Source organism: Emticicia sp. 17c, from assembly GCF_037153985.1.
GTDB lineage: Bacteria > Bacteroidota > Bacteroidia > Cytophagales > Spirosomataceae > Emticicia.
Map to the genome: position 1 here is coordinate 1 of NZ_JBBAYI010000007.1, position 115343 is coordinate 115343.

The window sequence follows — 115343 nt, forward strand, 5'->3', positions numbered from 1 at the left end:
CAACGTCGTCCTCCTTGCAAGACCGTTTTTATGTAAACGATGGCAAAGGTCATTTCAGCCTAGAGGCTTCGGCCTTACCGACGTTTCTGAAGAGTGGTTCCTGTGTAAAAGCGTCAGACTATGACCATGACGGCGATCTGGATTTGTTTATAGGAGGTCGTGTAGAGCCAGGGGCGTATCCGAAGCCAGTTTCGAGTTACATTCTGAGGAATGACAGCAGTGGCGGAGTAGTCCGATTCACAGATGTGACCAGCGAAGTAGCAGGCATATTGAAAAACATTGGTCTGGTGTGTGACGGGGTTTGGAGCGACTATGACAACGACGGTTGGGACGACCTGATAATAGTAGGCGAGTGGATGCCTATCACGGTGTTGCACAACAATTCGGGGAAGTTGGAGCCATTATCACAGAATGGCGGTTTGTCAGGGAAAGTAGGCTGGTGGACGAGCATCAGCAGTGGAGACTTTGACAACGATGGAGACATGGATTACATAGTTGGGAATCAGGGCTTGAACACGTTGATGCGTGCGAGTGAACAGGAGCCAGTGAGTATTTACTCGAAGGATTTCAACAACGATGGTTTTTATGATGCAATTCCGACGGTGTATTTTCCTGATGCTTCAGGGAAGCGTCAGGAGTACCCCTACAACACGCGAGACGATTTGGCGAAGCAGTTCATCCAGACCCGTCAGCGATTCCAGAACTATGCGAAGTTTTCGGAGGCGAGCATCAAAGAGATATTGAAGCCGGAGGAGATGAAGGATGCTTTGGTGTTACGTTCGAGTTGGATGCAGAGCAGTTATGTAGAAAACAAGGGTGGGGGTATTTTTGAGGTACGAGTTTTACCGATAGAGGCACAGTTTGCACCGGTATATGGTTTATTGATAGATGATTATGATGGAGATGGGTATCTGGATGTGTTGGTAAACGGGAATGATTATGGGACTGAGGTATCAGTTGGTCGACATGATGGGTTGAATGGGTTGTTGTTAAGAGGTAATGGGAAGGGAGGCTTTGTGTCGGTGTTACCCGAGTGGAGTGGCTATTGTGTGAGAGGAGATGGGAAGGCATTGGTACGGCTGAGCGGGAGTAGAGGGGATGAGTTGATATTGGCATCTCAGAACCGCGGGGATTTACGTTTTTTCCGTTACAATGGGGGGAGTAGTTCATTAGTTTTGGGGAGTGGTGATAGAGTAGGTTTGTTACATTTGTCGGGGGGTCGGGTACGTCGTGTAGAGGTAGGATATGTGAGTTCGTTTTTATCGTCGAGTTCACGGCGTTTGTACATTCCGAAGGGAGTGGAGCAAGTAGAAATCATAGATAACAAGGGGAATAAGCGGCAAATAAAACGCTAGAAATCACCTCAGAAAATACCAAATGCTGGCACTATGGACTACGGCAGTGCCAGCATTTTATTTTATATCAAAGCTATATAGGTAAGGAGCTTTATGCGCCCCTCCGGTAATTTTTTTATCCAGCCTTTTCAGAATATTTAAACTTAGCATTTTCCGTTGGAAATTCGACCTAGCCAGTTTTTCACCTAAAATAGTTTCATATAAATTCTGAAATTCATTCATAGTAAACTTTTCGGGCAAAAGATTTAGCCCTGCTAATTTTTCATCAATGCTGTGGCGTAGTGTGTAAAGTGCCTTTTGCAAAATCTCGTTATGGTCAAATATAAGCGCAGGAACCGAGTGTAAATCGTACCATTCGCATGAGTCGGCATACTGGTCAGGGGTAGGCGTAGCTTTTGAGAAATCAATCAAAGCATAATAGCCAATCGAAACAAATCTGTTTAGTAAATAATGGTCGGGTTTAAGTTCTATGCCATTTCCAGCCATGAGCTTATGATGAGTAGCATCGTTGCGTCGGTCTTTGTCGCCAAAGGCATAAAACTGTTCAAGATAAATATTTTTCAACCCTGTTCTTTCTGTTAGAATTCTTTCGGCAGCTTCTCCCAGATTTTCATCTTCATTAATAAATCCACCCGGCAAGGCAAAACAATCGGTATTTTTATACTTAAGCAGCAGTATTTTTAACTGGCTATCATTAAAGCCAAAAATAGCACAGTCAATAGAAATACCAGGTAGCAGTTTAATATTACTATCCCAGTATCCCTTTGAGTCATGGGTACGGTTCATAAAATTAGGTTTTGTACAAAAATATAGAAAAATTTGTAATATTCAAAGAATGTGTTTGTATTGTAACTAATTGATACAATGACTATGATAATTTTTATATAATATTAAAAAAGTTATAAAAATGCTATTTCACATCTAGGAAATCGCCAGAAAAAAAGAATTTATAGGCTTATTTATCCCATAAGTCGATTCTTAAAATAGTATCTGCTCAAGCTATATTAGTTTTAAGATATAATACTACTTTCCGTTAGAAAATGGACCACAGTTCAACAGACTTTATTCTTATAAAATTACCGGACCCATTCATTCAGGTTGCTTACTAAAGCCTTATTATTGAAAGGGTTATAGTTCCAGCTTATTTAACATTATACAACCTAACTTATTTGTTACTATGAAATCTAATAGAAGGAATTTTATACAAAAACTTGGCTTAAGTACCGCAGGTTTAGGTATTGGCAGTGCTTTGCCTTTAACTGCTAATGCCAAAGCATTCGGAAATAAAGAGAAAGACGACGAACAGATTTTATTTGTAGGTGATAACATAGCAGTTGCAAACACAAACTATGGTAAAATCAGAGGCTATATTCTGAGAGGTATTCATACATTTCTGGGTGTTCCGTACGGTGCAGATACCTCAGGCGAAAATCGGTTTATGCCACCTCAAAAGCCCAAATCCTGGGCGGGTGTAAAACCCACAGTGTGGTGGGGAAACAGCGCGCCGCAAATCATGGAAAAACGTTATGCCGACCAATATGCTTCATTTGTTGACCACTGGAATTATGACGACGTAAGCGAAGATTGTCTAAAACTTAATATCTGGACTCCGGCACTAGATAACAAAAAAAGACCTGTAATTGTGTGGTTGCACGGAGGTGGGTTCGTCAATGGTAATGGTATTGAACAAGATGGGTACAATGGCGAGAACATCAGTCGTTTGGGCGATGTAGTTTATTGTTCATTAAATCATCGGCTGGGTACTTTAGGTTTTACGAATCTGGCAGGTGTAGGTGGCGAAAAATTTGCAGCTTCGGGTAACGTAGGAATGCTCGATATTGTAGCTGCCTTAGAGTGGGTAAGAGATAACATTGCCAGTTTTGGTGGCGATGCCAGCAATGTAACCATCATAGGGCAGTCGGGTGGTGGAGCTAAAGTAACAACCTTAATGGCCATGCCATCTGCTAAAGGCTTGTTCCATAAAGCGGTAGCCTTGAGTGGCTCTTCGTTGGGTGGTGTGCCAAAAGAGTATGCTGAAAAACTAGGGGCAGCCGTCTTAAAAGAAGCCGGATTAAACCCTAATGAAATTGACAAACTACAACAAATTCCGTGGCGGCAATACATCGACATTGCCAATAAAGCAGTAGCATCAATGGCCGAAGAAGCTAAAAAAATGAACCTGCAAAGAGGTGGCTTCGCTCCGGTAGCTGACGGACGTTTTCTGTCAGATAAACCATTTTTCTCTGAAACTGGGCATTTCTCGGCCGATATTCCTTTAATTATCAGCACTACTTTTAATGAATTTTCTCCTAGCCGCACGGATGCTTCCATCGAGACGGTTTCTTTGAATGAAGTGAAGGAAAAACTTAAACCACGCTTTGGCGATAAATCGGCCGAAATTACCGATGCCTACGCTAAGGTTTTCCCTAATAAAAAACCAATCGAAATCTGGTCAATGATTATCAGTAACCGTAAAAATGCCATTGCTGCTGCCGATGCCAAAGCAAAACAAAAAGCACCTGTTTATCTGGCGTGGTTTGGGTGGCAACCACCTTTGTTTGATGGCAGAATGAGAGCCTTCCATTGCGATGATATATGTTTCTGGTTTTACAATACCGACCTCATGCTAACACACACAGGTGGTGGGGCAAGACCACGCAGGCTATCAGAAAAAATGGCAAAATCGTTTCTTAATTTTGCACGCACAGGTAACCCTAATGGAGGTGGGCTTCCTGACTGGGCACCTTACACCACTGCTAATGGCGAAACCATGATTCTGGACGATGTTTGTATAATGAAAAATGACCCTGACCGCGAAGCGCGCAAATCAATCGTTTAGTTTCATTAAGACCAATTCAAGAGCTATCAAATATAGGTTCACAGAGTAGCTAAACGCCTTTACGAAAAACCAGTTTTCCTACCGAAAAATGGATTGAACGTTTTGCCGAATGGCTTGAAACTAAGGGATTATTGGAAAAATAAACAAATCCCTATAAAAATCAGGTAAAAACTAAAACCTGTTTTGTGGTTGTTAAAACGGCAGTTATCAAGTGATTTTTATAAAGCAAGCTAGCGTAACATTGGCTTTTGATAACCTGAGTAGCAATCTGCAAATCGGAAACAAATAGTAGTTGAATAACTTTTTTGATTGATAAATAACACTCCTGACCCTGAACAAGCGACAGTCGTCTTTCCTCGTAAGAGGAAAGCGGCTGGAGCTATTTTTGTATGTGCATATTTGTAGGCGTTTAAAATTTGGATTTAAAAGTATTATCATACTATATTTACTACTTATTCACCTTTAACCTATTGCCAACCCATGAAACGCATCTTTCATGCGCTATTTTTATTTGTAACTGTTGGTGCATTCGCACAGCAGGGTGTTGTAAAAGAAAGCCTAACCATCAAGAGTTCGCTCTTAGGCAAAGACGTAAAGTACAATATCTACCTTCCTGCCGACTACGAAACATCTAATCGTTCTTATCCTATTCTTTATCTGTTGCATGGTTTCGGCGATGACGAAACGGGCTGGGTGCAGTTCGGCGAAGCCAATGGCATTACTGATAAACTGATTCAGAACGGTGAAATTGCCCCCATGATTATTGCCATGCCCGACGGCGGTGTAAGTGGCTATGTAAATAGCTATGACGGAAAAGTACCCTATGAAGATTTCTTCATTAAAGAGTTTATTCCCTACATTGAGTCAAGTTATCGGGTGCGTAAGCAGAAACGTTACAGAGCCATAGCTGGCCTTTCGATGGGTGGATACGGCACATTGGTGATGTCGACCAAACACCCCGATTTATTTGCGGCTTCGGCACCTCTGAGTGCGGGCGTTCGTACAGACGAAGAAGTATTGGCCATGCCTGAGGCACAATGGGCTAGCTCGTATGCCCAACGTTACGGAAAAGATTTAAAAGGTAAAGACCGCCTCAATGAGCATTACTATAAAAATTCTATTCTGAAAATTATTGAAACGGCCAACCCCGACGAAATCAAAAAGGTAAGGTATTACATTGATTGTGGTGATGACGATTTCCTGATAAAAGGAAATATGGCCCTACACGCCCTGATGATTGATAAGAAAATTCCGCACGAATTTCGTGTGCGGGATGGGGGCCATACTTGGACCTACTGGCGAACAGCCTTGCCAGATGTATTAAAATTTGTAAGTGAAAGTTTCCATCAAAAATAATTCCTTATTAAACAAATGAAAAAAGTTCTGTTTTTATTACTGATTTCGTACTGTGGTTTTGCTCAGCAAGGCATCGTAAAAGAAAGTTTGAGCCTCAAAAGTAGTACACTAGGCCGGGAAGTAAAGTATAGTATTTATCTGCCTGCCGATTACGAAAAAAACAACCGTCAGTATCCGGTTTTATACCTCTTGCACGGCTACACAGATAACGAAACAGGCTGGACACAGTTCGGGCAGGCACCCGAAATTGCCGATAAGGTAATTAATAGCGGAGAAGCACCGCCAATGATTATCGTAATGCCAGACGCAGGCGTAACATGGTACATGAATAGCTATGATGGCAAGACAAAATTTGAAGATTTTTTCATAAAAGAGTTTATTCCATATATCGAAACAACCTACCGGATTCGTTCTAAGAAGGAGTTCAGGGCGGTAGCTGGGCTTTCGATGGGTGGCTTAGGTACGTTGTTATATGCCACTAAACACCCTGATATGTTTACCGCAGCGGCTCCGTTGAGCGCAGCAGTCTGGACAGATGAAGAAATAGTAACAGGAAATACAGAGCAAGACCGCTGGAACTATGTCTTTGGAGATTTATATGGCAAAAACCTGAAAGGTAAAGACCGCCTGACAGACCACTACTATAAAAACGCTCCGATTAAAATTGTGGAAACTGCCAATGCAGAAGATTTAAAAAAAGTAAGATTTTATATTGATTGTGGCGATGACGATTTCCTGATAAAAGGAAATATGGCATTACACGCAATGATGATTGATAAAAAAATCCCGCATGAGTTTCGTGTCCGTGAAGGAGGCCACACTTGGACCTACTGGCGTACAGCCTTACCGGAGGTGCTCAAGTTTGTAGGGGATAGTTTCCATCGTTAAAAGATTTTTCTAACATTATCCAATTTATTTAACCTTATCAAGAATGAATCGTAGAGAAGCTGTTCAGAGACTTTCCCTGCTAGTAGGAGGGGTGTTATCTCCACCGGTAATTGCTGGTGTAATGGGACAAGTACTTAATACCGGCGAAAGTGTAGCTACTACCGCCGATCAGGCAGCACTAATAGCAGAAGTTGCCGACATTATTATTCCAACAACCGATACCCCGGGTGCAAAAGCCGCAGGTGCAGAGAAGTTTATTATCAGGGTAATGCGCGATTGCTACGTAAAAGACGACCAAGATAAATTCTATGCAGGTCTGGCAAAATTAGATGCCGATAGCAAAGCCAAATTTGGCAAAGGCTTTATGGATTTGAGCGTAGCCGATAAAAACGAAATGGTAAAACAAACCATGACTACCGATAAGGCTTTCTTCCTGAGAATGAAAGAGTTAACAACCGTAGGGTACTTTACTTCTGAAATAGGTGCTACACAAGCATTGGAGTACTTGCCAATACCGGGTAGATTCGATGGTTCTGCTCCTTACAAACCCGGTCAGAAGGCTTGGGCTATTTAATTTTAACCTATCATAGATAAAACGTACAGACAAAAATGAACTTAAATATAGATGCTATTAAAGCCCAAACCTATGACGCTATCGTGATTGGCTCTGGTGTAACCGGAGGATGGGCCGCAAAAGAATTAACAGAAAAAGGCCTGCGTGTAATAATGCTTGAAAAAGGCAAACAGTTAGAACACGTAACAGGTTATGAAAACGCCATGAAAGACCCATGGCAAATGCAATATAATGGCCGGTTAACTATTGCTCAGAAGGAATCACACCCGAAATTATCGCGTGATTACCCCTACAATGAAATGACAGAGAAATACTGGATGAACGATTCAGATTCGATGTATAAAGAAGATAAAAGATTCGACTGGTTCCGTCCGGGTATTGTGGGTGGTAAATCAATTATGTGGGGGCGTCAGTCATATCGTTGGAGTGACCTTGATTTTGAAGCAAACTTAAAAGATAATATCGCTGTTGATTGGCCCATCCGTTATAAAGATGTAGCTCCGTGGTATTCTTATGTTGAGAAATTCGTAGGTATCTCAGGCGAAAAACTGAACCTGCCTCAATTGCCAGACTCAGAGTTTTTGCCACCAATGGAAATGTACTTTGTAGAAAAAGAAGTTCGTAAACGTATTGAGAAAAACTTCCCGGGGCGTGTCATGACTATTGGTCGTGTAGCAAACCTTTCAGAGGCTGCAAAGGCACAACTAGGTATTGGCCGTGCTTCGTGTCAGTATCGTAACAAATGCTCGTTAGGTTGCCCATTTGGAGCTTATTTCAGTACACAATCATGTACATTACCTCCGGCAGCCAAAACAGGCCGTTTAACTCTACGCCCTGACTCGGTAGTAACCGAAATCATGTACGACGAAAACAAAAAACGTGCAACAGGTGTAAGAGTAATTGATGCCGTAACTTTACAACCTACCGAATATTACGCTAAAATTGTTTTTGTGTGTGGTAGTGCCTTAGGTTCAACGGCTATTCTGCTTAACTCAAAATCGAACCGTTTCCCTAATGGCTTCGGAAATGACTCTGGTCAGTTAGGGCATAACCTCATGGACCACCACTTCCGTACGGGAGCGTCAGGTGTATGGGAAGGCGATTTGGATAAATATTCTTATGGCCGCCGTGCCAATGGTATTTATGTACCTCGTTATCGTAATATCGGTAACGACAAACGCGATTACCTACGTGGTTTTGGTTATCAGGGTGGTGCAGGTTCGGGCCGTCAGGGCTGGCAACGTAATGTGGCTGAGTTGAGCTTCGGGGCTGACTACAAAAATGAAGTAACCAAGCCGGGTCTATGGACAATGGGCTTGGGCGGCTTTGGCGAAACCCTGCCTTACTACGAAAACAGAATGTACTTACACCCAACCGAAAAAGACAAATGGGGAATGCCATTAGTGGTTTTTGATGCAGAGTTGAAAGAAAACGAGAAAAAAATGCGTGTAGATATGATGAACGATGCCAAAGAAATGTTGGAAACCGCAGGCGTGAAAAACGTACGTGCTTATGACAACGGCTCTTATTTAGGTATGGCTATTCATGAAATGGGTACTGCACGTATGGGCCGTGACCCTAAAACTTCGGTCTTGAATGGTCATAATCAGGTATGGGGTGTGCCGAACGTATTTGTAACCGATGGTGCTTGTATGACCTCGGCTTCATGCGTGAATCCATCGCTAACCTATATGGCACTTACAGCTCGTGCGGCCGATTTCGCAGTTAGCGAACTGAAAAAGAAAAATATATAATCGTCTCAGATTATCCTATAATTTTTAACCTCTCTGGCCCCTTGCCGGAGAGGTTACTTTTAAACCAACCAGATACGATGAAATTCCTTCGGATAATAAGCTCTTTTGCCTTTCCCGGTTTATTATTCATCAATAGCTGCCAACAAAAAGATACTTCCCAACAAAGCGGCGAAGAACTAGCCAAAGTATATTGTGCTTCCTGCCACCTTTTTCCTGAACCCGAACTGCTAGACAAAACTACTTGGACACAGAGCGTATTGCCGGTCATGGCTGAGCAGTTAGGTTTTATGGTAAACGGAGGCATGGTTTACCCCGATATTCGGCAGGAGAAAAATAAAGACTCAAGCTACTTTGTGAACAAATCGGCCATCTCTATTGAAGATTGGGAAAAAATAGTGGCCTATTATACTGAAAAAGCTCCCGAAAAGATGCTTCCGCAGAACAGACCTCCCATTGAGACCCCCACAACATTATTCGACATTGAAGCCGCAAAGGTAGAAAAAGAGGGTTTTCCGGCTACAACCTATCTGAAAATTGATGAGGGTAACCAGCAAGTATATCAAGCCAGTAATTATAGCAATAGTTTGCTTGTTTTTGATAAATATCTGAAACCTGTTTCGGGCAGAAAAGTAAACGGTACTATTGTAGATATTGATTTTGAAGAAGATTTAAAGAAAGCAGGTGCTCGCAAGGGTTTCATGACAAGTATCGGAATCATGAATCCTAATGATTTAAGAACAGGCAAATTACTCAGGTTTGAGTCTGGTACAACAAGTAATTCATTAATTGATAGCCTTCAACGCCCTGTTCAGACCATTGCAGTAGACCTCGACAATGATACCTATAAAGACCAGTTAATTTGTAGTTTTGGTAATAAAAAAGGCGCATTGTTGTGGTATAAAAATCTGCAAAACCATGGCTATGAAAAAAGAATTATACGCGAGTTGCCCGGTGCTATCAAGGCTTACATCGCCGACGAAAATAAAGATGGTCTGCCCGATATATGGGTGTTGTTTGCACAGGCGCAGGAAGGTGTTTTTCTGTTTACCAACAAAGGCAATGGTAACTTTGATACGCGTGAGGTTATCAGGTTCCCGTCCATTTATGGGTCGTGTTATTTTGAAATGGTCGATTTAAATAAAGATGGGTATAAGGATATTCTGTATGTAAGTGGTGATAACGCCGACTATTCAAACAAAGTCCTGAAAAATTATCATGGCGTTTACGTGTATCTGAACAATGGAAAGAACGAGTTTAAACAACAAACTTTTTTTCCGATTAATGGCGCTTATAAAGCTATTGCCCGCGATTTTGATAAAGATGGTGACATAGACATTGCGGCAATTGCTTATTTTCCAGACCGGAAAAACCAGCCGCAAGAGGGTTTCGTTTACCTTGAAAATCAAGGAAATTTAACCTTTAAGCCGTTTACTATAAAAGCTGTAAAAGCAGGTAAATGGCTGGTAATGGATGCCGGAGATTTAGATGGCGATGGTGATGAAGATATAGTTATAGGTAGCCTTGATTTAACCAAACAAGGCATAAAAGATGTAGCCAGAAAAGATACTTCCTTTTTATTGCTGAGAAACCGTACAATCAAACCATAAGTTTGATAAGTTCCTGCATATAAAAACAATGGTGGTGTTTTATATAGTTTTATTAAAACACCACCTTTAGTTTACTTAATTACACTGTTTGGTGTATGTCCATAAATGTTCGCCAAACTTCGACCAACGGTGGTCATCTTTCAGATTGTTCACTAACACAGGGCAATCTTTATACAAGGCTGTATACGCTTCATCATAATCTTTTTTCCGTAGCTTGACAGCCGTAGCCTCACCAACTTTTACAAAGTAAGCCTTGTTTTCATTAAGCTCTATCCCGATGCCCCCTATTTCTGTACTCGTGGTTTGTTTAGATAATGGAATATCATAAACCTTTATTTTGTCGCTGAAAGAAGGATTCACCAACTGTAAGAGCAATTCTTCTATTTCGTTTTTCTTTACCACTTTTGTTTTTTCGAAATAAGCATAACCGTGGTCGGTTATTTCTATGTTAATCCCTTTAATATGTTTATTAAAGGCTCTATTAACAGCATTATCGAATTTATTGAAACTACTAATGGGCAAATACATATTCAGGATTTCTTCTGAATTGATTTTGAGTTTTTTGTTTGTTCCGGTAGGAGTAAGAACAACAGAGGTAATAAGTCCGTTTTTGCGGTTAACCGCTTTCATTATGCCTTCTATCAACGTTCCATTTTCTAGGTTGATATAAGCTACTTCTTTCACTGAAAAAAGGTCAAAAGCAGGGGTAAATACCTGCGCCGTAAGAGTTGTGCAGCCGAATAAGCACAAAAGCAATGCTATTTTTTTCATAATTGTATAGAAATTTATATGACTAAATAAGAGGTGATTGTTTGATGAAACGAAAGAATAGCCACTGAATTGCCCATGAATCTTTTTTACGGTTATTATTTTTCTTAAAATTTGTTAAATCCGGCAATCTCTATACGCAAACGAGCCACAGAAATTAACTGTGGCTCGTTTAAATAGTGTTTTAAATCCTTCTCTGAAAGGCTTATTTACATTCGGTGGTATAAGCCCATAAATGTTCATCGAATTTACTCCAACGATGGTCATCTTTAAGTTTCTTCAATAATTCAGGGCAGTCTTTGTATAAAGCCAGATATGCTTCTTCGTAATCTTTTCTTTTGATTTTTACGGCTGCGGCATCGCCAACTTTTACGTAGTATGATTTATCGTCACCTCCGGCCATTGTAATACCTGCTACACCAAAACGCATACTTTCCTGTGCGCGTGGGTCATGATACACTTTAATTTTCTGGCTGAACGATGGGTTAACCATTTGCATAAGCAATACCTCAACATCTTTTTTTATGCCTACTGTTGACTTCTCGAAATAGGCATATCCTTTGTTGATGATGTCCATGTTTACGTTATTATCTTTCCATTTCTGCGCATTGAATGTTTGCTCAGAGGCGTTCACAAGTTTATTGTAACCACTTGCTGGTAGATACATTGTTTTAATTTCTTCAGCTTGAATTTTACGTTTTTTCTTTTGCCCGGTTGGTAAAATTACAATTTCTTCGATAAGCCCTTTTTTACGGTCAATATCATCAATAGTGCCTTCAATTTTGGTACCATCTTCTAAATTAATGTAAGCAATTTCTTTACCCGAGAAACGGTCAAAAGCCGGAATAAAAGATTGAGCAAAAGCAGTAGAACAGCCAAGTAAACAGCCTATCAGAACGAGTTTTTTCATAAAAAATTTAGGTTTTAATTTAATTAAATAAAAGGTAGTTTTTTGTTTGAATGAAAGGAACGGTATAAGATAAACACAGCATATTCAGCTTAGACCATTCCTTTTATGTATATAGGTTTGTACTTTGATTTATCTTGAAACAATGGTTATTTCTAAAGATTCCCTTTCTTCATTTCACTTACGGCGTAGTCGGCAGCACGAGCAGAAAGAGCCATATAGGTAAGCGACGGGTTCTGGCAAGGCGAGGAGGTCATGCAGGCTCCATCGGTACAGAAAACGTTCTTTACTACATGGTGTTGGTTATATTTATTAAATACCGAATTTTTAGCATCAGTGCCCATGCGGGCTGTACCCATTTCATGGATGCTCAAACCCGGGTGTGCTTGCCTATCATAGGCTTCAATATTTGAAAATCCGGCCTTTTCCATCATAGCCACAGCTTGTTCTTTAGCATCTTTTCGCATCAGGGCTTCGTTTTCACGGTAATGTACATCCATTTTTAAAACTGGCTGCCCCCATTTATCTTTTATTTCGTCGGTAAGGCTTACTTTGTTGTCATAATAAGGCAGGCATTCACCAAAAGCGTCCAGAATCATTTTCCAGTCACCATAAGAGGCAACTTGCTCTTTAAATGCAGCACCCATGCCATCCATCCCGATTGAATGTTGCCATCCATCGCGCCAAGTATATACTTCAAAGCCGTAGCCTCGGTTAAATGGCTGTTTTGGGTTACCCGGTAAATTACGAAACCGAGGTACATACAAACCTGCCGGATGGCGGCCATAATATATCTTGTCTAAATCTTTGGTATAATCGGCTGTGGCTCCAACATGAAAATGGTGGTCCATCAGGTTATGGCCTAACTGCCCGCTGTCATCCATTCCATTCGGAAAACGATTCGATTTTGAATTCATCAGAATAAAAGTCGAACCTAAAGCCGACGCATTCAGAAAGATAATTTTTGCCGAAAACTCTAACCATTCGTTCGTTTGTTCGTCAATCACTCTAACACCCGTTGCTTTTCCTGATTTTTCATCATAAATAATAGAGTTAACAATTGAATGTGGCCTTAAAGTTAAGTTTCCTGTACGGCGAGCGGCTGGTAAAGTTGCCGACTGCGTACTGAAATAAGCTCCATAAGGGCAACCACGCATACAAAGGTTCCGATACTGGCACTTGGCACGCCCTAAGGCTGTTTGTTCTTCTGTGGGTTGTGTAAGGTGCGCGGCACGAGCCGATATAACTTTTCTATCATTAAAACCTGTGTTTACGCTGTTTCTGAAATGGCTTTCTATACAGTTATCGGGCATAGCAGGCTGAAAATGCCCATCTGGCAAATGCGGAAGCCCATCCCGATTTCCGGCAATTCCGGCAAATTTTTCAACGTAATCGTACCACGGTGCTAAATCTTTATAACGTATAGGCCAATCGGTGGCAATACCCTCTTTGGCGTTTGCTTCAAAATCAAGGTCAGAAAAACGAAACGAGTAGCGGCCCCACATTAAAGAACGCCCGCCTACATGATACCCCCGTATCCAGTCGAAAGGTTTTTCTTCTACGTAAGGATTTTCCAAATCATTTACAAAATGGTGGTGGGTCGATTCCATAATGGCAAAACCCGTCCGGTTTTGAACCGGATAATTCTTCAGTAAATCGTTAGGCATTTGTAAATCGTGGTGCGGAAACTCCCACGGGGCTTTTGTGGCTGTATGATAGTCGGTCACATGCTCAATCATTCGTCCACGCTCCAGCAATAATACTTTTAAACCTTTTTCACAAAGTTCTTTGGCAGACCACCCGCCCGAAATACCAGAACCCACTACAATAGCATCATATTGAATAGCTTCTTTTGTTTTTCCTTGAAAATTCATTAGTATAGGTTAAAATATAATGGACTTTAAAGGTATATAAAATAAGTAAGTCAGCCAATTGTTGACTAATTATTTAATCTGCACTAATGGTTTTTATGTTCTTCTTTGGCAGGCTAAGCTACATAATTTTATTTCAGCTTATTATATTTTTTGCTGATTTCTAATACTTTATCAACAGGTAGTGCCTGAATAACCCCATTGGCTCCTTTGGTGGTTTGTGCAGCAAACATTGAGTTAATGATGGCTTCTTCGGTGGCTTCAATAGCTGCCAGAAACAGCGGAGAAACATCATCGTTCCGAAGTTCGGTTGCTTCATAAAATTTGGTAGGTGCGCTATGCGGTACCCGTAATTGTTTGGCCGTAGAGAAAGCAATCACGTAATCACCGCTGCCATTTGAGGCTATTCCTCCGGTTTTGGCAAGTCCAAAAATAGCTCTTTTAGCCAATCTTTCCAGATTACGCGACGTTAGCGGAGCATCAGTAGCAACTACTATCATACACGAGCCGTCGGCGGGGTCGTTGAGTTGGTCATTCATAAAATACTGTTTTAGTTCTTCGCCCACAGGTACGCCATTTACCTGCAATACTCCGCCAAAATTGGTTTGTACAATTACGCCAACAGTATACCCGCCCGATTTCGCCGGTAATACCCTTGAGGCCGTTCCGATGCCGCCTTTCCATGCAAAACAAATGGTGCCTGTGCCTGCACCCACACAGCCTTCTTCTACTTTGCCGGCCGAGGCTATTTCAATAGCCCTTAATACATCTTCTTTTTTTACGTGCCGGCCTGTAATATCATTCAGGAAACTATCATTGGTTTCGCCTACAACCGGATTCACCGACCGTACCTTTTCGTTGCCTTTCTGAGCCAGTGTATAATCAATTACAGCATCGGCCGCTGTTGGTACCGACAGCGTATTGGTCAGAATAATAGGTGTTTCGATATTGCCCAGTTCCTGAACCTGACTGATACCTGCCAGTTTGCCAAAGCCATTGGCAATAAAAATAGCCGCCGGTACTTTCTCCTGAAACAGATTGCCTTCGTGCGGAATAATTGCTGTTACACCCGTGCGTATTTTATCTCCTTCAATTAAACTTACCTGCCCAATTTTAACGCCTCCAACATCAGTAATGGCATTATTTGCTCCTGTTTTTAAGATACCTATTTTAATGCCTAATTCACGCGGGCGTTTTGGCTGGGCTTGTGCCATTATGCTTACTAAAAAAAGAAATAATAAACGGAGTTTCATAGAGAATGAGGTGTGTAGGGGTAATAATTGATTTACTGCATAAAAGTGTCTTCGTATATCGGTTTTTTATCGCCTTGTAATAATTTTACGTCATCAACCAAACCACCTCCCTGAAAACGGTAGGTAATGCCTACAATTTTGCTGGCAGGGCCAGTGTAAGCAAACTGATAGGCTAACTGATTATTGACATATATTTTTACCTGCCCGTTTACAGACTCACATCTGAGTTTGACAAAATTGCTGAAGTCGACACCTAACCCCGATAAATCATGTTCTTTGCCTGAAATATATTTATCTACAAAAAACAGGTTATTTTCAGACACACATCCTTTGGCCGATAAATGCAGCGTAATAGCGGAGCCTTCGCATAATAAACCTATTTCTGTGTATTGGCAGATGGAAGCTCCTTCACGATAGGTGTTTTTGAGCGAAGTCTCAAAAATAAAATTATTGGTTCTTACATCGCCGAAGTCACGCAGGTTAGCATAGTATACTGTCGGAGCTGTCGGCTGTAAACTGATATTATGTGCCAGAATTTGGTTTAATGATAAACCCAATTTGCCGTTACTAATTGCCTCTGCCTGTTTAAAGTATACAGGAACAGGGCTTTGCTCAACCATAGGCAGCCATCCATCGGTCTTGATAAACAGGGTCTGTTCTTGCACAATCTGGTTATTTACAACCAGTTTAGCCTGAAATAAACCCGGATAATAGTAAATAGACGTATGCTGATGCTGATTTCTGGAAACCTTTGTTCGTTTGGAGGAATCCCAACTTTGCTGAATATAAACCGAGTCGTTAGGAGCTTTAGTAGCATCGTAGTCAAAAATGACAGAATTAGGTACGCCCACGGCCACTACTTTTTTGCTGCTAAAGGTATAGTCGTCGGCGTTTACTCTGAGCGGGTGCTTGTCTGCTTTTGAAATAAAATACCAACTTATGGCTCCTAAAGCCAGTATAACAGGTAAAATAAACGAAAAAACATAGGGCTGTCTTTTACTTTGCTGAATGGCCGCCTCAGGCTGAGTAAGTATTGGTTCAGGAATATCAATTTTATTGGAATGGCTTTGGCGAAAGGCTCGCCAATGTTCAAAACCAACAAATTGTGCCAATGTATTTAAAGTTGTAATAGTAGGAGCAGAGTCATACTTTACTTTTCCCCAGATTCTTTTCAGCGTAGTTGGGCTTAAAGTAACGGTTGTTACTTCGAAAATCCGTTGAGATAATTCTTCAAAGTCCTGATTCGCCCAGTTCTCACTTTTTCCCCAATTGAGTTTCTCTTCTATCAGATTTTTGCAATGCGCAAGCAATATGTCGTCCGATTCAACAAGCACTTAATAATCAGTTATTTATGTATTTGAATAAACTTGAACAAACTTGGAAAAGTCTTGAATAACCAGCCTGCCAGAAGATGCCTAATTTTGATGTGTCAATTGGCAGACAATACTTTTTTAATTTCAAAACATCTTAACAAAACTATGCAAAAGAACACAAAAAAATGGGCTATGCTTACTATTTTTTTCGCCGCGTCTGTATTCTCATTAACTGCGTCGGCACAAGAAGACAAAACCAAACGCCCTTCTCCGCCAGCTACTGCCAGCGGCGAAATTAATGGTAAAACTATAACCATCAATTATGGGCAACCCTCTATAAAAGGCAGAGAAGTATGGGGTAAACTGGTACCCTACGGCCAAGTATGGCGTGCAGGCGCAAACGAGGCAACTACAATTGAATTTGCAAAAGACGTAACTATTGAGGGCAAAAAACTGCCAGCAGGTAAATATGGCTTTTTTACAATTCCGAATGCCAATGAGTGGACCATAATTTTTAATAAAGTACCTAATCAATGGGGTGCTTTTAAGTACGATGCTGCTCAAGATGCCTTACGGGTAACGGTAAAACCAAAAAAATCGAAGGTATTTAACGAAAAACTCATCTATGCAGTAAACAAAAGCACAGTGAGCCTTGCATGGGAAAACACCGAAGTGGCTTTTGCTATAAAATAATGTATTCGGGAAAAGGCTATTAACAATCGTTTTACTTCTGAGCTATGCCAAAAGTATAGCTCAGGATAGTATTACGCTTGATTGGCCTCGTTGCACAACCCTTGCGAAAAGTTTAGCAACAGCCCCCGAAAATAAAAAATACTTAAGGAAATGTTAATGTTTTTGAGTAAGTGAGTTTTCTTCTTTATTTTGCCTTTTTATTAAATTACTTTATGAAGAAAATATACTTGCTACTGCTATTAGCAATAAGCGCGCAATTAACTTTTGCACAGGGGATTATCTGGGAAACAGACATCGAAACGGCTTTTAAAAAAGCAAAAGCTGCTAACAAACTGGTGTTTGTAGAGTGCTATTTGCCTACTTGCCCTGTTTGCCAGAGTTTCGAGCCTATTCTGAAAAGTGCTTCTGTCGGAAGTTTCTACAACAAAAACTTTATTAATTTCAAGCTTAATGGCGAAAAAGCTGAACAGGTAAAATTCCTGAATGCAAAAAATATCTATTTGCCTAATTTTCCGATGTTTCTGTTTTTTGATGCTAATGGTAATCTGGTGCATCAGGCAGAGTCTGGCGAGGCCAAAGAAGAAAGCGTTATTAATGTAGGCAAAACTGTAACAGACCCCGAAAAAAGAGCTGTCAATTATAAAAAACGCTACGAAGCAGGTGAGCGTGACTTGAATTTTTTAATTGCCTATGGCTTTTATAGCCGTGTTATCAGAGATACTACTACTAACCTGACAATTGCCAATGCGGTGTATGATTCTTTCCCGAAAAATGAATTAAACAGTCCTACCAGTTGGGCAATTACTAAAAAAATTGTGCAGGACCTCGACAACGGTTTTGCGCAATACTGGTTTGAACACATAAGTACTGCCGGACAATACGAAGCTAGTGGAGGCCACCCCGACGGAGAAAAAAATGCGCTTGGTGTTATTCTTCAAACCTCTTTGTATAGTCCTCGTGGGCAGAATTACTCGTCGGCTAAGCTGAATACCATTAAAGGCTATATGAACAAACTGGGCTTTGGACAATATGCCGAAGGGGCTACTTGGCAGTTAGAATCAAAGGCACTGATAAAAGAAGGGCAATCCGAAAAGGCTTTTGTAATAGTAAATAACTTTGCCAATAAGCTACTCAACAATGGCGCAGCGTTGGTGTATCTGGGTTCGTTTGTACTCGATAACACTACCGACAAAACGTATCTTAGCTATGCCGATAAATACCTTGCTCAGGCAAAACCACTTCTGAAAGATAACGGACAACTAGCCGAATATTATTACCAGTCGGCTAAACTCCAACAACGTAAAGGTGATGCCACCCTTGCACGAAAAGAATTAACAGAGGCCAAAAAATATGCTACGCTGAGTAAAACTGACCTGAAAAAGTTCAATGAACTGGAGGCACAGCTAAAATAACTCAGAATTTCCGTAGACCACTCAAATAAGCAGGCCCGCCTAATGCACGCATCTGGCGGGTAATTTGCGCTGTTCGGCGTACTACATAAGGGCCCGGTTTGGCAATTGACCATTTACGGGGGCTGGGTAAAACAGCCGCAATGCGGGCTGCTTGCTCACGCGTAAGGCTGGCGGCAGATTTACCGAAGTATCTTTTTGAGGCTTCTTCCACACCAAAGGTCATGTCGCCCATTTCGGCTACGTTTAGATACACCTCCAGAATGCGCTCTTTTCCCCAGATTAATTCGATAAGCACAGTGAAGTAAACTTCAAATGCTTTTCTGATATAGCTTCGTGTTTGCCAGAGAAACACATTTTTAGCTACCTGCTGCGAAATAGTACTGGCTCCTCTTATTTTTTTGCCTTTCAGGTTTCGGTTAAAGGCATTACCCATCGATTTAAAGTCAAAGCCCCAATGTTCAGGAAAAAGCTGGTCTTCGGCAGCTACAACCGACAAAGGAGCTTCTTTTGAAATTTCATCGTACGACACCCAGTCATAATGTATTTCGCTATCCTTTCCGGCTGCCATAGCTTCCATTTTTCTCGACAACATCGTCATTGTAAAAGGGATAGGCACAAACTTGAAAAAAATGGTGGCACTAATAGTTGAAGCAAAGAAAAACACCAACAACTTAACTACTATTCTCTTTACCCTGCTCCAGATTGAAGTCAGTTTTCGAGGAGTATCCTGCGGAGGGGGCGTTACTGTTTTGGCACCAGCGTTTTTGCTTCGGAAAGTGTTTTTAGCCATTAGGAAAAATAATTATGAGGGCGTTTTAGGTTCTTATGTTTGTGCAAAATTCTATAAAAAAATACTCTTACACAAACCATTTTCCTTGCGATACTAATTGTACTTTGCCACCCACCTGCAATTTAAAAACCTGTTCGGCACTCATTTCTCCTCTGATATGAATCAACGACGGGCGGTTCATTTCGTAGCCTTGCTCAACCTGTTTCTGAATTACAGGTAATTCATATTTTAACAAGTAGGCTAATAAACAGGAGTTTGCACTTCCTGTGGCGGCATCTTCCACAATTCTATCATTTTCCAGACAGAACATACGCGCATGCAAGTGATTACTTTCGGCGTGGGTTTCGGTAGTATACAGAAAAAATGCGGCCGTCAGGCCATCAGGTGCGTTTGTTTTATAAAGTTGTTGTTCGGTCAGCCATGTTTTTATAGCGGTGTTGTCGAGCTTGGTAAGCTGAATAGCCTTCAGGCTTTTCAGAGGAACTATTATATATGGTAGCCCTGTTGAGACTAACTGAATCGGCATCGTATCGTCTATGTCTTCTGGGGTTAAGCCTAATAAAGAAGCTAAATCTGCCTGAAATATTGGTCCGAAGGTGGGGTTGCCTATTTCTAGCCAGAAGGTATCCTGCTCCAGTTTTACAGGAATAGTACCCACCTTTAAATGAAGATTTACCTCTGTTGCTGGCTCTTTCATTAATATAAACGCGGTGCCGAGTGTAGGATGCCCCGCAAACGGAACTTCATATTCAGGTGTAAATATTTTTACGGCGTAGCCATCGTCAGTGGCTTCATCCGATAGTATAAATGTCGATTCCTGAAAGTTAATTTCACGGGCAATTCTCAGCATCTGCTCGTGGGTCAGGCCATTGGCGTTCTGAAAAACAGCTAGCTGATTTCCATAATATTTTTGCTCTGCAAATACATCGACTATCGAAAAATCTAATATCATGGCTATAATTATCAGGTTAGTAAAATAAAAAGAAGATTCAGCCGTGAGCATTTTTGCTTACTCATACGGTTTCTGCTCCGACAGAAGTAACAAGATAACGAAATATCCCCAAAATTGGGTGATAGTACCAGTAGTTTTTTTTGCTTATTTGCCGTGCTTCTCAAAGCCTCATACGATAATCTATTATTTAACATTCTGTAAAATTTATGAAAAAGACACTTTTACTCGCTATTACGCTTCTGCTAGCGGGTTGCATCAACATTGCTCAGGGACAATTAACCACCGTGCCCGACGGAGGCAACAAAAAAGCATCGGTTTCAGAACAAATCGGTTTGGTAAACGTAACTATTGAATATCATCGTCCGGCTGTTAAAGGTCGTGAAGGTAAAATCTGGAATACTCCCATTGCCCACTATGGACTGGCCGATTTAGGCTTTGGTACATCAACGGCTGCGCCGTGGCGTGCAGGTGCAAACGAAAATACTACCATTAGCTTTTCTGATAACGTAAAGATAGAAGGCAAGGATTTATCCGCTGGAACGTACGGCTTCCATATTATTTTAGGAGAAACAGATAACACGCTTATTTTTTCTAAGGTGAGTAATTCGTGGGGTAGCTTTTATTATGACCCAGCCGAAGATACTCTTCGGGTAACTGTAAAAAGCCAGCCTCTGGAAAAAAGTGTTGAATGGCTGAAATATGAATTTATCAACCAGACCGACAATTCGGCAACAATAGCCTTGATGTGGGAGAAACGCATGATTCCTTTTAAGATAGAGGTTGATGTGCATAAAATTCAGATGGCTTCTTTCAGAAACGAACTGCGCACTAAACCAGGGTTTAAGTGGGAGTCTTTCGTACAAGCAGCTAACTATTGCTTACAGAACAATATTGAGACAGAACAGGCTCTTATCTGGGCCGACCAAGCCATTACTGCCCGCTTTGTAGGGCAGAAAAACTTTCAGACGTTAAGCACAAAAGCCGCTGTTTTGTCGAAACTGAACAGGCAGGCCGAAGCAAAAGCCCTGATGGATGAGGCCATTCCGATGGGCAATATGATAGAACTACATCAGTACGGGCGTCGACTTATAGCCATGAAACAACCTCAGGACGCCCTGAAGGTTTTTAAAACCAATTATGATAAAAACCCGAATCAGTTTACAACCAATGTTGGCTTGGGCAGGGCGTATTCGGCTGTGGCCGATTACAAAAAGGCTTTAACCTATATGCAGGCTGCTTTGGCTCAAGCACCCGACGAACTCAACAAAAACAGCGTTGAAACAATGATAAAAAAACTCGAAGAGGGCAAAGACGTAAACTAGTGTTTTTCTTTTCAAACGCATAAATTAGCAATTCGTCGGTAGGGTTGTTGGGTAGTACGATACGAATTGGTAACTTTATGCGTTTTATTTACCTAATGACCCCCATTATTAGGTTTTATTTCTAACAAACATTAATCAGATAACTTATGAAAAAAATAGCGTATATGCTGTTGACTGTGGCCGTTATGGCGGCCTGTACAAGAAAAGCCTCTGTAAGTAATTCTTCTACACAAAAAGATAACCTTTATCAATACTCTGTTGACCTCACAAAGGCAGAAAATGATAAACTTGAGGTTTCGTTAATTGCACCAAAAATAAGTGTCGACCAGATTAATTTCTATCTGCCTAAAATTGTGCCGGGTACGTATGCCAACTATGACTTTGGCCGTTTTGTATCGAACTTTAAAGCCTTTAACAGTAAAGGAGAAGCACTGCCTGTTGAAAAAGCAGATGTAAATAGCTGGACTATCAAGAACGCACAAAGCCTTTATAAAGTTACCTATAAAGTAGACGATACTTGGGATTCGCCCGAAATTAAAGGCGAAAAAATATTTGAACCTGCCGGAAGTGACATTGACCTTAATAAAAAATATGCCATTAATACTTTCTGCTTTTTTGGTTACTTCGATGGCATGAAACAAGTGCCTTATCAGGTGTCTTTTACAAAACCAGAAGGCTTTTATGGAGCCACTTCAATGAACTTTGCTTCTACTACGGCTACCAGAGATGTATTTCAGGCAGACAATTACATGGATTTGTCAGATGCCCCTATTCTTTATACCCGCCCCGATACCACAGTTCTGAAAATTGGCGGAGCCGATATTCTGGTTTCGGTGTTTTCGCCTAATCAGATGGCAAACTCAAAAGAAATAGCCGCCAACATTAATGCAACGCTAAATGCACAAAAAGAATACCTCGGTGGTAAACTTCCTATTCAGAAATATGCCTTCCTGATTGTGCTTTCAGATAACCCTAATCTGATGAGCTACGGAGCTTTGGAGCATTCTTACTCATCGTTCTATTACTTGCCTGAAGGCACTTCAAAAGAACTTTCTCAGACCGTGAAAGACGTGGCCTCACATGAGTTTTTTCATATCATTACGCCTTTGAGCATACACTCAGAAGAAATAGGCGATTTTGACTATAATCTGCCTAAAATGTCGAAACATTTATGGATGTATGAAGGTGCAACCGAGTATGCCGCAGGACACATGCAAATTAAATATGGGTTGGTTGATATGCCTCAGTATCTGGAAATGTTACGTCAGAAAATGATGACCATGAAAATGATGAACGATAAACTGCCTTTCACAGAAATGAGTAAAGGGGTACTGGATAAATACAAAAATCAGTACATGAATGTATATAACAAAGGAGCCTTGATTGCTTTGTGTCTGGATATTAAGTTACGTCAGTTGTCGGACGGGAAATATGGTACACAAAACCTGATGCGTGACCTCGCAAAAACCTACGGTAAAACACATTCGTTCAAAGATGATGAACTGTTTGATAAAATCACCTCGCTTACTTATCCTGAAATCCGTGAGTTTTTTGCTAAATACGTTGAAGGCCCCGAGCCCCTTCCATTAACCGAGGTACTAAATAGCGTAGGAATTGAGTACTTGCCAGAGGCAACCATGAAAAAAGTAAGTCTGGGTGGTATCAATCTGGGCTTTAATGCACAAACCAAACGTATTAAAGTAGCCAATGTTAGCAAAATGAACGATTTTGGTAAACAGTTGGGCTATCAGTTAAATGATGAAATTGTCTCAATCAATGGGCAGGAATTTACTATGATGAAAGCACAACAGATTCTGGACGATTACAGCAATCATACCAAAGTAGGCGACAACGTGGTAATTGAAGTAGCGCGTAAAAACGATGCTGGTAAAGAAGAAGTAGTTAAACTTTCGGCACCTGCGGTGCTGGTTGACGTAACCGAGAAAAATGTATTAAGAACTGTTGATAACCCATCGGCTGCTCAGTTAAAACTGAGAAAAGACTGGTTAAGCACAGCTAAATAATTCCTGAGGGGATTCCAACCTTTTCATAAAAGTGTCAGTCAAGGCTAATAGATACATTCTTAATGCCTTTGGCTGACATTTTTTGTTGCTGTATGCGCAAAATAGCCAGAGAGAAATTAAAATGTAATAAAAACGTTAGTCACCTTTGGAATACACCTTCCGTTACACCCCTGAAAAGATTGTGAGTTTAATTAGTAAAAAAAGCATTATTTATTTCCTGTCAGGAATAACTGCTGTCTCCTGCACCTCTGTAAATCCGGTGCCATTTGAAGAACAAGTAACACAACAGGCCATGAGGTCTGCACAGAAACCATCTGTGGGAAAACACGTCAATACTCCCGATATTATACATATTTTGAAAGATACCCTCAGAGCCATGCCTGTTAAAGCTCCTGCTGATACTGTTATTGAAAAACATACAGATGAACACAACAACGTAAATACGGGCGAGCATACAGGAGAGCATATTTTTCAGTTTTATGAAATTACACCACCAGACATCACCTTCAGTTTCCCGTCGCACAGCATCGTCATGATTCCGGTCAGCAATGTAGGGGTAGATAAAGGCGTAGCCAATAGTTTTTGTGAGTACTGGCTTTATACCAAAGATGGTCGTCTGGTTTGTTATTGTAAAGATACTATCAGTGGTTTGCATCCTGTGTATGGCAATAGTTTCAATACCAATAATCATTTGCCGGAGTTCAGTAAAAAAATTGGTTATGGTGAGTACCGTCTGGTATATAAAAATATTTCTACGGCACCTGTTAAGCAGGATTTAATTTTTGGCTTGATTATTAATCAGGGGAAAGACCAGATTGATACAAAAGTATATAGCGGAGAAACGAAAGAATTCTGGATAAAAATCTATCCTTCTGACAGTGCCTTTAAACTTAACAATAACAATAAAGAACCAATGTAAAGCCATTGACTTGCTTCAATGGCTTTACAAAACATGGTTTAGTAGGCTTTGAGAGCTTCTACCAAACTAGCGTTTTCGGTATCTGTGCCAATTGAAATACGAATACACCCTTCACAAAGCTGCACATTTGAGCGGTCGCGGGTAATGATTTTCTTATCAATCAGGTATTTAAAAACGCCTTTGGCATCATCGAATTTCACAAGTAGCTGATTCGAGTCAGACGGATATATTTTTTTCACCAGAGCCACCTCTTGAAGCATAGCTTCCAATGTGGCACGTGCTTGCAGAATATGCGCTACATAGGCGTTTTTCTTATCTTCATTACCTAGTGCTTCAAGAATCAAAGATTGGGTAGCCGAATTGAGGTTATAAGGATATTTGATTTTATTCAATATTTTAATGAGGTCTTCCGAAGCAAAAGCCATTCCGAAGCGCAATGCCGCCAGCCCCCACGCTTTTGAGAAAGTCTGTAAAACTACCAGATTCGGGTAGGTATCCAGCAATTGTGTGAACGATTCCGCTTCTGTAAAATCAATATAGGCTTCGTCAACTACCACAAAACCTGTTTTGAAATTATCTAAAACCTGAATAATAGCTTCCCTTTTGATGAGGTTGCCCGATGGATTATTGGGTGAGCATACCCATATTAATTTTGTATGAGAATTGATAGCCGCTAATACAGCATCAACATTCATCTGAAAATCGGGTGTAAGTGGTACTTGCTGCACAGGGGTATTCTGAATATCGGCACACACCTTATACATTCCGTAAGTAGGGGGCATAATAATGATATTGTCCTCTTTAGGCTCACACGTAGCCCGAATGAGTAAATCAATGGCTTCGTCAGAGCCATTTCCTAAGAATATCTGCCCCAGACGCACCCCTTTAATAACGGCCAGTTTTTCTTTAATAGCCCACTGATAAGGGTCAGGATAACGATTATAATTGCCTTCTATTACCGCACCGAAGGGGTTTTCATTAGCATCTAAAAAAATGCCTTCTTTTCCGGTGTATTCGTCACGGGCAGAGGCATAAGGGGTTAACGTAAGAATATGATGACGAATAATATTACTAAGTGAAAACATAGAGAGATTAAAATTTACTTGAATTTAGATACTATTTTGCTCGTAGGTTAATTATTTAGGGGCCATTCTGATGGCACCGTCCAGCCGGATTACTTCACCGTTAAGCATGGTGTTTTCTACAATTTGCTGCGCCAGTTGTGCATATTCATCAGGCCGGCCTAAACGCGGCGGAAAAGGCACTTGTTGCCCCAGCGATTGTTGGGCTTCTTCGGGCAAACCAGCCATTAAAGGCGTGCGGAAAATACCCGGAGCAATGGTCATGACCCTGATACCGTTTCTTGATAAGTCGCGGGCAATGGGTAAGGTCATGGCAACAATTCCTCCTTTCGATGCCGAATAAGCTGCTTGTCCAATTTGCCCGTCATAAGCAGCTACGGAAGCAGTATTTATAATTACCCCTCTTTCTCCTTCTTCATTTGGCACATTGTTCGACATCTCGAACGCTGCCAATCGAATCATATTAAACGAACCTACCAGATTGATATTAATAATTTTCTGGAACTGGGCTAACGAATGCGGGCCTTCTTTGCCCAACGTGCGGGCAGGCGGTGCAATACCTGCGCAATTAACCAATATATGAATGGCCTTGAAACGGGCTATGGCCTGACTCATTACTTTTTGTGCATCTTTCTCTGACGATACATCGCATTTCACAAACTTGGCTTTACGACCCAGTTCGGTGGCTAAGGCTTTGCCTTTTTCTTCGTTAAGGTCTACAATAATGGCATTAGCTCCGGCTTTTACAAACCTTCTTACCACTGCCTCGCCAAGTCCTGAGGCTCCGCCAGTTACTACGGCTGTCAATCCCTTTAGTTGCATATAATTTATTTAACAATATAAATACTACAATAAAATTAACGTAGGTGTGCAAACCTGTTCATCTGTAAAATTGGTCAATATACTGCTTTGAGCTATTTTGTTTTTTCAATTAACTTTATCCAAATGCCTGATAGTCAGAAGAGTATTTTTCTGTTTATTCACTATTCAGGATACATTTAACGCCTGTCTTTTGTACCTTTGTAGCCAAAACTGATTATTCTGTTACTAATATTAGCCTTTTTTCAGGGCTAATATTAGTAAATTGCCACAAAATTTGAAAAGAATCTTATGTTATCCAAAGAAAATATTGCGGAATACTTCAAGACATTACAAAATAATATTTGCCAAGCCATAGAATCTACTGACGGAAAAGGAAAATTCAGAGAAGACCTCTGGCAACACCATAGCGGTGGCGGTGGACGAACCCGTGTAATAACCGACGGGAATATCATTGAAAAAGGTGGTGTAAACTTTTCGGCAGTTTCAGGAGAAGCCTCCGAAGCTCTCCAGAAACAATTAAATCTGAGCGAGAAAGCCAGTTATTTTGCCACAGGGGTTTCAATTGTGCAGCACCCGGTTAGTCCTATGGTGCCAATTATTCACATGAATGTGAGGTACTTTGAGTTATCGACTGGTGCTTGCTGGTTTGGTGGTGGTATCGACCTCACGCCTCATTACGTGGTAGAAGAAGATGCCCGCTGGTTTCATGAACAACTAAAAAGTGCCTGTGATGTACATTCGCCCGATTATTACCCCAAGTACAAAGAGTGGGCCGATAATTATTTTTTTATTCCGCATCGTGGTGAAACCCGCGGAGTAGGGGGGATATTCTTTGATTATCTGAAACCTGACGAAAACCTCCCCAAAGAAAAATTGTTTGAATTTGTGAAGTCGGTAGGTGAGCGTTTCGCTCCTATATATACCCGTTTGATGGCTAAAAATAGTCAGTTGCCTTACAATGAGCAACATAAAAACTGGCAAATGTTACGTCGGGGCCGATACGTTGAGTTTAATCTGGTTTGGGACCGAGGCACCAAGTTCGGACTGGAAACTAATGGGCGCACAGAGTCGATTCTGATGAGTTTGCCACCGGTAGCTAACTGGGTTTATGATTTTAAACCCGAAGCAGCAAGTGAAGAAGAAAAAACCCTGAGCTTGCTCAGGAAAGGAGTTAATTGGTTGGCTTAAGCTAATCATGAATATTATTTGTACTTAATTTGAAGGCTTTTCAGGCTTTTATACGAAGTATTTTCTCACTAAATCACACCGATAGGAAAGATGAACTACCGATTTAAAAAAAATAATCTGGCACTTATCCGATTCGTGCTTAAAGTTATGAATAGCATCAGAGCTTATCTGAAAAACAGGTTCGATGCCATCAATAACAATAAACTGAAACAAAATCTGCTTAATGCCATTCCTTTTTGGGTAGGAGCTTTGCTAACAGGCGTAGTGGCAGTTATTTATGCCAAATTATTTGTACTAGCCGAAGAAGGAACAGCCTACCTTTTTCATCTGGACAAACGACTGTTTTTTATTCTTACACCCATTTGTTTTGTAGCCGCATGGGCTTTAGTAAATAAATACGCACCTTATGCCAGAGGTAGCGGAATACCACAAGTAAGTGCGAGTATCGAACTGGCGAATCCCAAAAAATATGCTATTGTTAGCAAATTCCTGAGTTTCAGGGTAATTCTGGTAAAAATTGTTTCTAGCCTTATAATGGTTTTTGGCGGTGGGGCTGTGGGCCGTGAAGGCCCTACAATTCAGATTGCAGGCTCTATTTTTAAAAAAATAAACGACTTGCTACCAGAGTGGTACCCTAAAATATCAAAGAAAAATATGCTCATTACGGGTGCGGCATCGGGGCTTGCGGCAGCCTTTAATACACCCTTGGGCGGAATTGTATTTGCTATTGAGGAGCTAACCAAAACTCATTTTAGTTACTTTAAATCGGCCCTGATTACGGGCGTAATTATTGCAGGCTTAACAGCCTTGAATATTCTGGGGCCTTACTTGTATCTGGGGTATCCGAAAGTTAACAACCTTTCATGGTGGATTATCTTCCCTGTTATTCTGGTTGCTATCCTTTCAGGGTATCTGGGGTGCCTCATGACACGCTTTATTTTGTATGTGCTAAGAAAAAAAAGTTTTCTTAAAACCAATGTCAGCAAAATTGGGTATTGCCTTGCAGGAGGTTTACTGATTGCCCTGATGGGAGTATTTATCAGTATGGAAACCTTTGGTACAGGCAAAGAAATTATGCAGCAAATATTGCTGACCGACCAGAAATACACCGAGTGGTATACGCCTGTGCTAAGGTTTCTGGGGCCTGTTATTTCGTTTACTAATGGCGGAGCAGGCGGAGTTTTTGCGCCGGCCCTGAGTGCAGGTGCAAGCATTGGCTCGGTAGTATCGGCTTTTTTTGAGTTACATCATTCTAATGCGAATCTTATTATCCTTTGCGGAATGGTGGCTTTCCTGACAGGTGTAACCCGAAGCCCGTTCACATCGGCAATTCTGGTTTTAGAGATGACCACCGCCGAGAGCATTATCTTCTATCTTATGATGGCAGGGCTTACGGCCAATCTTATTGCAACATTGGCTAGTAAACATTCATTCTACGACCAGCTTAAAGAACAATACCTGAAAGAAGTGGATGCTTAATTGTCAGGCGTGAGATGATTATCGTCTGAAAATCATCTCACGCCTGATTGCATTTGTTTGCTTTACTCTCTGGCTTTTTTCTCCAATTCTTCTGCAATATACTTGTCGACTATTTTTTCCAGAATCGACATCGTAACAGTTCCCTGAGATAGTACTAAATCATGGAAAGCCCTTACATCAAATTTATCTTTCAGGGTATTTTCGGCTTTCTTGCGCAAATTCTTGATAGTTATTTCGCCTATTTTATAGGCCAGTGCCTGCCCTGGCCATGAAATATAACGGTTAATTTCAGTATTTACCTCGTGCATCGATAAAGCTGTGTTATCAGCCAGAAAACTTACTGCTTGTTCTCTTGTCCAGTCTTTGTCATGAATTCCTACGTCAATCACTAATCGGCAGGCGCGCCACATTTCATAGGTTAATCGCCCGAAAAGGCTGTAAGGGTCTTTATATAAACCTAACTCATAGCCCAGATACTCGCTGTAAAGCCCCCAGCCTTCGCCATAGGCATTTACGTAAAGGTTCCGTCTGAACTCAGGCAGGTTGTCCAGTTCTTGTGTAAGCGATATTTGTAAATGATGCCCCGGCACGGCCTCATGAAGCGTAAGGGCTTCTAGTGTATAAAGCGTTCGGCTGGGTAAGTTATAAGTATTTACCCAGTAATTACCTGCATTTTTCGATTTAATCGAAGCACCGCTATACCGGCCTGCTGTGTAAGAAGGTGCCAGATAATCGGGTACAGGAACCACCCCATAAGGTTGGCGTGGTAGTTTATTAAAAAGCAAAGGCAGTTTGCCATCTATTTTCTTCGCAATAAACGAGGCTTCTTTCAATAGTTGGTCGGCGGTGGTTGGGTAAAACTTAGGGTCTGTTCGTAAGTAATTAATAAAATCTTTGATAGAACCTTTAAACTTCACTTCGTTTAAAACCTGCTGCATTTCCTGCCGGATACGTGCTACCTCTAGCATACCCAGATTAAATATTTCGTCAGGGGTTTTATTAGTAGTAGTGTAGTGTTTTACTTTCTCGGCATAGAATTGTTTCCCGTCGGGCATACGCGATGCCCCCAGCGTAGTACGGGTTTTAGGATGATACTCTTTTTCAAAAAAGGTCTTTATTTTCCGATAACTCGGAATTACGCTATCAGTTATCAGTTTTTTGCCTTCGGCGGTTATTTGTGCCCACTCTGTTTCTGAAATCCCATAAGGTTTTTCTTTAAAAGGCTTCCAGAAAACCGATTTCTCAACTTCATCTACAATATGTGTCTGGTAAGTTGCTTCGTATCCTTTCAGGGCAACACTTGGCTGAGATATACCCAAAGCCAGCCCTTTTCTGATAAGGTTCAGGTTTTCGTCAACATATAACGGTATGCCTCTAAGCATGGTCAGGTACTTTTCCAGTTGTTTTTTGGTGGTATAGCTGCGCGAAGCAATAGCGGCCAGACTTGTATGAAAACCTTCGTCCGACAAAATTGGGTTCAGGTATTCTTTGTATTCGTAGGATACGATTTCGTCGTTGAGTTTATATTTTAAGAGAGAAACGTTTATCTGGTCGTCGAACGATAAAGAAGCAACGTCAAGAGCATTGAGTTTATCGTATTCTTGTTTGTAGAATTGGTATCGGCGCAGGAAATCTTCTTCGCGGTTTCTGCCAAAGGGGTAAAGCGCATTAACCGAGTCGGCTGGCGATTCTTTTTCGTCAAATGTTTTCCATTCCTGCAATACTTGTGTTATTACAGGGTTTTGTTTGGGTGTTTGGGCATAAGCAAAGGAAATAGTCAGGTACAGAAGCCCAAGTAAACTTTTTTTCATTGGCGGTTTGTTGAGGTTAATGGTCAGATGTTTCAGAATCCGAATATATAAAAAATCAGCGAAAGAGAATAGACTCTGGCAATAGATGGGCATAAAATAAGGGAGATGCACGAATACACTCCCTTACTGGCAGACAGTTATTTATTTTAATGAGATGTTTTACCCCCAAGATACGGGCTATTGAGTAATTTCTGAAAGCCCTCGAATTTAACCGGAGTTTTCTGATACTGATACGTTGTTCGTAACGATTGTGTACGGTTGTTGTCTCCCATAGCAACGTCAACATCATCCATCATGAACTGAGACGGGTGTTCGTATCCGCAGGCATGGCAAATTTCGAGTATTTCTTTGGTAATGGTTTTTACATAATTATAAAAACGCTCGCTTTTCAGCGTCGGGTCAATGCCTGCCTGTAACCATTTGTTTTGTGTAGCCACACCACTGGGGCAGCGGTTATTATGGCAAACCTGTGCTTGTATGCAGCCAATCGAAATCATCGACTCCCGTGCTACATTAATAATATCTACGCCCATTGCAAAAGCCATAATGGCGGTATCTGGCAGCCCAAGTTTTCCGGCTCCTATGAAAGTAAGTTTATCTGTGAGGTCTCTCTTCTGGAAAATCCGGTAAACCGACGAGAAAGCGTATACAAACGGCAACGATACGTGGTCGGCAAAACTCGGAGGAGCAGCTCCTGTGCCACCTTCGCCGCCATCAATATTAATAAAGTCGGGGCCTTTGCCTGTTTTCTTCATGAGGTCGGCTAATTCTTCCCATAACTCTAACTTCCCGACTGCCGATTTTAACCCCACGGGTAAACCCGTTGCGGCTGCCATTTTTTCAATGAAATCAACCATTTCAGGTACATTTGAAAACGCACTATGGCTGGCTGGCGAAATAACATCTTTACCCATAGGTACGTGTCTAATCTCGGCAAGTTCTTTTGTGAGTTTTGAAGCAGGTAATACTCCTCCCTTGCCTGGTTTAGCCCCCTGCGATAGTTTCAGTTCTATCATCTTAATAGCGGGGTTGTCTTTGCAGAGCTTTACCAGTTTTTCCATTACAAAATTTCCGTCGTCGTCTCTCACCCCAAAATACGCCGTTCCGATATTAAGCACTATGTCGGCTCCGTTTTTGTGGTATGCCGACACCCCGCCCTCGCCCGTGTTATGATAACAGCCGAATTTCATTGCACCTTTATTGAGCGACTCAATAGCTGCGGCTGATAAAGACCCGAAACTCATGCCCGATACATTAATGACCGACTTGGGTAAGTATGGTTGTTTGCGTTTGTGGTATTCGCCTATAACCTTTGCTGAGGGGCAAACATAGGGGTTAGTAAGGTTCGGATGCCCCGCGGGTAGTTTAAGAGGCAGCAAGGCCGGTTTTATGAACGTATACCCTGCGCTGTACATATCTTGGTCGGTACCAAACCCCTGAAAGTTGTTTTCCTTTTTAGAAGAGGCGTAAATCCATGAACGTTGCCTGCGGTTAAAAGGAAGCTCTTCGCGGTTATTGGCTACAATGTATTGTCTGAATTCGGGCCCTATGCTTTCAATAAAATAACGTAAATGCCCTATAATCGGGAAATTATGCTGTACCGTATGTTTTTTCTGTGAGATGTCTCTGGCGGCAATTAAAGCGAGTATAAACAAAAGGTATCCCCACCACGGAATACTTCCTAAAAATTGCAGAATGTCGTTCATAAAGCAAAGTTTGAATAGATGAATATAAAGTATGTTTAGCTATTAGTAATACAATGTCTGATTGAATATAGAATTTCTCGTGCAAAGAGTAGTAATATATTGCATTAAATTCGTATTAATCTATGATATTTGAGCAAAATTTATTAAACCTATAACACAACTGTAAGTCGTTTTATTTCATTCAAAACTATCATTCCTATGAGAATTCAACACCTAATTTTTCTGTTTTGTTTTTTTGCTTTAAAAAATAGTTTTTCACAAAGCCCAATTATTAAAAAAGAAAATATATTTGAGAACCCTCCGTTTGCCGAATGTCACGCTTCTACTATTGTAGAACTGGCCAATAATAAAATGATGGCGGCATGGTTTGGAGGCACGCGGGAATCGAACCCCGATGTATGTATCTGGATTGCCAGATATGACGGAAAACAATGGTCGAAGCCTGAAAAAGTAGCCGATGGTATTATTAACGATAACCTTAGGTATCCTACGTGGAATCCGGTTTTGTTTAAAACAAAAGAAGGAAAACTTTTCTTGTTTTATAAAGTGGGGAAATCGCCGCGTGAATGGTGGGGCGAGGTGAAAACATCTACCGATGACGGCGCAACATGGTCAAAGGCTGAAAAACTGCCTCAGGATATGCTAGGACCTATTAAAAACAAGCCCGTTCAGCTAGCGAATGGAGATATTCTGTACCCGACAAGTACCGAAAGCAAAGTAGGTAACAAATGGCATATACATCTGGAGAAATCGGACAAAGACGCTAAAAACTGGCACATGATTCCTATCGAGTGTGATACCTTCGGCGTTATTCAGCCAAGTATTCTCCGTTATTCTGATACTAAATTACAATTACTTTGCCGCAGTAAACAGAATTATGTGGTACAGACTTGGTCGAACGACAACGGCCAGACATGGGGCCCCTTGCAGTTAACTAACCTGCCTAACCCTAATTCGGGAACCGATGCCGTAACTTTAAAGAATGGCTTGCAAGTACTGGTGTATAATCCTTTAAGAAAAGGTAAGGAGTGGTCGAACGGAAGGCAGAAATTGAATGTAGCTGTTTCGTCGGATGGCTCTAACTGGAAGGATATATGCGTGTTGGAAGATGAAAAGAAAGGAGAGTTTAGTTATCCTGCCATTATTCAGTCGTCAGATGGCCGCGTGCATATTACTTATACCAACGACCGTAAAAATGTTCGTTATGTAGTTTTAGATATAAAATAAAGCATCCAAGCACTGATTTTAAAAAGCAGATATAGCAATGTATCTGCTTTTTTATTTGTTTCGATAGTAGCCAGTTGTCTGTATAAATAGCCACTTATCGAAAATATCATGCCAGTTAGCCCGAATTAATAACCAATTATCCGAAAAATAACTCCAAAAATACTTCATTTCCTGCAATTCATCGAAAAAGCCCTGTTAGTCAGTATAAACAAGTATAAATTTGTATCAACAAAGCAAAAGAACAAAGAGTGAATTAGCTATTAGCACGGCAAAAGAGATTAAGTAAAACAATTGCTATTGAGTAAGTAACCCAAAAAGTATTACAGAGCCATTACTGAAAAGTAAAGCTACAAAGATAAACTGCTAAATTTAAAAGGAAAGTTGAATAGGACAATTGCTATTGAAGGACAATTAAAAAGAGAGTTGAACTGCTGTTTTTTTATTTATTAAGAAAAAAAGTTGATTTTGACAATTGCTATTGAATAAAGATTTAACACCAGAGCATAGAGGAGTTTGGATAAATTGATGGCTCAAATAAATTAAATTGAGGAATTGTTTGCAGCACACTTAACCACTATAAGGTTTACTTCCAAAAAGTAAGAGGTAATAAGTGTCTTAAAAAAGAAAAGTGGAGTTGAAAGTCGACTCCACTTTTACTGACAATTGCTATTGAGTGAATATTTTTTTATTACATAAATAGATGTTTAAGAGATATATTCTATTGTGTAAAAACGAAATCTGAACAAGAAAATTGTATTTTTTCAATATAGGCCATTACGCACAAAACGTCCCCCCACGGAATACACCTTAAAGTAGATTAACAATAAACCGTATCCCAAATTCCCATAATCACTTCCAACACCTCCCTACAATGAGCATCTTTACACATTACTAGGAGAGCAAAAATGCTCATTCATCGGGAGGGTTGGAGTGACCATTACGATGTCCCATAAATTACATAAGAAATAATCATACCAAAACCTTGTAAATAAGGTATTTAGTATTTATTTTTGTTTAGATGCCCAATAAAATGAGTGGAAAAATAGTGTGTTTTTTGCTGATTTTATGCCGCTTAATCATAAAGACAAACTTTTGCTACCTTTTAATAATTTTTTCAGAAAAGAAATTTTTTTCTGAGTTTAGGATACCCGAAACTTAATAATAAATAAAAAAATTATCGAGCGGTATCAAAAGAAAAAACTCGAAAAAATGGTATGAAATTTGATTGGCTGTGAGGCTGTTTTTTCTGAATAAGTTTGTATTTTTTTTATGTGACATAAACTCAAAAACCCAATACATAAATGAAAACTTTTACTAAGTCAACTTTGAATACTATTGAGGAAGTTCTGACAGAAATTAATAACCTAATCGCGCAAAAAGAGAAAGAAGACTACGCTAAAATTTTTGTTAAGCGCAGCAATCTCACCTCCACTTATCAGTCGAATGAATATCTGACAATCATGGACATAAGCTCAACACTCGCTTCTGGAAGTGTTACCTGGCAGGCAGACTTTAGTTTATAAGCAAAACCTTATTAAACTAATAATTATTTATCAAAGACTATACCAAAAATAGGACAAAACACAGTTTTATTTTTTAATCCTATTTTACCAGTTTACGATATAGCTCCGTTTTAGAAGGGTCAACTGAAGAAAGCACCTGAAAAGCCTTTTGTTTTTCATCTTTTGAGGCCTCCGAGAAAACATTCACTAATTCTTGCCCCTTAGCATCCATAAAACTATTCATCAATACCGAATTAGTTCGGCTTTGTTGTATGGTTTTAATTGAGTTCAAAAACTCAAGTATCTGTCTGCGGCCTGTGGCTGGGTCGTTAGCAAAATTATCTAAGGCTAATCTATGGTAAGTATAAAAACCCTCGCGGAAGGGTAGTAACTGCTGATTCTGTAAATTCTCAATTAACCAGTAACGATTCCTCACATCGCCGGTTTGTTCCCAGCCCGACTGCCCAGCACTAGCAGCCATGTTAGCAATGTTATAGGCTCGCGCCAGAAACTGGTCACCACCCGTTTTAGAAAAACTATCGTAGTCGAGCGTGAGGGCAACCATGGCATAAAAACCCAGAATCGAAGTAAGATTATTAGAAAAATTCTGTTCATTAAAAATCATCTGGCGGTCTTCCGGCGAAAAAGATACATTGAAATTCCGGTCTACGTACGTTAGCAGCAGCGTCTGATACGTAGTATTATACACGGGCCTTATTACCTGAAACTGCGCATTTCCCAGAAAAACATTTTGCTGTGGCGACTTCGTAAATGTAATAATCAGGTTACATTTAATACGTTCTTCCTGAGAGAAAATATCGTTTGTCCAGCGTCTGTTATTCATAAAATCGCTAATAGCTATTTTCATGTCAACAAATATCTGTTTCTCTGCGGCTTGCTGCGCATTAATCTGGTCCGACACAATCGTTACATTACAATTAAGCTCCTGTGCATAACTACCAGCCGAAAAGCCAATAAACGTTAATAAAATAATTAATTTCTTCATTTGTATCTTTATCATAAAGCAAAAGGCCACTCTTTAGAGTTCGGCTACTTTTTGAACTACTATATTTAATATATCTGCGGCTACTTCCTGTTTGGTTTTCAAATCAAAGTCATAGGTATTACCCTCTCTATCGAGAATCTTGATTTTGTTGGTATCATAACGAAAACCCGCCCCTTTATCTTGTAGAGAATTCAGTACTATTAAATCAAAATTTTTCCGTTCCAGTTTTCCTTTGGCATTTTCCAGTTCGTTGTCTGTTTCTAAGGCAAAGCCTACAAGCAATTGAGATGCTTTCTTGTTTTTACCTAAAGTAGCTGCAATATCAACTGTTTTGGTAAGCTCAATATTAAAAACATCTTCTTTCTTTTTTATTTTTTTGTCGGCTACGTGTTTGGGCGTGTAGTCTGCTACGGCCGCGGCCAGTATGACAACATCACTTTCAGAAAAATGTTTTTCTGCAGCCTCATACATTTGCTGTGCCGAAACTACCTTTTCAACTTGTATGCCAATAGGAGCAGTAACCGATACCGGCCCACTTATAAGTGTAACCTGCGCTCCTGCCAGCCTAAAGGCTTCGGCAATGGCAAACCCCATTTTTCCCGACGAATGGTTGCTAATAAAACGCACGGGGTCTAGAGGCTCCTGCGTTGGTCCGGCTGTGATTAGTACCTTTTTGCCTTCAAGAATAGTATTTTTAAGGAAATGACGACGTAGCTCATTGACAATATGCTCAGGTTCTGCAAGGCGGCCTTCGCCCACTAAACCGCTGGCTAATTCGCCGTTTTCGGCATCAATAATGGTATTGCCATACGAAACCAGTTTGGTAAGGTTGGTAACCGTACTAGGGTGTTTATACATATCGAGGTCCATGGCAGGTGCAAAAAAAACGGGGCATCGTGCCGACAGATATGTAGCCACAAGCAGGTTTTCGGCCAACCCATTAGCACATCTGGCAATGGTAGTGGCCGAAGCAGGTGCAATAAGCATTACATCGGCCCAAAGCCCTAGTTCTACATGGTTGTTCCACTCGCCTGTTCCTCCTTTAGTAAAAGAAGATAAAACCGGATTTTTTGATAGAGTAGATAACGTTAGCGGAGTAATAAAGTCTTTCGCCGATTCGGTCAATACTATTTTTACCTGTGCGCCTTCTTTTACCAACAGGCGCGTAATTAAGGCCGATTTATAAGCGGCAATACTTCCAGATACTCCCAGAAGTATTTTTTTATTTTTTAAACTCAAGGCTGAAACAGTTGGTATGATTTTTTTATTATATATGATATTTCACAACAAAAATAGAAAACATCAGATTAACTCTTTGATATTTTCGTTAAAAGTATATACTTTACACACCGGAAGCCCATATAATTTTTGATGAAACGACTCACGCGCATTTTAATATGGTTGATAGTTGGAATTTTTGCACTGATAGGATTAGTCTTTGTCTTTATACAATCACCTACTGGGCAAGATTTCCTGACCAAAAAAGCTGTTGCGTATCTGCGTGAAAAATTAGGTACCCCCGTTACGGTAGAAAAAGTTCGTTTTCGTATTCCTGACTGGATTACGCTGGAAGGTGTTTATATTCAGGACCAGAAAAAAGATACCCTGCTTGCTGGAAAACGAATGCATGTTGACCTTGATATGCTGGGTTTACTAAGCAGCAATTTAAAGCTAAATCAGATAGAACTAGAGCAGATTCGGGTCAAAATTAACCGTACATTGCCCGATACTACCTTCAATTTTAATTATATTCTTAAAGCATTTATTTCGGACGAACCCGTCGATACCACCTCCTCTTCTGACCCTTTCGATATCAGTTTAAAGCACGTAAAGCTAAATAATGTGCGTATAACATACAAAGATGCTGTACTAGGGACCGACGCCGACGTATACCTGAAAAATATGGAAACCGAATTCAGCGAGTTTAATATCGTTAAGTCGCAATATCATCTGGCAAATATGGTAGGCGATGGCGGTTTGGCCAAGTTAAGACTATATAAACCACTGAAAGTCAGCACACAAGAAACAACTCAAAGTGCATCCAAGCCCATCACTCCAACCGACACACTCGACCTGAATTTAGGCAAAATAAATCTGGCTAATTTCAGTTGGTCGCTCGAAAGTGAAGAAGACGGCCTCAAAAATGGCGTAAATCTTGGCCGTTTAATAGGCGAAGGAGACAAAATTTACCTCAATAGCCAGAAAGTAATTTTAAAGAAAGTTTCTCTCGAAAATACGAATGCTTATGTAGAACTGGCCAAGCAACCCCAAAAAGCACCCGCTGCCAAAGCACCTGCCGATACAGCTAGCAACGGTGCTGGGTGGTCGGCAATGGTTGGCGATATTCAGATAAATAATGTAGGCTTACGTTACGACGATAACAATACAGCTGCACAACCCAAAGGGCTTGATTATGCACATCTTGATGTCAAAAATCTGGGAGTTGTGCTACGCAATTTTGTATATAGCCCTAATAAAATTGCTGGTCAGTTAGCCAAAGGCACTTTTACTGAGCGGAGTGGTTTAGTGCTTCAAAACCTTACAACCAATTTCAATTACTCTGACAAAGAAATAGGGTTGAGGAATTTTTTCCTCAAAACTCCCCAAACTGTGATTCGCGACGAGGTAGTGATGCAATATGATACCATCTCCGATTTAAGTAATAATCTTGGAAATATTCGGGTTAAAGCCAGTATCAAACAAAGCCAGTTGGCCGTTCGTGATTTACTTTTACTAGTGCCTTCGTTAGCCGATAACCCTACGTTTAAAGATAGCAAAAATGATGTCATAAAAGCCGACGGAGTTTTTACTGGTAAAGTAAATAATTTATCTGTACCCAAACTTTCAATAACTGGCTTTGGCGCTACCAAAGTATTGGCAAAAGGAAATATTACAGGGCTACCAGACATGAATAAGCTGGGTCTTAATCTTGACATTGATGAGGTAAGTGCCACCAAACAAGACATTATTAAATTGGTAGGTGCTAATACTTTGCCGGAGTCGATAGAGATACCCGAAAAAATAACTGTTAGAGGCAAACTGAAAGGAAAGGCCGACGACCTTCAGGTAGATGCTTCACTTAATTCAGACCTCGGCGAAGCCGCTTTCGCAGGTAATTTGCAAAATTTTGTAAAAGGTAGTAATCAGGCTTATGACGGCAAACTTACTTTGAAAGATTTTGATGCCGGCAAATTTATTAAGCAGCCCGAAAATGTAGGCAAACTTACGCTCACAGTCAATGCCAAAGGCACAGGTATTGACCCTAAAACCATGAATGCTACTTTTGACGGAACGGCAGAGAAGGCCGTACTGAAAGGCTATGAATATAATAACCTGATTTTGAAAGGTAACATTCAGAATCAGATTGCCAATGTTAATGCGTCGCTGGATGACCCTAACGCCGATTTTAAACTGATTTCCAGAATAGATTTGTCACAGCCGTATCCGGGTATACAAGGCGATGTATCAATTGCTAACATTGATTTGAAAAAACTTAACCTTTACGGCGAAGACCTCAAGATAAAAGGTAATATAAAAGTTGATTTAAAATCGACCGACCCTAACGACCCCCTCGGTGATGTACGCATTAATGATGCTGTTATTGAAACCGCAGGAAAAAAAATACCACTCGATACCACGCATCTGTCTATCAGAAATGTGGCCGACGGCCGCGATGCCATCCTGAAATCGCCTTTCCTGAATGCCCATGTGCAAGGAAATTTCGATTATACACGTCTGCCTGATATTTTGCTTACAGAGGTAAATAAATATTTTACGGTTCCGAATGTAACTTATACACCTGTATCAGAAGCATATCACCTGAGTTTAAATGCCAAAATTAATCAACATCCGGTTATTCAGACCTTTGTACCGGCCCTCACAAAACTCGATACCGTCAGAATCGTAGCTGAAATTGATAGCCGGAAAGATACCACCTTGCAAGCAGCAGTGGCTGTTCCGTTAGTTGAGTATGATTCATCAAGTGTAAGTAATGCTAACCTGAAACTATTTGCAGTGGGCAATAAAGCAACATATACCGGAAGTGTGGGGCAAATAAACGTGTCAGATTTTAAAATCAGACGTACGTCGCTTGGTGGAGAAATAGCCAACAACACACTTACAACTAATGTGGTACTGAAAGATTCGGTCAATAAAAACCGTTACGCTTTTGCTACGCGTCTGCAATCGGTTGAGGGGAAATACCGCATTAACCTGAGCGAAAAAGGTACACTGATAGATTACAAAGAGTGGCAGTCTGACTCGACAGGTTATATCGAATACAGTAATCAGGGGCTTTATGTAAAACAGTTTTTGTTAGCTCGTAACGGGCAACGCTTGTTGGTGAACAGCACAGCTACTCAGCCTAACTCGCCCATAAAAGTAACTATCGATAGCCTCGATATTAAACCATTTGTGACAATTGCCACCCTTGATTCAACCCTTGCAGGGGGTAAGCTGAACGGTAATTTCGAACTGTCGAACTATATGGATTCACCGGCATTTACAGGAGACCTCGTTATTAAGAACTTTACTTTTACACAAATACCAATCGGAAACCTGACGGTAAAGGCATCAAACGAATCAGCCGATAGAATCACAACTAAAGCATCTATTATTAGTAATAAAAATGATATTCAGGTAAGCGGAAATTATTTGCTGAAATCTAAAAATGCGCTCGATTTTAAAATTGATATAAATAAACTCGGGGCCGAAACAGTACAGGCTTTCAGCTTTGGACAACTAAAAAATGCCAAAGGTAATTTACGCGGAAAACTAAACCTGACGGGCCAACCAACCAAACCATCTATTTCCGGTGAAATACGGTTCGATAGCGTTTCGCTGAGCCTTACACAATTAGGCTCTAAATACATTTTTACTAATCAGGTAATTGTTTTTGACAATAGCGATATTAAATTCAATAAGCTCGTAATTGCCGATACGCTAGGGCAGAAGCTGCAAGTAAACGGGAATCTGAACATTCAAAATATACCCAACTTTACGTATAAGCTGGATATAGATGCACAGAACTTTATGGTGCTGAACGGAAGCCGGAAAGACAACGATTTCTTTTATGGCAAAGGCTTTATTGATGCCAACCTGAATGTGCGTGGGGTAGGAGCCAAGCCATCAATTGAAGGAAACGTTAAATTAAAAGAAGGAAGCGATATAACAGTTATCATCCCCGACGAATCAATTGGTGAAACTGAAACGGATGGCATTGTTGAGTTTGTGAACATGAAAAATCCGGTTGCTGATACGCTGAAAGATAGCACAGCTACTCAAACAACTTATGATTTTGCGTCCGAAATGGCACTCAATATAGAGGCCGATGACAAATCTCAGTTGACTATTGTGGTTGATGAAGTAAATGGCGACAACCTGAAAGTAAAAGGAAATGTACAACTAAATACAGGTATTACGTCAAGTGGAGAGTTCTATATTTTTGGTCTGTACGAACTTACCTCAGGTCAGTATGATTTAACTTTTGAAGTCTTGAAACGTCAGTTTCTCATCGAGAAAGGTAGTACACTCTTATGGACCGGCGACCCTATGAAGGCCCAGATTGATATTACAGCCGCGTATCCGATCGATGTTGAACTTACCTCGCTTAACGATGCCGCCAAGGTTTATGGTAAAGTGCCTGTAAAAGTTTTACTGAAAATGCAGGGTAATTTATCGAACCCAACCATTGATTTTGATATTGTGCTTGACGATAAAAGAGCCACAAGCGACGTGAAGAATTTTGTAGAGAATAATGCTGTTTTTGGCAGCTTCGACAATAACCCTGTGGCTATGAATAAGCAGGTGTTTTCGTTACTGATATTAGGTCGTTTTTCTGGCGAGCAATCGTCTGACTTCTTCTCCGGTATCAATGCCGAAGCCATTGCCCGCCAGAGTGTAAGCAAGCTCTTAACCGACCAGTTGAACGTACTGGCTGGCGACCTCATAAAAGGTGTAAAACTAGACTTTAATTTGAATTCGGCTTTGTTGGCAGGGCAAACAGGAGTAGTTGGAAACAGAACAGACCTGAATGTAGGTTTAAGTAAGGCTTTTCTTAACGACCGTCTGACCGTATCAGTAGGGCGGAACTTCCAGTTGGAAAACACTACGGGGATACAGAAAAATTCAACCGAAATTTTCGATAATATCTCTTTAAACTATAATCTTACTAAAGACGGCCGCTACATATTCAGGGCTTATCGTAAGAATGAGTTTTTTATTCTGGATGGCTACGTACAGGAAACAGGCGTGAGTTTTGCCGTAACCCTCGACTACGAACGTTTTAAAGAATTATTAAAAAAGGATAACAGGAAAAAATGAGAGCAGCCAGATACATACTATTATTGAGCATGATAGGCTTATGGAGCTGTTCGGTTACCAAGCATATACCTGCCGGAGAGAGCTTATACACAGGGGCAGAAGTAAAAATCCAAGCCGATACGCTTATTACGAAAGCACAATCAAAACAAGTACAGGGGCAAGTGGAAGAAATTATCCGGCCTAAGCCCAATAGTACTATTTTGGGTTTTCCGTATAAAGTATGGTTTTACTACCTGTTCGGAGAGCCTAAGAAAGAGAAAGGCTTCAAGAGCTTTTTCAGAAAACGTTTTGGCGAAGCACCTGTATTAGCTAACAAAAGAGCCGTAACAACCAGCACCAGTATTATTAGTAACTTCCTGAATAATGAAGGGTATTTTCGCTCAACCTCAAGTGGCGAGTTGGTGGTTAATGGCAAAAAAGCCAAGAGTGTTTTCACGGTTTATCTTAAACCCCGTTACACTATTAGTAGTGTAGCGTTTGTAAAAAAAGATAGTAGCCTTTTTATGAAAAACTTTTTCATGGCAGAAAAAAGAACACTACTACGTGAAGAAACCCCCTACCGCTTTGAGGTAATTAAACTGGAGCGTGAACGAATAGACCAGTTTTTGAAACGTCGAGGCTTCTATTTTTTTCGCCCCGACTACCTCATTGTAAAGGCTGATACCAACCTGAAAAACTATAAAGTGAATCTGTATGTTGAACTAAAACCGAATGTAAGCCAGACGGCCTTAAAACAATACTATATTCATGATATTTATGTAAATACCGATGCCACGGATACAACGCACATCAACTATGTTGACTATAAGCAGTTGAAAATATCAGACATTACCAGTACATACAGGCCACGGGTATTTAACGATGCCATTGGTTTCCGGTCTGGAATGGTTTATAGCAGCACCGTGCATGATGCCTCTCTTTCACGGTTAATTAACCTCCGTAATTTTAAGTTTGTTCGTAACCGATTTGAGTTAGTACCACGCTCTGACTCCGCCTTGATAGACGTTCATTATGACATGACACCCCTGAAAAAGAAAGCCTTGCGTTCTGAAATAAATGGTTCGTCAAAATCGAATGGCTTGGTGGGTGTGCAATTTGCCTTAAACTGGTCGAACCGGAACCTGTTTAAAGGGGCTGAAATTCTTAATGTAGGTATCAATGTAGGAACCGATATTCAGATGAGTGGCCGTAAACTGACCAACCTCAACAACTACTATCAGTACGGGGCAACAGCTAATTTATCGTTCCCGAGGTTTGTAATCCCTTTTTACAGAGTAAATCCGGCGCGTAATCAGGCACTTCCTAAAACCAACTTGACACTAGCATATAGCAGGTTGTTACAAAGAGGTGTAGCCTATAACGATGATAGCACCACATATAGCTACACTCAATATAAACTTACCTCAATTTCAGGTTCATGGGGGTACGAATGGCGACCAAATCCGAGGGTATTGCATAGCCTTACGCCATTTTCTATTAATCTGGTAAAACCCCAAGATATCAGCGAAGAGTTTGTAAGAAAAATATTCAGTAGCCCTAATCCTCTGGATATTGGTCGTTATCTGGATATTTTGAAAAATCGCCTGATTCTCGGGGGTAATTACACATTCACTTATACACCTCAGCAAAGAAACAATAATCGTCATTTCTTTTATTTTTCAGGGGGGGTAGATATTGCGGGGAATATTGGTAGCTTGTTTGCTAAAAAATCGAGTGATGAAACTTCGCCGAAACTACTTTTTGGCATTGCCTATGAACAATATATAAGATTTGATGCCGAAGCCAGATATTATTATGATTTTACGCCTAATATCCGTTTGGCAAACAGACTGGTACTTGGTTATGGGCTGCCGTATGGTAATTCATTCCAGCTACCGCAGGTTAAACAATATTTTGTCGGTGGAAGCAACAGCCTGAGGGCGTTCAGAGCGCGTGCAGTGGGGCCGGGTAATTATTATGCCGACTCCCTGACGGTTTCTATATTTGGTTACCGTTCGTATGGTGATATTAAACTTGAAGGAAATACAGAACTTCGGATGAAAGTGAGCAGTTATATAAATCTGGCGGCTTTTGTAGATGCAGGTAATGTGTGGCTAACCAAATATGATCCTAGTAATTCGTTCTATCTTGATAGCGGCGTTAAATTCGACAAAGAATTTTACAAACAACTGGCTGTTGGCGGAGGGCTTGGCTTGCGTCTGGATTTTAGTTATATTAAGCTACGTTTCGATTTGGCTACGCCTTTCCGAAAACCCTGGCTACCTGCCGGAGAACGCTGGGTTTTTAAAGACATAGATTTCTCAAGAAAAGCCTGGAGGCAAGAAAACCTGATTCTAAGCATAGCCGTTGATTATCCTTTCTGATACAATATTATATAGCAAAAGCCCTTCTCGTTCATTAATACGAGAAGGACTTTTGCTATAATAAAATCAGTAAAAAAATAAGGCAACAGTTAAACTATTGCCTCGTTCATATACTTTGTTACATCAACCAGAAGATGATTTACTCTTCGTCTCTCCAACGGTGTTCCACTTTGTCTTCTGCAAATTCGTCAAGTGCAATAGACGTTGGTTTTGGCTGACGCTCATAAAAACGTGAAATTTCTATTTGTTCACGGTTTTCAAAAATTTCTTCCAGATTATCAATATTTGAAGCAAATTCGGCGAGTTTTTGTGTCAATTCCTCTTTGGTTTTAACAGCCACTTGTCTCGCGCGTTGCGACACAATAAATACTGATTCGTAAACATTACCCGTTTTAGCGGCTAATTTGTCTACGTCGCGTGTTACTATTGAAGGATTTACTGCCATAATATAAAAACCCCAGCCTCTAACGGGGTATTGTGTTTATGTATAATGTTTAAAGTAAAAAAGCCCTTTTAGAGGCTAGGGGCTGTTTTTACCTATTCTCCTGTCTTTTTTTCAGCTTCAGCTTTTTGGGCTTCGGCTGCTTGTTTTGCTTTAAGTTCTTTTACTTCCTGCTCTAATTTCGCAATTCTTTCCAGTTGCTTGTTTGCACCGTCATAGGCTTTTTGTGCCTGTTTTATATACTTGCTCTTAGGGAAGGCGTCAATAAATTCTTCATAAAATTTCAGTACATCCAGATAACGCTCTTTCTGTTTGTTTTCAAAACTCACATTAGCCAAATCGTACTGAGATTGTACTTTCAGATATGCCAGTTCTTCATTATACTGAGAGTCTGGAAAATCTTTCTGAAAGTTATCGATAGTTACTACTGCTGCTTTAAAGTTAGCAATGGTAACACCACTTGTTTTGTAATAAAGTTTAGCCTTTTCGTAAGCCTTTTCTTCGAGCCTGTGCCTTAAATCAATCAAATGCTGATTACAGTTTTCGGCATATTTGCTTGTCGGAAAACTATTGATAAACGTTTGAAGCGCATCAATAGCTGTTAGCGTATTGGTCTGGTCAAGGTTAAAATTCGGAGAATCCTTGTACATCGAATACGCATACATATAAAAGGCTTCCTCGGCTAAAGGGCTATTGGCATAAGTAGCATAAAAACTCTTAAACAAATAAGAACTCATGCTATATTGCTTTTGCTGAAACTGAGAATAAGCATTAAAGAATTGTGCCTGTTCTGCCAGCGAATCCCCCTTTAATAAAGGAATAATTTCTTCAAAGAGCAAACCAGATTTATAGTAGTCGCCCTTTTTATAATAATCAATGGCCGCTTTGTATTTTTCTTCGGTTGTACCTTTCTTCTGTAACTTCAAAAACTTGCTCGAACAAGCCGAAGACAACACAATGAGAATCAATAAAAGGGCGGTATATGGTCTTTTCAAAAACATGGGTGCAAAGATAATAAAAAATATATGCTTTCAGAACGAAAAAATAAGCATAATTATTTTTATATCGTTTTTTATTCCTGAATATATCCTATTAAATTAGCTTTTGTGTAAAAATCAGCCTTTTATCTGCTTTAAACTAGCTTCATTTGCCGCCAGCACCGCCTGAATATCATCGCTGCTAAGGGCTGTTGACAGGAACAAAGCCTCATACTGCGAAGGAGCCAGATAAACCCCCTGATTAAGCATAGCATGGAAGTATTTGCTGAAAGCCGGAATGTCAGACGTTTTGGCTGTTTCAAAATCAACCACGGGTGTTTCTGTAAAGAACAAGCTATACATTGACCCAATGTGGTTAATCTGATAATTTAAGCCTAGTTTATTTAAAATTTCACGAATTCCCCCCACAATCTTATGGCCAGTTTCTTCCAGTTGTGCATATACTTCTGGGTGTTCGTTCAGGTGGGTCAGCATGGCATAGCCTGCTGCCATTGCTATCGGATTCCCCGATAATGTTCCGGCCTGATACACAGGGCCTTGTGGAGATACACAGTCCATAATTTCTTTGCGCCCGCCGTAAGCACCTACGGGCATACCTCCGCCAATAATTTTGCCTAAAGTAGTAAGGTCAGGCATAATATTAAACCTTTCCTGTGCGCCACCTTTAGCCAAACGGAAGCCTGTCATTACTTCATCAAAAATCAGCACAATTCCTTCTTTTGTGCAAAGCTCGCGCAAGCCTTCCAGATACCCTTCCTGTGGCAATACACACCCCATATTACCCACTACGGGTTCAAGAATCAGGGCTGCTATCTGGCCTTTATTGGCATCAACAAGGGTTTGAACCGCCTCTAGGTTGTTAAACGGAGCCGTGAGTGTATCGTTTGCTACACCTTTGGTTACCCCCGGGCTGTCAGGTACTCCCATCGTGATAGCACCACTGCCAGCGGCAATCAGGAACGAGTCACCATGCCCATGATAACAGCCTTCAAATTTGATTATTTTATCGCGACCTGTAAAACCTCTGGCAACCCGAATGGCAGCCATTGTGGCTTCTGTTCCAGAGTTTACCATCCTGACTTTTTCAATAGATGGAACCATGTCAACAATCAGTTCGGCCATTTCAATTTCTTTACGGGTAGGTGCGCCAAACGAGAACGAATGCTGAATGGCCTGCCTTACAGCTTCTTCTACGGGTTCGTAGGCGTGCCCCAAAATCATTGGCCCCCACGAGTTAATTAATTCAATATAACGATTATCGTCTTCATCGAAAATATAGGCCCCTTTCGCTTTTTTAATAAAGATTGGGCTTCCGCCAACAGATTTAAAAGCTCTGACTGGGGAATTAACCCCACCGGGAATAAAATTTTTTGCTCTCGCAAAAAGGGCTTCGCTTGTTTGAGTTATCATGAGGCCGATACTTATGGTTTAATTCAAAATGGCTGCAAATTTCGTGAAGAATTAGCAATCAAGAAAACGTTTTTTTATTTCATATTACTAACTACCACTTAAATAGGAAGTACGGTAGTGCTTTTTACCTCCGACATCACAAAAAAACTATGGATAAGCGACACACTCGGCAAAACCGATAACTTTTGCTGGTGAAACTGATGGTAGCTGTCCATGTCAGGAACAACAATTTTGAGCAGGTAATCGAAGCTACCCGATACAAAGTCACAACTGGTTACTTCTGGTAAATCCAGAATCGACTGGTTGAAATCCTCCGACGTATCATGCGTTTGTTTAATCAGTGTAACCTGACAATAAACCGTCAGATTTTTACCAAGTTTCTTTTTGTTCAGAATAGATACATACTTTTCAATAATACCATCTTGTTCCATCCGCTTAATACGGTCATGCACAGGCGTAAGCGACAGATTAATCTGTTGCGCAATTTCTTTGAAAGTCAGATGAGCGTTTTCTTGTAACAAACGCAGTATTTTCCGGTCGGTTTCATCAATCATCATAAGCTCAAAAAATGTTTATGTAAATGAAGGCAGTTAAATGGTAGAAATGCTGACAGAAAAATTTTCTTTTCATTCAGTAATATGCCCTAAGTTAAAGAAATATTTATTGTAAATGGAGTTAATAAGGAAAATATTTTCTTATTTTTTTAAATATAGGAAAAATATTTTCTCCATCTATTAATTTTGTTTCGCAATTATACTTCATCAATAAACTAAGATACTTCAATTGTTACGGTTTTTATACTGTTTAACAGATTGATACACTTCATCAACAAACTTTCAAGAGAATGATAATCGGAGTACCTAAGGAAATCAAGAACAACGAAAACAGAGTAGCCCTTACTCCAGCAGGGGTTGCAGAATTAAAAAAACACGGTCATACAGTTTATGTTCAATCAACAGCAGGCGAGGGTAGTGGGTTTCAGGATGAGGAGTACACCAAAGCAGGTGCCAACCTTTTACCAACTATCGAAGAAGTTTATGGCATTGCTGAAATGATTATCAAGGTAAAAGAACCGATTGCTTCAGAGTATAGCCTTATCAAGAAAGACCAGCTTCTATTTACTTATTTCCACTTTGCATCGTCAGAAGAACTAACACACGCCATGATTAAACAACAGGCTGTTTGTTTAGCTTATGAAACCGTTGAAAAGGCCGACCGTAGTTTGCCTTTGCTAGTGCCGATGTCGGAAGTGGCAGGTCGTATGGCTATTCAGGAAGGTGCTAAATATCTGGAAAAACCATTGAAAGGTAAAGGAATTTTATTAGGAGGTGTGCCGGGTGTGCCACCAGCGAAGGTGTTGGTATTGGGTGGAGGTATTGTTGGTACACAAGCTGCAAAAATGGCTGCCGGTTTAGGGGCCAGAGTAGTAATTATGGACGTGAGCTTGCCACGTTTAAGATATTTGTCAGACATAATGCCACAAAATGTGGTAACTATTATGTCGAACCATTATAATATCCGCGAAGCTATCCGTGAGGCTGATTTGGTTGTAGGAGCGGTATTAATTCCGGGAGCAAAAGCCCCGCATTTAATTACCAGAGAAATGTTGAAAGATATGCGCCCGGGTACAGTAATCGTAGACGTAGCCGTTGATCAGGGAGGTTGTATTGAAACCTGTACTCCTACTACACACGAGAACCCTACTTTCGTTATTGACGACGTAGTGCATTATTGTGTGGCTAATATGCCGGGTGCAGTACCTTATACATCTACACTTGCTTTAACTAACGCTACACTGCCTTATGCTATTCAGTTGGCAAATAAGGGTTGGAAAAAGGCTTGTACTGAAAACGAAGAACTTAAAAAAGGATTAAACGTAGTAGGCGGTAAAGTGGTATATAAAGGTGTAGCCGATGCATTTGGCTTAGATTTAAGCGAGGTAGAAACTGTTTTATAAGAAACTAAGCATTATGTCGTCTTAAATATAACCTCTTCCAGCAATGGAAGAGGTTTTTTTGTGGCTTGGAATTTATGAGCGATGTTTTACTTTTGCCCATAAAATTTGCACTTTTGCAGCATGGAAAAGAAACCGAAATTTTATACTGTATGGGAGGGCCGAAAATCGGGTGTTTTTGACTCATGGGATGAATGCAAAAAGCAGGTTGAGGGGTTTCAGGGAGCCAAATATAAATCGTTCGATAATAAGAAAGAGGCAGAAGAAGCCTTGAAAGAAAATTATTGGAAATATACCCAGAAAGCCGAACAAAAACAGATGAAAATCCCTGCAAAGGCTTTTCCTCCTCCTATTGTTGAGTCAATTGTGGTTGACGCCGCATGGAACTCAGTTAATAAAGATATGGAGTATCAGGGTTTTTACCTGAAAACCAAAGAGCGAATTTTTCATAAAGGACCTTTCCCGAAAGCTACCAATAACATTGGTGAGTTTCTGGCTATTGTACACGCATTGGCGCATTTAAAAAAGCATAATTCGGTTTTACCGATTTATTCTGACTCCCGTACTGCCATTAGTTGGGTAAGAAACAAGAAAGCCAACACAAAACTTGATGAATCGCAAGGAAACCCAGAGGTATTTGAATTGATTGACCGAGCCGAAAAATGGCTGAAAACCAATACTTATCCCAATAAAGTACTGAAATGGGAAACTGAATATTGGGGCGAAAATCCAGCCGATTTCGGAAGAAAATAAACTGAAAGCTAAATAATAGCTTATGTAGTCGGGTAAAATGCCCGACTATTTTTTTGTTATCTGTCTGAAGAATTGATTATTCTTATAGCAAACGCAGGTGCAATGCGCGCTAACCAGTATAACAGGTTTACTTTCCCGATTCTGATTTCAGTTTTGTTGGTTTTTTCGAGCTTTTGCAAAACTTCTTCTACTGCTTTTTCGACTGGGATGGCTATTTTAGGCGGGTTGCCTCTATGCCATGGGGTATCAACTACCGGAAGCAACACTTCTTTAATGCTAATGGGCTTACTGGCAAGTTGCAAGCGTAAGGTTTGAGTGAAAGAATGTAGAGCTGCTTTGGTAGCGTTATAAAACGGATAAACAGCACGCGGTGCATATACAAGGCCCGTCGAAATATTAATTATTTGTGCTTTAGGTTGCCTGAGTAGTAAAGGTAAAAATAATTTACTCAGGCGTATAGGAGCCAGCATATTGGTCTGAAATTCTTCATACGCTTTCGCAATAGCTTCGGGGTCGTTCAGGAAATCGGTCTGATACACAATAGCAGCATTGTTAATGAGTATATTACACGCTGGATGATGCGTTTTTATCCAGTCAAAAAGTAACGAGCACTCGTTTTCAGAAGCAATATTACATACGAAGGTCTGTATTGCAGGAAACAGCCTTTGGGCTTCCTCTAATTTGGTTTTTGAGCGACCACAAATCAGTACTGTATTGTTTTGCGCCGATAATCTTCTGGCTAGTTCGAGGCCTACCCCCGAACTTCCGCCGGTAATTAAAATAGTATTTCCTGTAAGCATGGTTTTATGTTTTTGTTGAGACAAAACAAAACCATTGCAAACGCAAAAACATTAACATAAGTTAAGAGCAAGGCTATGAAGCTGTTTTATTCCGAATCCTGCTGAGCGAAATAGGTGAAATACCCAGATACGAAGCTATGATATGTTGTTTAATACGTTTTTCGAGGGTCGGAAACTCCTGTTTAAATATCTCATAACGTTCCTGTGCTTCGAGCAATAGCAAATCGCGCTCACGGGTTTCTTTAACAGAAAAGGCTTTTTCCAGTATTGTTATCAATAGCTTGTCCCAACATTGATGCCCTTTTTTCAGTTTGAGCCAATCATGATAATGAATTTCGTATATATAGCTTTCTTCTAGTGCTTCAATAAACATTCTGGAAGGCTGTTGGCTAATCATGGCTGAATAAGCCGAGAGAAAACTGTTTTCGGGAATAAAGTTCTTCGTAAATTCTGTGCCTTTGTTATTAATATATAAATATCTGAAAAGCCCTTTTTCGACAAAGGCAAACTTTTTAGGTACTTGCCCTTCACGGATATAATATTCTCCTTTAGCAATGCGTACAGGTTTAAATAACTGCAATACTTTTGCTACTTCGGTATCAGGCAAATCAATAATTCTTTTTATAAATTTTATAAGTGGTTCGTACGTAGTATCCATAAACATTATCGACCTCCTGCTACGTCTAATGTAGCCCCTGTTACATAAGAAGCATCGTCAGATAATAACCATAAAATAGCTTTTGCCACTTCGTCGGGCTGGCCACCTCTTTTCATCGGAATAAAGGCTTTTACACGTTCTACACGGGCTGGCTCACCTGCCTTCCCGTGAATATCGGTATAAATAGTACCGGGCCGAACGACATTTACACGGATATTTTCTTCGGCTACTTCTTTCGACAAACCAACTGTCATCGAATCAATTGCACCTTTGGTTGCGGCATAGTCGATATACTCGAAAGGAGAACCTAATCGGGAAGCCATAGAGGAGATATTCACGATACTGCCTCCATTACCACCATTCCTGACCGACATCCGCTTAATGGCTTCTCTGGCACATAAAAAACTTCCGACTACATTAACTGCAAACACTTTTTGTAGGCGTTCGGCCGACATATCTACTAATTTCTGTTGTGACTCAATAATACCTGCGTTATTGACCAGTGCCGTCATACGCCCTACCTGAGCATCAATCGCAGCAAACATATCAACCACTTCATTTTCTGACGAAATATCTGCCTGAAAAGCGTAGGCTTGCCCACCAGATACATTTATGGCTTCTACTACTTTATTAGCTGCAATATGGTTCTGCCTGTAATTGATACAAACAATATATCCTTGTTCGGCAGCTAGTTGGGCTGTAACAGCTCCTATGCCATCGCTACCACCTGTAATTAAAATTATTTTACTCATATCAGATGTAAGAGAAATTCCTTACTGGAAAAATAAATATAATACACCGTTATACCTAAACGGGCAAAAAAAAAGTCAGGGAAATTTTCCCTGACCTGCCAATAATAGTATGAGGTTATCCTGAAAATATTTTCTATTGCAAATCCCAGAACAACCGCTATATATACATAACTAGCTTATTGTAAGTCGAAACTGGCTAGTTTTTTAAACTCAGCTACACGGTTAACGATATCGTCCTGTGTCAGATTCTGGATTCTCTCTGAACCGAATTTTTCAACACAATAAGAAGCCATTGCCGAGCCATAAATAATGGCGCGTTTCATGTTATCAAAACTTAAGTCATCGGTTTTTGCTAAATAAGCAATAAAACCACCGGCAAAAGTATCGCCTGCACCTGTGGGGTCGAAAACTTCTTCTAATGGTAGGGCAGGGCAGAAGAAGATGTTATCATCCTGAAACAATAATGCACCGTGTTCACCTTTTTTGATAATTAATGTTTTTGGCCCCATAGCCATAATGGTTTTGGCGGCTCTACGGAGCGAGTAATCGCCCGAAAGCATACGGGCTTCTTCGTCATTAATAGCTAAGCAGTCAACTTCTTTTAACAAGGCTTTTAAATCGTCGTTTGCAATGTTAATCCAGAGATTCATGGTGTCAACCATCACAAATTTCGGGCGTGTATGTAAACGGTTCAACACCCGCATCTGTATTTCAGGCGAGGTATTACCCAGCATCAGATATTCACAACCCTGATATGATTCTGGTATTTTCGGGTCAAAATCACCCATTACGTTTAACTGTGTTTCCAGTGTATCGCGTGAGTTCATGTCGTTATGGTAACGACCCCACCAGAAAAACGTTTTTCCGCCTTCTACGATTTCAAGCCCTTCGGTGTTCACGCCGTGCGATTGTAGCACTTCTATCATGCTTTCAGGGAAATCTTCGCCAACTACGGCTACCAGATTATTTTCTTTAACGAAGTAAGAGGCAGTAAGAGTAATAAAAGTAGCGGCTCCGCCAATAATTTTATCTGTTTTGCCGAAAGGTGTTTCAAGTTTATCGAATGCCACCGAACCAACTGTGAGTAATGACATAAAATGCTGAGTTCCGTTGTAGAACGGCTAACTATTTGTTTTAAAGTGAAAAATTATGAGGTGAGTTTTACAAAAAACTGCCACAAAATTAATAAAAATCTTTCTTATTATGCTATTTATATGGGTATTTGCTGCGTGTATCAGATAACGGGGTGCCTCCTGAAAGGCTTTGTGTGGTCGAATAGGTAACGATAAGTGATATAAGTCTTGAATTTTTTTGCACCCAGAAGCTGAGTTACCTTTAGCATTTTAGGATTAAAGTCGGCAATCCAGTTTAATTCTATGGTTTTGTACTGGTAGTTGGGTTTCCAGCACGCACGCGAAAAAGCTAAAGCAATAGCCGATTCGACACCGCGCCCTTGATATTCAGGAATTACCCCAAATATAACACCTCTTGCCTTGTTGGTTGTTTTTTTGAGTTTATGGTATAGCCATTTAAGTTTACCAAGCCAGTTGAGTTTACCGTTCAGGTGTTTTATAATCTGATTAAGCTCTGGAATCATAATGAAAAAAGCAATGGGTTGGTCATGATGATACCCAAACCACATTAATTCCTCTTCCAGAATAGGTTTCATCATCTGCATAATGGCTTCGGCGCGTTCGGCCGTCATTTCGCCGGCAGCCATATTTTTTGCCCATGCCTTGTTATAAATCGTTCTGAAATCCTGCGCAAATTTCGATAACTCTTTTTTACTTATGTGTCTGAAAGCATAACCGGGTGTATGATAAATACGGTTTGCAATATCAAAAAGTACGGGTCGAACTACCTTTCTGGCCTCTTGTTCTTCGAGCGGCAACAGGAACGTATATTGCTGAAAGTAGTCTTGGAAACCATACCCTTCAAAAAAAAATCGGTAGTAATCATGATGATACAGCATCGACCATGTAGGCTCGGCATCGTAAGGGTCAACCAGTAATCCCCACCAGTTATCGCGCTCGCCAAAGTTAATAGGCCCATCCATTGCTTGCATTCCTCGAACTTTTAACCAATCTTTGCAAGTGTCAAACATAGCAAAAGCTACGCGTATATCATTAATACACTCAAAAAATCCTATTCCACCTGTGGGTTGGTCATTACTGTAAATAACTGTATTAGGGTTCACAAAAGCAGCTATTCGGGCAATAGTTCTGCCTTGCTCGTCAATAGCCAGCCAACGTGCACAGTTATCACCTTTTAATAAAGGGTTTTTTTGGGGGTCAAATATTTTTTCAATATCATTATCTAAAGGACGAATCCAATAAGGATTCCCTTTATAAAGTCTGGAAGGCAATTCCAGAAACTCTTTTTGCCAATGATGATTATTAGCTACCTCAACTATTTTTATCATTTGTCTATCATTATTCGACAATACAAAGGTATATCAATTAGTTAAAATTAATAAACCATAGAACTATTTACGGAATAGTTCCGTTTAATAAAATATTGTATATTTAAAAAAAAGTTATCGTAAATTTTTGATTATCAAATGGTTATGTTTTTTTATTTTTTATTAATTAAACCTTTTGCTTATAAAACCCGTCTTTAACTATAATTTTAATGTAAAGTAAAAAATGAGAATACACCTACTTAGAAAAATTGCTGCCTTATTATTGCTGTTACTAACTAATATTTCTTTTGCTCAGAGAACATCATTAGAAGGTCTACTTGACGAAGCCATAAACCTGTCTCAAAAAGAACAGGTTGAAGAATTGGCCGAGGTACTTAAATCAGGAAGTATTGCTTTGGAAAGTGAAGCAAATACCCGTGGAAACGATTTTAAGAATAATTTGCTAGAACAGGCAAAAGTACTGAAGAGTCTGGCCCCACTAGCTACACAGGGTAGCCTGAAAAAAGAAACAGTCACCAATACCATAAACACAATAAAATTGTTGTTGGGGGCTAATCACATTAATAACCTGCTAAGCGAAGGTAAAGAAGGCTTATTAGGGAATGCAGTAAGTCTTATGACCAGTCTTAACCTCCTGAAATCGGGGAAAGCAGTGCTGGACAATAAAGGCCAAGAAAAACTTGATAAACTGGTTGATAGCGTTGCCGACAACGTAAAAAAACTTGATGGCAAAGATACCGAAGCCAAAGTGGCCGCCACGTCAGCCAAACGTATACTGGGTAAGATAGTAGACCTCGTCAGAGAAACTATCTGACACACTCTAACTGCCAGCTTTATAACCCGCCTTTTAAATCAATTAGGTGGGCTTTGGTGTTTATATGCACGCCATTATTTTAAAATCTACCAGAAAGCCTGATATCAGGAAAAATATAGCGTATAAAATAATATACATATCAGTTTTATAAAATACCTTTGTAGCCAATCTAATCAACCTCATCTATGAAAACAATCACGATACTTTTCCTAACTTTATTTGCTACAATGGCAGCGTTGGCCCAAAAACAAGATACCCGTTATTATGAAATGAGAATCTACTATTGTGAGCCAGGTAAACTGCCCGATTTGTTGACCCGTTTTCGTAATCATACCACTAAAATTTTTGAACGCCATGGGATGACCAACGTAGGGTATTGGGTGCCTACTGTAAATGACCAGAACGCACTTTACTATGTGTTGTCGTATCCGAACAAAGAAGCAAGAGATGCTTCATGGAAAGCCTTTGGTGCAGACCCTGAGTGGAAAACAGTAAGAGAAGAATCAGAAAAAAATGGTAAAATTGTAAGCAAAGTGGTATCAGTTTTTATGAATGTGACTGATTTCTCGCCTGCTGTAAAAGCAAAACAGAAAAATCCTGAGCGTGTTTTTGAATTAAGAACTTATACTGCTAGCCCTGGCAAACTCGATGATTTACTGGCACGTTTCAGAAACCATACCTTAAAGTTGTTTAAAAAGCATGGGATGGAAAACGTTGTTTACTGGACAACCATCGAAAAAGATACTACACAGTCCAAATTAGTATATATTTTGGCGCATAAAAGCGAAGAAGCCGGAAAAGCCTCTTTTGAAGCATTCAGAAATGACCCTAAATGGGTAAAAGCTCGCGACGAGTCAGAGAAAAACGGAAAACTGACTGTAAAAGTTGAGTCGATGTACATGAAACCAACCGATTTCTCTGAAATTAAGTAAATCAGTTAATGAATTTCTGGCTGATAATAAACGTAACACTGGCGGCTGTACCTGTAACAAATGCACCCCAGCCAAGGTCGATAATAACAATCTGGTAAGGCCAGTTTTTAAGTGTTGCCCAATTGGTTAAGTCATAAGTGCCATAACAAAGCAAACCAAGTATAGCTCCCTTGAGCAGAACAGTTTGCCAGTTGCCAGTATTAAGGCTTGGGTAAATTGCAAAATAAACAATACCTCCTATATAAAGCAGGTAAAAAAGCATAGCTGCCAGCCAGTTAACCTTATCGGCCATGAGAAACCCTATTTTTTGCTGATAATAGTTTTTGGCTATCAGACCCAGCCAAACCATATCTAACGCAAAAAAGATAAGCGCGGTAATAATAAAAGTTAACAAGATTTTTGTCATAACTGAACGGAATATATCAGTATAAACAAACAAAGTGTACGATGGTTTTAATCACGTACACTTTGTTTTATAAGAGGGGATATAATATCATTTTTTGGTGTTATCTTCTCTGACAGTTGGGTATTTTATGCCTAGTTGGTCTAAATAGGTTTTATACTTGGTAGGGTCATAGTAATACTTAGTCATTTCAGGGCGAAACTTCTCCATGATTTCCTTATTAAGATGAATAGCGGGTTTATCATCTTTTGAAATAAGTGGGGTATATTTTATTTCTTTGGTTTGCTCCTTGTTATAATATTCCCACGCTTTTTGAATAATTTCAGGTTTGAATAGCATATCGAGTATCGTAAGAGCCTCAACTTTTGCGCCAGCAGTGCAGCCTTTATGTGCAATAGGAGTTGCCATTGTAATAGCATTGGCCCAATGATGCCCGGGCATACCCGGCATATTAGAAGGGTAACGAAGCACAACCGTTGGCAATGCCCACGAAATATCTGCAATGTCGTCGGAGCCACCTTGCCGAATAATGCTTGGTGAGTATACTGGTTCGGCTACGGTATCGAGTTTCATCGCCAGCCCGTCAGCTTTAGGAGCTTTAAGCTCTTTCTGTGCAGCTTTTGCTAATAACTGGTCTTCTTCAGACCATTTTGGCAAGCCAACTCTTCTGATATTATAATACATGGTTTCTGCAATAGGCTTATTGAAATGCCCCGGCCATGCGCTACCTAATATTTCGTAAGTAAATTTCGTATCGGTCATGATAGCAGCCCCTTGCGCCATTTTAAGGCCATTTTCAAAAAGATTTTTGATTTTAGGGTAGGTGCGTTCACGAAAATAATACCATACAGTAGCTTTAGAGGGTACTACATTGGGTTGGTCGCCGCCGTCAGAAATTACGTAGTGCGAGCGTTGCGTAGTTTCCAGATGCTCACGTTTATAATTCCATGCAATATTCATGAGTTCAACGGCATCGAGCGCGCTTCTGCCACGCCATGGTGCGCCAGCGGCGTGTGCAGCTTCTCCTTCAAAATGAAACTTGACCGACACCAAGCCTACATTGCCTACATCACCCCAAGCTACCGACAGGTTGTCGCCCACATGGGTGAAAATACAAGCATCTACATCTTTAAAATATCCCTCACGCACATAAATAGCTTTGGCTCCAACTTGCTCTTCGGCTATACCGGGCCACAAAACAAGCGTACCCGAAATTTTTTCTCTCTCCATAATTTCCTTTAGTGCAAGTACGGCTGTAATATTGAGTGCCTGCCCTGAGTTATGGCCTTCACCATGGCCGGGTGCTCCGTCAATAATAGGGTCTTTGTACGCTACTCCGGGTTTTTGTGAAGCCTTCGGAATACAGTCTACGTCAGAGCCGATGGCAATAACGGGCTTGCCCGAACCCCATTTGGCTATCCATGCTGTTGGCATTCCGGCTATGCCTCTCTCAATGCTAAAACCGTTTTTTTCAAGAAGGTTAGTAAGGTATTTTGAAGTTTCAAACTCCTGAAAACCCAATTCTCCAAAACTGAAAATCTGGTCGTTAACTTCTTGTGTAAACTTCTGGCGTTCATCAATTTTACGAATAACTTCCTGTTTCAGAAGTTCTAGTTTGTCGGGCACCGGATTTACTTCTTTCTTCTTTTTCTGAGAAAAAGCAAACCCACTGCTCAAAAGCAAAGTAAGAGCAAAGATGAAGTGTTTCTTCATAGAGATACGTATTTAGTTTAGTGTTATTTCGGAAACTGGCCCTTATCAAGACCGGGTACAATTTTGAGCGCGTTTTTGTAGTAAACTTTCTTTAGCACCTCATCAGATAGCCCCAGCCCATACATCCGCCAGAAAGCATGGTATTTTTTATGATAGGGAAAATACTCATCTTCTGACTCTAGCACGCGGAAATAAGTCTGGTATTCGTCAGGCACCCAAGAATCTTTTCCGAAAAGAATACGGTCCTGACGTTTTTCAAAGAATTTTTTTGCAGTTCTTGGCTGGCGGCCTAATTCAGCAATTACGGCACCTATTTCTACGTACATATTCGGGAAGGCATCCATCAGGCTATCCAGTTTTGCCAGATTATTCGGGAACCACCCCATGTGTGCATTGATAAAAATAGTTTTCGGGTTTTTTCTGAAAACATTATGTTGTTGTTCAATCAGTTGTTCCCAAGTAAACTCTTTTCCGCCAGAGGCATCACGCTTACGGCCCGGATGCGTTTTTAACTCTAACCAACGTTCGTTTTGCGCATTGAGTGGGTCCCAGAAAGATGAAGGGTCGGCAGTATGAATTAAAACCGGAATACCCAACTCGCCGGCCTTTTTCCAGATAGGGTCAATACGAGGGTCATCAACGGCTACTATCTTGCCATTATCTTTTACGCTGAAACCTAAGCTCTTGTAAATTTTCAGCCCTTTGGCACCGCGTAGTTTTACATCATCTTCTAACGTTTTTACGGCTTTGGCTGTCCAGTCAGGCTCATTAATTTTAGAAAAATCTATATTCGTAAAAATGGCAAAGCGGGTGGGGTAGTTATCCTTTACAGTCTCAATTTGCTTAACAAGGCCGGCTGTGCTTTTAGCTTCATCCTGATTGAAACCTCTCCCGCTCAGGTTAACCATAATGCCCATGTTCATTTTATCCATTTCTGTAATGAGCTTGTTAAGGTCTTCTTTACTGTTCATTTCCCATTGGTGGTTATGAATATCAATAAACGGAAACTTGGCGCGTGTAATAACTTTACCCGGAACAACCAGTGTAGATTTTGGCTCATATTCTTCAAAGGTAACGGTTCCGGCGTTATCTCCTATTTTTATCTGCTGCGCATATAACTGGCTGAGAGTTAGTAAAAAAGCGGTAGTAACTGCAAACTTTTTCATTAAGTATAAAAGGTAGTTTTATGAATGTTTCTTGCAATATAACGAAAAAGATAAAATTGTGGTAGCAGAGTGCTGGGTTTAAGGACAAGAGTCTTTAAATTGGCGATAAAATTCAATAAAACTACTTTTGTTTCATTAATTAAGAAATGTGTACTAACCGAGATGTTTATCTCACTATTAAAATCATGAAAAAGCAAAAACTCATTATTTTTTCAGTGCTGTTAGTAATTATTATGGCAGGGGTATTGATATACACTTGTGATGCTCTCATTAAAAAAGAGGCCAGCGGAAAACTTTACTCTGATACCGAAGCAGTGCCTTTTAATAGAGTAGGGTTACTATTGGGAACAGCCAAATATACCAGTATTCGCGGTTTTATTAATCCCTACTATGCTTACCGAATAAAAGCCGCAACCAGTCTATTAAAAGCAGGGAAAATAAAATACCTGATTATCAGTGGTGACAACGGGCGGGAGGAATATAACGAGCCAGAAATGATGCGTGCTGATTTAATTGAACAAGGCATTGATTCTACCCGTATTTTTCTTGATTATGCCGGATTCAGAACCTTTGATTCTGTGGTTCGGCTCAAAGAAGTTTTCGGGCAAGATTCGGTCACCTTTATTTCACAGCCATTTCATAACGAAAGAGCTATCTATATTGCATCAAAACAAGGAATGGTAGCCAATGGTTTTAACGCAAAAGATGTCTCTGCACGGCAGGGTTCTATGGTTCAGCTAAGAGAAAAACTGGCAAGGGTAAAAGTTTTTGTCGATTACCTGATAGCAACTAAGCCCAAGTTTTTGGGTAAAAAAATAAAATTACCCAATTAATACAGTTATTCTTTATAAATTAATGCAATAGCATGGGCTTCAAGACCTTCCTTGCGCCCTACGAACCCCATTTCTTCGGTTGTAGTGGCCTTGATAGAAATGCAGTTTTCGGGAAGACCTGTTACGTGGGCAATTGCTTTTATCATGTCAGGTATGTATTTGCCAATTTTAGGTTCCTGCAAACAAACCGTTGAGTCGATATTACCAATTTTGTAACCCTCTTTGGTTAGCATTTCAGTAACAATTTGAAGCAATATTTTACTGTCGATACCTTTCCAGCGGGGGTCAGTATTTTTAAAATGTTTGCCTATGTCGCCCATAGCGGCAGCCCCCAAGAGTGCGTCGCATATTGCATGAAGTAGTACGTCTGCGTCTGAATGCCCCACCGAACCAACTGTATGTGGTATTTTTACACCTCCGAGCCATAATTCATAGCCTTCGCCCAACTGGTGTACATCGTACCCCTGACCAACTCTGATATTCATAATAAATTTCTTGATAAACTTTAAAACGGGTTTAAAGCTAAAGATTTTTAGCGACAATAAAGCAAAGATTTGCTAGGAAGAATTTAAAAGCAGTTATTCAGGAAAAATAAAAAACAGGATAAACCAAACAGTTTATGTGGCTTTGAATAGGGGGGAGGCTGAAAAATATAATATAATTATGGGAGTTGATAAACTGATTGTCAGAATATTTTTCCCCAGAAAATTTGCCAGTTAATTTTAGTGATTTCCCAAACCGAGAAAGGGCGGCCCGTATCTTCCCATTTTACTTCATCAAAAACTTTTTCGGCTTTTTCGGCTTCACCTGCTTGAAGATACGCCACAACCAACATCCATTTTGATTCGTTCTGGTAATTTTTACTTACATTTTCGTTGTTTTTGAGGCGTTCAAGAATTTTAATAGCCTCCACAGGATTATCTCCTTTTTCTACCAGTTCGGTAGCTTTCTGGTAGTCATTAACTCTGGTTTGAGTTGCCACACTGCTTGGTACGTCGTCGCCACGATAGTTAAACTTCTTAGGCGAAAAAGTAACAGCCGTTGAAAGCAAAAAAAATACAACGGCGGCAGCGGCACTAAATGAGCCAAGTACATAAGCCAGACTCCTTTTAGGTCGGTTAATATAATTACGTGCGTTAGCAATATTGGCACGTACCTGAGCACGCAACAAGGCTTCTCGCAACAACTTTACTTCTTCTACCTGTTGTTGTAGTGTGGGGTTACCTTTAATTTGTTCTTCAAATGCTTGTTTTTCCTTACCCTTCATTCCTCCGGCTACATAATCTTCAATTTGATTTTGCAACATGTCAATCATAGCATTATTTATTTATTGATGATTAGAGGTTATCAGTTCCAATATTTTTTTCAGACACTTGCTTTTAGCATTTCTAACTGTCTGGTCATTTTCAAAAGTTCCGTTTGCAATTAATTTTTGTGAAATTTCCTGCATTGATAGCCCTTCAATGAGGCGCATATCCAAAATCTGGCGGCAATTTTTTCCTAATTTATTAACAAGACTTATATAATGTTCCCAGTTTTCCTTTTCAATCAGCATATCGCTTACATCATCTTCGAGTTTATCCCACTCTGCCATGTAACGATTCTGTCGTTCTTCTCTGGAAGCCTCCTGAGAAATATACCTGAACCATAGGTTTTTGCAAATACTTTTCAGATAAGTTTCTAAAGTAGCGTCTTTGAGTGTAAAGGTACCTTTTTTTATGTTAACAACAAATGCTTCGATTGCTTCCCATATGATATCTTCGGGCTGTTTAGCGTAATCCCTTCCAGTGCTTCGATGGATAATGAATCTTTCCAGCGAAACATGAAATTTCTTATACAGTGCTACTAACGCCTCATGTTCTTTGCGTCCACCAGCCAGAATCCCCTCTACAATAGCTTCATCTGACGGATGTTTTGATAAACTAAGAATCATATTCTAGTAATTAATATCAATAGCCCCCCTTTATGTAACCTTAAGCATAGGTTTTTTTTAAGAATGGGTTATTTACAGTAAAGCAATCACTCAGTTGCCAAATTTACATTGGTGGTATTTAAATGGATTAGTTATAAAGTTAATCAGGTAAATTAATCGGACAAGTTTATGAATGAGCTATTGATTACCAAAGGTTTATCATTCAAAACCAGGTATTAATGTACTTTTTTGGCGTTGCTAATGTATAGAAAATAACTACCAGATTTTGTCAGGATGAGATATTGCCGAAAATAATCTGTGCTAACGTTGCTAATGTTTACAGAACTATCAGGCTTTTACGCCCCTTTTTTATTTTTATAATTAACCAGAATTTCCTTTTCTATACGTAAAGTTACTAAGCAAAAACTATGCAAAACAACCCCCGAAAAAAAAATATAAAAAAAATAAAAATTTAAGGTTACAAAAGTTACGTCTACTGATATTAATGTACAAAAATTGGTTGTTACTAAATCTACACAGCCTATACTTAAAAATTGGTTGTTTAAAATTATCAGCGTTTGACTAAAAAAAAATTTAAGCTCAATGGTTACAAAACACCCTTTAGCTGATATTAATACACACAATTTAACTCTATAGCCATAAAACAAACCCCTCACCCAAAATTTTACTAGGGTTAGGGTTAATTAGCTCAAGACTCCCCCTTATTTTGAATAAAAATAGGGGGATATTGACTTTTTTCAAAGTTATATGTAAAATATTTGACAACAAAGTTTTCCTTACAACAAAAATTGAAGATATTTGTTAGGTCACGTAATTACAAACACGCTGTCATTTATTTTAACTAATGATGTTGTAATGAAAAAAATTTCCTCTACTTTATTCTTACTATTTACACTTATAATTGGCACCATGGCACAGTCAGTAACTATTACTGCCGGTGACTCTGCCACAGTTCAACTGCCCGTTTTAACAAATGACCAACTTTCATCTTTACCTTCGCCTAAAGCAGGTATGATGATATTTGACAAAACGTATAACGTTGTTAGAGTTTATAACGGAAGTGCATGGATTTGTCTAGCTTGTGACGCACAAACTTACTCGAGTGTTCAGTTAGCTAGTGTGGAATCATTTACGTTAAGTAATGCAAAAGTGGGTTCAAACACCGTTTATAGCATTAGTAGCGTAGGTTCTTTTAAAGGTACCGATAACGGAATAGGTAATGTAACACCTGTGCTTAGTAATGGAACCGGAGCCCAGCCTAACGGCTTTTTGATGGATAATCAGGATGTGATTGTTTTTGAAAACCCCTTGCCGTGGCAATTGCAGATTCTTTCTCAATACGAGCTGCTAAATATTATTAACCGGTGCCAATGGGTAAATCCTTACACATATTCACAACCGGTTGATGTCATTACTACGGCCGATAATTCTTCACTAACATTTAGTGTAAGAGAAGCCGGTAGCTTTGAGCGCAGAGAAGGTAGCATTTTCGGAATGAAAGCCTACAAATTCAAGAATAGGGTATTTACCGAAAAATATGCGCCATTTATAAACTTTTTTGATAAACTCATTACTTCCAATACTTCTATCAACTTATATACAAGTATGGGAATCAGCCCGGGCGCGTACAATATTTTCAGCTCTTCGCCCTGGTTTGAAATCAACAATGGCGTGCTGACATTCCCAAGAGGGCCTAATAAACCACAAAGCAATTTTGGAATTATTTACTTTATAGCCAAGTCAAGTAATCTGCCTAATTTCCGTATGCGAATTTTTACGCATCGGCCTGCTAAAAACAGCATTACGCAATACTTTGACACCAACGGTAATATTATTAACCGAGATGACTACCTGAATAGTTACTTTTTTAATACCATGAACACTAATATGCCTTCCACCTTGAACTTTTCGTCGGGGCCAAAGCTTAAAGTAGCCGCCGACCCGCCACGCGTTCCACCACCAACGGCTGGTACTGAAGATACGTTTTGATGTTGTAAGATAATAAGTCAATAGTTTTAATATGAGAAAAAACCTTCTTATATCTCTATTTGCTGTATTAGTATTGAATGTATCTGCACAGTCAAGAGCCGATGTTTACATATACATTCAGCAAGTAAGAGATGAGGTATATAATAGCCTGAATGACAGAAAGATTACCGTTGAGCAGGCTTTGAAGACGTATGGGAATCTTCAGGGGAAACTTTTGGCTGAAAAAGACTATGAAAACTATATAGAACTTTTTTTATACAAAGCCGTAGATATTTATGTAACCAACGATGACTACGAAAACGCCTCAAAAGCAGTTTCGGAAGGTATCAGTGCGCTGAAATATCTGAACGGTGAGAAAAAAGACCTCCTTTTCTTTAAACTGAATGCCGAAATATCGGAGTATTACAGGCGTATGCCCAGCCGCATAAGTCTGGCTGAAAAACACTTTAAAAAAGGGTATGATTTCTTGCTGGAAAAAAAATATATACAAAAGAAAATACCAGATTTCGTAATTACTTTCCTGAGTAATTACGGCCGTTTGATTGATGATTTAGGCGATACCGAACAGAGTTTTTACTATTTTCAGCAAGCACGCCAGATTGCCAAACAAGAAAATGTTACGCTGAACCAATACGCCGTTCTGAGTAATATGGCTAAGTATTATCGGGAAAAGAAACAATATGAAAATGCTTTGAGCCTTTTAAAAGAGGCATTGCCGATGGCTGAAACTGCCGATAAAACGGCTATTGTGTACCTTTCTATGGGGCGGTGTTATAAACAAATGAACCACCCAGCCGATGCCCTGAAAGCATTTGCCGAAGCAGAGAAGTTTCATAAAAAATCAAAAATACAACAGCCACGGCTATGGATTAATATCCAGACCGCCAGAGCCGAATCTTATATACAAATGCACGAATTAGGCAAAGCTGAAGGCGTTTATAAAAATGCACTGAAAGATTTTGTCCGTAATTTTAATCATTTGCAAGGTTTACAAGTAGCCCGTATAGAGAATGGCCTGAGCGAAATTTATCAGGCCAGAGGGCAAATGAAAGAAGCACTAGCACATTGCCAGCAAGCCATTAAAGCCGCTGACTCTTCTTATACACAGCTAAATTTGCAGGCCAATCCTACATTTGAAGGGGTTAACGCTCCGCAGGAACTTTTCATAGCTTTAAATCAGAAAGCCGACCTACTAGCCGACAGTAACCCTGATTTATCGGCCGACACTTATCTGGTAGCTATCAAGTTTGCTACTCATCTGCGTAAAACTTTTGATATGCCCGAATCGAAACTGTTTTACAGTGAAAAGGTGTATCCGATTTATGAAAAGACGCTCTCGAAAATATTTGAACAATGGAAAAACAAACAGTCGAATGAGTGGGCTGAAAAGTTTTTCTATGCACTGGAAGCCAGTAAGTCGGCTACATTATGGGATGCCGTAAAAGAACAAAAAATACGGCCAAGTGTATTGAACGAAGAATTACTCGACCAAGAGGCGGCACTGCGTCAGAAAATTGTAAAATTGCAGATTAAATTATTAGAATCTGGTAACGAAAAAACACTGTCAGATTTATCGGACGCTAAAATACAGCTTAACCACCTGACAAAGAAAATTGAGCAGGAATCAAAAAATTATTATAAACTGAAATATGATAATTACCTGATTTCGCTAAAAGAAACCCAAAAAAGGCTCGATAAAAACACCGCATTTATTAGCTATTTTCTGGGCGACAACGTATTATATTGTATCATAGTCAACAAAGAGTCTTATAACATAATTAAGAAAGACAACGCCCCTGCCATACATGGGCTAGTGATGGACTTATACAATAAAGTTAATACGCCACCCAATATTGATGCCTACAAAGGTCATGAACTTGCAAAGCAGGCATACAACGTGCTGCTTGCACCAATTGAAGACATGACCCGCAAATCGAAGAAATTAATTATTGCCCGCCACGATATTTTAGGATTTTTACCTTTTGAAATTCTGGAAAAAAAGGGCGATGCTGATTATCTCCTGTTCGATTACACCATTTCTTATGCAAATTCAGCCTCTTTGCAGTTCGATTTTGCTACCAATAAATCTCAGGCGGATATTATTGCCTATGCTCCTTTCAGCAATGGTAAGCAGTCGGGTATTTTCAGAGACAAAGGTTTTAAAACACTTCCTGCTTCTATCAACGAAATGGGCGAAATAACCGGAGAAATTTATCAGGATAACAGAGCAACCAAGTTGAATTTTCAGGAAACCTACCGTAATAAAGGTATCATTCATTTTGCTACCCATGCACAGGTAAACGACGACGAGCCACTAAAATCTTTTATTGCGTTGTATCCTGAAGGGAACGATTTTAAATTATATACCCCCGAATTATATAATCTTTCTTTAGAAAATACACAGCTGGTGGTATTAAGTGCCTGTGAAACCGGCAAAGGCAAAATCCGAAAAGGCGAGGGCATTATCAGTCTGGCACGTGCTTTTCAGTTTGCTGGGTGTCCGTCGGTTATTACAACCTTATGGAATGCCCACGACGAGAGCATCGCTAAATTATCTGAGAAATTTTATTATTACCTCAAAAAAGGGTATGCTACTGACGAGGCTATCCGGCTTTCAAAAATTGACCTGATTCAGACAGAATCAGACCACCCGTTTTATTGGTCAAATTTCGTGCTTATTGGTAAATCATCTGTAATACCTATTTCATCAAACAATACTTTGTATGTCTGGGTAGCTGCTTTAGCTATCTTACTTCTGGTTGCTTACCTGTTCAGAGGCCAGATTATGGCACTTTGGGCAAAGCAAAAATAATCTTTAAGTTTTTTTGAACCTTCTTCAGAAACCTTACTTTTGTGGTTTGTGTTTTATCAAAAACAAAATCACAACCTAATGATTAGTTACCAGCATTTTACATTGCAGAATGGCCTAGAGGTGTATGTACACGAAGACCACACAACGCCTATGGCGGCTGTTAATATCTTATATAATGTAGGCTCTCGCGATGAAGACGAAAATAAAACAGGCTTTGCACATCTTTTTGAACACCTGATGTTTGGTGGCTCAAAGCATATTCCGGTTTATGACGAACCCCTGCAAAAAGTAGGAGGAGAGAACAACGCCTTTACTTCGCCCGATATTACTAACTATTATATTACGCTACCATCAAAAAACATCGAAACTGCTTTCTGGTTGGAGTCAGACCGGATGATGAGCCTTTCGTTCGACTCCAAAGTGCTTGAAGTACAACGAAAAGTAGTAATTGAAGAATTTAAGCAACGTTACCTGAATCAGCCCTATGGCGATGTATGGTTAAAACTGCGCCCTTTAATTTACCAAAAACACCCTTATCGCTGGGCAACTATCGGAAAAGAAATTAAGCATATTGAAGAAGCAACCATGGACGACGTGCGGGCATTCTTCTTCAAATATTATTTGCCCAATAATGCTATTTTGGTAGTAGCCGGAGACGTAACCCTGCAACAGGTGCAAGACCTATGCACAAAATGGTTTGAGCCTATTCCGGCAGGCGAAAAATATATCAGAAATTTACCGCAGGAGCCACTACAAACACAGGCCAGATTTCTTGAAACTTCGGCAAAGGTGCCTTTAAACGCTATTTATAAGGCATACCACATGCCCGGACGTTTCGACCCTGACTTTTATAATGCCGACCTCCTGAGCGATTTATTAGGCAGAAGTAAGTCGTCGAGGCTTTATACAAAGCTGGTAAAAGAAACACAGTTATTCAATAATATTACGGCTTATATTACGGCATCGTTAGACCCTGGTTTACTGATGATTCAGGGAAATCTGAATGAAGGAGTTGCATTGGAAACCGCCGATGCTGCCATTGAGCAAATTGTAGAGGAACTCATGAACACGAAAGTTGAGGAAAGTGAGTTGCAAAAAGTGAAAAACCAGAGCGAGTCTACAATTGCATTTGCGGAGGTTGAACTGCTAAATAGAGCCATGAATCTGGCATTTGCTGCCAATGCTGGCAATGCTGAGTGGTGTAATCAGGATGCCGAAAAAATAGCAGCCGTAACGCCTGAGTCGTTGCAGGTAATGGCTAAACATATTTTGCGAAAAGAAAATAGCTCCACCATGTATTATCGGGCTAATTAAAAAAGAATGCCACGCGTTTGCTATAAGCGCGTGGCATAAATATATAAAGTAAAAGAAAATTAAACGGCAAAACTTTCTCCACAACCACAAGTACGTGTAGCATTAGGATTTTTAAACTGGAAACCTTTTCCATTCAGGCCATCCGAGAAATCCAATTCGGTTCCAATCAGATACAAAAGGCTCTTTTTGTCAACAAATACCTTAATTCCGTTGTCTTCAAATATGTGGTCGTTAGGGCGAGCTTCAAAATCAAATTTCAAGTCATACATCAGGCCCGAACATCCACCACCTTCAACAGCAACCCTTACACCGTGGCTACCTGTTAAGCCATCTTTTTCTCTTAATTCAATAATTTTATTTTTTGCTACTTCTGTTACTGTTACCATGACCTTCGAACGGTTGATTATAATTATTTAATGCTGATATGAAAACGACTTTGTTCAACGAAAAGTTTCTTTATATGGCAGAATTATATCATTCCTCCCCCAATAATACATAAATGTAGGCAGTTGTCTGTGATGTTTACTTATTTATTTCAAAAAAAATACCTTCTCAGGCAACTTCCTGTCTACATTTGGCATATATACTATTGAAAGCAAAAACATTGGTCTTAAATGCAGGAACTTCAACTCATTCAGGAGCTTCAAAAACAGAATCCGTTTGTACAAAAGCGCGTTTATGACCGTTTCGTGAAACGAATGTTCAGGCTTTGTGTGCGGTATATAAAAGTTGAGGCCGATGCACAGGAATTACTGATGAATGGTTTTCTGAAATTTTTTAACTCAGTCGGGAAACTTGAGTATCGAGGAGAAAATACGATTGAACCATATTTAAAAAAACTGATGGTAAACGAATGCCTGATGTTTATCCGGCAAAGAAAAATGAACTGGGCACTTATGGAAGAAATAACAGACGAAGAGCTAATAAATGATTTCTCTGCCTATGAGCATTTTGAGGAAGAAGAAATATACCAGCTAATTCTGAAATTACCAGATGGTTATCGAACAGTTTTTAACCTCTATGCCATTGAGGGGTTTAGTCATAAAGAAATAGCTGCTCAATTGCGAATCAGTGAAAACACCTCAAAAACTCAATTGTACAAAGCCCGATTGCTTTTACAAACCGAACTGACGAAACTAGGATATAGTTATGGAACATGATAAATTAGATAACTTTTTTCGTAATAAGACAGGTAATCTGGATGATTCTCTGCCCGAAAATACATTGTTTGATGAACAGCTTTTCTGGGGAGAGTTACAGAAAAAACTTGAGAAACCCCAGCCAAAAAACTGGTGGCAATGGGCTGCCATAGCCGCGTGTTTAGGTGGCCTCGTACTCTGGATAATACTAGCTGCTAAAGAAAGCTCTGAAATTCCTGTAATGAGTACTGTAAAGCCTGTTATGCCAACCAAAAAAGAGGTAGTGGCTGAGGTAGTAGTAAAGCCTGAAAAAATAAAACTACAGCCTTACAAGCTAAAGAAAAAAACGACCATTGGTTCAGATAAAAATTTACTAATACCTGTTGAACAATTGAGTTTCAGGGTTAATACATTACCGCTAACAGTGCCTACTATTAAAACAGATACTATCTTGTTCAAGCCCATTGTAGTTGCCGAAACAAAACCTCAGTTCAGGACAATTCATGCCAACGAAATTTCAAACACAGAAAAGACACCCGTGCCGCAGCCTAAATTTAAAATCAGGTTTGCAGCAAGGAACCAGAATTAGCTCACATATTTTTTAAAAACACAATTATGCTACGAACAATCATTATTTTGTCGATGCTCCTGACGGGCATTGCAGGGGGAGGCGTGTGCCAGACCAAAGCCAAGTACGATACCATGAATGTGCTAGAGGGTATTAGGCCACCTATTTTACTTAATAAATTCGGAAAACGGTCTGATGTATTTAACCATGAAGAGGTAATAAAAAATACCAATAAAATTACTGTTGATTTTGGCAATAAGAATCGCTTGCTGATAGATTTCTATGGCAATGACTTTGACTTAAAAATTAATGCCGATTCGCTACTAAGAAATTTTTGGGCCGACTACCAGCTAGTAAAAGAGAGTTTTAGGAAAGATGCCGCCAAAAAAATTACTTACTTCGGCAAAAACAAATATGTTAACGGAATGCCCCTCATTGACATCGTGTATTATCCTCAAAAAGAAGTTCTCCGAATTGCACAGGATAAAGAGGTGCAATCGGTGCAACTCTTGCAAGATACCCTTATACTTGTCAATTATCAGGATAAAGCTACCTCAGAACTGATAAAGTCACATAACCGGATTTTCAAGACTTACCCGCACCAGCAGTTTACGTTTACACTCAACAGCTTGGAAGGTATCAGAGATATACTGGAAGTAAACATTAATCAAACCATTATTGAGGCCGTAGAAAGGGCTAGAAATGAACGTAAAAGTGCAGCCGCATGGAAAATGGTTAAGGTAGATAACGATGTGGTGAATCAGAAAATCAAATCTGAAGTAGTGGGTGGCCCGCTATTAGACTACCTCATGATTAATGGCGATATTGGCGTTGGTACGTATCAGGATAAGTTTGTGCCGTCGGCAACGGTTGCAGTGAGCTTAATGTCTGATAATTACTTGAAAAAAGGCTTTGCCATAGGCGTGCAAGCATATTTCCCACATACTTATGGCCTCGATAATACCTATAAATTCAGCACCAGATATATGCCATTTGTCGGAATGACTTTTCTCAGAAAAAAAGGTATAAAAGGTTCAGACGTAGAATTAAAGGCAGGGGTATTTGCCGGTTATACCGAAAAATCGCTTAAATTGTTTGCTTGGTATCAGCTTACACCGTGGCTTAAACTCCAGCCAGAAGTTAATCTTTTCAGCAAGCAGTCGCCTGTTGGGTTACGTATAGCAGTAGGGTTTTAACGGTTTATAGTTGCCAAATACAGTTGGCTACATACACACTATGTAGCCTCTAAAAAAAAACAGTTATTGAACTTAATTGTTTCAACAAACCTTCAAGTGCTCAACTTTAGTATTTGCCAATAACCAGTGAGGTCAGAATGAGTTATTTTACTCGTTAAAGTAATTTTTCAGGTCAATGATTCATCAATATTCTATACCTTTGTACAAAATTTTTCACCAAAGGGTAAGAAAATTATGGCAGAACCGAATATTGAATTTCTTTACAAGTATTTAAACAATGCTTCTCCTACTGGTTTTGAAGCATCAGGACAACAAATATGGCTCGATTATATGAAGCCATACATCGATACACAAATAATTGACGTGTATGGTACAGCCGTTGGTGTAATTAACCCGGGGCAGCCATATAAAGTAGTAATTGAAGGGCACTCCGACGAGATTTCGTGGTTTGTGAATTATATTACAGAAGATGGCTATATATATGTGCGCCGTAACGGTGGCTCTGACCACCAGATAGCCCCTTCTAAAAGAGTTAATATTCATACCCGTAAAGGAATTGTAAAAGGGGTTTTTGGCTGGCCTGCAATTCATGTGCGTGAAGCTGCTACCGAAGAAAGACCAACCCTGAAAAATATCTTTATTGATGTAGGCGCAGCAAAAAAAGCTGAAGTGGAAGAAATGGGAATCCATGTAGGGTGTGTAATTACTTTTGAAGATACCCTGATGGAGCTAAACAATAAATTCTATGTAGGGCGAGCCCTTGATAACCGCATTGGCGGCTATATTATTGCCGAAGTAGCTCGTAAACTGAAAGAAAACAACATACAGTTGCCTTACACGTTATATGTGGTAAACTCGGTGCAGGAAGAAATCGGGCTTCGTGGCGCAGAAATGATTTCAAGAAGGCTAAAACCTGATGTGGCTATCTGTTGCGATGTGATACATGATACGCAGTCGCCGATGTATAACAAAAAGCTAGACGGTGACTTAGCTTGTGGCAGAGGTCCTGTTTTGACTTATGGCCCTGCTGTACAAAACAACCTGCTCAATTTTATGATTGATGTAGCTACCGAAAAATCAATTCCGTTCCAGAGAGCGGCCGCAAGCCGTTCAACAGGTACTGATACCGATTCCTTTGCTTACTCGGCAGAAGGCGTAGCTTCGGCGTTAATTTCTTTACCGCAAAAGTATATGCACACTACGGTAGAAATGTGCCACAAAGATGATATTCAGGCTTGTATTGATTTATATTACGAAATCCTGCTTAAACTGGAAGCTGGTCAGGATTTCAGGTATATAAAATAAGATGAGGTATATCTGCCAGAAAGCCACTTCTTGACGAAAGGAGTGGCTTTCTGATTTGAAAAAGCTATTTAATAAATTAAGCTAGGCAACTGCTCTGGCGAAGCCAACGGTTTCGCGGTATATCTGCGGCGACACATCTGCATTGTTCTTGAAAAATCGGCTGAAATAGTATTCGTCATCATAACCCAAGTCATGTGCAATTTCTTTAACCGATTTATTAGTTAAATATAAATCGCGTTTGGCTTCGATAATGATACGTTCTGAAATTAAATCGGTCAGGGTTTTATTGAAATGTGTTTTGGTTATTTTAGCCAATGCTTTAGGGGTTATATTGAGCATATCGGCGTAATCGCTGGCCGAGTGTTTGGTTTTAAAATGTAGCTCAATATAATCTTTCAGATTCTGTAATATAAAAGGTTCTTTTTTGTCGGCGAAATCTTGTGTAGCTTGTGGTTGTTGAGACACTTTTAATCTTGAAGCCGTTATCAGGAATATTTTCAGGTAAGACACTAACTGTTCGTACTGTGCCAGTGCAACCGTTTGTAGCTCGAGTCTCATCTGGGTCAGAATCAATTCAAAAGTCTGTTTGGCTATTTCGTCAACTTTTACATAAGGCGGATTATAAATATTATTAAACAAAATGCCATTACAAGCTACTTCTTGTTGATGCCTGAAAATACAGAAAAAATCAGGATGAAAATTTAATACTACTCCTTCAATCTCTGATGTTTCCTGTATCATAAAAGGTTGGTAAGGAGTAAAACAAAAAATAGTATCTTTATCAAAATCATATTCCGAAAAATCAACTTTTGCCTTGCCTGCTCCCTTCTTTATCCAGATAATAGAAAAATAGTTGTGCCTTTGTAGGTGGTCAAAACAATTATTTCCGGTAAAGGAAAAAAGTTTAAAAGCCAGATTGCCATTTGTAGGGTCAACAAGTGTAAAAGTATCCTGATTAAGCATTTTGTTTCTGTATCTTTGCTTTAAGTTCTGCTATTTCGGTTTCTAATTGTGCAATATAAGCCTTTTGTGGTTGTGTTATAGTTTCTATTTCTTCAATGGTATATCGGGGTGTAATATGTTGCGGGCAATTCCAGTCAAAAGCCTCAACCCGAAACACTATCATTTGCTCAGCTTTTGCCGCCGAATTGTTCAAGGCTAACTCATGATATAATTCAGCATTATCTTCAATGGTTATAACCTCTGCTTTGGCAAAAATTTTTAATCTGATTTTATTGGGATAATCCATCAAAAATAAGGAAACGTTGTTATTAGTCTCAAAATTCCCGACCGAAACATATTGTTTGTTGCCTTTAAAATCAATAAACCCTAAGTGGGTGGCATCAAGTACTTTCAGAAAACCTTTTGGGCCACCTCGATGCTGTATATAAGGGAAACCACTCTCGGTTATGCTAGCCATGTAAAAGCTATCACGCCGTGCAATAAACGAGGCTTCATAGTCAGTTAGGCCAGTTCTTCTGGTCTCCTTTTCTATTCTTGCATAAGCTGTTCTGCTTCCTGCTTTTTCTTGTAGGGCTTTGGCTGCTTTGCCAAAAGCAATTTTCCCGAAGTAATTCATTACATTATAATTTATGTTTTTCTTGTGCCAGAACTGCCTCCCAAAGAGTATCTCCACATTCGTCTGGTATCACAACAGGCTCTTCTGCACTTAACTTCCTGTCTGTTTCCTGAATCGGTAAATCATTTATACTGGCAAAACGTTTTGCCATCAGGCCGTTTTCGTCAAATTCCCACAACTCATTTCCATAGCTTCTGTACCATTGCCCTGTGTGGTCGTGCCATTCATATTCAAACCTTACAGCCATACGGTTTTCACGAAAGCCCCAAAGCTCTTTCTTGAGTTTGTAATCAAGTTCTTTTGTCCATTTTTCTGTAAGAAACGCCTTTACTTCATCGCGTCCGTTGATAAACTGTGTCCGGTTGCGCCATTCGGTATCAATGGTATAAGCCAACGATACCTTTTCGGGGTTTTTGCTGTTCCAGGCATCTTCTGCCAATTGAACTTTTTGTATGGCTGTTTCTAACGTAAAAGGAGGCAGCGGGTATCTTTTTTCGGTTTCCATGTTAGTAGTTGTTTTGTAACAGGCTAGCAAGAGAACATCTGTTAGCCTGTTGGTTATATGTTATTATAAAGCAGGTGCAACCGGAAAATCGACGGGTACCTGAGTAAGATTATGCACATAGTTCATAGCCGTTTTGTCAGATATAAGCAAAATCAGGTCAACCAGATTTTCGTTGGTGTAGCCTTGTTCATAAAAGGCATTTACCAGTTCTTCTGAGGCTCTACCTTTGTTTATTGTAATGTCAGCAGCCAGTTGTACCAGTGCATTCAATTTCGGATTTTCGCTTTTGCCTCTTCTTAAATCCAATATTTGTTCATCGGTAAAACCATTCATTTTACCAATGGCGGTGTGTGCGCTCAAACAGTATAAACAAGCGTTGGTTTGGCTTACTACCAGATTGACCGCTTCTTTTTCTCTGTTGTTTAACGATGTTTTGGCGTTCTGATAGGCAAGAAATTTTGCTAGTCCATTGCTTGAATAGGCAATTGTAGCATATAAGTTAGGTACGAAACCCAACGATTTCTGAAGGTTATCGAATATTTCCTGATTAACTGGGGCTACTTCTGATCTGGTTGGTACTGCGAAAGTTCTCATTTGTGTTTGTATTTAAATTGTTAGTGTTTTTTGATGATGCAAAGGTATAGTAGCCCCCGATGCCTTAAAATGGATGATTTACGCAATGGAATGGACGATTTTCCCAGCGAAGGTAAAACCGTTATAAAATGAATACTATACCTGCCAGAAACGAATAATTTTAAAGCCACTGACTTGGTATTTGTTATGATTTAATATTAAATTCACTCATCGGTTTTACCTTACCAAGATTCAAACTACCTACTATGCAAGCAAAGCACCTTAAATGGCTGATACTCTCACTCGCCCTGTTGAAAATAGCGTTTCATTTATATTTTTATGATATGCTCGAACCCCACCGCGACGAGCTTTTGTATTTTTCTTTAGGTACGCACCCCGCTAGCGGATATGCTTCTGTGCCGCCTATGGTTGGTATATTGGCATTTTTACTTACGAAAACTATTGGCTTTTCTATTTTTGCTATAAAAATTCTACCTGCTATACTAGGAGGGGTAATGGTGTGGTTAACGGCCAGTACCAGCAAAGCATTAGGAGGGGGCTGGTTTGCACAGGTCTTAGCAGCGTTGGGTATTTTCGTTGCTCCGATATTTATTCGCCCTTTTTACCTGTATCAACCCGTAGGTTTTGATATTTTCTTCTGGACACTCATTTTTTATCTGACAATCCGCTACCTCAATACCCGTCGGCACAGTTATTTGCTTTTCTTGGGTTTAGCAAGTGGTCTTGCCATACTTAACAAGCATCTGGTAGTGTTGCAGTTAGGGGCCTTGATTGTAGCCTTTTTATTGAGCTCAGAACGAAAAGTGCTTACACAGAAATACTTCTGGTATGCCCTTCTGATTTGCTTTGTTATTGCGTTGCCTAATATTATCTGGCAGTTAAATCATGGGTTTTCGAGTATCAGGCATTTTAATGCACTTAATAAATATCAGTTAGTATATTTAAGTCGAGTCAATTTTCTGAAAGAGCAACTACTAATGCCGGGTATCTTTTTGTTGCTTACCTGTGCGGGTCTGGCGGCATTACTTTTCTTTCAGAAACTACGTGCGTATCGTCTTTTGGGAGTGACAGCCCTATTAGTGATTGGCATTCTTTTAGTGGCTAAGGGAAAAGGCTACTATACGGCGGGCTTGTTTCCTTTGTTGACGGCTGCCGGAGCAGTCTGGTGGGAGAGTTTTCTGAAACAATGGTATTACAGATTAGCTTTAGCTGGAGTTTTGGTAGGTTTATCTGTTTTTTTGATTCCGATAGGGTTGCCCATTGACTCCCCTAAAAACTTAGTGGCTCATTTCAGAAAGTTTACAGAAAAATATGGCATGGATGGTATGCTAAGGCATGAAGATGGTAAAATTCATTCGTTGCCACAGGATTATGCCGATATGATAGGTTGGGAGGAGCTAGCCAAAATAACCGACGCGGCCTACAAGCAAGTGCCTGATAAAAATAATGTCTTAATTTATTGTGAAAACTATGGGCAGGCATCAGCCGTTAATATTTTAGGTAAAAAGTATGGCTTGCCCGAACCCGTAAGTTTTTCTGATAACTATTATTATTGGGCACCCAGAGAGATACCTGCAACAACAGATACCTTTATTTATATTAACGACGAATTAGGCGAAGATATAAACAAATTATTTACTGACATTCGCTTGATTGGGACAATTAGCGACCCTCTTGCTCGTGAACATGGTACAATGGTGTATCTGTGTCAGAAACCAAAAGCTAGTTTCAGCCAGTTCTGGAAAGAACGAGTTGCAGGGCTGGAGAGTCCTTTTTAGTGGTTAGTTTAGCAAAATCCCTATTTATTGGTTTTATGCCGGTAATAATAAAAAAGCATTGCACAATCTGGCAATGCTTTTGAATAATAAACCCTAACCCTAAATTATGAAAAAAACTACTCTTTGATTGCAAATGGAAGTATCGGCCTTATTTGTTCATACTAACCGATACTGATAAAATTTTGAACTCTGTGCGACGGTTTGCCTGATGCTGAGCTTCGGTACAGGCCATACTGTTGTCACAATTATTTAATAATTCGCTCTCACCATATCCTTTTGCTTCAATTCTATCAATTTTTATGCCACGACTCACCAGATAATCAACTACTGCTCTGGCTCTGTTTTCGGATAGTTTCATATTGAAAGAATCGCTCGAACGGCTATCTGTATGTGACCTTATTTCGATGCGCATCTCAGGATACTTCCTTAGTAGCGGAACCAGTTTCGTGTCAATTTCTTTGGCGGCATCTGGCCTGATAAAGAACTGCCCATAGTTATAATAAATATTTTCCAACTTGAAAATATCGCCTTCACCTACCATTCCCAGATTTTGTTCAAGTGTTTTGGTTGTTCCCTTTCTACCTGTTTTTACTTCGCCTATGTTTTCAGTGTTAACGGCATAGCGGTCTTTAATGGCGGTTACTGTGTAGTCGCCACCCTTTTTAGGCTGGAACTCATAACGGCCGTCAACACCTGTAATTACAGTTTGTACACTGCCGTCTTTTTCGTTTTGCAGTGTAACTGTTGCCCCCTGTATAGGTGTCTGGTTTACCTCTGCCATAATGGTACCTTTAATAATAGGTGTTTTCGATTTTTCGAGATACATCGTTATGGCGGTCTTGTTTTTCAAAGAGGTCGCAAATGTACCATAGGTAATACTATTGGCTTCGTAGCCTTCTTTCATGGCCTTAAACTCAAAATCTGTTCCTGCTTCAAGGCATACGTTAATTCTGCCGTCAGGGCCTGTTACTATTAATTCTTTGTTTAAGCCATTTTTTAATACTCTTACATCTACGTTTTCAAGGGGCTTTTTAGTATCTGCATCATACACCATCAGGTTTAACTGCCGGCAACCATGTACAAACGAATAGAGGTTGTCGTCGTTATAGCCTCTTTTCCGGTTAGAACTGAAATAACCACGGCTACGGCTGGCATCGGTAATAAGGCCAAAATCATCTTTTGATGAATTAATAGGCGCACCGAGGTTCTTTATATCGCTCATGGGTATGCCTTCTCGTAATTCAACAAAGAAAATATCAAGCCCTCCTAAGCCTTCATGTCCGTCAGAGGCAAAATACATATTGCCGTTTTCATCAATAAACGGAAACATCTCATTGCCTTCGGTATTAATTTCACGCCCCAGATTAACTGGCGAACTCCACTCGCCATTGCTGTATTCAGACACATAAATATCTGTTCCGCCAAATCCGCCAGGCATATCTGATACGAAGTATAACTTGGTATTATCAGGCGATAATGCCGGATGCCCGCATGAGTATTCGTTACTATTAAATGGCAGGTCAACAATATTTCCCCAACCTCGGTTGGTTTCGGTAGCCATGTATAGTTTCAGTTTCGTGATTCCGTCTGAGCCTACACGGTTTTTGCCTTTGCTACGGTTGTTACTGGTAAAGATAATTTTCTTGTAATCTTTGAAAAACGTGGCTGGCCCCTCATGGTATTTTGAATTGAGTGTCCGGCTGAACTGCTCTACTTTGGTTAAGGGTTTTTCGTCTTTTTCTTCTTCCTCTGCTTTATCAAGGTTTGTAATTGAATTGCCCGAAGTTGATAAAGCCCCTGCGCCTGATTTTTTCATTAGCTGGTTGTCTTTTCGTAACTGTGCAGTGTCAGGAAAGACAAATAAATCAAGAAAGGGAGTCTGGTTCTGCATAAATACGCGCTTGATAATGCCACCTTCTTCTCGTGCCGACACAAATAACAGTGCGTTTTTATAAAACATCGGGCTGAAATCAGACTGACGGGAGTTAAGCGCATACAGATAGTCTATTTTATAGGTGGCCGAATCTTCAAAAAAACGGCTGTTATCCATATAGGCTACGGTAAATTTGCGCCCGCGCATATCAGCTGTTTGTTCTTGTCCATAACGGCTGTACATCTTCTGCGATTCTTTGTATTTGCCATTGTTGGCTAACGCCTGTGCATAATACAGGTAGATTTCGCTCTCTACTTCTTTATAGTTATTAATCAGCTCGGCATAAGTGAGTTCGGCATTGCGGGAGTCCTGCACTTTCCGGTAACTATAAGCCAGTTTGGTTAGTGCTTCTTTTACTTCTGGAGTGCCTTTTTTAGCCGTGCGCAAAAAGTCTTCATAATTACGAATAGCTTCTATATAGCTTATGTTCTCAAAGTTTCGGTTAGCTGTTTTTAACTTACTACTCTGAGCAAAAACGTGTTGGACTATCAGGAAAGCAAATGCCAGTAGTCCAATTCTGGTTTTTATCATGGACTTGACTTCTATTTAAATGGGTTAATTTAGTAAATATCGGGTTACATTTGAAGGCTGTCAAAAGCCGTGCCAAAAGGCTATTGCGGGGGAGAAATGATTTGACTTGAAATAAGCCTGTACTAAACAAGATGGTGGGTATTTCCTATATGCCTGTAAGCGTATTAGGTATTAAGCACCTCAATTTTCATTACTTGTGTTGTTTGGTGGGTAATCTTGAATCTATCGTCTGTCCTTTGACCGATAATCCAGATAACGTCATTGCCAGAGCATAGCAAAAAGGTAGTTTTTTTTAGGTGCATAGGTACTTTTTTATCGACCAGAAAATCGCTGATTTTCTTTTTACCTTTCATTCCGAAGGGTATAAACCAGTCGCCTTCACGCCACGGGCGCACTATAAGCGGGAATTTTAGTCGAGCAGCGTCGACCCAAAGTATATTTTGGTTTTTATCGCTTTTCAGGTATGTTTCCCATTCTTGCAAGGTGGCTGTGGTTAGGTGCAAGGTCAGGCCGTGGTATTGCAGTGTTTCGAGACCTTTTTCAATCGGTACTTCTTCAAAACTTTGCTCTTCTTTAGGCGTAATAATCAGAAAAACACGGTCTTTGATAAGTGTATGTGTGGCCGAATGAAAGGTTTTGCCTGATATTTTATTTAGGGACTGGTAAATTTCTTTTGTCTGAAAATAATTGAAACCGAAGTTTTTCAGGGTTTCTTCCAGCAAATAGGAGGCCGACTGCCAATACTGGATTGTTTCTATTTTTAAATAGAAATTCTTTTGTTCTTCTTTCATGACTGCCTTTTTAAAATAACTAAGGTTTTTCTGAAAGTCGGCTTCAATGGCTTGTAATCGCTCAATATTGCGGGCAAAGGTATGTTCCAGATTCGGATTGATTTTTTTCAGCAAAGGTATTACCTCGTTTCTTAAAAGGTTCCGCTGATAATCGTTCAGAGCGTTGGTGTAATCTTCGCGCCAGCTTAAGTCTTTCTCGGCTGCGTATGCGTCTATGTCGGTTCTTGAGGCAAATAACAGCGGTCTTACTATATTACCTTTCTTTGCTAGTATGCCTCTCATGCCTGAAATGCCTGTACCTTTACTCAGATTTAGCAATATGGTTTCGATGCTGTCGTTCAGATGGTGGGCTGTGGCTATATAATCATAACCTGTTTCTTGCCTCACTTCTTCAAACCATTCATACCTTTGCTGGCGTGCAGCCATTTCAATAGATATTTTGTGGGTCTGGGCAAAGTCTTGTGTCTCGAAGGTGGTATCACGGAATGGTATTCCGTGGCGTGCACATAGCTGTGCTACAAATATTGCATCCTGATTTGAATCTTCACCCCTTAACTGAAAATTGCAATGCAAAACCATGAAATTAAACCTTGCTTCGCGAAACAAATCAAATAATACCACAGAATCTTTCCCTCCACTAACGGCCAACAGGAGTTTATCGGTAGGTTTAAAAAGATTTTGTTCGTTAATATATGTTAAGAAGGGCTGAAGCATGAGTGCAATTACGTACTTTTGCAAACAAAATTAGAATATTGCGCAGAAGATGTTGAGTATTAGCCTAAAAAATATAAAATTCGCCAAACTATTGCCTCATATAAATATGGGTAAAGCCTTCATAGTACTACTCATCGGAGTACTATGTTCAATAGGTGCCTATGCCCAGAAACCCCTTAATCCGCCTGCACCAGCACCACCCAAAACCCGCATAAATCTGCTTGGGGCAGATAGCCTCGTAGGTACTAATCAGGAACCGATAGTGACACGTCAGTTCATCGGCAATGTTTCATTTCAGCATAAAGGAGCTATTCTGTATTGCCAGACAGCCACTCAATACGAACTTACCAACACATTGGAGGCTTTCGGAAAAATCAAAATTGTACAGGGCGATACCCTCACAGTTACTGGCGATACCCTCTACTATGATGGGAATACCAGATTTGCAAGAGTACTAGGCAAAAAAGTAGTACTGACCGATAGCAAAGTTACTTTAACTACCAGAATCATAGAATATGATATTGCAAAAAATCGGGTGTATTATCCCGTTAGAGGAGAAATAGTACAAGATTCGAGTACCCTGAAAAGCGAAAAAGGATTTTATAACACACGCTCAAAGATTTTCAACTATAAAGAAAACGTCGAGATTCGGAATCCTAAATACACCATTACGACCGACAGCCTGCAATATAATGCCCGTACAAGAATGGCTTTGTTTAAAGCACCAACACTTATCAAAAGTAAAGATGGTGATATTATTGCAAGTAGCGGAAGTACCTATAACACCGAAACCCAACAGTCGAATTTTAAGGGGCGTTCAAAGGTTGTCAATGAACAATATACCCTCACGGGTGACACCCTAGTGTTTGACCAGAAAACCGAGTCAGGTGTTGCCACTGGCAATGTTGAGATAGTCTCAAAAAAAGACAAAGTAGTACTTACAGGTAACAAAGCCATACGTGACGGTAAAACCGGTTTCACCAAAATGATGGGTAACGCCATTATGAGGAATGGCTCAGAGAAAGATACATTGTATTTGAGAGCCGACACGCTTTATGCCTACGAAATGAGAGACACCAAAGCCGTTGCCAAAACTGATACTGCAAAGAAAGAAAGAAAGATGGAAAAACTGATTGCGCAGGGGAATGTCAAGATTTTCAGGGTAGATATGCAGAGTAAAAGCGATTCGCTTCTGTATGACTTAAAAGACTCAGTCATTCACTTTTTCTCAAAACCTATCTTATGGAGCCCCAAGAACCAATCCGAAGCAGATACTATTCACGTATATATGAAAAACGGTAAAGTGAACAGAATGTTCATGATAAATCAGGGATTTGTAATAGCCAAAGATACCTCGCAGAACTATAATCAGGTAAAAGGAAGAAAAATTACGGCCCTTTTTAATAACGAAACACGCATTGAGCAAGTAATTGTTGAAGGCAACGGAGAAAGTATTTACTATGCTTTGGATGATAAAAATAAACTAATTGGTGTAAATCATGTCGAATGTAGTAAAATGAATCTGAGGTTTAAAGAAAATCAGGTGAAACGAATCACATTTATAGGTAACCCCGACTCTAAACTAGTGCCACCTAAAGAACTGACTACCAGTATAAATCAACTGGATGGGTTTAACTGGCGTGAGAAAGAAAAACCTACGAAAGAAGATATTCTTGGTGTGAATTTTGCTATAAAACAATAATAACAAGGCTCTTTTTTATTCAAAATTTGGTCTAACGATAAAATTTAAAACTTATTGCAACCTTTTGATAAGAAAAAGCGTCTTTATATAAAAATTAATTTGATTTTTCATATTTGGCTTTTTATATTTGTATAATCCCTACATTTCACATAACACACTTTATAAGTCAGTTTAAAATATGGTAAAAAGTTTACAAAAATATATATTAGTGTTGATTGGAATAGTGCTTCTATCAAACGTGGCCCTTGCTCAGGTTGAGAAAGGGAAATCACGGCTTGATATTGGTAAGAAACCTGCATCCAAAGCCACAATTCAGAAGTTTAGCTATAATGGCAAACCAATGCCAAAAGAAGTTAAGCTCGATAAACCGACTGTGGTTAATCAATACTTTAGAAATGCCCTCCTAAATGGTTCATCGAAACCAGCAACTGTTAAAACAACAAATACAGAAACAGTTCCTGCTACGTTTGATAAAAATGTAGCATCGACCGAAAATAGCGATAAACTCTTTTCAAACGAAAAACTTACAGTATCGAATATTTATCCCAATCCGGCTAACGATTTCGCAACCATTGATTACGTAATTACCGGAAACGTAAACGACGCCAGTATGTCGTTTTATAATCTGCTCGGAAATGAAGTAGCTACTTATGAATTAGATAAAAGTGAACGTAAACTGAAAGTCTCTACCACCAACTGGGATTCTGGCGTTTACCTTTATCAGTTAGTTGTAGATGGCAAAAAGGTAGTTACTAAAAAACTTCTGGTACGCCATAACTAATTCAATTCAGATATATATTTTTAGGGAAGCGAATACTCGCTTCCCTATTTTTTTGGAAAAACAAACAGAATGTGCCTTTTTTGCACAAAAATCTTGTCAATACCTCTCAAAACACAGTCATACCAACTAATGCGCAAATATTCAGTCATTACTCCGGTTTATAATCGTCCTGATGAAGTCAGAGAACTGTTAGAAAGCCTGACCAGACAGACATATAAAAACTTTGAAGTAATCATAATTGAAGATGGCTCAACCCTGAAATGTGAAGAGGTGTGCCGTAGCTTTGAAAGAGAACTTGACCTGAAATATTTTTACAAGCCTAATTCTGGACAAGGTTTTTCGCGCAATTATGGCTTTGAACGGGCAACAGGCGATTACTTTGTTCAGTTGGATTCTGACGCTATCATTCCTGAAAAATACTTTGCTGTGGTCGACAAGGCCCTAAAAACTCATTGGCTCGATGCCTACGGTGGGCCAGATGCAGCACATCATAGTTTTACAGACATTCAGAAGGCCATTAACTATGCCATGACCTCAGTATTTACAACCGGAGGAATACGGGGGAAGAAAAAAAATGCGGGCGGGCAATTCCATCCACGGAGTTTTAATTTTGGTATCTCACGCGAAGTATGGGAAGCTACAAAAGGCTATACCATGACCCGCATGGCCGAAGACATCGAATTCAGTATCCGTATCCTTGAGAAAGGTTTTAAAGTTGGCCTCATTGAAGAAGCCTTTATTTACCATAAAAGACGTACCGATTTCGGACAGTTTTTTAAGCAATTACATTTCTTTGGCAGAGGCCGTATTAACCTCGCCCGAATGTTTCCTTCTGAACTAAAACTGGTACATTTTTTTCCAATGCTTTTCACATTAGGTTGTTTTTCAATCCCTGTCCAGTATCTCCTCAGTTTGGTTGCTCCGTTTTTTTATTATACTTTTTTACTATCAACAGGGTTACTTGGCTTATACATACTTATGATTTTCATAGATGCAAGCCTCAAAAACAAGAGCCTTAAAGTTGGCTTTTTAAGCATTGTTGCCTGTTTTATACAGCTCTTTGCCTATGGTATAGGGTTTATGCAAGAAAAACTCAAGGCTTAGTTTCTTGTAAGATATTGTTTTAGGTAACTAACACTGCTTTTAAATGGCTTAAGCCCCAGAAACAATAAAGTGGCCGACATCGCGCAGCCCAATAACTCTGCTATAAATATAGAATAGTGAATTTTATTAGGGTCATTAAAAACCATATCGTTCAGGAACCCAACACAAAGTGGCCCTAAACCCAGCCCGATAATGTTCACAATGAAAAGAAAAAACGCTGAAAACGTAGCCCTCATGTTATTGGGTACAATCTCCTGAATGGCGGCCGTAGCCGAGCCATAAGGGAAAGAAGCAAAAAAGCAGAATAGTCCGATAAATATTATGGTTAGGGTAGTATTTGAAAACAAAACACCAACCGTGCAGAAAGTAGCTATAACCATTCCGCCACAACCTGCTAGTACTTTAGCATTTGTAATGCCTTTCTTTGAAAGATAATCGGCATATCGGCCGCCTGATACTACGCCTAAGGTAGCAAAAATCGTAATTAATAGGCCCAATGTTACGCCCGCTTTCGTGTCTGACCAACCATGCAAGCGGTTAAAGAAGGTAGGAACCCAGTAAGTACTGGCATAAGAAGCAAACGACATAAACGCAATACCAAAGTTCAGGCAAAGAAAAGTTTTTTTGTTGGCTTTAAAATATTGGCTTATTTCAAAGAAACTGGCTTTTTTAAGTGCTTCGTCGTCACTATCTATCTCTTTGCGTTTGGGTTCTTTAATAGTCTGTAAGAGCAAAACAATCAGTAGGCCGGGTAAACCAATATAAAAGAAAATAACCTGCCATGAGAAAATCTCTCCCACAAAAGGAATATGAATGTTTTCCTGCCCAACCATAGCCCTAATGGCTGCTCCTATCAGAATCGAAAGCCCCGACCCCAGATACACCCCCATGTTATAGATACTCATGGCCGTGCCAAGTTTCCGTTTCGGAAAGTAGTCTGAAATCATGGAATACGCAGCGGGCGACAAGGTAGCTTCGCCAATGCCAACGCCTACACGCGCCAAAAACAACATCGAGAAACTCCCAGCCAGACCACATAAAGCCGTCATGAGGCTCCAGATAGCAATACCCCAGCCAATAATCTTTTTCCGGCTCATTCGGTCAGCCATTATTCCGATGGGTATTCCCAGTAATGTATAAAATAAAGCAAAACTCAGCCCCATTAACAAGCCCATCTGTGTGTCTGAAATGCCAAACGATTCTTTAATAGACTTTACAAGCAGCGTCAGAATCTGGCGGTCAATAAAGGAAGAAATATATGCAAGTAGCAGTACGCCAAGTACGTACCACGCATACCGGAGAGAGGCTTGTGCTTTCATAGGATGCTACCCATCTTTAAGATGGAATCGGGCTTAGGTGTAAGGTAACAGATTAGCCAGTAAGTTAATCTTTTTTTTCTGACACTTGGTATTATTTTAATAATTAATTTTACTTTTTTATGTTGATAAACAAGTGCTTAACCCTATCAGAAAACCAAAATGGATTAACGAAGAAAGGAGAGAGGTCAAATAAAATATGGAATAATACAAGAGGCAATAATTGCAAACAGGGCCTATAAAGGCCCCGTTTGTATATGCTGACATGAGAATATTGGCACAGACCTTAAGCCGTTTCAGAAACCGATTCTTTAGGACCTATCTTGTGTTTAACAATGACACTTACCCGATAAACCAGCCATATACATAGCACAATAATAACGGCTGAAATATAGCCCAAAGTAGGATAATTTTCTAAAGGGCTGTATTTGTCTTTCTGAACAATGATAAATCCTGCACAAATAGAGGCTATGCCCCCTGCAATTTGTTGTAAAGATGAGTTAATACTCATAAAAGCACCTCTGTCCTGCATTTTAGGAATAGCAGTCATAAGTGACGTAGAAGGAATCATTCTGGACATAATACCGGCAAACAATAATATATTCAGGATTAATACTACCCACAAAGGCACAGGTGTGAGGTGTGTATACACAATTGTCATGATTACCGCCCATATAGACCCTACAAAAAACACTTTAAATTTATCGAATTTATCGCTTAATCGGCCTACAATAGGCATAATTACCAATGATGATATACCCGTTACCATAAAAACTACCGGTAGTTGTTCCTGAGTAAGGTGTAAATTATTGATGGCAAAAGCACTACCAAATGGCATCATCAGAAACCCACCCACCGATAACAACGCAGTACCCAAAAAAGCTATCTGATAGTTGGTGGTGCCTAATACATGAGCAAAATGTTTAAATACATTGTGCTCGGTTTTTAAGCCCAGATGTCGGGTAACTGGTTTTAGCACGTTGATGATTCCCAATGTGATACCTATGCTCAAAGCTACAATCATCAAGAAAGGCGCGTGCCAGCCCCATATATTAGCCAGATACAGGCCTATCGGAATACCCAATACCTGACTTGCAGCAAAGCCCATTTGTACGACACCCATTACCCGACCTCGTTGCTCAATGCTAAAGATATCAGTAATAATGGCCATACTGATAGAGCCGATAACACCACCGAACAAGCCTGTAATAATACGCGCGGCTACTAAAGTATGGTAGTCAGGGGCTAGTCCACAAAACAAGGTGCCTAAAATAAACCCTACATAAAAAAATAGTAATAATTTTTTACGGTCATATTTATCGGCAAAACCTGCTGCCAGAAGCCCCGAGATTCCGGCACTAAAAGCATAACTGGATACCGCGAAACCAAACTGCTTGGTAGTAATATCCAACGATTTCATGAGGATATCACCCAACGGAGACATCACCATAAAATCCAGAACAACAGTAAACTGGGTAATAGCTAATAAACCAATTACAAGTTTCTGATAAGTTGTAAAAGATGTTTTTTCCATATATGTATTTTAATCGTTTAATTCTTCACATTCAAAACCTTGCTTTTTTATTAATTCAATAAGGTTTTCCTGAAACATAGTCTCCGTTTCAGCTCGTAATACGCCGTCACAATCCTGATAGTCGACCGACCACCGTTTAAGTTGAGGAATCTGGTTAAGTACAGAAGCAATAGACTCTTTCATTTCCAGACTTCTGATATTGGTTTTTAGGATGAGGATTTGCATAGTATAATAGCTTTTCAATAATTACCGCTAGTCAATATTAATTCTTGACTAATTAACATACAGGTAGCAGATAAATAACCGAAACAAATATTTGTTGTACTCAATTCAGGATGGGCGCAAGGCACGCATTACTAAGTCAAAGGTTTCCCACATAGCTTCTTCCGAAAACCTGAAAGCTGTTCCTGCCAGACTGATACCTTCGGTATGAAAACGAATCAGGTTGTACAGAGGAGCATAAGCAACAGACCAAAACACCTCTTTTGTAACAGGCACAAGCTCTTTGTTCAGAATGGCATTATGTACAAAATTGCCCATTGCGTTTATAAATTCTCTGTCAAGTGCTTCAAAAATCCGACTTCGATAATTAGAAAGCCGTAGTTTTTCAAGAAACAACGCACTTGTAGGATTTTCTATCCAGAAGTCGGTTCTGTTGCGCCACTGAATACGCATTCCTTCTTCAAAAGACATGGTATCGTCAAAATTCCTCAGCAGGGTATTAATCATGCTTTGTGTTTCCTCAATGCCTAGCCGAATCAGTAAATCTTCTTTGTCTTTATAATAGATGTACAAAGTAGCAGGCGAAACTTTAGCTACTCTGGCCAGTTTTTGCATACTGAAACCATCAAGACCTTCTTTTACAATCATTTCAATGGCCTTTTGTTTTACGAGTAGTTCTTTATTTTCGTCTCTGTTTCTCATCTTGATACAAACATAAATGAATGTTCGTTCATTTATGTTAAAAAATTATTATTTTTTTTCTCTGAAGTGCCTAATCATAGTTCCATAGTCCATATTCATGGCTAAACCCTGTACAGCCTGTGCAATACGTTTGCTCTTGGTTTCAATAGTTTTGGCATCTTCTATCCATTTTGAAAAGTATTTCTGATGGCTTGGAGAGAGCTTGTTAAATTTCTCCAATGCTTTGGGTTCGTCTTCAAGGCAAACCAGTAAATCTTCCGAAATTTTAAAAATACTTTCATCAAGTTCGAGGCTTACTATAAGCACGGTTCCTTCCTTTTTTCGGATACCCTTACGCATTTTTGCATTAATAGGCATAAAAAAATCTCCTTCACCAGCGGGTAGTAAGGCCACTTGGGCAATGGCGAAATCGTCCAGTTTACCTTTAACCCTGAATGAGGTGCGGGTATTGGGTTTTAGCTCATGTGCCAGTTGTGCAGGAATAACAATATAAGTCCAGCCGGTTTTTTCGCCTTGTTCCCCAAATTTGTGGATGGTTGTTTTAAAAGTAAGCATTTCTTTCTGAACGATTATTTATATTTATGAGTTTAAAATTAAGAAATCTTTCTAAAATTGAATGAGCGAACAAAATCCTTCCGGTAATATTTTCGATTGGGCTGTCCTGAAAAGGCTTTTTCAGTTTATACGCCCATATCGGGTACGTTTTTACACTCTTGTTTTTGTCATTCTGGTAGGAGCAGCCTTAGCTCCAGCCTTACCGCTTTTGATTCGCCAGACCATCGATGGCCCAGTGTCAGCCGGCAATTATGAAGGCCTTGCCAAAATGATGTTAGTCATGATTGGTGTACTGGTTTTACAGTCGCTGATTCAGTTTGTGAATACCTATCTGGCCGGATGGCTCGGGCAGAACATTATTCGGGATATACGCATACAGCTTTATCAGAAAATTATTCACTTACGACTGAAATTCTTTGACGATACCCCCATTGGCCGTCTGGTAACACGTACAATTTCAGATATTGAAACACTGGCCGATGTTTTTAGTGATGGCATTGCCGCCATTGCAGGTGACATCCTGCAACTGGTGCTTATTATCTCGGTTATGTTTTATACCGACTGGAAACTTTCGCTTATTAGCCTGAGTACTATTCCGCTAATGCTTATCAGTACTTATATTTTTAAGGAAAAAGTCAAGAAATCGTTTAATATTGTTCGTAACGCCGTAGCTAACCTTAACTCTTTTGTACAGGAACACATTACTGGTATGAGTATTGTACAGATTTTTAACTCAGAAAAAATTGAATATAAAAAATTTGTAGCAATTAATAAAGAACACCGCGATGCCAACATTAAATCAATCATGTATTACTCGATTTACTATCCGGTAGCTGAGGTAATTGCGGCTTTAGGAACGGGGTTGGTAGTATGGTTCGGAGCTAAACAGATATTAAATGCCGAAGTGAGCTATGGTACGGTTACGGCCTTTATTATGTTTATTAATATCTTTTTCAGACCTATCCGAATGCTGGCCGATAGAATGAATACCCTGCAAATGGGTATCGTAAGCACCGACCGCATTATTAAATTGCTTGATAGCGACGAATACACCGCCAATGAGGGTACTTATAACACTAACCTTAAAGGAGAAGTTGAATTCAAGAATGTATGGTTTGCGTACAATCAGGAAAACTATGTATTAAAAAATATATCGTTCAAAGTAAATAAAGGCGAAACCGTGGCTTTTGTAGGAGCAACAGGTGCCGGAAAATCGTCAATCATTAACTTGTTGTCGCGGTTTTATGAAATCAATAAAGGAGAAATCAGGATTGATGACACCGATATTCAGCAATATGAACTTAAACACCTGCGGGAGCAGATAGGGGTAGTTTTGCAGGATGTTTTTCTGTTTTCGGATACCATCGAAAATAATATTACACTGGGAGATACCTCTATCTCAAGAGATAAAATCGTTGAGGCCGCTAAACTGGTAGGAGTACACGATTTTATTATGCAATTGCCTAATGGCTATGACTATAACGTGCAGGAACGTGGCTCGACGCTTTCGGTAGGGCAACGCCAGTTGATTTCTTTCGTACGGGCTATGGTACAAGACCCCAAAATTATTGTATTGGATGAAGCAACTTCTTCGGTCGATACTGAAACAGAAGAACTCATTCAGAACGCCATAGGGCAATTAATGAAAGGGCGTACGTCAATCGTAATTGCGCACCGTTTGAGTACCATTCAGAAAGCCAATAAAATTATTGTGTTGGATAAAGGACAGATTATGGAAGAAGGAAACCACGAGACATTACTCGAAAAAGACGGTTTCTATGCGAATCTGTACCGGATGCAGTATAAAGAGATGCTCGTATAAAAAGGAAAAAGCCCTCAACCTGATTGAGGGCCCTTTGATAATTATATATTAAGATATAATTATGCCAATTTCACGTTCACGGCGTTCAACCCTTTTTTTCCTTCCTGAATGTCGAAAGTTACTTCGTCATCCTGACGGATTTGGTCTTTTAATTCAGATACATGAACAAAAACCTCTTGGTTGGTTCCACTTACTTTGATAAAACCAAAACCTTTGGTTTCATTGAAAAACTTAACTGTTCCGCTAGACATTTGTATTTTTTATTTTGTGCTTAAAGCACAAAGGTATACATAATTTATTGACAATAACAAGAATATGCAATTTTATTCTTAAATATGGATACTTTTACCTGTTTTGGGTAGTGTTTTTTACTTACTTAAGGGGCTGCAAATATTAATTAAGGCCTTATTAACCTTAATTAACATTATTTCAATCTCAATTAACTTAGGTTCATAAGTACGGGTTTTACTTTTGTTTTTACAAAATAATTCAAACCACTTATGAAAAAGCTCTTCATACTTTTATTATTTACCTTACCCGGTTTTGCACAAAAGCTGACAATTAAAGGAACTGTTACCGATTCGGCTGCTGCACCCTTGCAATATGCCACTGTATTGCTGCTAAGCCCAAAGGATTCTTCTTTAATTAATTTTGGCCGCACAACCGATAAAGGAACTTTTGAACTCAAAAATCTTAATCCAGCCAATTACCTGTTTAAAATTACCTACGTAGGCCATAAACCTTTTTACAGATTAATTGTACCCGATATAGCCACAATGGTTGATTTAGGAAGCATAAAACTGGAACCAATCAGTAAAGAACTCGACGAGGTAACCATAAAAGGCGAAAAAGCACCGGTAAGTATCAAAGGTGATACTATTGAATTTAATGCCGGCTCATTTAAAGTAAAGCCCAATGGAGTAGTAGAAGACCTGCTGAAAAAACTGCCAGGCGTAGAAGTTGAGAAAGATGGTACGGTAAAAGCTCAGGGCGAAACTGTAAAGCGTATAACGGTTGACGGGAAAGAGTTTTTCGGACGAGACCCCAAAATGGCTACCAAGAACCTGCCTGCCGATGCTATCGATAAAGTTCAGCTATATGACAAACGCTCCGACCAGTCAGATTTTACAGGTATCGATGACGGACAACGCCAGAAGAACATTAATCTTACCCTGAAAGAAGACCGAAAAAAAGGTTTCTTTGGAAACATTACGGCAGGCATGGGGCTTGACGAACGCTATGCAGGCAAATTAAATATCAATCGGTTTAATAAGGCTAAGCAATTATCGCTTATCGGGATGGGGAATAATGTTAACCAGCAAGGATTTTCGATTGATGATTACATGAATTTTACTGGCGATTTGATGCGTATGATGAGCGGTAGGGGAGGGCAACTCCGTTTTGACTTGAATAGCAACAACGATGGCGGTTTGCCGTTGAGTTTTGGCAACAAACCTAACGGTTTTCTGAAAACATGGGCAGGTGGTATTAATTTTAATGACCCCGTTACTAAAAAAACAGAAATCAACGGAAGTTATATGTTCAATAACCTTAATCAGATAATAGGCAAAAACGTTAGCCGCCAGAATTTTCTGCCCAATGGCGATAGTTATACATCTTTGCAGAATAGTTCACAAAATACGCTGAATGATAATCATAGGCTTAATTTTACCTTAGACCAGAAAATAGATTCAATGAACTCGATGAAGCTATCTTCTTACATTAATTATAACCGCACCAATGCCAGTACAACCAGCAATAGCCAGTCTTTAAATAGTAGCAATGTTCTTGAAAATGAAGGTATCCGTAACTATGCAGGCAGTAGCGATGCCTTAAGCGTGAATAGCAACTTGCTGCTTCGCCATAAATTCCATAAAAAAGGGCGTACGTTATCAGCGAATCTTGGTTTTCAACTCAATAACTCGGATAGCGATGGCGATTTATCCGCCTTAAATAAATATTATACCGACGGCACACTGACCCGCACTGAAAATATTAAACAAAATAGTATCAGGAAGTCGGACCGCATGAATTATGGGCTGAATGCGTCTTATACCGAATCGTTAGGAAAGCGAAAATACCTTGAAATGAATTATGCTCTGCAAAAGAATGATTATATCTCTGACGCTACTGTAAACGATATAAAGGATGGTGTATCGGTTTATAATAGTTTGTTGAGCAACAAGTTTGAAAGCAGTTTTCTTTATAACCGAATAGGAGCTAATATCAGATTCGTTGAGAAAAAATATAATTTTTCAACAGGTATCAGTTTTCAGCATGCTAACCTGAAAGGTAAAATGTTGTTACTTGATGAGGATATTTCAAGAACTTTCCAGAATGCTTTACCAAATATGCACTTCAATTATGATTTTCAGCAGAGCCAGCATTTAAGAGTCGATTATGAAACCAATTTTCAGGAGCCTAATATTAATCAGTTAGCACCTATTACTGATAATCGCGACCCACTGAATATATACGTTGGTAATCCGAATCTGAAACCTGAATATTCGCATCGTTTAGGGTTAAGCTATATTTCATTCAACCAGTTGAGCTTTACCAGCTTCTTCTCAAATTTGAATATGATTTATACTACCAATAAAATTAACAATGCACAGGAAATAAGCCCATCGTTTGTGCAAACCTCACAGCCGATAAACGTAAAGGATGACTACATGATAAACGGAAGTATTTCGTATGGTTTCAGAATAAAACCTATTAAACTAAGGGTAGACATAAGCGAGAACATGATGGCTAACCGTGGTATTAACTTTGTGAATAAACAAGAGAACCGAACAAAAGGCTTGCAGGCGAATACCCGCCTCAGATTAAGCTATCAGCAGGATAAATTCGATATGTCGGCCGAAGCACGTATCGGGTATAATCAGACGCATTATTCTGTAAATCGCCAGATGAATCAGGAGTATTTCAATAATAATTTCTCAACTGATTTAAACTGGACCATTACCAAGAATCTTGTTTTCAGTACTGATTTTGATTATAACATTTATTCGGGGCTTACCGGAGGCTATAACCAGAAAATACCACTTTGGGCTGTTTCAATTTCAACTTTCTTCCTGAAAAACCGTCGTGGCGAACTAAAACTGGCTGTAAATGACCTCTTGAACAGAAATACAGGTATCGTTCGGACGGCACAGTTGAATTTTCTTCAGGATGAACGCATCACTACGCTTGGCCGCTACTATATGCTAAGTTTCACTTATGCCTTGAAAGGGCTTAATCCGGCACAACGTGGAGGCGTGAGAATCATAACCAGATAAATGAAACAAAACCTATAATTAAGCAGAAAGGCAGCCCTAAAAGCTGCCTTTCTTATGTGTATTAGCCTTTTAAATCTTCAATCATGCGCAGGTATAAGTCTTCTACTTTTTTTCTTGCCCAAGGGGTTTTTCGCAGAAAAGTAAGGCTTGATTTAATACTGGGGTTATTCAGAAAACAATTGATTCGGATATGGTAGCCCATTTGGTCCCAGCCATGATAGTCTACCAGTTCGTTCAGAATCATTTCAAGGGTTTTGCTATGTAAGGGGTTATTGGGCTGGGTCATTTTTTCTGTTTGGCTTTTTTGCGTTTTACTTCCTCAAATGCTTCGGCTTCTTTCAGCAAGGCTTTTAAATCCATAGTACTGGTATCCTGCGAAAAATCAATTGTAGCCGTATACACCTGTTTGTCTATTTCAATTACCTGAATCGGCTTATTCAGAAAAGTCTCTATTTCTGCCAATACTGGTTTTTCTTCGGTGCTACAAAACGAAATGGCATTCCCTTTCTGTACGCCCCTGCCTGTACGCCCTACACGGTGTACATAGTTTTCAGGCTCTTCGGGCAAGTCATAATTTATTACGTAGTCCACATCAGGAATATCAATTCCTCTGGCACTTACATCGGTGGCAATCAGTAATTTGATGGCTCCTTTTCTGAACTGGCTTAGTACATCCAGCCTATTACTTTGTTCTTTATCTCCGTGTAATGTTTCGCTTGCGATACCCACCCGTTCCATGGCGGCTTTTACACGTTCGGCACGTACTTTGGTACGCACAAATACCAGAATTTTACTATCAGGGTGTTCGTTAACCAGCCGCTCGAGAAAAAAGCGTTTATCGTCCATTTCTATATATGCAACAGCATGGCTGATATTTCTGGCAACCTTGTCGTTAGGTGAAATCTGAATCCTGATAGCATTACGCACCAGCGAGTAAGCCAGTTTCTTGATGGTTTCGTTGATGGTGGCCGAAAAGAAAAGCGTCTGGCGTTTACGGGGCAGGAATCTTATTAAATCCTGAATATCTTTTATAAAGCCTAAGTCAAGCATGTGGTCGGCTTCGTCCAGTATTAGCACTTCAACCTGATTAAGTTTCAGGTGTCCCTGACTTACGAGGTCGAACACACGCCCGGGTGTAGCTACCAATATGTCAATACCTTTTTCGAGTTTGTTAATTTGTGGGTCTTGCTCTACACCACCGAAGAGCGAAAAAGTCTTTACACGTGTGCCTTGTCCTATTTTCTGAAATACTTCGGTAATCTGGATGGCTAATTCGCGGGTAGGCACCATCACGATACAGCGGATGGCTTCTGAGCGAGAACTTTTCTTGCTTTCATGAATAAGATTAAGTACCGGAATGGCAAAGGCGGCCGTTTTGCCTGTACCTGTCTGGGCAATGGCCAGTACATCTTCACCACGCAGAATAGGCGTGATAGATTTGTACTGAATGTCAGTAGGGCGTTTAAAGCCCAATCTTTCCAGATTTTGCTTTATTTCGGGTGCTATGCGATAATCTTCAAATTTCATTTTCTATTACGTTTATCGTAGCCTTTGCCGATGCCTCTGAAATTTCCTGTGGTTTTACCCGCCTGTTTGGGCTTGGTTTTTTCACCAGTCTGCGGCTTTTCTTTTTTCTCTGAAATACTCACCTCTATTTCACGGCCCATGAGTTCAGTTCCATTAAGCTCATGAATAGCCATCCGAACGGCATCTTCATCGGGCATACTTACAAAGCCAAAACCTTTGTTCTGGCGTGTAACTTTGCTTTTTACGATTTTTACCGACTCAACTTCGCCATATTTTTCAAATATAGCTCTTAATTCTTTTTCCTTTAGTTTAAAAGGAATACTACCCACAAATATATCCATCTGCTTTATGCTGTAATTATCAGGCAAAATTACAAATTTTAAGCAACATCTATGAATATAAGTGCATCAGGTACAAGAATAAAGCGTTAAAAGTGCTATTTCGAGTAGTTTATTAAAGGAAGGTTCAGAAATAATGATGTCGGCATGGTGATTTACCAGCACATCTTTCGAGCAGAAGGCAATGCCCAGCCCAGCTTCTTTTATCATCCAGAGGTCGTTCATGCTATCGCCAATGGCAATACAGTTCTGTTTCTGAATGTTATATCGTTCCAGAATGGCCATTAAGGCATTGGTTTTACAGATAGCCAATTTGTTTACACTTTTGGGGTTATTGAACAGGTATGAAGGAATTTTTACTTCGCCAGTAGCAACGCTTTTTGAAAACTCCAGTTCATTACCTATCGAGAAATCCATCCCAAGTTTATTTTTGATATGATTGGTTACAAAATCATAGCTATCCGAAATAATGCCTGTAATATAACCTCTGGCTTTTAATTCATCAATAACTTCTTTTGTACCCGGTACAAGCTCAATGGTATCAAGCAACTGAATTAGTTCGCCTATATTCCGGCCTTTTAACAGGGTGGCTACTCTTTTAGTAATAATAACGGGGTCGTGTTCAAGTGAGCGGATTTCCATTAATTCCTGCTCAAAATGGTAAGTTTTGGCGCAGGTATCTATAAACCTTCCAAGCAGAAGGGTGTTATCCATATCAAAAACAATCATCTTGTTTAGTTTCTTGAACTGGCTTTCAAGCGACACTTCCATCTGAGAACGTATTTCGGTTATGGTTCCCAGTTCTTCAAAAGTAAAATTGGCACTATTGTTTGAGGCCGCTTTTGAAATAATGGTCTGAGCTACTTCTTTACTCATTTTGCCTAATGCCTGCCATGGTTTGCTCTTGTTTTCAATATAACCAATTTCGACTTCTTTCATACGGGCATTCATCAGATACATATCAATCAGTAAGCCAATATCAACACCATAATCATCTCTGAAATCAATTTGAGTAAGCAACGATTTACGTCCGGCTATCATGCCACTGAGTGGTTGATTAAAACGGGTTAAATCGGGGAAGAATATACTTAATAAGGGTTTGGCAACCAGTTCGGTTACGCGCCCTGCATTGCGGTTGAACGACGACTTTACAAAATCGACTTCGCCGTTTAGAATGGGTTCTGCCAGTAATTTGATGGTATGGTGCGGGTAGGGGTCTATGTCTCCATCGAGAAATGCGACTATATCGTTTTTAGCGAACAGAACACCGTCTTTCATGGAAGCCCCTTTGCCTAAGATAGTACTGGTCAGGATTGTGGCACCGTGTTGTCGGGCTATTGAAACAGTTTTATCCTGCGATTTGTCGTCTACTACAATTACTTCCGATACATGGGGTTGTTTTTTAGCAAAATCAACAACGCTGGCTATTGTTTCTTCTTCATTTAATGTAGGTATAATAACTGAAATCATACTTCTAAAGTGTTTTAAAGGTTGAACAATTTTATACTACTTATTAAGTTTTAACGCCTAAACTTGAGTGCTTAGTTCATTGCAGATGGCTCTACAATGGCATAACAAGGTATTTCTCCGTTTCTTTAACTAATAATATTATTAGATGCAATATATTGATGTTTTGATTTAACTAATTGATAGTTAGTTATTTGTGTGTTTTTGTGTATGGGCGAAATATGGAGGAAATAAAAAAAAAATTAATTTTTTCTAAATAGGGTATAAATGCGGGGTGGTATTGTCGCTTTTCCGTAACTTTGTAGCTCAATCAACAAGTAAATTCGATTATCTTTCTCAAGGCTTTTCATAGCCTGATTCTTTCATAAATTGCAGATACTATATATTACACACATCTGCTTAAAACAGGTATTTTTATGGTTACTACACTACTAATTCTTTTTTTTGTTTTAGGTTATATTGCTATTGCATTTGAACACCCACTAGGCATTAATAAGGCTGCCTCAGCCCTTATTACCGGTGTAATATGCTGGCTTATTTATTTTTTGCAGGCGCATACTACCGATGAAGCTACCGAACACCTGACGCACCATGTAGGTGATATAGCTTCTATTTTGTTTTTTCTGTTAGGGGCCATGACAATCGTAGAGCTGATTGATTCGCACGATGGCTTCGAGATAATTACCCAAAAAATTAAAACGCGTAGTAAAAGTAGTTTGTTGATTATTGTATCGGTGCTTACTTTTTTCTTGTCAGCCCTGTTAGATAACCTTACTACTGCCATTGTTATGACCTCGCTTTGTGCTAAAATATTGCACGATAAAGAAGATAAACTATGGTTTGCCGGAATGATTGTTATTGCTGCCAATGCTGGTGGAGCGTGGTCTCCGTTAGGCGATGTAACTACTACCATGCTTTGGATTGGTGGTCAGATAACCGCCTTTAACATTATGGTTAAGACCTTCCTTGCCAGTATTGCAGTGTGTGGTGTGCCACTTATTTTGTTAGCCAACAAATTCAGAGGTAAAGAACTCCCAAAAACAACGACAAATAAAAACAAAAAAACCAAAGAAAGTAGTATTATATTGGTTACAGGGGTAAGTTTACTTGTTTTTGTGCCTGTTTTTAAAACCCTTACGCATCTGCCTCCTTTTATGGGAATGCTACTGGCACTAGGTATTATATGGGTAGTAACTACCCTGATTCACTCGGATAAAGCTCATGATGAAAAAAGAAAACTGAGTGTAGCTACGGCTTTGCAGAAAATAGATACACCTAGTATTTTGTTCTTTCTGGGTATTTTGTTGGCGGTAGCGGCTTTACAGTCGTTTGGTGTGCTGAAAACCTTTGCTACTTTTCTGGATAATTCTCTACGGAACGAATACCTGATAGGGATTGCACTGGGTATTTTGTCGGCAGTGGTTGATAACGTGCCTCTGGTAGCTGCTGCACAGGGTATGTATGATTTTTCTCAGTTCCCGACCGACCATCGTTTCTGGGAGTTTCTTGCCCTTACAACCGGAACAGGTGGTAGTACTATCATTATTGGTTCGGCTGCTGGAGTGGCTGTAATGGGTATCGAAAACATAGATTTTATGTGGTATCTCAAAAAAATTAGTTGGCTGGCTCTGATAGGTTTTGTTGCAGGGGTACTTGTATTTATAACGCAGCAGCAGCTACTGCATTAATATAAAAAAATCTTAGCCCTTCTTAGGCTGGAAGGGCTAAGCTAAATGACCTGAAATTACACTACTAGTTTCTGATAATGAATCTGGTGCCTCCGCTTCCGCCCTGAACACCCATTTCTTTCATGTAGTCGTCTCTGATTTTCTTAAATTCTTGTGCAGTTACTTTTTTGCCTCCTGAAGGAGCTTTTATTTCGTTGGTAAGTTTTTTCAACTCTATCTTTTTTGTGGTAATAATGGTACTGCCATCATTAATGTTGGCTTCCAGAATCAGACCTGGCAAACCCCAGAAATTCTGTGGCCCTGCTGGCGATATTAGGGCTTCGGTATACCATGCTACTATGTCTTGTTTTAATTCTTCGTTATAAAGGGTGGCCTTTTTGCAGTCATAACCTGCAATTTTTTTGGTTTCATCTGCAAATTTCCACGAAAGGGTTTTTAATGAGTCTTCAATCCTGAATTTTTTTCCGGCAAAATCGGTAATAGTAACAAACTTCGATGCCTCAAAATTTCGGTACATATCCATCTGTGGGCGTGTAAACTTGAACTGTACGTTGTTCCCTCCGAACGAGCTGTTGGCTTCTTCGGTTTCTTCGTCAATATTTGTGTAGAACGATTCGACAGGGGTAAAATAAAGGCGGTTTTTACTGCTTCTGAATTCGGGTACCATACTTTTCATTGACTCTTGGTCTTTGCTTATTCCTTTATGAAGGTTAACCTTAAATTCATAGTCAATAATACCTTCTTGTGTTTGTGCCATTGCTAAATGGCCGATAATAACAGAAATAAATAATAATAACTTTTTCATTGTAATGGGCTTTTGAAATGTTTTCGACAAAAGTATGGGTCAGAGCCTTGCGCAGAGGTTAATCATTATTGAAATAATGTTAATTAAGGTTAATAAATAGCTGGCAAACCAAAAATGTCTTTTAAATTTGGTTTCGTATCACGGATTGGTAATCCGTGGGTTTATATTGGTTAAAAAATTTGAAGACAGGAAAAAAAAATCGGACTCACTTCCTATTAATATGCGTTAGCTTATTACTGCTAACGCTATTTAATATTTTCTGGCTCAGGCAGAACTATACCGAACAAAAAAAGAATCTTCAGAAAGACATCAGCAATAGTTTTGAAAAAACCATTATTTCCATGCAAGATTCTATTATTAAACGTCAGGTAGATTCTTCTTTTAAATTCAATAGGGTAACCGTAACCGCCAGAAAAAATAAACCTCAAGTTAAGTCGTACTCTAACCTACAAGGAAGTATAAGCAAAATAGTGGTCTCAAATAAATTACCAGCGGTGGCCACTGAACTGCCTCAAAAATATTCTGTTAACAAAGGGACTTTAACTATTTTTTCAAACAAAGAATTTGACAATGCCGATTCACTCGGCAGAAATTTACTTTCCCGCATGATTCACGCTATGAGTCTTGACTCTAACAAAAGGAATATCAAGATTCAACTTAAAGTTGACTCCACTCAACACAACGAACTGCTCAGCCGTCGGCCTCGCCAGATGTTGTTTTTGTCAGATATACAAGTAGATACCATTTTTCAGAAAAAAACACCCGTAGTAGGACTTGTAAAAACCAGCCAGAACAAAAAAGTAAATACAAAAAAACAGAGTTCGAGCAATTTTGTGATTAATCTCCTGCCAGATACCCTGAAAAAACATGAAATTACGCAGAAGTACAAAGCTAAATTACTCAAACAGCAGATTACGGTCCCTTTTGAGGTAACGCTAGGTAAAAAAGAAAAAATGGATACTTCGGCTAGTATAAGAGCGCAAGTACCATTCAATACGATGGTATATCAGGCAAATTTTTCTGATACTAGGTGGTTCTTGACTAAAAAAATTATTCCTCAGATACTTTTCTCTGTTTTTCTGATAACTATTACTGGGGTGTCTTTCTGGCTTGTTTATCGTAGCCTCCAGCAACAAAACCGACTTACAGCCTTGAAGAACGATTTCGTTAGTAACATTACTCATGAACTGAAAACCCCTATTTCGACAGTTAGTGTGGCTATTGAGGCCCTGAGTAATTTTAATGTGTTACAGAATCCGGCTCAAACCAAAGAATACCTCGAAATCTCTAAAAACGAACTGAACAGGCTTGCCATACTGGTTGATAAGGTATTAAAAATGAGTGCCTTTGAGCAAAAAGAACTAGTGCTTAATAATGATAATATCAACTTCAGAAGTCTGGTCGAAAGTGTACTTGCTACCATGAAATTACAATTTGAAAAATGCAGAGCAAATGTCAATTTCGATTTATTTGGCAAAACGTTTATCATCTTGGGCGATTCTATACATCTAACAAACGTGGTGTATAACCTTCTGGAAAATGCCTTGAAATATAGCACTGACCCTCAGATAAATGTTGTATTAACAGAAGATGCACAAACCCTGCAACTTAGTATTGAAGATAACGGAATAGGTATATCAGAAGAGTTTTTGCCCCGTATATTTGATAAATTCTTTCGGGTTCCTACTGGTAATGTGCATAATATCAAAGGCTACGGGTTGGGTCTGAGTTATGTAAAAAACGTAATAGAACGCCATAACGGTACAATTGAAGTAAACAGCACCATAGGGCAGGGAAGTACTTTTACCATGAAACTCCCACTAATAAACTGATACAACATAACTACTAAACACATGATAAAGATATTGTACGTAGAAGACGAACCGTTTTTAGGGAAAATAGTAAAAGAAAGCCTCGAGAGCAGAAACTTTGATGTAAAAATGGTTACGGATGGTAATCAGGTAATGAAAACTTTTGAACAATACAGACCTGATATTTGTGTGCTGGACGTAATGCTACCCAATAAAGATGGCTATACACTAGGGGCCGAAATCAGGCAATTAAAACCCGGGTTGCCTATTATTTTTCTGACAGCTAAAACGCAAACCGACGATGTTCTCAAAGGGTTTCAGGCTGGTGGAAACGATTACATCCGAAAACCATTCAGTATGGAAGAACTCATTGTCAGAATTAACAATCTATTGCTATTATCAAGCAGTAAAGGGATAGTACAAAATGGGAGTATCCCGTTAGGAAAATATGAGTTTCTGCCCCACAAATATGAGTTGCGCCTCAATGAAACTTGTCGAAAACTATCACACAGAGAAACAGAACTGCTCAAAATTTTATCTGAAAATAGAAATTTTACAGTCAACCGTAAAGAAATACTAATGAAAATATGGGGTGATGATTCTTTTTTTAACTCCAGAAACCTCGACGTGTATATTACAAAACTACGCGACTACCTGAAAGAAGACGAAACCCTCGACCTTATGACCATAAAAGGCGTTGGCTATCACTTTACTACGCCTATTGCCTGAGTTTAGTCATCTTTTAATACATAGCCCATACCTGTTTTGGTATGAATGAGCTTTGGTTCAAAGTCTTTATCGATTTTCTTTCTCAGAAAGTTGATATACACCTCAATTACGTTCAGGCTGTTGTCGGCATTGTTGCCTTCCCAGATTCTTTCAGCAATTTCAGCTTTTGAAACTACTTTGCCTTTATTTCTGACCAGATACTCCAGCAAGGAGAACTCTTTAGGTGTTAGCTCTATCTTTGTATTCTGCCGTGATGCCGTCTTACTTTCCAGATTAATTTCTAAATCGGCAATTCTTAGTACATTCGAAGCATTAGGCTCATTTTCAGCATAAGCCCGTTTCAGAAAAACATTTACCCGCGCCAGTAGCTCGCGGTACTCAAAAGGCTTCACTATGTAATCGTCGGCCCCTTTTTCGAAGCCTAATATCTTGTCGTCGGTTTCGCCCAGAGCGGTTAGCATAATAACTGGAATCTGGCTATCTTTTTCACGGATTTTGGCGCATACTTCATAGCCATTCATAACTGGCAGATTTACATCTAGTATTACTAAATCAAATTTGCCACTTAATGCCAGACGAAGCCCGATTTGCCCATCAAAAGCAACGGATGTTTCGAAATCTTTTTCGGCCAATCCCTTGCTGATATTCTCAGCTAATCGTTGGTCGTCTTCGACGATGAGTATTCGCTTTTTTTCCATAAGTTCTGAATCATCCATGCTATGCCAATCACCAGAAAACAGCCAATCGGGTTAAACCACAGGTAAGCAATCCACTCTTTTTTCAGAATAAGCTGTGGTATGCCAATACCTAAAATAATACCCTGACTAATAACCGCTGCCCAGAAAGTGGCTGTGCCGCCAATGTTTTTAAAATAGAATGCTACCAGAAATACTCCTAGTATAATGCCGTAAAATAACGAGCCAAGTACATTCACTACCTCAATCATATTCCCAAGCTGGCTCGCATATTGTGCAACAAATATACAAAAAAGACCCCACAAAACAGTCGAAACTTTAGAAGCATTCAGTTCTGCTTTTTCGGAAGATGTCTTTTTAGTAAACTTCCGGTAAACATCTACAACGGTGGTAGCTGCCAAAGAATTGTATGCCGAGGCAATTGAACCCATCGAAGCTGCAAAAATGACAGCAATTAGTAGCCCAATAAGCCCATGTGGGAGGTAATCAAGCACAAATCTCAGAAAAACGTAGTCGCGGTCGTTGGTACTAGCTGCCGGGTTATTCTTTTTAATCAGGTCTGTTACTTGTGCCTTAATATTTTTGCTAAGTGAGTCAGATTCTCTCAGCGAGGCTTTGTAAGTTACCAGTTGTTCATCGCTTACATCGCCCATGCTATTCAATAGGGCTTGTTTTTTCTGAGCCAGTTTTTCGTGTTCTGTTTCGAGTACTTTTAATTCGGGGGCATACTGGCTGCTGCGAAGTTTGTCAACCTCTACCTTATTGAAAAATACAGGAGAAGTGTTATACTGGTAAAAAACAAAAACCAACACCCCCACTAGCAGGATAGAAAACTGCATGGGTACTTTCAGCAAGCCATTCATTACTAACCCCAAACGGCTTTGGTTGGTTGATTCTCCGGTAAGATACCGCCCCACTTGCGACTGATCGGTTCCAAAATATGAAAGTTGCAGAAAAAAGCCTCCTATAAGCCCCGAAAATAAGTTATAACGGTCTTTAGGGTTAAACTCGAGCGAAACTAGTTTCATGTGGCCGGATTTTCCGGCAATTTTGAGGGCTTTTACAAGGCCTATATTTTCAGGAAGCATCTGCAAAACAATAACTCCGGCCAGAAACATGGCTACCGTAATTACCAGCATTTGCTGCACGTGTGTATAAGAAATGGCTTTTGTACCACCAATAACTGTGTAAGTAAGCACTAGACCACCCATAATAACATTGGTCCAGAAAATATCCCAGCCGAAAATGGTAGAAAGAATAATGGCCGGAGCATAAATAGAAATACCCGTTGAGAGGCTTCGCTGAATCAGAAATAAAAAAGCTGTAAAAATTCTTACTTTGCCATCGAAACGTAATTCAAGGTATTCATAAGCAGTATATACTTTCAGGCGATGAAAAATAGGAATAAAAGTAATACAAAGCACAATCATGGCTAGTGGCAGGCCAAAGTAAAACTGCACGAAGCGCATACCGTCGTCGAAGCCTTGTCCGGTTGTTGATAAAAACGTAATCGCACTGGCCTGAGTAGCCATCACAGAAAACCCAACATGATACCACGGTAAGGATTGATTCCCTAGCAAGTAACCGTTAATGTCTTTATCGCGGTGGCTTTTATAAATACCATATAGTATAATGAAAAGAAGCGTAACAATAAGAAGGGTCCAGTCGAGGTTGGTCATGCAAAATATAGGGTGAAAAGGTAGAAAAGGATAATAGATACAAACAAGGCACCAGCTACAAGTATATATACATTTCGCCAAGTACCAAGAATAGGAGCGTGCTCACTATCCTCTTCAATAGGGGCATCGGTTTTAGGCTTAGTCATAATAATCAGGGTATAGATGTTTTTATTTTTTGTTCAAAACCGCCAGTAATTCTTTTGCCTTTGTCATTAAATTGCTGGAAGGATAGCCCTGAACAAACTCGTTTAAGGCTTGTTGGTATACTTCTTTTTGCCCTGTTTTGGCTAAAAGAAATATACGTAGCATTGCAAATTTATCTTCAATACTTGTGCCAGTATAAGTAATAAGACCATCTTCGGCCATTTTCAATGCCGACTGATAACTCTCATTGCTGTAAAGATTAAATGCCTGTGCATAAACTACATTTGCTTTCGATTCGGTATCACTCGTGATGCTCACATTCCCTCTTAGCAATTGTCGGGCATAGGTCGAGGCCGGATATTTGCTTAACAGGCTGGCTCTGTAAGGGCTTGTTTGCGGGTTGTCTGCTAGCAACGTAAGTAAATACAAGGCTTCGGCCTCATGTATGGTATTCGGAAACCTACTTAGTAATGTCTGAAAAGTGCTGATGGCATTTTGAGGTTCGTTGAACTGGAAATTATAGATTTTCCCTAATTGGTAATAGGCTTCTTCCTGCTTGCGTTGTGAAGCCACCAGTTTTTCGGGCGAAACCGGAATTCTGGCATATAATTCTTTTTTTCGGCTTTCCAGTTCTTGCATACTTAAACCTGTACTAGACTGAGCCTGTGCAATAGGGGCCGTTTTTTGTGGGGCATTGCTGCCATCGGCAGGGGTGTTAGTAACCCTTTCGGTTCTGAAACTGATAGAGCCAGTCTGTTTCTCTTTTCTTCGCCAATCATCTTCCAAAGGTCTGTTTCCCCATAATTGCTGAAAATCAGATTTATTTTTGGCTACTACTAGCGGGTCATAAAGTTCCCATCGTTTAAAGGTTGGGTCTTTGTCCGACAAAAGGTCTACGGCTACATTACTATTCTTTTTGGCTGCCAGTTCGGCCAATTCCTTTGCTTTTCTGGTATCTTCTTCTTTTTGTAGAATGATTTTCTCAAGGGTTTTATCCAGAGCCGCTGGGTTCATCGCTGCCAGTGCCTGAAGGCTATCTTCCAAAACCAATACACGCTGGTATTTTACAAAATCACTTAATGAAGAAGCTCTTTTGGAAATCCGTTCAAAATCAGACGAGTTTTTGGGCAAGGCCGTCAGTGTACTATCGTAATAGGCACTTGCTTTTTCATATTTTTGAAGCTGGTTATAATGAATTTCGGCTAGTTCCAGATACGTATAGGCATTTTGTAAGCTATTCCCACCCGAATTTCTCAGCGAAGCATTATAATATTCAATGGCTTTGTTATAATTCCCTTTTTTAGCTTCGAGGCTCCCCATCGTAAAGTAAATCTTGTCTTTGAGGTCGGCATTCTTGCGGTCTGTTAGCATTTTTCTGAAATTCTCCTGTATACCTGCGGCACTACCTCTGCGCACTGCTGCTTGGTCGAGCAGGGCATTCATCTGTGAGTAAAACTCCATGTCATAATTTGGCCGGTTTTTCAATACTGCCAGATAATGTGGCAAGGCTTTGGCTGGCTGGTTAATAATATCATACATTTGCGCAACAGCGTAATGCACGCGTGCCGTTTGTTCGTTTTTCGACATGAGCTTTAAGGCTTCCTCTGCAATGGCTGCCGACGTAGCAAATTCACCTCTTCTTTGGTGAATATATGCTTTAGCCTGATAAAAATCTCGTGTGTTTTGTTTATTTAAATCAAGCGTGCGTATTACTTCTGCTACCTTTAAGGCTGTTTCATAATCGCGCTGTTCGGTATATGCACGCATCAGCCATATTAAAGCCTGTTGACGGCCGTTTTCGCTCTTGGTAGTAGTATTTAAATACTTAAAGACCTCAATGGCATTTACAAAATCACCTTTCATCAGGCGGGCTTTGCCTAGCAGAATATACGCTTCGGCCAGATATTTAGAGTTTGAATGCCTTTCTGCAATAAGCGATGTTTTCTCAATAACTTCTTTCAGGTTGGTTGCTACTGCCTGTGTCTTGTTGGTATCAATAGGAAGCAAAATAGGCATTAATGCACTATAATTTTCGTCACGTTTGGCAAACAGTTCTTTGTCTGCCTGTTTCATGTTATCACGGGCAATAATCAACGAATTAAAAAGGGCGTTCATATTATGCCAGGCTTTGCTGGTAGGCGCATTACTAAACTGCGAACAGGCAGCAGTAATGAGTAATAATATGATAAATACGGATAGTTTTCTCACTTTAATATTAAAAGTCCAAGATTCAAAAATTCGTAAAGTCCCGTGTAGAAAATAGCTTTACGAATACAAAACTAATTTGCTAACGTCTTATTAACCAAAAAATTATGCCAATAAAATATATTTAATCATTTACTGAATGGTTTATAAAATATATTTTTACTTTAGTAGAGCAATTTTTATTGGTTGTTCTACTGGTTGTTTATGCAAATCCTGTGCAAAATATTTTTTGTTCGTATATATTTTTAAGTAATTACAAGAGAGCATATAAAATTTAGCAGGAAATGACTCAAATAAATGTCTTTGTTGCTAACTATAAAGTCTGAAATTTATGTTCAGAATTGTCAATATAGTTAAATGCTAGGCTGTTTGCACAACCGATACTCGTACTGAGAAACCCTTACAGTATTGCATATACCTGTAAGTTTCTGAATAAAACTTGTAACATTACCTATTAATTTAAAAAATTACTTGTATGCAACATACAGAAAAGCATTTGAAAAGCTCTGATTTTATTACAGATACTGTAATTGGTATGAGCGATGGCCTGACAGTACCTTTTGCACTTGCTGCGGGTTTAAGTGGGGCTGTAAGTAGCAATATGATTGTTATTACTGCCGGTATTGCCGAAATTGTAGCAGGCTGTATAGCGATGGGGTTAGGCGGGTATCTGGCAGGGAAAACCGAACAAGAACACTACCAAAGTGAATATAATAGAGAAGTAATGGAGGTAGAAACTGTGCCAGAACGCGAAAAAGAGGAAATAAAAGAAATTTTTGCCGAGTATGGTTTTGATGAGGAAGGGCAGACACTTCTGGCTAATCAACTGGCAAAAGATAAAACTAAATGGGTAAACTTCATGATGAAGTTTGAGCTGGGTCTGGAAGAGCCAAATCCAAATCGGGCAAGAAATTCGGCTTTAACTATTGGCTTAGCTTATTTTGTTGGGGGGCTACTGCCCTTAACGGCTTATTTCTTCACATCTACTCCTCGTGAGGGCTTATTGGTATCGGCACTTATTACAACAATCTGCTTGTTTATTTTCGGATATTTCAAGAGTAAACTAACAGGGCAATCGCCGTGGATAGGTGGGTTAAAAGTAACGGCTACGGGTCTTGTTGCTGCTGCCGCGGCCTATTTTGTGGCTGTTAGTTTCGATAAAATATTCAATTAAATGTGTTACTTTCCTGAAAAATGTACCACAAGTGCTTAAACTGGTACATTTTTTCAGATGGTTTATTTATCGTTTTTATGAATAAATCCTGATATTTGATAAAATAGTAGCATCTGAAAAATTAAGAGATGACTAGAAAACAGAACGTCATGCTGGTTTTATCGGCATGACGTTCTGTTTTTAGTAAGCTACATTCCTAATTTACCAGTAGCGTAATCAATTGCTATAATTGATTTTGCCGCTTTAGCTTGTAAGGAAATGAGCTTTTGCTGCGCTTCATATAATTTGTTTTCACGGCTATTGACCAGAAACAGGCTACTTTCTCCGTTGATGAATTTTGTGATTTCTGCCTGATACAGGCGACTATAATTATTAACCGTTTGCTGGTAAATGTCTAGCTGGCGTTGTAACTGAACAGCATCGTTAAAGTATTTATTTACTTTATTTTGTTGCTCGGTAAACAAAATACGATTCTCCCAAGCTTGTTGCGTTATTTTCAGGTTAGCTTTTCTGTACTCGGCGCGGGCTTCACGCAGGAATAACGGAATACCCACAGTAAACCCCCATTTGTAATTATTCTGAAAGAGGTTTGGCTCCGAAAAAAACGTGTAGTTTTTATTAAGCATATTGTATTGCACATTAAAAGTTGGCAGAAGGCTCTGAAATTTGAGTTGTTTTTCGATACCCAACACATTACTTTTAATTTGTGCCTGTCGTAATTTAGGATGCGTGGCAGCATCGGTCAGGTAATCGTTCAGGGGCATTAACGGCCTGTTGATACGGGCAATGTCAGGCTCAACAAAGGCAGGTAACTGATACGCCTGCTGGTTATCACGCCACAAAAAATTACCTAGCTCAATGGTTGCATTGTTAAGGTTCTGCTGTGCTTCGGCCTGTAAAAACTCAAAACTTTGCAGTTGGGCAAGCGTTTCTACGGTATCAATGGCAGGTCGGTCGCCTAGTTTTACACCGTTTTTGATAAAAATATACCGTTCCTGATTGGTTTTCAGGAGGCTATCTGCCAGTCGTTTCAGAAAAAAAGTATTTTGCCAATCATAATAAGCACTGGTAGCTTCATAAAGTAGGTCGTTTAGCATCAGACGCCTTTCTTCGTCCGAATAAGCCACCATTTCGCGAGCCTGTTTTACTACCGCTCTTCGTTTGTCAATAATTAATCCTTTGGCTAAAGGTACTTGAACACCCACAAAACTACTACGACCGAGGGTCAGTTCGGTAGCGGTGTATTGGCCCTGATTGTTTTCTGTTCCGGCCTTAAAATCGACCCCATACCATGTTGGTACTTTCAGTTCGGAGGTCAGGTAGGTATAATAATGTTTACCACCGAATTCCTTTTCATTTTTGTTAAAATAAAAGCTCGGCTCAAAAGCACCACGGGCGCTCTGTAACTCGGCTTTGGCCATATCGGTTTGCAGAGCAGCCTGTTGTGCAATCGGGTGGTATTTCCTGACAATATTCATAAACTCATCATAGGCAAGTTTTTCTTGCGCTTGTGTAAGTGGCATGTAACTCAGGAAAACCAGTATATAAAGCAATATTTTTTGCATAGATAAGCTGATTTAAACTATTTTTTTGCTGATTTGTCGGAGTTTGGCTCTACATAATATTCTGGAGGGAAACCATTGATATTACGCCAGATTTCGTAGCCAAGTGGTACATCTCTCAGTAAGATGAAAGTGTCGGTGGCCGTGCCTAGCCGTAGGCCTTCTGGCCACGGGCGTTCGGTGGGGTCGGGTTTTACTAATACCCTGAAATTACCGCTTGGGTCGACGTTATTCGATATAGCGGTGATAACCCCTCTGAAAGTACCATACGACTGCGTAGGCCAGCCACTAAATACAATAGCCGGAAAACCATCAAAAATAACGTTTACTTTCCTGCCCGTATGCAGCAGTGTAATGTCAAGAGGCTTTACAAAAATTTCTATGGCCATGGCACTCTGGTCAGGCACAATCTGGGCTAGTTCTTCCCCTTCTTTCACAATTTCGCCAATACCAGCCTTATTTGCTCTTGTAATTTGCCCGCTTTGTGGAGCTATTACATAATACAATTCGTTACGAAGTTTGTAACTGTTATACTGGTTTTCGAGTTTGGCAATATCGGCTTCTCCCGAAGCAACTTGTGAAAGAGCCTGAAAGCGTTCGCCTCTGATTTTTGAGATTTTTTCGATATATTCCTGATTGACAGTATTTAATTCAAGCGACAGATTAATTAAATCTTGTTTCGAGTTCATGAATTTAATTTCGCTTCCGGTGCGTTTAGCAAGCGAGTTCTGATACGCCTGATTACGTTGCTCGTATTGTGTGAGCGAAACCAACCCCTGGTCATACAATTGTTTCTGGCGTTTAAGCTGCTCATTAGCAATGGCAAAGTCATTACGAGCAGCCAGCATATCCATGCTATCGGCCTGTATTTTTGCTCTGGTTTGTGATATTTTATTTTGTATCTGGGCTATTTTCAGGCGTTGGGCTTCAACGGTAGCATTAGTCTGGGCATCGGCGGTATTGGCCTTGTTCTGGTAATTCAGGTTAGCCATTTCTTTAGCCGTAATCTGCTGACGTGTGCGCTCAACCAGATTAGGGTCAAGGTATTCTACTTTTACCTCTTGCAAGCGTGCAATGGTATCACCTTTATTTACCATATCGCCTTCTTTTATATACCATTGTATTACTTTTCCGGTAATGGCGCTATATACACCTTGTTGTCTTTGTTCCTGACGTAAAGTGGTTACTTTACCACGGCTTTTGATGTTCTGTGTCCAAGGTAAAAAAGCACCTAGCACCATTAAACCTAACAGGCCGTAAGACCAGTACTTTACCTTACTTTTGCGGTTGATAAAATAAATATCACGAAATGACTTGGGTTTTTTGCTTAAATCTTCTTCTTCAAAAACGGTATCTAGGTATTTCATGATGTGGGTTTATTTTAATTCTATGATTTTTGTAAAATAAGGATTAATTCCCTCCTGTTCTGAGGCCACAATCACGGTCATTGGCAAACGACTGATATACTCAGCTACTTTTTGTCGTTTGGTAGCACTCAGGTTTTTAAACGGTTCGTCCAGAATAAGCAGTTGGCAAGGCTGAACAAACGTGCGTAATAACAGGATTTCCTGAATCAGATGCGAAGGTAACTTTGCCCCTTCGGTAAACAGCACCGTTGCGAAACCATTTTCAAACTCCTCAATGAAACTATCAAAGCCTAATTCCTTAATAAGCCGATTGGTAGTTTCAGGTTTTACATCGGAGTTACCAATGGTAATGTTTTCCCAGAGAGTTCCGCTAAATACTTCGTTTTCTCCGCTCAGGTAATTGACGTTTTTCCGATAGCTCAACATTTCATAGTTATCTTTCGGAATTTCGTTAATCAGAATGTTTCCTTTATGGTGCGATAAATTATTGCTGATAAGTTTCAGAACCGTACTGGCACCCACGCCTGACGTAACTTTGTGTAGCAGAGCTTTGTCGCCGGGTTCTATCAAAAAAGAAATACCATTGAGTTGCCTTGCATGAGAACTGTAAGAAAAACTAACTTTTTTGAACTCTACTTTTAGCGGATGCTGATTATTAAGTGGAAGTTTACCCGTCGATTCGGTAGGTGTTTGCAATACTTTATTGAGTTTTTCAACAGCCGTTAGTACGTCATATACTACATCGATACTTGTAATCAGTTTTTCGACCGATGCTGTAATGGCAATAATCACAATTTCTGCCGCAATAAATTGCCCGATATTAATAAGTTGGTTAAGCAAAAGCGCACAGCCAATAATAAGCATGGCGGCAGTTAATACTACTTTAAACACAACAAGGCTCCAATACTGGGTGGTCAGGATACCAAAGTGGCGGGTGCGGTTTTCCAGATATCCTTGTGTGAATTCGTCGGTTTTCTGAATATTCAGTTGAGTGTATGCGTAGTTTTTGAAGGTGTTCTGGTTACGGCTTATTTCTTGTAACCATGCTGCTACCTTATACTTATAATCACTTTCCTTGAGGCTGGTTTCCAGACCTTTTTCAGAGCTAAGCCTGAAAATCAGGTAAACAATCAATAAAAGTAATGCTCCAAAGGCAATAAATATTGAATGATAAAACGAAAGCAATAAAATACCAAAAAGTATCTGAATAAAAGCCGTTGGTACACCCAGCAATAGTTTTGATAAACCTTTCTGTAAGTTGACGGTATCAAAAAAACGGTTGGTAAGCTCAGGCATGTAATAGCCTTCAATTGCTTCAGGGCGAATTTTGGGTAAGGTATCGGCATAAGCAAAACCATAGCGAACAAAGATTTTCTGCTGAATTTTCTCGCTGAGTTTCATCTGATTTACTTGTAAAAAGCCTGCAAAGAATACACTCAGAATCACCAGCCCAATAAGTACAAATAACGAAGTTGAAGCGGTATTGTACATAACAAAGTTGATAATCGATTGTATACCAAGAGGCATTACTAACTGAATAATACCTGATAAGATAGCATAAAAATAAAGTGCAGATATGTCTTCTTTATCAAGTTTAAGTAAGTTTATTATTCTAATAAAAGGATGGATTGTATGTGTTTCTGCCATTGGGTATGTGGTATTTTTTACAAATATAAGTAATAAAACATTTTTTTATGATAGTATTACTATTATTTAAAGGTATAAAGGTATTATTTATTGTATTATAACTATTATTATTTAAATTTGTTTAAAATTTTATACCATGGAATATCAGTTAAATTTCAGTGTAAACGACACCATCTATATACGAGACCCCGAAAGTAGCGAGCTAGGCAGGCAAATTGTAAGAAAAGCCATTGAACTGATTTATGAAGTAGGTTACGAGCATTTTAATTTTAAAAAGCTCGCGCTCGAAGTAGGTACCACCGAAGCCAGTATTTACCGATATTTTAAAAATAAACACCTACTACTGGTTTATATTCTGAACTGGTACTGGAGTTACCTTGAATTTCTGGTAATGTTTCAGCTAAAGAATATAAGCGACCCCCAACTGAAATTAAAAACTGTAATTCATTTGCTTACTCATGAGTTGCCCGAAAATACAGGCAAAATAAAATATAATATATCTTACCTGAACCAGATTGTTATTACCGAAAGCAGTAAGGTGTATCTGGTGAAAGAAATTAACGAAATTAATCAGGCGCAGGTTTTTAAGCAATTTAAAGACTTGTGTAATACCATTGCCGACATTATTCTGGAATTAGCCCCTGATTATCAGTATCCGCATTCGTTGAGTAGTACTTTAATAGAAACCTCGCATAATCAGCAGTTTTTTAGCGCACATTTAAAGAGGCTGACCGATGTAAAAACAGACGAAGACTCTTCAACCTACGTAACCACATATCTGGAAGATTTGGTGTTCAGGGTATTACGCTGACACCAACATAAATGCGGGCATAGACTACAATATTAAACTCAGAAACCTGTTTTAATAAGTATCAATTAAAAACAAAGAAACTGATGAAAATTAAAACCTTGCTACTATTAATTGCCTTTGCCATGGGCTTAGGGGCCTGCGCCAACAAACCCACTGCCTATGAAGGTATTATTGAAACCATTGAAAATGGTAAAGATGGTTACGTAGCAACCTTAAAAGACAGCCAAGGGGGCAACTTTGAAGCTATTTTTTCGATTCCGAATATGGGAACTCAATTTAATCGTTGGGCCGTAGGTGATGCCCTCAGCATTAAAGGCGATACCATCCATATCAATAACACGTATCGTGTAATTGCTCGGGAAGCCCACAAACAGTAAAGTCAGAAATCATGCTACTTTAGAAAACTTACCGTCAAGTTCGCGCAAGGCACTTTCGTAACCAATAGCAAACATTTCTTTGGCTTTCGAGACGGTAAGCCCATTATACCTGTAAATTTCGTGAGGTTCAATAGCCAGATGGCAACGCTTGAGTTGTTCGCCTGATTTGTTTCTGACGGCCAGAAAAAGACTTTTCATGAGTATGTCTTTTACTGAATTAAGAGCCATATTGTTATTGACAGGCATTACGTTTACCCCAATAATAAAGTCACAATGTGGCATAAGCGGATTGATAGGCAGGTTATCAACTACACCACCATCAATAAATGTGCGGCCCTGAAACTTGATAGGCTCGAAGATACCCGGCAAGCAGCACGAGGCCAGAATAGGCTTAATGAGTTCTCCTTCACTAAAATAAACGGCTTCTCCTTTCTCAATGTCGGTTGCACAAATGGTAAGTGGAATT

The 115343-nt window shown here is 39.7% G+C and carries 97 protein-coding genes (1 of these 97 running past the window's edge); 42 read left to right on the forward strand and 55 right to left on the reverse strand.

The features are described from left to right. Positions 1-1355: FG-GAP repeat domain-containing protein (locus WAA15_RS14105; RefSeq protein WP_337043426.1), on the forward strand; the 1355-nt coding region annotated here is incomplete at its 5' end. Between the two features lie 57 nt (positions 1356-1412). Here WAA15_RS14105 and WAA15_RS14110 read toward each other — a convergent pair. Continuing rightward, positions 1413-2141, reverse strand: coding sequence for an NUDIX hydrolase (locus tag WAA15_RS14110; RefSeq protein WP_337043427.1), 729 nt, complete (start codon positions 2139-2141; stop codon positions 1413-1415). 391 nt (positions 2142-2532) lie between these two features. Here WAA15_RS14110 and WAA15_RS14115 point away from each other — a divergent pair, with 391 nt between their 5' ends. From WAA15_RS14115 to WAA15_RS14140, 6 genes are all read left to right on the forward strand, one after another. After that, positions 2533-4194 carry a carboxylesterase/lipase family protein gene (locus WAA15_RS14115; RefSeq protein ID WP_337043428.1) on the forward strand — a complete coding sequence of 554 codons (1662 nt, stop codon included), beginning with the start codon at positions 2533-2535 and terminating at the stop codon, positions 4192-4194. Between the two features lie 480 nt (positions 4195-4674). Beyond that, a complete protein-coding gene (locus tag WAA15_RS14120; protein WP_337043429.1) occupies positions 4675-5550 on the forward strand; it encodes an alpha/beta hydrolase in 876 nt (291 codons plus the stop codon). A 15-nt stretch (positions 5551-5565) separates the two neighbouring features. Continuing rightward, entirely contained in the window at positions 5566-6438 is an 873-nt protein-coding gene (locus WAA15_RS14125; RefSeq protein WP_337043430.1) for an alpha/beta hydrolase, read from the forward strand. 43 nt (positions 6439-6481) lie between these two features. Continuing rightward, the gene (locus WAA15_RS14130) at positions 6482-7012 is read left to right on the forward strand and encodes a gluconate 2-dehydrogenase subunit 3 family protein (protein ID WP_337043431.1); all 531 of its coding nucleotides are present in this window, start codon (positions 6482-6484) and stop codon (positions 7010-7012) included. A 35-nt stretch (positions 7013-7047) separates the two neighbouring features. Then, a complete protein-coding gene (locus WAA15_RS14135; RefSeq protein ID WP_337043432.1) occupies positions 7048-8766 on the forward strand; it encodes a GMC family oxidoreductase in 1719 nt (572 codons plus the stop codon). 77 nt (positions 8767-8843) lie between these two features. Further along, entirely contained in the window at positions 8844-10373 is a 1530-nt protein-coding gene (locus tag WAA15_RS14140; RefSeq protein WP_337043433.1) for an FG-GAP repeat domain-containing protein, read from the forward strand. Between the two features lie 75 nt (positions 10374-10448). Here the strand turns inward: WAA15_RS14140 and WAA15_RS14145 are convergent, their stop codons facing one another. From WAA15_RS14145 to WAA15_RS14165, 5 genes are all read right to left on the reverse strand, one after another. Continuing rightward, complete coding sequence (locus tag WAA15_RS14145; RefSeq protein WP_337043434.1) at positions 10449-11144, reverse strand: hypothetical protein; 696 nt, start codon at positions 11142-11144, stop codon at positions 10449-10451. A 202-nt stretch (positions 11145-11346) separates the two neighbouring features. Then, on the reverse strand, positions 11347-12051 hold the full coding sequence (locus WAA15_RS14150) for a hypothetical protein (RefSeq protein ID WP_337043435.1): 705 nt from the start codon (positions 12049-12051) through the stop codon (positions 11347-11349). Positions 12052-12203: 152 nt separating this feature from the next. Further along, positions 12204-13922 (reverse strand): GMC family oxidoreductase, encoded by a 1719-nt coding sequence (locus tag WAA15_RS14155; RefSeq protein ID WP_337043436.1) that lies wholly within the window; start codon positions 13920-13922, stop codon positions 12204-12206. A 128-nt stretch (positions 13923-14050) separates the two neighbouring features. Beyond that, positions 14051-15172, reverse strand: coding sequence for a DmpA family aminopeptidase (locus WAA15_RS14160; RefSeq protein ID WP_337043437.1), 1122 nt, complete (start codon positions 15170-15172; stop codon positions 14051-14053). A gap of 32 nt (positions 15173-15204) precedes the next feature. Then, entirely contained in the window at positions 15205-16506 is a 1302-nt protein-coding gene (locus tag WAA15_RS14165) for a hypothetical protein (RefSeq protein ID WP_337043438.1), read from the reverse strand. Between the two features lie 144 nt (positions 16507-16650). Here WAA15_RS14165 and WAA15_RS14170 point away from each other — a divergent pair, with 144 nt between their 5' ends. Next, complete coding sequence (locus tag WAA15_RS14170; protein ID WP_337043439.1) at positions 16651-17178, forward strand: DUF2911 domain-containing protein; 528 nt, start codon at positions 16651-16653, stop codon at positions 17176-17178. Between the two features lie 212 nt (positions 17179-17390). Beyond that, a complete protein-coding gene (locus tag WAA15_RS14175) occupies positions 17391-18590 on the forward strand; it encodes a thioredoxin family protein (RefSeq protein WP_337043440.1) in 1200 nt (399 codons plus the stop codon). A gap of 1 nt (position 18591) precedes the next feature. Here WAA15_RS14175 and mtgA read toward each other — a convergent pair whose 3' ends face one another. Together mtgA and WAA15_RS14185 are read right to left on the reverse strand one after the other, a co-directional pair. Next, positions 18592-19380 carry a monofunctional biosynthetic peptidoglycan transglycosylase gene (mtgA, locus tag WAA15_RS14180; protein WP_337043441.1) on the reverse strand — a complete coding sequence of 263 codons (789 nt, stop codon included), beginning with the start codon at positions 19378-19380 and terminating at the stop codon, positions 18592-18594. Positions 19381-19447: 67 nt separating this feature from the next. Beyond that, positions 19448-20383, reverse strand: a complete 936-nt coding sequence (locus WAA15_RS14185; protein WP_337043442.1) for a PhzF family phenazine biosynthesis protein — start codon at positions 20381-20383, stop codon at positions 19448-19450. 155 nt (positions 20384-20538) lie between these two features. Here WAA15_RS14185 and WAA15_RS14190 point away from each other — a divergent pair, with 155 nt between their 5' ends. The 3 genes from WAA15_RS14190 to WAA15_RS14200 all read left to right on the forward strand — a co-directional run bounded on the left by WAA15_RS14190 (position 20539) and on the right by WAA15_RS14200 (position 24597). Beyond that, positions 20539-21654: a DUF2911 domain-containing protein gene (locus tag WAA15_RS14190; protein WP_337043443.1), complete on the forward strand. Its 1116-nt coding sequence runs from the start codon at positions 20539-20541 to the stop codon at positions 21652-21654. Between the two features lie 146 nt (positions 21655-21800). Then, complete coding sequence (locus WAA15_RS14195; RefSeq protein WP_337043444.1) at positions 21801-23678, forward strand: M61 family metallopeptidase; 1878 nt, start codon at positions 21801-21803, stop codon at positions 23676-23678. Positions 23679-23823: 145 nt separating this feature from the next. Beyond that, the gene (locus tag WAA15_RS14200) at positions 23824-24597 is read left to right on the forward strand and encodes a hypothetical protein (protein ID WP_337043445.1); all 774 of its coding nucleotides are present in this window, start codon (positions 23824-23826) and stop codon (positions 24595-24597) included. 38 nt (positions 24598-24635) lie between these two features. Here the strand turns inward: WAA15_RS14200 and hisC are convergent, their stop codons facing one another. Next, complete coding sequence (hisC, locus tag WAA15_RS14205) at positions 24636-25682, reverse strand: histidinol-phosphate transaminase (protein WP_337043446.1); 1047 nt, start codon at positions 25680-25682, stop codon at positions 24636-24638. A gap of 51 nt (positions 25683-25733) precedes the next feature. Next, complete coding sequence (locus WAA15_RS14210; RefSeq protein WP_337043447.1) at positions 25734-26501, reverse strand: 3-hydroxyacyl-CoA dehydrogenase; 768 nt, start codon at positions 26499-26501, stop codon at positions 25734-25736. A 288-nt stretch (positions 26502-26789) separates the two neighbouring features. On the opposite strand from WAA15_RS14210, the gene hemF reads away from it, so the two are divergent. Together hemF and WAA15_RS14220 are read left to right on the forward strand one after the other, a co-directional pair. Beyond that, positions 26790-27689 carry an oxygen-dependent coproporphyrinogen oxidase gene (gene hemF / locus WAA15_RS14215; RefSeq protein WP_337043448.1) on the forward strand — a complete coding sequence of 300 codons (900 nt, stop codon included), beginning with the start codon at positions 26790-26792 and terminating at the stop codon, positions 27687-27689. 90 nt (positions 27690-27779) lie between these two features. Continuing rightward, positions 27780-29168: a chloride channel protein gene (locus WAA15_RS14220; protein WP_337043449.1), complete on the forward strand. Its 1389-nt coding sequence runs from the start codon at positions 27780-27782 to the stop codon at positions 29166-29168. A 62-nt stretch (positions 29169-29230) separates the two neighbouring features. Here WAA15_RS14220 and WAA15_RS14225 read toward each other — a convergent pair whose 3' ends face one another. Both WAA15_RS14225 and WAA15_RS14230 read right to left on the reverse strand, forming a co-directional pair. Next, positions 29231-30979: a DUF885 domain-containing protein gene (locus WAA15_RS14225; protein WP_337043450.1), complete on the reverse strand. Its 1749-nt coding sequence runs from the start codon at positions 30977-30979 to the stop codon at positions 29231-29233. Positions 30980-31125: 146 nt separating this feature from the next. Then, positions 31126-32685: an FMN-binding glutamate synthase family protein gene (locus tag WAA15_RS14230; RefSeq protein WP_337043451.1), complete on the reverse strand. Its 1560-nt coding sequence runs from the start codon at positions 32683-32685 to the stop codon at positions 31126-31128. Positions 32686-32883: 198 nt separating this feature from the next. Here WAA15_RS14230 and WAA15_RS14235 point away from each other — a divergent pair, with 198 nt between their 5' ends. Both WAA15_RS14235 and WAA15_RS14240 read left to right on the forward strand, forming a co-directional pair. Then, positions 32884-33912: a sialidase family protein gene (locus WAA15_RS14235; RefSeq protein ID WP_337043452.1), complete on the forward strand. Its 1029-nt coding sequence runs from the start codon at positions 32884-32886 to the stop codon at positions 33910-33912. A gap of 1301 nt (positions 33913-35213) precedes the next feature. After that, positions 35214-35435: a hypothetical protein gene (locus WAA15_RS14240; RefSeq protein WP_337043453.1), complete on the forward strand. Its 222-nt coding sequence runs from the start codon at positions 35214-35216 to the stop codon at positions 35433-35435. Positions 35436-35514: 79 nt separating this feature from the next. Here the strand turns inward: WAA15_RS14240 and porD are convergent, their stop codons facing one another. Both porD and coaBC read right to left on the reverse strand, forming a co-directional pair. Next, a complete protein-coding gene (gene porD, locus WAA15_RS14245) occupies positions 35515-36420 on the reverse strand; it encodes a type IX secretion system protein PorD (protein WP_337043454.1) in 906 nt (301 codons plus the stop codon). Between the two features lie 33 nt (positions 36421-36453). Then, entirely contained in the window at positions 36454-37659 is a 1206-nt protein-coding gene (gene coaBC, locus WAA15_RS14250) for a bifunctional phosphopantothenoylcysteine decarboxylase/phosphopantothenate--cysteine ligase CoaBC (RefSeq protein ID WP_337043455.1), read from the reverse strand. Positions 37660-37791: 132 nt separating this feature from the next. Between coaBC and WAA15_RS14255 the strand changes: the two genes are divergently transcribed. Both WAA15_RS14255 and tamL read left to right on the forward strand, forming a co-directional pair. Beyond that, entirely contained in the window at positions 37792-42741 is a 4950-nt protein-coding gene (locus WAA15_RS14255; protein ID WP_337043456.1) for a translocation/assembly module TamB domain-containing protein, read from the forward strand. After that, positions 42738-45104, forward strand: a complete 2367-nt coding sequence (gene tamL / locus WAA15_RS14260; RefSeq protein WP_337043457.1) for a translocation and assembly module lipoprotein TamL — start codon at positions 42738-42740, stop codon at positions 45102-45104. Before WAA15_RS14255 ends, tamL begins: the two co-directional genes overlap by 4 nt. A 139-nt stretch (positions 45105-45243) precedes the next feature. Here tamL and WAA15_RS14265 read toward each other — a convergent pair whose 3' ends face one another. The 4 genes from WAA15_RS14265 to WAA15_RS14280 form a co-directional block, all read right to left on the reverse strand. Then, complete coding sequence (locus WAA15_RS14265) at positions 45244-45549, reverse strand: DNA-directed RNA polymerase subunit omega (protein WP_337043458.1); 306 nt, start codon at positions 45547-45549, stop codon at positions 45244-45246. Positions 45550-45641: 92 nt separating this feature from the next. Then, the gene (locus tag WAA15_RS14270) at positions 45642-46547 is read right to left on the reverse strand and encodes an outer membrane protein assembly factor BamD (protein ID WP_337043459.1); all 906 of its coding nucleotides are present in this window, start codon (positions 46545-46547) and stop codon (positions 45642-45644) included. 114 nt (positions 46548-46661) lie between these two features. Further along, positions 46662-47954 (reverse strand): glutamate-1-semialdehyde 2,1-aminomutase, encoded by a 1293-nt coding sequence (gene hemL / locus WAA15_RS14275; protein WP_337043460.1) that lies wholly within the window; start codon positions 47952-47954, stop codon positions 46662-46664. 98 nt (positions 47955-48052) lie between these two features. Then, complete coding sequence (locus WAA15_RS14280; RefSeq protein WP_337043461.1) at positions 48053-48511, reverse strand: Lrp/AsnC family transcriptional regulator; 459 nt, start codon at positions 48509-48511, stop codon at positions 48053-48055. 287 nt (positions 48512-48798) lie between these two features. Here WAA15_RS14280 and ald point away from each other — a divergent pair, with 287 nt between their 5' ends. Together ald and WAA15_RS14290 are read left to right on the forward strand one after the other, a co-directional pair. Beyond that, on the forward strand, positions 48799-49911 hold the full coding sequence (ald, locus tag WAA15_RS14285) for an alanine dehydrogenase (RefSeq protein WP_337043462.1): 1113 nt from the start codon (positions 48799-48801) through the stop codon (positions 49909-49911). 120 nt (positions 49912-50031) lie between these two features. Beyond that, complete coding sequence (locus WAA15_RS14290; RefSeq protein ID WP_337043463.1) at positions 50032-50661, forward strand: ribonuclease H family protein; 630 nt, start codon at positions 50032-50034, stop codon at positions 50659-50661. A gap of 56 nt (positions 50662-50717) precedes the next feature. Here WAA15_RS14290 and WAA15_RS14295 read toward each other — a convergent pair whose 3' ends face one another. The 5 genes from WAA15_RS14295 to WAA15_RS14315 form a co-directional block, all read right to left on the reverse strand. Next, on the reverse strand, positions 50718-51461 hold the full coding sequence (locus WAA15_RS14295; protein ID WP_337043464.1) for an SDR family oxidoreductase: 744 nt from the start codon (positions 51459-51461) through the stop codon (positions 50718-50720). A gap of 73 nt (positions 51462-51534) precedes the next feature. Beyond that, positions 51535-52119: a Crp/Fnr family transcriptional regulator gene (locus WAA15_RS14300; protein ID WP_337043465.1), complete on the reverse strand. Its 585-nt coding sequence runs from the start codon at positions 52117-52119 to the stop codon at positions 51535-51537. Between the two features lie 5 nt (positions 52120-52124). Next, positions 52125-52871, reverse strand: coding sequence for an SDR family oxidoreductase (locus WAA15_RS14305; RefSeq protein ID WP_337043466.1), 747 nt, complete (start codon positions 52869-52871; stop codon positions 52125-52127). Between the two features lie 176 nt (positions 52872-53047). After that, positions 53048-53965, reverse strand: coding sequence for a PfkB family carbohydrate kinase (locus tag WAA15_RS14310; RefSeq protein WP_337043467.1), 918 nt, complete (start codon positions 53963-53965; stop codon positions 53048-53050). Between the two features lie 140 nt (positions 53966-54105). Then, positions 54106-55293, reverse strand: coding sequence for a hypothetical protein (locus WAA15_RS14315; protein ID WP_337043468.1), 1188 nt, complete (start codon positions 55291-55293; stop codon positions 54106-54108). Between the two features lie 223 nt (positions 55294-55516). Between WAA15_RS14315 and WAA15_RS14320 the strand changes: the two genes are divergently transcribed. Then, the gene (locus WAA15_RS14320; protein ID WP_337043469.1) at positions 55517-56107 is read left to right on the forward strand and encodes a hypothetical protein; all 591 of its coding nucleotides are present in this window, start codon (positions 55517-55519) and stop codon (positions 56105-56107) included. A gap of 185 nt (positions 56108-56292) precedes the next feature. Continuing rightward, positions 56293-57039 (forward strand): NIPSNAP family protein, encoded by a 747-nt coding sequence (locus WAA15_RS14325; protein ID WP_337043470.1) that lies wholly within the window; start codon positions 56293-56295, stop codon positions 57037-57039. Position 57040: 1 nt separating this feature from the next. Here the strand turns inward: WAA15_RS14325 and WAA15_RS14330 are convergent, their stop codons facing one another. From WAA15_RS14330 to WAA15_RS14340, 3 genes are all read right to left on the reverse strand, one after another. Next, on the reverse strand, positions 57041-57445 hold the full coding sequence (locus tag WAA15_RS14330; RefSeq protein ID WP_337043471.1) for a DUF2177 family protein: 405 nt from the start codon (positions 57443-57445) through the stop codon (positions 57041-57043). Positions 57446-57532: 87 nt separating this feature from the next. Further along, the gene (locus WAA15_RS14335) at positions 57533-59155 is read right to left on the reverse strand and encodes an amidohydrolase (protein WP_337043472.1); all 1623 of its coding nucleotides are present in this window, start codon (positions 59153-59155) and stop codon (positions 57533-57535) included. A 23-nt stretch (positions 59156-59178) separates the two neighbouring features. Then, positions 59179-60321, reverse strand: a complete 1143-nt coding sequence (locus WAA15_RS14340) for an amidohydrolase family protein (protein WP_337043473.1) — start codon at positions 60319-60321, stop codon at positions 59179-59181. 185 nt (positions 60322-60506) lie between these two features. On the opposite strand from WAA15_RS14340, the gene WAA15_RS14345 reads away from it, so the two are divergent. Then, positions 60507-61154, forward strand: a complete 648-nt coding sequence (locus tag WAA15_RS14345; RefSeq protein ID WP_337043474.1) for a SanA/YdcF family protein — start codon at positions 60507-60509, stop codon at positions 61152-61154. 5 nt (positions 61155-61159) lie between these two features. Here WAA15_RS14345 and ispF read toward each other — a convergent pair whose 3' ends face one another. The 3 genes from ispF to WAA15_RS14360 all read right to left on the reverse strand — a co-directional run bounded on the left by ispF (position 61160) and on the right by WAA15_RS14360 (position 63087). Further along, positions 61160-61639, reverse strand: a complete 480-nt coding sequence (gene ispF / locus WAA15_RS14350) for a 2-C-methyl-D-erythritol 2,4-cyclodiphosphate synthase (protein ID WP_337043475.1) — start codon at positions 61637-61639, stop codon at positions 61160-61162. Positions 61640-61839: 200 nt separating this feature from the next. Continuing rightward, positions 61840-62469, reverse strand: coding sequence for a hypothetical protein (locus WAA15_RS14355; protein WP_337043476.1), 630 nt, complete (start codon positions 62467-62469; stop codon positions 61840-61842). Positions 62470-62481: 12 nt separating this feature from the next. Next, positions 62482-63087 (reverse strand): RNA polymerase sigma factor, encoded by a 606-nt coding sequence (locus WAA15_RS14360; protein WP_337043478.1) that lies wholly within the window; start codon positions 63085-63087, stop codon positions 62482-62484. 855 nt (positions 63088-63942) lie between these two features. On the opposite strand from WAA15_RS14360, the gene WAA15_RS14365 reads away from it, so the two are divergent. The 3 genes from WAA15_RS14365 (at position 63943) to WAA15_RS14375 (ending at position 69202) form a co-directional block, all read left to right on the forward strand. Next, on the forward strand, positions 63943-65076 hold the full coding sequence (locus WAA15_RS14365; protein ID WP_337043479.1) for a hypothetical protein: 1134 nt from the start codon (positions 63943-63945) through the stop codon (positions 65074-65076). Between the two features lie 31 nt (positions 65077-65107). Next, positions 65108-67888 (forward strand): CHAT domain-containing protein, encoded by a 2781-nt coding sequence (locus WAA15_RS14370; RefSeq protein ID WP_337043480.1) that lies wholly within the window; start codon positions 65108-65110, stop codon positions 67886-67888. A 78-nt stretch (positions 67889-67966) separates the two neighbouring features. Next, positions 67967-69202, forward strand: a complete 1236-nt coding sequence (locus tag WAA15_RS14375) for a M16 family metallopeptidase (protein WP_337043481.1) — start codon at positions 67967-67969, stop codon at positions 69200-69202. Positions 69203-69261: 59 nt separating this feature from the next. On the opposite strand, the gene WAA15_RS14380 is transcribed toward WAA15_RS14375, so the two are convergent. Continuing rightward, entirely contained in the window at positions 69262-69588 is a 327-nt protein-coding gene (locus WAA15_RS14380; protein ID WP_337043482.1) for a HesB/IscA family protein, read from the reverse strand. Positions 69589-69816: 228 nt separating this feature from the next. On the opposite strand from WAA15_RS14380, the gene WAA15_RS14385 reads away from it, so the two are divergent. The 4 genes from WAA15_RS14385 (at position 69817) to WAA15_RS14400 (ending at position 73410) form a co-directional block, all read left to right on the forward strand. Next, a complete protein-coding gene (locus WAA15_RS14385) occupies positions 69817-70362 on the forward strand; it encodes an RNA polymerase sigma factor (protein WP_337043483.1) in 546 nt (181 codons plus the stop codon). Next, positions 70352-70930, forward strand: a complete 579-nt coding sequence (locus tag WAA15_RS14390; protein ID WP_337043484.1) for a hypothetical protein — start codon at positions 70352-70354, stop codon at positions 70928-70930. Before WAA15_RS14385 ends, WAA15_RS14390 begins: the two co-directional genes overlap by 11 nt. 26 nt (positions 70931-70956) lie before the next feature. Then, positions 70957-72105 (forward strand): hypothetical protein, encoded by a 1149-nt coding sequence (locus WAA15_RS14395; RefSeq protein ID WP_337043485.1) that lies wholly within the window; start codon positions 70957-70959, stop codon positions 72103-72105. Positions 72106-72339: 234 nt separating this feature from the next. Further along, entirely contained in the window at positions 72340-73410 is a 1071-nt protein-coding gene (locus WAA15_RS14400; RefSeq protein ID WP_337043486.1) for a M42 family metallopeptidase, read from the forward strand. An 81-nt stretch (positions 73411-73491) separates the two neighbouring features. Here WAA15_RS14400 and WAA15_RS14405 read toward each other — a convergent pair whose 3' ends face one another. From WAA15_RS14405 to WAA15_RS14420, 4 genes are all read right to left on the reverse strand, one after another. Then, positions 73492-74373, reverse strand: a complete 882-nt coding sequence (locus WAA15_RS14405) for a helix-turn-helix domain-containing protein (protein ID WP_337043487.1) — start codon at positions 74371-74373, stop codon at positions 73492-73494. After that, complete coding sequence (locus tag WAA15_RS14410) at positions 74366-74989, reverse strand: pyridoxamine 5'-phosphate oxidase family protein (protein ID WP_337043488.1); 624 nt, start codon at positions 74987-74989, stop codon at positions 74366-74368. Before WAA15_RS14410 ends, WAA15_RS14405 begins: the two co-directional genes overlap by 8 nt. Before the next feature lie 4 nt (positions 74990-74993). After that, positions 74994-75494, reverse strand: a complete 501-nt coding sequence (locus WAA15_RS14415) for a nuclear transport factor 2 family protein (RefSeq protein WP_337043489.1) — start codon at positions 75492-75494, stop codon at positions 74994-74996. Between the two features lie 63 nt (positions 75495-75557). Further along, positions 75558-76088, reverse strand: a complete 531-nt coding sequence (locus WAA15_RS14420) for a carboxymuconolactone decarboxylase family protein (protein WP_337043490.1) — start codon at positions 76086-76088, stop codon at positions 75558-75560. 245 nt (positions 76089-76333) lie between these two features. Here WAA15_RS14420 and WAA15_RS14425 point away from each other — a divergent pair, with 245 nt between their 5' ends. Then, a complete protein-coding gene (locus WAA15_RS14425; protein ID WP_337043491.1) occupies positions 76334-77866 on the forward strand; it encodes an ArnT family glycosyltransferase in 1533 nt (510 codons plus the stop codon). A gap of 148 nt (positions 77867-78014) precedes the next feature. On the opposite strand, the gene WAA15_RS14430 is transcribed toward WAA15_RS14425, so the two are convergent. Then, complete coding sequence (locus WAA15_RS14430; protein WP_337043492.1) at positions 78015-80330, reverse strand: OmpA family protein; 2316 nt, start codon at positions 80328-80330, stop codon at positions 78015-78017. Between the two features lie 164 nt (positions 80331-80494). Further along, a complete protein-coding gene (tilS, locus tag WAA15_RS14435; RefSeq protein WP_337043493.1) occupies positions 80495-81835 on the reverse strand; it encodes a tRNA lysidine(34) synthetase TilS in 1341 nt (446 codons plus the stop codon). Positions 81836-81941: 106 nt separating this feature from the next. Here tilS and WAA15_RS14440 point away from each other — a divergent pair, with 106 nt between their 5' ends. The 3 genes from WAA15_RS14440 to WAA15_RS14450 all read left to right on the forward strand — a co-directional run bounded on the left by WAA15_RS14440 (position 81942) and on the right by WAA15_RS14450 (position 85422). Then, the gene (locus WAA15_RS14440; protein WP_337043494.1) at positions 81942-83537 is read left to right on the forward strand and encodes an OstA-like protein; all 1596 of its coding nucleotides are present in this window, start codon (positions 81942-81944) and stop codon (positions 83535-83537) included. 178 nt (positions 83538-83715) lie between these two features. Further along, positions 83716-84318 (forward strand): T9SS type A sorting domain-containing protein, encoded by a 603-nt coding sequence (locus tag WAA15_RS14445; protein ID WP_337043495.1) that lies wholly within the window; start codon positions 83716-83718, stop codon positions 84316-84318. 129 nt (positions 84319-84447) lie between these two features. Further along, entirely contained in the window at positions 84448-85422 is a 975-nt protein-coding gene (locus WAA15_RS14450) for a glycosyltransferase (RefSeq protein ID WP_337043496.1), read from the forward strand. Here the strand turns inward: WAA15_RS14450 and WAA15_RS14455 are convergent. From WAA15_RS14455 to WAA15_RS14475, 5 genes are all read right to left on the reverse strand, one after another. Further along, positions 85419-86741: a spinster family MFS transporter gene (locus WAA15_RS14455; protein ID WP_337043497.1), complete on the reverse strand. Its 1323-nt coding sequence runs from the start codon at positions 86739-86741 to the stop codon at positions 85419-85421. The two genes, WAA15_RS14450 and WAA15_RS14455, sit on opposite strands and share 4 nt — an antisense overlap. 283 nt (positions 86742-87024) lie before the next feature. Continuing rightward, positions 87025-88272 (reverse strand): MFS transporter, encoded by a 1248-nt coding sequence (locus WAA15_RS14460; protein WP_337043498.1) that lies wholly within the window; start codon positions 88270-88272, stop codon positions 87025-87027. A 9-nt stretch (positions 88273-88281) separates the two neighbouring features. Further along, complete coding sequence (locus WAA15_RS14465; protein ID WP_337043499.1) at positions 88282-88497, reverse strand: hypothetical protein; 216 nt, start codon at positions 88495-88497, stop codon at positions 88282-88284. A 105-nt stretch (positions 88498-88602) separates the two neighbouring features. Next, positions 88603-89196: a TetR/AcrR family transcriptional regulator gene (locus WAA15_RS14470; protein WP_337043500.1), complete on the reverse strand. Its 594-nt coding sequence runs from the start codon at positions 89194-89196 to the stop codon at positions 88603-88605. Positions 89197-89244: 48 nt separating this feature from the next. Then, entirely contained in the window at positions 89245-89751 is a 507-nt protein-coding gene (locus WAA15_RS14475) for a YdeI/OmpD-associated family protein (protein ID WP_337043501.1), read from the reverse strand. A 61-nt stretch (positions 89752-89812) separates the two neighbouring features. On the opposite strand from WAA15_RS14475, the gene WAA15_RS14480 reads away from it, so the two are divergent. Then, positions 89813-91573, forward strand: coding sequence for an ABC transporter ATP-binding protein (locus WAA15_RS14480; protein WP_337043502.1), 1761 nt, complete (start codon positions 89813-89815; stop codon positions 91571-91573). Positions 91574-91632: 59 nt separating this feature from the next. Here WAA15_RS14480 and WAA15_RS14485 read toward each other — a convergent pair whose 3' ends face one another. Next, entirely contained in the window at positions 91633-91824 is a 192-nt protein-coding gene (locus WAA15_RS14485; protein ID WP_337043503.1) for a cold-shock protein, read from the reverse strand. Positions 91825-92073: 249 nt separating this feature from the next. Here WAA15_RS14485 and WAA15_RS14490 point away from each other — a divergent pair, with 249 nt between their 5' ends. Next, on the forward strand, positions 92074-94851 hold the full coding sequence (locus WAA15_RS14490) for an outer membrane beta-barrel family protein (RefSeq protein ID WP_337043504.1): 2778 nt from the start codon (positions 92074-92076) through the stop codon (positions 94849-94851). A gap of 61 nt (positions 94852-94912) precedes the next feature. Here the strand turns inward: WAA15_RS14490 and WAA15_RS14495 are convergent, their stop codons facing one another. From WAA15_RS14495 to WAA15_RS14510, 4 genes are read right to left on the reverse strand one after another with little or no spacing between them, the layout of a single operon-like run. After that, the gene (locus tag WAA15_RS14495) at positions 94913-95137 is read right to left on the reverse strand and encodes a VF530 family protein (protein WP_337043505.1); all 225 of its coding nucleotides are present in this window, start codon (positions 95135-95137) and stop codon (positions 94913-94915) included. Next, positions 95134-96378 carry a DEAD/DEAH box helicase gene (locus WAA15_RS14500; protein ID WP_337043506.1) on the reverse strand — a complete coding sequence of 415 codons (1245 nt, stop codon included), beginning with the start codon at positions 96376-96378 and terminating at the stop codon, positions 95134-95136. The genes WAA15_RS14495 and WAA15_RS14500 overlap by 4 nt, the downstream gene beginning before the upstream one ends. Then, positions 96375-96746 carry an RNA recognition motif domain-containing protein gene (locus WAA15_RS14505; RefSeq protein WP_337043507.1) on the reverse strand — a complete coding sequence of 124 codons (372 nt, stop codon included), beginning with the start codon at positions 96744-96746 and terminating at the stop codon, positions 96375-96377. The genes WAA15_RS14500 and WAA15_RS14505 overlap by 4 nt, the downstream gene beginning before the upstream one ends. Before the next feature lie 39 nt (positions 96747-96785). Continuing rightward, positions 96786-98186, reverse strand: a complete 1401-nt coding sequence (locus WAA15_RS14510) for an HAD-IB family phosphatase (RefSeq protein ID WP_337043508.1) — start codon at positions 98184-98186, stop codon at positions 96786-96788. 413 nt (positions 98187-98599) lie between these two features. Here WAA15_RS14510 and nhaD point away from each other — a divergent pair, with 413 nt between their 5' ends. Next, positions 98600-99871 (forward strand): sodium:proton antiporter NhaD, encoded by a 1272-nt coding sequence (gene nhaD, locus WAA15_RS14515; RefSeq protein ID WP_337043509.1) that lies wholly within the window; start codon positions 98600-98602, stop codon positions 99869-99871. 64 nt (positions 99872-99935) lie between these two features. Here the strand turns inward: nhaD and WAA15_RS14520 are convergent, their stop codons facing one another. Further along, positions 99936-100676, reverse strand: a complete 741-nt coding sequence (locus WAA15_RS14520) for a GLPGLI family protein (RefSeq protein ID WP_337043510.1) — start codon at positions 100674-100676, stop codon at positions 99936-99938. 341 nt (positions 100677-101017) lie between these two features. On the opposite strand from WAA15_RS14520, the gene WAA15_RS14525 reads away from it, so the two are divergent. Together WAA15_RS14525 and WAA15_RS14530 are read left to right on the forward strand one after the other, a co-directional pair. After that, a complete protein-coding gene (locus WAA15_RS14525) occupies positions 101018-102508 on the forward strand; it encodes a sensor histidine kinase (protein WP_337043511.1) in 1491 nt (496 codons plus the stop codon). 21 nt (positions 102509-102529) lie between these two features. Continuing rightward, on the forward strand, positions 102530-103216 hold the full coding sequence (locus WAA15_RS14530) for a response regulator transcription factor (RefSeq protein WP_337043512.1): 687 nt from the start codon (positions 102530-102532) through the stop codon (positions 103214-103216). Between the two features lie 2 nt (positions 103217-103218). On the opposite strand, the gene WAA15_RS14535 is transcribed toward WAA15_RS14530, so the two are convergent. The 4 genes from WAA15_RS14535 to porW are packed head-to-tail and all read right to left on the reverse strand — an operon-like array spanning position 103219 to position 107942. Further along, positions 103219-103914, reverse strand: a complete 696-nt coding sequence (locus tag WAA15_RS14535; protein WP_337043513.1) for a response regulator transcription factor — start codon at positions 103912-103914, stop codon at positions 103219-103221. Continuing rightward, the gene (locus WAA15_RS14540; RefSeq protein WP_337043514.1) at positions 103869-105590 is read right to left on the reverse strand and encodes a sodium:solute symporter; all 1722 of its coding nucleotides are present in this window, start codon (positions 105588-105590) and stop codon (positions 103869-103871) included. The genes WAA15_RS14535 and WAA15_RS14540 overlap by 46 nt, the downstream gene beginning before the upstream one ends. Then, the gene (locus tag WAA15_RS14545; protein WP_337043515.1) at positions 105587-105736 is read right to left on the reverse strand and encodes a hypothetical protein; all 150 of its coding nucleotides are present in this window, start codon (positions 105734-105736) and stop codon (positions 105587-105589) included. Before WAA15_RS14545 ends, WAA15_RS14540 begins: the two co-directional genes overlap by 4 nt. A gap of 22 nt (positions 105737-105758) precedes the next feature. Next, positions 105759-107942: a type IX secretion system periplasmic lipoprotein PorW/SprE gene (gene porW, locus WAA15_RS14550; RefSeq protein WP_337043516.1), complete on the reverse strand. Its 2184-nt coding sequence runs from the start codon at positions 107940-107942 to the stop codon at positions 105759-105761. 472 nt (positions 107943-108414) lie between these two features. Here porW and WAA15_RS14555 point away from each other — a divergent pair, with 472 nt between their 5' ends. Further along, positions 108415-109113: a VIT1/CCC1 transporter family protein gene (locus WAA15_RS14555; protein ID WP_337043517.1), complete on the forward strand. Its 699-nt coding sequence runs from the start codon at positions 108415-108417 to the stop codon at positions 109111-109113. Between the two features lie 188 nt (positions 109114-109301). Here WAA15_RS14555 and WAA15_RS14560 read toward each other — a convergent pair whose 3' ends face one another. The 3 genes from WAA15_RS14560 to WAA15_RS14570 are packed head-to-tail and all read right to left on the reverse strand — an operon-like array spanning position 109302 to position 113689. Further along, entirely contained in the window at positions 109302-110678 is a 1377-nt protein-coding gene (locus WAA15_RS14560; RefSeq protein WP_337043518.1) for a TolC family protein, read from the reverse strand. A 17-nt stretch (positions 110679-110695) separates the two neighbouring features. Beyond that, positions 110696-112042, reverse strand: a complete 1347-nt coding sequence (locus WAA15_RS14565; protein WP_337043519.1) for an HlyD family secretion protein — start codon at positions 112040-112042, stop codon at positions 110696-110698. A 9-nt stretch (positions 112043-112051) separates the two neighbouring features. Next, entirely contained in the window at positions 112052-113689 is a 1638-nt protein-coding gene (locus WAA15_RS14570; RefSeq protein ID WP_337043520.1) for a peptidase domain-containing ABC transporter, read from the reverse strand. 136 nt (positions 113690-113825) lie between these two features. Between WAA15_RS14570 and WAA15_RS14575 the strand changes: the two genes are divergently transcribed. Continuing rightward, positions 113826-114500: a TetR/AcrR family transcriptional regulator gene (locus WAA15_RS14575; RefSeq protein WP_337043521.1), complete on the forward strand. Its 675-nt coding sequence runs from the start codon at positions 113826-113828 to the stop codon at positions 114498-114500. Between the two features lie 83 nt (positions 114501-114583). Next, positions 114584-114877 (forward strand): hypothetical protein, encoded by a 294-nt coding sequence (locus WAA15_RS14580; protein WP_337043522.1) that lies wholly within the window; start codon positions 114584-114586, stop codon positions 114875-114877. A gap of 9 nt (positions 114878-114886) precedes the next feature. Here the strand turns inward: WAA15_RS14580 and WAA15_RS14585 are convergent, their stop codons facing one another. Next, positions 114887-115343 carry the 3' portion of a patatin-like phospholipase family protein gene (locus tag WAA15_RS14585; RefSeq protein WP_337043524.1) on the reverse strand. It continues 302 nt past the right edge of the window, so 457 of the gene's 759 nt are visible here — the last part of the coding sequence; the start codon falls outside the window, past its right edge; its stop codon occupies positions 114887-114889.

What these genes read in the sequence shown, in the direction of transcription:
- WAA15_RS14310 (WP_337043467.1), bottom strand. Translation starts at nt 53,965, where the DNA reads ATGTCATTACTCACAGTTGGTTCGGTGGCATTCGATAAACTTGAAACA.
- WAA15_RS14530 (WP_337043512.1), top strand. Translation starts at nt 102,530, where the DNA reads ATGATAAAGATATTGTACGTAGAAGACGAACCGTTTTTAGGGAAAATA.
- hemF (WP_337043448.1), top strand. Translation starts at nt 26,790, where the DNA reads ATGTTATCCAAAGAAAATATTGCGGAATACTTCAAGACATTACAAAAT.
- WAA15_RS14135 (WP_337043432.1), top strand. Translation starts at nt 7,048, where the DNA reads ATGAACTTAAATATAGATGCTATTAAAGCCCAAACCTATGACGCTATC.
- WAA15_RS14420 (WP_337043490.1), bottom strand. Translation starts at nt 76,088, where the DNA reads ATGAGAACTTTCGCAGTACCAACCAGATCAGAAGTAGCCCCAGTTAAT.
- WAA15_RS14445 (WP_337043495.1), top strand. Translation starts at nt 83,716, where the DNA reads ATGGTAAAAAGTTTACAAAAATATATATTAGTGTTGATTGGAATAGTG.
- WAA15_RS14520 (WP_337043510.1), bottom strand. Translation starts at nt 100,676, where the DNA reads ATGAAAAAGTTATTATTATTTATTTCTGTTATTATCGGCCATTTAGCA.
- WAA15_RS14540 (WP_337043514.1), bottom strand. Translation starts at nt 105,590, where the DNA reads ATGACCAACCTCGACTGGACCCTTCTTATTGTTACGCTTCTTTTCATT.
- WAA15_RS14130 (WP_337043431.1), top strand. Translation starts at nt 6,482, where the DNA reads ATGAATCGTAGAGAAGCTGTTCAGAGACTTTCCCTGCTAGTAGGAGGG.
- WAA15_RS14185 (WP_337043442.1), bottom strand. Translation starts at nt 20,383, where the DNA reads ATGCTCACGGCTGAATCTTCTTTTTATTTTACTAACCTGATAATTATA.
- WAA15_RS14385 (WP_337043483.1), top strand. Translation starts at nt 69,817, where the DNA reads ATGCAGGAACTTCAACTCATTCAGGAGCTTCAAAAACAGAATCCGTTT.
- WAA15_RS14495 (WP_337043505.1), bottom strand. Translation starts at nt 95,137, where the DNA reads ATGACCCAGCCCAATAACCCCTTACATAGCAAAACCCTTGAAATGATT.
- WAA15_RS14335 (WP_337043472.1), bottom strand. Translation starts at nt 59,155, where the DNA reads ATGAAGAAACACTTCATCTTTGCTCTTACTTTGCTTTTGAGCAGTGGG.
- WAA15_RS14560 (WP_337043518.1), bottom strand. Translation starts at nt 110,678, where the DNA reads ATGCAAAAAATATTGCTTTATATACTGGTTTTCCTGAGTTACATGCCA.
- WAA15_RS14300 (WP_337043465.1), bottom strand. Translation starts at nt 52,119, where the DNA reads ATGGATACTACGTACGAACCACTTATAAAATTTATAAAAAGAATTATT.
- WAA15_RS14575 (WP_337043521.1), top strand. Translation starts at nt 113,826, where the DNA reads ATGGAATATCAGTTAAATTTCAGTGTAAACGACACCATCTATATACGA.
- WAA15_RS14510 (WP_337043508.1), bottom strand. Translation starts at nt 98,186, where the DNA reads ATGATTTCAGTTATTATACCTACATTAAATGAAGAAGAAACAATAGCC.
- WAA15_RS14360 (WP_337043478.1), bottom strand. Translation starts at nt 63,087, where the DNA reads ATGATTCTTAGTTTATCAAAACATCCGTCAGATGAAGCTATTGTAGAG.
- mtgA (WP_337043441.1), bottom strand. Translation starts at nt 19,380, where the DNA reads ATGGCTAAAAACACTTTCCGAAGCAAAAACGCTGGTGCCAAAACAGTA.
- WAA15_RS14450 (WP_337043496.1), top strand. Translation starts at nt 84,448, where the DNA reads ATGCGCAAATATTCAGTCATTACTCCGGTTTATAATCGTCCTGATGAA.
- WAA15_RS14195 (WP_337043444.1), top strand. Translation starts at nt 21,801, where the DNA reads ATGAAAAAAATAGCGTATATGCTGTTGACTGTGGCCGTTATGGCGGCC.
- WAA15_RS14240 (WP_337043453.1), top strand. Translation starts at nt 35,214, where the DNA reads ATGAAAACTTTTACTAAGTCAACTTTGAATACTATTGAGGAAGTTCTG.
- WAA15_RS14480 (WP_337043502.1), top strand. Translation starts at nt 89,813, where the DNA reads ATGAGCGAACAAAATCCTTCCGGTAATATTTTCGATTGGGCTGTCCTG.
- WAA15_RS14280 (WP_337043461.1), bottom strand. Translation starts at nt 48,511, where the DNA reads ATGATGATTGATGAAACCGACCGGAAAATACTGCGTTTGTTACAAGAA.
- WAA15_RS14140 (WP_337043433.1), top strand. Translation starts at nt 8,844, where the DNA reads ATGAAATTCCTTCGGATAATAAGCTCTTTTGCCTTTCCCGGTTTATTA.
- WAA15_RS14325 (WP_337043470.1), top strand. Translation starts at nt 56,293, where the DNA reads ATGAAAACAATCACGATACTTTTCCTAACTTTATTTGCTACAATGGCA.
- WAA15_RS14345 (WP_337043474.1), top strand. Translation starts at nt 60,507, where the DNA reads ATGAAAAAGCAAAAACTCATTATTTTTTCAGTGCTGTTAGTAATTATT.
- WAA15_RS14190 (WP_337043443.1), top strand. Translation starts at nt 20,539, where the DNA reads ATGAAAAAGACACTTTTACTCGCTATTACGCTTCTGCTAGCGGGTTGC.
- WAA15_RS14150 (WP_337043435.1), bottom strand. Translation starts at nt 12,051, where the DNA reads ATGAAAAAACTCGTTCTGATAGGCTGTTTACTTGGCTGTTCTACTGCT.
- WAA15_RS14405 (WP_337043487.1), bottom strand. Translation starts at nt 74,373, where the DNA reads ATGCTTAATCAGGATACTTTTACACTTGTTGACCCTACAAATGGCAAT.
- WAA15_RS14500 (WP_337043506.1), bottom strand. Translation starts at nt 96,378, where the DNA reads ATGAAATTTGAAGATTATCGCATAGCACCCGAAATAAAGCAAAATCTG.
- WAA15_RS14170 (WP_337043439.1), top strand. Translation starts at nt 16,651, where the DNA reads ATGCAAAAGAACACAAAAAAATGGGCTATGCTTACTATTTTTTTCGCC.
- WAA15_RS14355 (WP_337043476.1), bottom strand. Translation starts at nt 62,469, where the DNA reads ATGATTGACATGTTGCAAAATCAAATTGAAGATTATGTAGCCGGAGGA.
- WAA15_RS14145 (WP_337043434.1), bottom strand. Translation starts at nt 11,144, where the DNA reads ATGAAAAAAATAGCATTGCTTTTGTGCTTATTCGGCTGCACAACTCTT.
- WAA15_RS14290 (WP_337043463.1), top strand. Translation starts at nt 50,032, where the DNA reads ATGGAAAAGAAACCGAAATTTTATACTGTATGGGAGGGCCGAAAATCG.
- WAA15_RS14235 (WP_337043452.1), top strand. Translation starts at nt 32,884, where the DNA reads ATGAGAATTCAACACCTAATTTTTCTGTTTTGTTTTTTTGCTTTAAAA.
- WAA15_RS14390 (WP_337043484.1), top strand. Translation starts at nt 70,352, where the DNA reads ATGGAACATGATAAATTAGATAACTTTTTTCGTAATAAGACAGGTAAT.
- hemL (WP_337043460.1), bottom strand. Translation starts at nt 47,954, where the DNA reads ATGATAACTCAAACAAGCGAAGCCCTTTTTGCGAGAGCAAAAAATTTT.
- WAA15_RS14455 (WP_337043497.1), bottom strand. Translation starts at nt 86,741, where the DNA reads ATGAAAGCACAAGCCTCTCTCCGGTATGCGTGGTACGTACTTGGCGTA.
- tamL (WP_337043457.1), top strand. Translation starts at nt 42,738, where the DNA reads ATGAGAGCAGCCAGATACATACTATTATTGAGCATGATAGGCTTATGG.
- WAA15_RS14545 (WP_337043515.1), bottom strand. Translation starts at nt 105,736, where the DNA reads ATGACTAAGCCTAAAACCGATGCCCCTATTGAAGAGGATAGTGAGCAC.
- WAA15_RS14375 (WP_337043481.1), top strand. Translation starts at nt 67,967, where the DNA reads ATGATTAGTTACCAGCATTTTACATTGCAGAATGGCCTAGAGGTGTAT.
- WAA15_RS14395 (WP_337043485.1), top strand. Translation starts at nt 70,957, where the DNA reads ATGCTACGAACAATCATTATTTTGTCGATGCTCCTGACGGGCATTGCA.
- WAA15_RS14470 (WP_337043500.1), bottom strand. Translation starts at nt 89,196, where the DNA reads ATGAGAAACAGAGACGAAAATAAAGAACTACTCGTAAAACAAAAGGCC.
- WAA15_RS14570 (WP_337043520.1), bottom strand. Translation starts at nt 113,689, where the DNA reads ATGGCAGAAACACATACAATCCATCCTTTTATTAGAATAATAAACTTA.
- WAA15_RS14315 (WP_337043468.1), bottom strand. Translation starts at nt 55,293, where the DNA reads ATGATAAAAATAGTTGAGGTAGCTAATAATCATCATTGGCAAAAAGAG.
- WAA15_RS14210 (WP_337043447.1), bottom strand. Translation starts at nt 26,501, where the DNA reads ATGCAACTAAAGGGATTGACAGCCGTAGTAACTGGCGGAGCCTCAGGA.
- WAA15_RS14270 (WP_337043459.1), bottom strand. Translation starts at nt 46,547, where the DNA reads ATGTTTTTGAAAAGACCATATACCGCCCTTTTATTGATTCTCATTGTG.
- WAA15_RS14440 (WP_337043494.1), top strand. Translation starts at nt 81,942, where the DNA reads ATGGGTAAAGCCTTCATAGTACTACTCATCGGAGTACTATGTTCAATA.
- WAA15_RS14330 (WP_337043471.1), bottom strand. Translation starts at nt 57,445, where the DNA reads ATGACAAAAATCTTGTTAACTTTTATTATTACCGCGCTTATCTTTTTT.
- WAA15_RS14370 (WP_337043480.1), top strand. Translation starts at nt 65,108, where the DNA reads ATGAGAAAAAACCTTCTTATATCTCTATTTGCTGTATTAGTATTGAAT.
- WAA15_RS14415 (WP_337043489.1), bottom strand. Translation starts at nt 75,494, where the DNA reads ATGGAAACCGAAAAAAGATACCCGCTGCCTCCTTTTACGTTAGAAACA.
- nhaD (WP_337043509.1), top strand. Translation starts at nt 98,600, where the DNA reads ATGGTTACTACACTACTAATTCTTTTTTTTGTTTTAGGTTATATTGCT.
- WAA15_RS14225 (WP_337043450.1), bottom strand. Translation starts at nt 30,979, where the DNA reads ATGAAAAAAAGTTTACTTGGGCTTCTGTACCTGACTATTTCCTTTGCT.
- WAA15_RS14320 (WP_337043469.1), top strand. Translation starts at nt 55,517, where the DNA reads ATGAGAATACACCTACTTAGAAAAATTGCTGCCTTATTATTGCTGTTA.
- WAA15_RS14110 (WP_337043427.1), bottom strand. Translation starts at nt 2,141, where the DNA reads ATGAACCGTACCCATGACTCAAAGGGATACTGGGATAGTAATATTAAA.
- WAA15_RS14460 (WP_337043498.1), bottom strand. Translation starts at nt 88,272, where the DNA reads ATGGAAAAAACATCTTTTACAACTTATCAGAAACTTGTAATTGGTTTA.
- WAA15_RS14490 (WP_337043504.1), top strand. Translation starts at nt 92,074, where the DNA reads ATGAAAAAGCTCTTCATACTTTTATTATTTACCTTACCCGGTTTTGCA.
- WAA15_RS14425 (WP_337043491.1), top strand. Translation starts at nt 76,334, where the DNA reads ATGCAAGCAAAGCACCTTAAATGGCTGATACTCTCACTCGCCCTGTTG.
- WAA15_RS14295 (WP_337043464.1), bottom strand. Translation starts at nt 51,461, where the DNA reads ATGCTTACAGGAAATACTATTTTAATTACCGGCGGAAGTTCGGGGGTA.
- WAA15_RS14465 (WP_337043499.1), bottom strand. Translation starts at nt 88,497, where the DNA reads ATGCAAATCCTCATCCTAAAAACCAATATCAGAAGTCTGGAAATGAAA.
- WAA15_RS14230 (WP_337043451.1), bottom strand. Translation starts at nt 32,685, where the DNA reads ATGAACGACATTCTGCAATTTTTAGGAAGTATTCCGTGGTGGGGATAC.
- WAA15_RS14400 (WP_337043486.1), top strand. Translation starts at nt 72,340, where the DNA reads ATGGCAGAACCGAATATTGAATTTCTTTACAAGTATTTAAACAATGCT.
- WAA15_RS14155 (WP_337043436.1), bottom strand. Translation starts at nt 13,922, where the DNA reads ATGAATTTTCAAGGAAAAACAAAAGAAGCTATTCAATATGATGCTATT.
- WAA15_RS14365 (WP_337043479.1), top strand. Translation starts at nt 63,943, where the DNA reads ATGAAAAAAATTTCCTCTACTTTATTCTTACTATTTACACTTATAATT.
- WAA15_RS14305 (WP_337043466.1), bottom strand. Translation starts at nt 52,871, where the DNA reads ATGAGTAAAATAATTTTAATTACAGGTGGTAGCGATGGCATAGGAGCT.
- WAA15_RS14220 (WP_337043449.1), top strand. Translation starts at nt 27,780, where the DNA reads ATGAACTACCGATTTAAAAAAAATAATCTGGCACTTATCCGATTCGTG.
- WAA15_RS14160 (WP_337043437.1), bottom strand. Translation starts at nt 15,172, where the DNA reads ATGAAACTCCGTTTATTATTTCTTTTTTTAGTAAGCATAATGGCACAA.
- tilS (WP_337043493.1), bottom strand. Translation starts at nt 81,835, where the DNA reads ATGCTTCAGCCCTTCTTAACATATATTAACGAACAAAATCTTTTTAAA.
- WAA15_RS14115 (WP_337043428.1), top strand. Translation starts at nt 2,533, where the DNA reads ATGAAATCTAATAGAAGGAATTTTATACAAAAACTTGGCTTAAGTACC.
- WAA15_RS14580 (WP_337043522.1), top strand. Translation starts at nt 114,584, where the DNA reads ATGAAAATTAAAACCTTGCTACTATTAATTGCCTTTGCCATGGGCTTA.
- ald (WP_337043462.1), top strand. Translation starts at nt 48,799, where the DNA reads ATGATAATCGGAGTACCTAAGGAAATCAAGAACAACGAAAACAGAGTA.
- WAA15_RS14120 (WP_337043429.1), top strand. Translation starts at nt 4,675, where the DNA reads ATGAAACGCATCTTTCATGCGCTATTTTTATTTGTAACTGTTGGTGCA.
- WAA15_RS14410 (WP_337043488.1), bottom strand. Translation starts at nt 74,989, where the DNA reads ATGAATTACTTCGGGAAAATTGCTTTTGGCAAAGCAGCCAAAGCCCTA.
- porD (WP_337043454.1), bottom strand. Translation starts at nt 36,420, where the DNA reads ATGAAGAAATTAATTATTTTATTAACGTTTATTGGCTTTTCGGCTGGT.
- WAA15_RS14265 (WP_337043458.1), bottom strand. Translation starts at nt 45,549, where the DNA reads ATGGCAGTAAATCCTTCAATAGTAACACGCGACGTAGACAAATTAGCC.
- WAA15_RS14485 (WP_337043503.1), bottom strand. Translation starts at nt 91,824, where the DNA reads ATGTCTAGCGGAACAGTTAAGTTTTTCAATGAAACCAAAGGTTTTGGT.
- WAA15_RS14525 (WP_337043511.1), top strand. Translation starts at nt 101,018, where the DNA reads ATGCAAGATTCTATTATTAAACGTCAGGTAGATTCTTCTTTTAAATTC.
- WAA15_RS14535 (WP_337043513.1), bottom strand. Translation starts at nt 103,914, where the DNA reads ATGGAAAAAAAGCGAATACTCATCGTCGAAGACGACCAACGATTAGCT.
- WAA15_RS14340 (WP_337043473.1), bottom strand. Translation starts at nt 60,321, where the DNA reads ATGAAAAAGTTTGCAGTTACTACCGCTTTTTTACTAACTCTCAGCCAG.
- WAA15_RS14380 (WP_337043482.1), bottom strand. Translation starts at nt 69,588, where the DNA reads ATGGTAACAGTAACAGAAGTAGCAAAAAATAAAATTATTGAATTAAGA.
- ispF (WP_337043475.1), bottom strand. Translation starts at nt 61,639, where the DNA reads ATGAATATCAGAGTTGGTCAGGGGTACGATGTACACCAGTTGGGCGAA.
- WAA15_RS14125 (WP_337043430.1), top strand. Translation starts at nt 5,566, where the DNA reads ATGAAAAAAGTTCTGTTTTTATTACTGATTTCGTACTGTGGTTTTGCT.
- WAA15_RS14555 (WP_337043517.1), top strand. Translation starts at nt 108,415, where the DNA reads ATGCAACATACAGAAAAGCATTTGAAAAGCTCTGATTTTATTACAGAT.
- WAA15_RS14175 (WP_337043440.1), top strand. Translation starts at nt 17,391, where the DNA reads ATGAAGAAAATATACTTGCTACTGCTATTAGCAATAAGCGCGCAATTA.
- hisC (WP_337043446.1), bottom strand. Translation starts at nt 25,682, where the DNA reads ATGTTTTCACTTAGTAATATTATTCGTCATCATATTCTTACGTTAACC.
- WAA15_RS14475 (WP_337043501.1), bottom strand. Translation starts at nt 89,751, where the DNA reads ATGCTTACTTTTAAAACAACCATCCACAAATTTGGGGAACAAGGCGAA.
- WAA15_RS14430 (WP_337043492.1), bottom strand. Translation starts at nt 80,330, where the DNA reads ATGATAAAAACCAGAATTGGACTACTGGCATTTGCTTTCCTGATAGTC.
- WAA15_RS14255 (WP_337043456.1), top strand. Translation starts at nt 37,792, where the DNA reads ATGAAACGACTCACGCGCATTTTAATATGGTTGATAGTTGGAATTTTT.
- WAA15_RS14565 (WP_337043519.1), bottom strand. Translation starts at nt 112,042, where the DNA reads ATGAAATACCTAGATACCGTTTTTGAAGAAGAAGATTTAAGCAAAAAA.